The organism is Pseudomonas hormoni (assembly GCF_018502625.1).
In the GTDB taxonomy this organism is placed as follows: domain Bacteria; phylum Pseudomonadota; class Gammaproteobacteria; order Pseudomonadales; family Pseudomonadaceae; genus Aquipseudomonas; species Aquipseudomonas hormoni.
The window spans coordinates 3,404,374-3,515,490 of the sequence record NZ_CP075566.1 but is presented as its reverse complement, the minus strand read 5'-3'; the positions used below and the strand labels follow the sequence as shown (position 1 = coordinate 3,515,490).

The following is a 111,117-nucleotide window of genomic DNA, read 5'->3' as shown; positions in this document are numbered from 1 at the left end:
GAACATCAGGAAACCGTGCAGGCCGAAGGTCGAAGAGGCCATCGACTGGAACACCAGTTTGTCCTTGAAGCGCGGGTCGGCCATGTCCATCCACGAGGTCGGTGCGGCCCAGCCTTTTTCCTTGAACAGTCGCGTGTTGTACGCCAGTCCCGTGACGCCGAGGCTGACCGCCACGGCCTGGTCCTTGATGCGGCCCTTGGCCGGAATCTGCGCCAGGGTTGGGCTGTCTTCGAGTTTGTCGCACAGGCCCATGGCGATGGCGCGGTACATGATGCCGTCGTCGAGGAACATCACGTGCATCTGCGGGTTGCCTTTGCTGGCCTGGACCTTGGCCAGGATATCGGCCGAGGTGCCGGGCACGATTACCACTTTGACGTTGTTGGCCTTTTCGAAAACCGGCAACACCTTGTCGGCGTAAAGCCGCTCCATGGTCCCGCCGTTCATGCCGAGGTAAAGCGTCGGCTCGGCCTGGGCCTGGGCGACTGTGAGCAGGGCGCTCAGGCACGAAAATCCGAGCAGTGCAGTGCGTTTGACGTTATTCATTGGCGCGACCTTCCTCTATCAAGCAACGGAGATGGAGTGAAACCGGGTGATGGAAAACGCATCCAGCGACGTGGTTGAGGCGCCGCTGCAGATGATCTCGGTGAGCGCCTGGCCCACCGCAGGGCCGATCTGAAAACCTGCGCCGGCAAAGCCGAACGCGTGCAACAGACCGGGTTGAGTGCCACTGTGACCGATCACCGGCTGGCGATCAGGCAAGTAACCTTCGGTGCCGCTCCAGGTCCGAATCGCCTGAGCGCCTTCAAGAAACGGGTAGAGCTCGACGGCCTGGCGCAGGATCTCGATCACCGCGTGTTGACCGGGGCGGGCGCGGGCGTCGTCGAGGGCAAACCCCTGACCGCCGCCCAATACACAATTGCCGCGCGCGACCTGGCGCGCATAGATACCACCGCCCTCGACTCCGGTGCTGGCGTTCATCACCCACGGCAACGGCTCAGTGACCAGCATCGCCGGGTGCCCGGCGTGCATCGGCACGGCTTCACCGAATTGCTCGGCCATTTTTCCCGCCCACGCGCCGGCGCAGTTCAACACCCAGGGTGCCCGCAGTTCGAGACCGTTTTGAGCGCTGATGCGAAAGCGCTGGCCGTCGTGCTCCACCGCGCTCACCGCGCATTGTTCATGGATCTGCGCGCCATGGCGCCGTGCTGCACGGGCAAACGCTGGCGATACCAGGCGCGGGTTGGCGTGACCGTCATCCGGACAAAACGAGGCGCCGACCGCCACCTCGCCGACCCACGGAAAACGCGCGCGTAATTCACTGCGATCCAGCACCTGCAAATCGAGGCCAAAGCCCTGGCTGCTGGCGGCGTAGTCCTGCAACGCGCGCAGATCGTCGAGGCTGCGTGCCAGTTTCAAGTGGCCGCTGCGTTGATATTCGCCGTCGATGCCGATCAACTGCGGCAACCGGCCCCAGATCTCGTGGGCCTGTTGCGATAGCGGCAGTTGCGACAGCGGCCGACCCTGACGGCGTACACCGCCATAGTTCACGCCGCTGGAATGCGAGCCGCAAAAGTCCCGCTCCAGCAGCGCCACGCGACGACCCGCCTGGCTCAGAAACAGCGCGGCGGAAGCACCGACAATGCCGCCACCAATGATCACTGCATCGACTTCGATCATGGCTCGATCTCCAGACCAAACGGCAACGGTTTGATCGGCGCCTGCGCTCGCAGTCGACCGATGTCGGACACCGCCCGATGACTTTCGCAGGCGATGATTTCCGCGGCCGCGGCACCACACATTCGACCCTGGCAACGGCCCATGCCGACCCGGCAATGGGCCTTGACCCGATTGATTTCCCAATGGCCTTCACGCACCACTTCGCGGATGTCCCCGGCGCGCACTTCTTCGCAGCGGCAGATCATCACGTCGTCAGCGGTATCGGCCGCCCAGTTTTCCGGGAATACGAAAGCGCGTTCCAGGCCATGGCGAAAGGTATCGATCCGTCCAAGTGCCTGCTCCAGTTGCACGCCACGCTGCGGCGCGATCGGGTAATCGTTGTCTTCGAGCAAGGCGAGGGCGGTCCGCTCGCCGGCCATTTCCGCCGCGTCGGCGCCCATGATGCCGGCACCGTCACCAGCCAGATAAACCTCGGCGACGCTGCTGCGACCGGCGCTGTCGCGTTGCGGCAGCCAGGCGCGGTTGAGCGGGTTCCAGGCGAAGGCGCAGCCGAGCAGATCGGCGAGTTGGGTTTCGCTGCGCAGACCGTGGGCGAAGGCCACTGCATCACAGTCCAGCGCATGCTCGCCGCTTGGGTTGGACCAGCTCAGCGACTGCACCCGCTGTTCGCCGTTGATGCGTTTCAAGGTTGCGCCCTGATGCACCGGGATGCCGTGAACGGTCAGCCAGCTGCGGTAATAAATGCCTTTGGCCAATGTGGCCGGTTGCGACAGCAGGCCGGGCAGGGCGCGGGCCTGAGCGCTGAATGGCGAACTGTCGAGTACCGCCACTACCGTCGCGCCGGCCTTGGCGTATTGATACGCCACCAGATACAGCAACGGTCCGCTGCCAGCGAACACCACCCGTTCACCGATGGCGCAGCCCTGGAATTTCAGGGCGATCTGCGCGGCGCCGAGGCTATAGACACCCGGCAACGTCCAGCCCGGCACCGGCAAAACCCGGTCGGTGGCGCCCGTGGCGACGATCACCCGAGAGAATTCCAGTCGTGCGGCGCGGGCCTCGTGCAAGGTGTCGAGTGCACCGTCTTCGGCGTTCCACACCAGGGTCTCGGGACGGTAATCGAGCTGCTCGCGCAACTCATCTATCGTTTGATGCAACGCGTTCGCCTTGCGCGCTTCGAAGCCATACAGCTTGACAGCCGAGCGTTTGAAGTTGGCCGGTTGACGCCGATAAATCTGCCCGCCGCCGCGTGCGGCTTCGTCCAGCAGGATCGGGCGCACACCATGCGCTACCAGCGTCTGCGCCGCACGAATCCCGGCCGGCCCGGCACCGATGATCACCACTGACTTCATACCCACCCCCCTTTAGCCGACCGCCGCTGAATCCCTGTGGGAGCCAGCCTGCTGGCGATGACGGTGGCACAGTCAAAAATGAGGGTGGCTGGCACTCCGTAATCGCGAGCAGGCTCGCTCCCACAGGGGATCGCGTTTCGGCAGATAGAAAAGGTGTTCATAGGCAACGCCCCGGTTCGCGACTGATCTGCTGTCCGTCCTCGAGCAACGTCGAACACGCGCGCACGCGCCGGCCATCGCCCAGCCGAACCCAGCAGTCCTGGCACGCCCCCATCAAACAAAACCCGGCGCGAGGCTCGGCGCTGAAGTCGCTGCCGCGCAAGTGTTCGCTGCAGGTCAGCACCGCGGTCAGCACGGTGTCGCCGAGCAGCCCGCTGGCCGGTTGGCCGTCGAGGGTAAAGTCCAGGGCCGGGCGGTCGCCTTCGGCCAGTCGTTTCAGCAGAGCCATGGCGCCCTCATTGTTTACCCACCAGAACCCGATCCAGGCCATAAACCCGATCAAGCAGAATCATCGTCGCCGCCGTCAGCGCAATCACCAGGGCCGACACCGCCGCCATCATCGGATCGATGGATTCGGTGGCGTACACGTACATGCGCACCGGCAAGGTTTGCGTGGCCGGCGAGGTGACAAAAATCGACAGCGTCACCTCGTCGAAACTGTTGATAAACGCCAGCAGCCAGCCACCGGCGACCCCCGGCAGAATCATCGGCAAGGTGATCTGGCGGAACAGCGTGAAGCGCCCGGCACCCAGCGATTGCGCGGCGTGTTCGGCGCTGCGATCCAGGCCGATCGCCGACGCCAGCACCAGACGCAGCACGTACGGCGTGATCACCAGCACGTGAGCAAAGATCAACCAGGCGAAGCTGCCGTTGACGCCCATCAGCGCAAACAAACGCAGCAAGGCAACACCTAAAACCAGATGCGGAATGATGATCGGCGACAGGAACAGGCCATTGAAAAAGTCCCGTCCGGGAAACTCGAAACGGGTAATAGCCAACGCCGCCGGCACCGCAATTAGCGTCGCCAGGCTGGCCGCGCTGAACGCCAGGATCAGGCTGTTGTAGAACGCATCGACAAAGTCGGCGCGCTCGAATACCGCGCGGAACCAGCGCAGGGAAAACTCCGTGGTCGGCAGGCTCAGGGTGTTTTCCGGGGTGAACGCGACGAGGCACACCACCACCAGCGGCGCGAGCATGAACAGCACCACCAGGGCATGGAACAGCAGGGCGAAAGGACCGTTCTTGGACATGACGAGTTATCCCAATGACTTCTTGTAGCGGCCTTCGATCATCCGGTTCCACGACAGCATGATCAGCAGGTTGAGCAACAGCAGCGCGACGGCGATGGCCGCACCCATCGGCCAGTTGAGCTCCGACAGGTATTGGTCGTAGATCAGCGTGGCGACCATCTTGATGCGGCGCCCGCCGAGCAGGCCGGGAATGGCGAAGGAACTGGCGGCTAGGCCGAACACGATCAGCGTGCCGGAGAGCACGCCGGGCATGATTTGCGGCAGCACCACTTTGCGCATCACCGTGAGGTGGCTGGCGCCCAGGGACAACGCAGCTTGCTCAGCGGCGGGGTCGAGTTTCTGCAGCGAGGTCCAGACCGGAATGATCATGAACGGCAGCATCACGTGGACCAGCGCTATCACCACCGCGAACGGCGTGTAGAGCAGCTTCATCGGTGAGCCACCAAAGGCTTGCAGGGTCTGGTTGACCAGACCGTCGGCGCCGAGCAACAGGCTCCAGCCGAAGGCGCGCACCACCACCGAAATCAGCAACGGCGTGAGGATCAGAATCAGGAAAATCGAACGCCATGGCGCGCCCATGCGGCTGAGGATGTAGGCCTCGGGCACGCCGATCACCACGCAGAGCAGGGTGGTCAGGGCGCTGATCCAGAATGTGCGCAGGAAGATCTCGTAGAAGTACGGGTCACCGAGCAGGCTGCTGTAGTGGTCGACGGTGTAGGCGTCACCGTTGATGCCCGAGCTGTAGTCGAAGACGTTGAACGACAACACCAGCGTCAGCAGCAGCGGGATCACCAGCAGGCTGACGTACAGCGCCAGCGCCGGTGCCGACAACAGGTAACCCTGGCGTCCCTGGCGAAGGGCGACGAGCGTACTCATGCCGACACCTCGTCGACACTCAGCACCCGCAACAGCGCCGCGTCCCAGTCGAGACCGACTGCCGTGCCTTCGTTCATCGGTGCCGAGCCGTCGTTGCGGCGCACCACGCAGAGTTCGCCCAGGGTCGTGGAGACGCCGTAGAGCCATTGGCTGCCGAGGAAGAAGCGGCTGACGATTTTGCCTTGCAGACGGCCGTGATCTTTTTCCCGCAGATCGATTTTTTCCGGGCGCAGGCTGAGGGTCAGTTCACCGCCGCTGCGCACCTGAACCACACCCGCACTGTCACGCTCGCCGGGCAGCAGATTGGCCTTGCCGACGAAGCCGGAAATGAATTCGGTGCGCGGGTGTTCGTAAAGGGTGTAGGGCGCGTCGATCTGGGTGATGCGCCCGGCCTGCATCACCACCACGCGGTCGCTGATGGACAGCGCTTCGGACTGGTCGTGGGTGACCATCAACGTGGTGATGCCGACTTCGCGCTGGATGCGACGGATCTCGAACTGCATCTCTTCGCGCAGGTTGGCGTCGAGGTTGGACAGCGGTTCGTCGAGCAGCAGCACCGGCGGCTCGATCACCAGCGCTCGGGCCAGGGCAACACGCTGGCGCTGACCACCGGACAGTTCTCGTGGGTAACGCTCGGCATGCTGATCCAGGCGCACCAGTTTCAGCACCCGATCCACGCGCTGCTGCAACTCGCCGTTGGGCACTTTGCGCATGCGCAGGCCGAAGGCGACGTTGTCCTTGACGGTCATGTGCGGGAACAGCGCGTAACTCTGGAACACCACGCCCAAACCACGGCTGGCGGGTTTGGCGTGGGTGATGTCGCGACCGTCGAGCATGATGCGCCCGCTGGTGACTTCGACGAAGCCGGCGATCATTTGCAGGGTGGTGGTTTTGCCGCAGCCGGAGGGGCCGAGCAGGGAAACGAACTCACCTTTCTCGACCGAGAGGTGGGTGGCCACGACGGCGTCGATTTCGCCGTAACGTTTGCCGAGTCCTTCAAGTTGCACAAAAGCCATAACTGCGCTCCACCTGAGATTGTTATGCGCGGCCTGAGGTCGCGCTTTTTTGTATGGGCAGATACGAAAGGTTGTTGCGGGGTGCGTTGGCGCTCGACTTGGGTCGGCTGCCGCTGTTGTTCGAATCGCCCCTGTGGACGCAGATTAGGACGAAGACTAGGATGGGCTCAATGGCCTATTTCACTGAATCGATGGTTATTTTCAGTTTCATTCAGTGAGTAAATTAATCATCGAGAAAAGACATGACTGATTCCACTGAGCGGAATGAAAACAAAAATGAAGTCGGCGTCGGTGCCGTCTCAAGACTGTTTGCCGTGTTGCGCACGTTGGGTGACACCGTCGAGGGCGGCGAGCGTGTGACGCAACTGGCCCAGCGCATCGGTTTGTCGCAGCCGACCACGCACCGTTTGCTGCGCAGCCTGATGGACGAGGGCATGGTCGAGCAGGACGTGCGCAGCAAACGTTATCGCCTGAGCCTGGATTTTTTTGCGCTGGCGGCGCGTGCCGGCAACACCGGAAACTTGCGCGAACTGGTGCGGCCGTCGTTACTGCGACTCTCGGCCTCGCTGGGGGATTCGTTGTTTTTGCTGGCGCGCAGTGGTTTTGATGCGATCTGCCTGGACCGCAGTGAAGGGCCGTTTCCGATCCGTACGTTTACCGGCGACATCGGCGGGCGGGTGGCGCTGGGTGTGGGCCAGGGCAGCCTGGCGATTCTGGCATTCCTGCCGGAAGAGGAACGCGACACGGTGATTCATTACAACTTGCCGCGGCTGAAGGATTTTCACCTGTATGACGAGGTGTTCCTGCGCTCGGAAGTCGACAACGTGCGCGCCCTCGGTTACGCCGGGCGCAACACCGGCGTGTTGCAGGGCATGGCCGGCGTGGCGGTGCCGATTCTTGATCGTGAGGGGCGTGCGGTGGCGGCGTTGAGTGTCGCCACCGTGAGTGATCGGCTGGGGCCGGATCGCTTGCCGACGGTGGTGGACATGCTCAAGCGCGAAGCGGCGCTGATCGGGCCGCGGATCAATCCGTTTGATCCGCTGTTGCGCCGGCCTTCGCAGGTTTTCGGGCAGGGTTGAATACGGTTCACAATCCTCCACCGTCCCTTGTGGGAGCAACTGTCTTCACCCTGCCATTCGTCAGCGCCATTCGGTGCCGTCTCTCAGCATGGCATTCAGTCTGATCAGTAATATTCGCATGCAGGCGATGAGCGCGACCTTCGCGCTCTTGCCTCGCGCCCGAAGAGCGTCATAGCGTGCTTTAAAGTCAGCTTGATAGCGGATCACTACCCAGCAGGACATGTAAAGCGCACGCCTCACACGGGCTCTTCCTCCATAGATTTGGCGTTTCCCGCTGTGATTGCCGCTGTCATCGTTGCAGGGTGCAATTCCTGCCAGTGCGGCGACCTGGCGACGGTCGAGCTTGCCCAATTCGGGCAGGTAAACCAGCAAACTGGCAGTGGCGACCGTGCCGATACCTTTAACAGAGATGAGCCGCTCGGTTTTTTCTGCGTCCAGGTCGTGCATGCTCTGGTGGATGGTTTTATCGAGCTGCTTGATCTGAACTTGCAGATAATGAATATGGCCTTTGATTGCCGCCACAACAGCGGGTAGCTGAGCCTGCTGAAGCCGGCGCTTATTGTCGTCCCGTTGCTGTACGAAGTGCTCGCGTTGCTGAACCAGCTCGCGCAACGCTTCACGCTCAGGCGAAATGACCTTGTCGCCGTCCATCTTCAAGACCTCGGCGAAATCGGCCAACACAGCTGCATCGATCAGATCGGTCTTGGCATTTTTGCCCATCGCCACGGCGAAAGCCCTGGCCCGGCGAGGATTGATCCTGAGGACATTGAAGTTGGCACCTAGCAATGCGGCCATGACCTTGCGTTCGTAGCCTCCCGTGGCCTCCAGCAGAACTCGGCCAACCTCGTACTGGCTCAAGCGCTGAAGAAGCTCAACACAGCCTTCTGAGGTGTTTGAAAGCTCAAAACCTTCACCGTCTGGTTGAACCCAAACAACGAGGTTTGATTTGGAGATATCGATGCCGACCCAGGAAATCATGGCAAAACCCTCTTACACTCAGGAGTGAGAGTGCTCTGGCTTTGCCCACGCTTGTGATTTCGAGTGGCTGCTCGTCCAACTGTTCGGGCTTATGGGCCAGAGTGGAAAGGTGAATGGCAGCTTGGCTCCCACACGTGCTTTAAGCACCGCGGACTCACAGCTTGCCATTCACCCCTCTCACCCCAGAGCTTATTCCTAGATCTAGACACAAGCGGGCTTGCCCGCGATTGCGGTGTATCAGTCAATATCAATGTCGAATGTGCAGCCGTCATCGCGGGCAAGCCCGCTCCCACAGGGTTCGAGGGGGGGTCAAAACTGCACGGTTTGCTTGAGCATTTTCGCCGTCGGCGTGTCTGTCGGGCTGACCATCGCGTAGTTGTATCCACCCCCCGACCAATACTCAGCCTGCAATTCACCATCACTGCGACTGCCCCTCGGCAGCAGGAAGTTTTTCGGCCCCGGCGGGCGCACGTAGAAGCTGACTTTATGCCCGCTCGGATCCTCGTAAACCACCATCGCCGCCGGCCCTTGCTCGGTACTGAGCAAGCGCCCGCTGACAGGTTTGAACCCTGCGCCGGAAAGGTCCGGCAAGCGATGGGCCTGGGTGAAATAACGGTCGAGCCAGCCCTGCATATCGCCATCGTCGCTGACCTTGTAATCCGCCGGCAGCATGCCTTGTTGGGCAAACAGCCGATAAGCCTGCATCGCATCGGCCATCGGCGCTGCAGCGCTGATGAGGGTCATTTCCCGCGCCTGCCAGCCGCTGATTCCGCCGATACTCACGGCGATCAGCAACACGGCGGCGCTGGCCAGGTGACGGCGCGATTGTCGCTTGAGGCGCTGGCGAATCAGCGTCGGGTCGAGGTCCGGGTTGGCCGGTTGCTGCAACGCACCGCTGAGGGCCGCGCGCAGTTGCTGGGCGTCCTGCTGCCAGGCGCGGACCTGTGCAGACATTTCCACGTTGCCGGCCAGAAAAGTCTCCACCAGGCGTCGGTCGTCATCATTGAGTTGGTGGTCCACATAGGCGTGCAGGTCACGCTCGCTCGGGGGCATGCTGATCATTTGAGTCTCCGCAGAGAAGGGCGGGTGATTTCGCCGTCGCTGAGTTGGCGCAAGGCCTGGCGGGCGCGGGACAGGCGCGACATCACGGTGCCGATGGGGACGTCGAGAATCTCGGCGACCTCCTTGTAACTCAGGCCTTCGACCGACACCCAGAGCAGCAACGCGCGTTGCTCGGTGCTGAGCTGATCAAAGGCTTGCAGGGTTGATTGGGCGATCACGGTGCGTTCTACCGACGGCTGGGTATCGTCCCGTCCGGTAAAGAGTTCGAGCATCCGCGCATAGCGCCGCGAGCGTCGGTGCGCGTCGAGAAATTGCCGATAAAGAATCGAAAACAGCCAGGCGCGCAAGTCGCCCTCGGGGCGTTTTGCGCTCCAGCTCGACAGCGCCCGCTCAAGGCATGACTGCACCAGATCGTCGGCGCTGCTGGGGTTGCGCGTCAACGACACGGCAAACCGGCGCAATCTGGGAATGATTTCACTCAGTTGTTCGTCGATATCATTCATGGAGTTCTGACTAGTCACTACGCTTCGGACTAGAGAGACGCCCGGCATCCGAGGTTATTCCACGCCTGAAAAAATAAATACCGCGCGATGGAATAAACCCTCGTGGCGTTCGTCTGCTTGATCCTTCTCACTTGTGGCCGATGGCCCTGGAGTCTTTCATGGTAGATCGCTCATCACCGCCCACCCGGCCACCCTTGAGTGCCGCGAGCCTGACGTTGCGTCTGGCCGGCATTGCCGTGGTGGTCGCTGTCGTGGCCGGGGCTTTTGCCTACGTCAACGGCACCTTTGACCCACAGCGCCTGACGCCAAAAAAACTGATCAATGTGTTGGAAACCAACAACGGCGTGCACCCCGGGTTCCGCCGTAATCACTCCAAAGGGGTGTGCGTGATCGGGCATTTCGAGAGCAGCGGTGAGGCGCGCAGCTATTCCAGCGCTCAGGTATTCAATGAGGTGCGGACCCCGGTGGTCGGGCGTTTCGCGTTGCCGGCTGGCAATCCTTACGCGCCGGACAGCAGCGTGCCGATTCGCAGCCTCGCACTGCGTTTCACCCAGGCCAACGGCCAACAGTGGCGCACCGGGATGAACAGCATGCCAGTGTTCCCGGTAGGCACACCCGAAGCGTTCTACCAATTGCAGCAAGCCCAGTCACCAGACCCGGCCACTGGCAAACCGAACCCGGCAGCGGTGCCGGCGTTCTTCGGTTCGCACCCGGAAGCCGCGCCGTTCCTGGCCTGGATCAAAACCGCCAAGCCGTCCGCCAGTTACGTGACGGAAACCTACAACAGCGTCAATGCGTTTTACCTGGTCAATGCGACCGGGCAAAAGCAAGCGGTGCGCTGGAGCATGGTGCCGGTGGCGCAGGACGCGGCAGGCGCTACGGCGCCAGAAGGCGGTGATTTCCTCGAGAAAGACCTGGTTCAGCGGATCGCCGCGGGACCGTTGCGTTGGCAGCTCAAGATCACGCTGGCCGACCCCGGTGATCCGGTGAACGACGCCAGCAAAACCTGGCCCGACGGTCGCAAAGTGGTGAACGCCGGCACGCTGGTGCTCGAAAGCACCCAACCGCAACTCAATGGCGAATGCCGGGACATCAACTACGACCCGCTGGTCTTGCCCGCCGGTATCGAAGGTTCCGACGACCCGTTGCTCGCAGCTCGTTCAGCCGGTTATGCCAGTTCCTACTTGCGCCGCACCAGCGAAGTCAGCCAATTGCCTGCCGCTAAACAGGAGGCTCAACAATGAGCGCCCAACCGAACCACTTCGCGCCAATGGCGCGACTGCTGCACTGGCTGATGGCGTTGATGATCATTGCCATGCTGTTTATCGGCGCGGGCATGGTCGCCTCTGTCTCAGAGCGTCATGAATGGCTGATCCATCTGCACAAACCGCTGGGCATTGCGATTCTATTGCTGGTGATCGTGCGCCTCGGCGTGCGCTTTTCTACCCGACAACCACCGCTTCCGGCGGATTTGCCCGGTTGGCAGGCGCTGGCGGCGAAGGCCTCGCATGTCTTGCTGTACGCCTTGATGTTTATCCTGCCGCTGCTCGGCTGGGCGATGATTTCGGCGGCGGGCGACCCGGTGATGCTCAGCAGTTCGTTGCAATTGCCCTCGATCGTGCCGGCCAATGCGCAGGTGTTTGCGTTCCTGCGCAAGGCGCATGGGTATCTGGCGTATCTGCTGTTTCTGACCGTGTTGCTGCATCTGGCTGCGGCGTTGTTTCACGGTTGGGTGCGGCGTGATGACGTGCTGGACAGCATGTTGCGGGGCAAGGATCGCACCTGATCAGAAGCCTGGCCCGAGTCACTGTGGCGAGGGAGCTTGCTCCCGCTGGGCTGCAAGGCAGCCCCCAAAACGCGGTTCGTCGGATGAACCGCAGTGAATGGATTACGACTGCTGCGCAGCCGAGCGGGAGCAAGCTCCCTCGCCACAGGGTTCCGGTGTTTTGATGTTCAATGTTCGCCACCAATAGACCAATGCCACGGCGTTGATGCCTGCCCCCAGCAGGCAAACGCCGAGCCACCCGCCCCACGCATACATTGCCGTCGAACCGATCGAACCCAACGCGCTGCCAATCGAATAGAACAGCATGTAACCCGCGGTAAGGCGGCTTTGGGCTTCGGGTCGCACGCTGTAGATCATGCTTTGGCTGGTGACATGCACGGCTTGCAAGCCAAGATCCAGGGTAATCACCCCCAGCAACAAGGCCCACAAGGAGGATTGGGTCAGGGCGATCGGCAGCCAGGAAACCAGCATCAGTAACAGTGACAACCCGCTGGTCCATTGCCCCAAACCGCGATCGGCCAGATGCCCGGCGCGTGCAGCCGCCAATGCACCGGCAGCACCGGCCAATCCGAACAATCCGATTTGCGTGTGGGACAACGACAGCGGCGGGGCACTCAGCGGCAACACCATGGGCGTCCACAGCACCATGGCGCTGGCGAAGGTCATCAACGCGAGCATCGCCCGTTGACGCAGCACCGGTTCTTCCTTGAACAACGTAAACACCGAACCGAGCAACGCCGCGTAAGAACTGGCGGGTTGCGCGTCTTCGTGTTTGGGCAGCACGCGAAACAGCAGCAACGCCATCAACAGGGTCAACCCCGCCGACAACAGATAAATCGAGCGCCACCCCGCCAGATCAGCCATACCGCCCGCCACTGTCCGGGCCAGCAGAATGCCGACGACGATGCCGCTGGTGACCACGCCGACCACGCGCCCGCGCTGCGCCGGGATGGCCAATGTCGCGGCGTAGGCCACCAATACTTGTGTCACGACGGCTAACAGCCCGGTCAACGTCATCCCGAGCAACAGCCAGGCACTGTTCGAGGCGAACGCGATCATCAACAAGGCCAGCGCCGACAGCAGGGTTTGCGTGACGATCAGGCGTCGACGGTTCAGCAGATCGCCAAGCGGCACCAGCAGCAATAATCCGACGCCATAACCGACTTGAGTCAGCGTGACGACGATCCCGACGGTGGCCGGGTCCATGGCAAACGCCTCGGCCATGGCATCGAGCAAGGGCTGCGCGTAATACACATTGCCGACGGCCAGGCCGCAGGCGACGGCGAACAGCAGAACAACGCCGGTGCTGAGTGTTGTTTGAGTGGGCTTCATGCCGGGCTCCTAAGGTGGTTTCTAAATAAAACCAGTTGTACGGTAAGCAAGCCGGTTTTATATTGCAACCACATTTGTTTTCGAGGGCGCCATCATGGCCAAACGCACAAGCATGCAAAGCTCCGAATGCCCGGTCGCCCGTTCACTGGATGCCATTGGCGATTGGTGGTCGTTGTTGATCGTGCGCGATGCCTTCGACGGCATTCGCCGGTTCGGCGAGTTTCAGCGCAGTCTGGGCATGGCGAAGAACATTCTCTCGGCGCGATTGCGCACGCTGGTGACCCACGGGATTTTCGATCTGGTGCCGGCGTCGGATGGCAGCGCGTATCAGGAATATGTCCTGACGGAGAAGGGCAGAGGGTTATTCCCGCTGATCATTGGTTTGCGGCAGTGGGGTGAGGCGTTTTTCTATGAAGAAGGGGAGGCGCATTCGCGGGTGGTTGACCGAGATAACGGTCGACCGGTGCGGACATTGGAGTTGCGCGCCGAGGACGGGCGTTTATTGGGGCCGGAGGATTGCGTGCGGGTCGCGGCCGAATGAAGCAGGGCTGCATGCCGGGCATGCAGCCCTTGAAGGGGATCAGCGCAAGGTATCGACCATGTCCGCGACGGTCGTCAGCACATCCTTGCCCAACTGCTTCGACCGCTTGCCCGACCAGCCTGTCAGTGCATTCGGTGCATCGTTGTTGTCCTTGAACGGCATTTCCAGGGTCAGTGACAGGCAGTCGAATTTCTCGCCAATGCTGTTGCACGCCAGGGTCATGTTGGCTTTGCCCGGCTCGTCGCGGGTGTAGCCGTGTTTGGTCTGGAAATCCTTGGTCAGGTGCTTCAGATGACTGCGGAAGTGCTCTTCGAGTTTTTCGATCCGCGGCGTGTAGCCTGGGTTGCCCTCGCAACCGGCGGTGAACACGTAAGGGATTTCTTCATCGCCGTGGATGTCGAGGAACAGGTCGACGCCATATTTTTCCATCTGCTGCTGAACGAACAGGACTTCCGGACTGACTTCCTGGCTGGCGCTCTGCCAGGCACGATTGAGGTCCTGGCCCATGGCGTTGGTGCGCAGGTGACCGTGGAAGGCGCCGTCCGGGTTCATGTTAGGCACCAGGTACAAATCGGCGCTGGCCAGCAGTTTGTTCAGGACGGGATCGTCGTGCCTTTCCAGGCGTTCGATCACACCTTCCATGAACCACTCGGCCATATGCTCGCCGGGGTGTTGCTGGGCAATCATCCAGACCTTGCGCCGACCTTCGACACCGGTGCCTTTGCGCAGCAGCTGAATGTCACGACCTTCGACACTCTTGCCGGTGGCCAGCAGTTCGGTGCCGGCCTTGGTCAGCGCCTGCTCGATCAACCAGTCATGGCGGCCACGGCTGTAGGGTTCGAAGTAGGCAAACCAGGCGTGGGTCGCCGTGGCTTCGAGGCTGAAACGCAGGCAGTCACCTTCGAAAATGGTCGGTACCCTGAACCAGTTGACGTGATCGTAGGAAGCCACCGCCTGATAACCATCCCAGGCTTTGTTGTATGAGGATTTGCTGGCATTGCTCAGACGAAACCAGTGCTCCTGACCGACGTGCAACCCGCTGGCCTTGAAGTGAAACCACTGGAAATGCTGGCTGCGGGTGTCGGGCTTGATGGTCAACAGCGCTTGCAACGGATTGCTGATATCCAGCACTTCAATGTTGCCGCTGTCGAAATTTGCACTGATGCTGAAAGAGGATTTAGCCACGGTCATAGTCGATTCCTGAATATGATTTTTATGGCTGCTACTTTACACGCTGGGAAGGGAAAAACCGGGGGAAATTGCGGGGTGTAGCGGGGGGCGTCCTCCTTGACGCCGATGCAGCTTAGAGACTGTGCGATTGATTCTCAAGTGCTATTTTTCGTTAGTTTGAGCCAATGTTGCCGGGCTTCTCTTGCCAACAGATATTCTTTTGATATTATCCGCGCCATCGAATTTGCAGCACGTAAAGACTTCATTAGCCTGAAGGTCAAGCCAGAATAACTGGCAAAAAAAAGACCCGGCAAAAAGCCGGGTCAAAAACCGTGATTAGCCTGATGAGGAGATAGTCCAGGAGACCGACCTAAGGTCACTTGGACAATCGACTGATCTCGCGACCAGCTGAATGCAATAATAATCATTCTCGTTTGCAAGTCAAATGATTTTATCTGCGCGATTGGAAAATTCTTTCCCGCGCCCTCCAGAATATCCCTCCTTGTCTTACGCGTGATGATCCCCATCCAGGGATCGATCCAGCAACGCCTTGGCCATATCGATCATGTGCACCGTCGAAAACGCCAGGTCCCGGTGGACACCGTGCAAATTGTTCGCCGACTCGGACGCCGTGGCGGCGGCGCAGCGCAACAGATCTGAAGCACGCACCAGCGCTTCCTCGCTGCTGACGTTGCGGTTCACCTCAAAAAAACGCTCTTCCTCCGCCTCTTCGGACACAGCTGGTTTCAAGTAATAATCCAGCGCCCGCTGTGCGGCGGCCGAGCCTTTTGGCGAGGTGAGGGAGGTGTCGATTTGCAGGTCGGGCAGGTCGTTGCTGGGGATGGTCATGGCGATGGCAAGCTCCGTGATAGATTCAGATCCGTGATCCAATCCTAGTACGAACTGTATTTGTGACGAGGATTTAAATACTACAATTTGTGTTTTGATGGCCGGAGGCGCCCACGTATCGTGCCGCACATGGATAAATGGATTGAATTGGTCAAGGCCAAGATGAGTGAACTCAACGTCACTCAAGAGATACTCGCCGAGCGCCTCGGAATGTCCCAGGGCGGCATCGGCCATTGGCTGAACAAACGCCGCCAGCCGGGCATCGATGACATGAACCGGGTGTTACACGCACTGGGCATGGAGTTTCTCGAAGTGGCGCTGGTCATCCGCGAGCCGGACACGTCGAAGGAGGAAAGCCAGGATCTGGTGCGAAAGTACAACCCGTACTTCCGCTACCCGGTCAGTGACTGGCGAGAATCCTGCGAGGTGCGCGACGGCGAGCCGACGGTGTATGACAAGGCGCGATTCGAGCTGACCGATTACCACGCTCAGGGCGCGGCGTTCTGGTTGAGGGTGGTGGGCGATGCGATGACGGCACCGAGTGGTGTCAGTATTGCCGAGGGGATGATGATCCTGGTGGACCCGGCCATTGTGCCGGAGCCCGGAAAACTGGTGATCGCCCAATGGCCGGACAGCACCGAGGCGACCTTTCGCAAGCTGATCGAAGAGGGCGGGCAGCGTTACCTGGTCCCGCTCAATCCGACGTATCCGAAAGCCCTTTTCACTGAAGCCTGCCGAATCATCGGCGTAGTGGTTCAGGCAACGGCCAGGTTCTGATCAGATCGGTCCTCGGGAGGCGTAGGACCGATCTTCATTTCAGGCTTCTTCCAGTTCGACCAACGCACTGCCTTCGCTGACCATTTCGCCTTCCTGGCAATACAACGCCTTGATCACCCCGGCGTGTGGCGCACGAATGCTGTGCTCCATCTTCATCGCTTCCAGCACCACCAGTTGCGCCCCGGCTTCGACCGTTTGCCCGGCTTCCACCAGCACCCGCACGATGCTGCCGTTCATGGGGGCAGTGAGCCCGCCGTGATGGCTGTGACTGGCTTCGACGGCGCTGATCGGGTCGTAGGCCTCGATGCGGCGCAATTCACCTTCCCATTGCAGATACACAATGCCGTCGCGGCGGATTGCCCGATGCTGGCGGCGCACGCCGCTGTGTTCAGTCAGCAGTTGCTCGCCTTTGAGTTGTGCGCTTTGGGCATTGCGGTCGCCTAACGTCAATGCGCGGTCCTGACCTTCACAACTCAAGTGCAAGGTGATTTCCGTCGGCAGGCCGGCCCGAAAACCGTTGCTGTTGGCCCAAGGCGAACTCGGATCATCAACGCGCAGTGAGCGAGGCTGGCTCTGGGCATACGCTTGCGCCGCGGCTTGCCAGAATTCATCGCTGAGCTGTGAAGGTTCCGGCAGCAGTTGCTCCTGATAACGCGGAATAAACCCGGTATCCAGTTCTGCCGCTGCAAACGCCGGATGACCAACGATTCGACGCAGGAAGTTGATGTTGGTCTTGAGCCCACCAATCGCGAACTCATCGAGCATGCTCAACAAGCGCAGGCGCGCCTGCTCACGATCCTCACCCCAGGCAATCAGCTTGCCGAGCATCGGGTCGTAGAACGGCGAAATCTCATCGCCTTCTTCAACACCGCTGTCGACCCGACGTCCCGGGCCTTCGGCAGATTCGCGATACAACTCCAGACGCCCGGTGGCCGGCAGGAAATCATTGCCCGGATCTTCGGCATACAGCCGCACTTCAATCGCATGCCCGATCAACGGCACCTGATCCTGAGTCATCGGCAGCGCTTCGCCGCGCGCCACACGAATCTGCCAAGCCACCAGATCAAGGCCGGTAATGGCTTCGGTGACCGGGTGTTCGACTTGCAGGCGCGTGTTCATCTCCATGAAGAAGAACTCGCCGCGCGCATCCAGCAGAAACTCCACGGTGCCGGCGCCGACATAACCGATGGCCTGCGCCGAACGCACGGCGGCTTCGCCCATGGCACGACGCAGTTCCGGACTCAGGCCCGGTGCCGGTGCCTCTTCGACGACTTTCTGGTGCCGACGTTGAATCGAGCAATCCCGCTCGTTGAGGTACAGGCAGTTGCCATGCTGGTCGGCGAAAATCTGGATTTCCACGTGGCGCGGCTTCAGCAGGTATTTCTCGACCAGCATCCGCGAATCGCCGAACGAGGATTGCGCCTCACGCTGAGCCGAGGCCAGTGCTTCGGCCAGTTGGCTGACGTCCTCGACCACTTTCATGCCTTTGCCGCCACCACCCGCCGTCGCCTTGAGCAGCACCGGATAGCCGATGCGTTCGCAGGCGTCGCGGAAGGTGTCGAGGTCTTGAGCTTCGCCGTGATAACCCGGCACCAGTGGTACGCCAGCCGTTTCCATCAGGGCTTTGGCGGCGGACTTGCTACCCATCGCATCGATGGCCGAGGCGGGCGGGCCGAGGAAAATCAGGCCCGCTGCTTCGATCGCGCGGGCAAACCCGGCGTTCTCGGACAGAAAGCCGTAGCCCGGATGAATGGCCTGAGCGCCGCTGGCCTTGGCGGCAGCAATGAGTTTGTCGATTTGCAGGTAACTGTCGGCGGCCTTGCTGCCACCGAGGTCGACGCGGATATCCGCTTCGCGGCTGTGGCGGGCTTCACGGTCGGTGGCGCTGTGCACGGCGACGGTGGTCAGGCCCAACGCCCTGGCGGTGCGCATCACCCGACAAGCGATTTCGCCACGGTTGGCCACCAGCAGAGAGGTGATAACAGGTGCGCTCATCAACGCGGCTCCTTGGGGGTGGTTTCGGCCTGCCAGCTCGGCGGACGTTTTTGCAGAAAGGCGCGCAGGCCTTCCTGGCCTTCGGGGCTGACGCGGATTCGCGCGATGGCATTCTCGGTGTAGCGGCGCAGCGCCGGCGTCAGCGCACCATTGCCGACTTCACGCAGCAAGTCCTTGCTGACGCGCATGGCCGCAGGGCTGTTGAGCAGCAGGTTGTCGATCCATTGCTCGACTTTCTGCTCCAGCTCATTGATCGGATAACTCTCCGACAACAAACCGATTTCCCGTGCCCGCTGCCCGCCGAAACGCTCGGCGGTCAGGGCATAGCGACGCGCCGCGCGTTCGCCGATGGCTTGCACCACGAACGGGCTGATCACCGCCGGTGCCAGGCCGATGCGTACTTCCGACAGGCAGAATTGCGCGTCGTCGGCACCAATGGCCATGTCGCAGCAACTGATCAGACCCAGCGCGCCGCCGAACGCCGCGCCTTGCACCACGGCCAGGGTTGGCACTTTCAGCTTGGCGAGGTTGTACATCAACTCCGCCAATTCCCGGGCGTCGTCGAGATTGGTGTGGTAGTCGAGTTCGGCAGACTGCTGCATCCAGGCCAAATCGGCACCGGCGCTGAAATGCTTGCCGCGTCCGCGCACCAGCAGGAACCGCAGGCTGGCATCGCCCGAGACCTTGTCCAGTGCGAGGATCAGTTCGCGGATCATTTCAGCGTTGAAGGCGTTGTTCTTTTCTTCCCGGCTGAGCCACAGGGTCGCAAAACCCCGTGGGTCGGTTTGCAGCTCGAGGGTGTTGAAGTCGCTCATATTCGTCCGTCTCCACAACTCTTTTCTGTAGGAGCGAGGCTTGCCCGCGAAAGCAATTTGTCAGTCACATCGATACTGGATGTACCGACGCCTTCGCGGGCAAGCCACGCTCCTACAGGATCGGATCACATCCGGAACACGCCGAAGCGGCTCGGTTCGATTGGCGCGTTCAGCGACGCGGACAAGGCCAGGGCCAGCACGTCGCGGGTCTGCGCCGGGTCAATGACACCGTCATCCCACAGCCGTGCACTGGAGTAGTAAGGGTGGCCCTGTTCTTCGTATTGATCGAGGATCGGTTGCTTGATCTCGGCTTCCTGCTCGGCGCTGAAACCCTGGCCACTGCGCTCGGCCTGCTCGCGTTTGACCTGCACCAAAACGCCCGCCGCTTGCTCGGCACCCATCACGCCGATGCGTGCGTTAGGCCACATCCACAGGAAGCGCGGATCGTAGGCTCGCCCGCACATGCCGTAGTTACCGGCGCCGAAACTGCCGCCGATGATCACGGTGAATTTCGGCACCTTGGCGCACGCCACGGCGGTCACCAGTTTCGCGCCGTGCTTGGCGATGCCGCCGGCCTCGTATTTCTGGCCGACCATGAAACCGGTGATGTTTTGCAGGAACAGCAACGGGATGCCGCGCTGGCAAGCCAGTTCGATAAAGTGCGCGCCTTTCTGCGCTGCTTCAGCGAACAGAATGCCGTTGTTGGCAAGGATGGCGATCGGGTAACCGTGCAGGTAGGCAAAACCGCACACCAGCGTAGTCCCGAATAACGCCTTGAATTCGTCGAACACCGAGCCGTCCACCAGTCGTGCAATCACTTCGCGCACGTCGAACGGTTGCTTGGCGTCCGCCGACACGACGCCGTACAACTCGTCGCTGTTGTAGAGCGGGGCGATGGGCGTGCGCTGTTGCACTTCGCCGAGCTTGCGCCAGTTGAGGTTGGCGATGCTGCGTCGGGCAATGGCCAAGGCGTGTTCATCGCTCTCGGCGTAGTGGTCGGCGACACCGGAGACCTTGCAGTGCACGTCGGCGCCGCCCAGATCCTCGGCGCTGACCACTTCACCGGTCGCGGCTTTTACCAACGGCGGACCGGCAAGGAAGATCGTCGCTTGCTCGCGAACCATGATCGCTTCGTCGGCCATCGCTGGCACATAAGCGCCACCGGCGGTGCACGAGCCCATGACCACGGCGATCTGCGGAATGCCCATGGCGCTCATGTTGGCCTGGTTGAAGAAAATCCGCCCGAAGTGCTCACGGTCCGGAAACACTTCATCCTGGCGTGGCAGGTTGGCGCCGCCGGAATCCACCAGATAGATGCAGGGCAAGCGGTTCTGCTGGGCGATGGTCTGAGCGCGCAGGTGCTTTTTCACGGTCAGCGGGTAATACGAGCCACCTTTCACGGTGGCATCGTTGGCCACGATCATGCACTCGACGCCTTCCACACGGCCGATCCCGGCGATTACGCCAGCGGCTGGCACATCTTCGCCATACACCTCGTAGGCCGCCAGTTGGCTGATCTCGAGAAACGGTGAGCCCGGATCGAGCAGGCGATTGATTCGCTCACGGGGCAGCAATTTGCCCCGCGAGGTGTGGCGTTCTTGCGCCTTCGGGCCGCCACCTTGCTGCACTTGCGCGAGCAGGGTGTGCAGGGCGTCGACCTGTTTGAGCATTGCCGCGCTGTTGGTCGCGAACTCTGCCGAACGGGGGTTGAGCTGGGTATGCAGGATAGCCATGGACAGCTCCGTCTCAGCGGGTTTCGTTGAACAGTTCGCGACCGATCAGCATGCGACGGATCTCACTGGTGCCGGCGCCGATTTCATACAGCTTGGCGTCACGCAACAGACGACCGGCCGGGAATTCGTTGATGTAGCCGTTGCCGCCGAGAATCTGGATCGCGTCGAGGGCCATTTGCGTGGCGCGTTCGGCGCTGTAGAGGATCACGCCGGCGGCGTCCTTGCGGGTGGTCTCGCCGCGTTCGCAGGCTTGAGCGACGGCATACAGGTAGGCGCGGCTGGCGTTGAGTTGGGTGTACATGTCGGCGACTTTGCCCTGGATCAGCTGGAATTCGCCGATGCTCTGGCCGAACTGCTTGCGGTCGTGGATGTACGGAACAATAAGGTCCATGCAGGCCTGCATGATCCCGGTCGGGCCACCCGAGAGCACAACGCGTTCGTAATCGAGGCCGCTCATCAGCACTTTCACGCCGCCGTTGAGGATGCCGAGGACGTTTTCTTCCGGCACTTCGACGTCATCGAAGAACAGCTCGCAGGTGTTCGAACCGCGCATGCCGAGCTTGTCGAACTTGTTGCTGCGGCTGAAGCCTTTCCAGTCGCGTTCGACGATGAACGCGGTGATGCCGTGCGGGCCTTTTTCCAGGTCGGTCTTGGCGTAGATCACGTAGGTGTTGGCGTCCGGGCCGTTGGTGATCCAGGTTTTGCTGCCGTTGAGCACGTAGTGATCACCGCGTTTGTCGGCGCGCAGTTTCATCGAGACCACGTCGGAACCGGCATTGGGTTCGCTCATGGCCAGGGCGCCGATGTGCTCGCCGCTGATCAGCTTGGGCAGGTATTTGCTTTTCTGTTCGTGATTGCCGTTGCGGTTGATTTGGTTGACGCAGAGGTTGGAGTGCGCGCCGTAGGACAAGGCAACCGAGGCCGAGCCACGACTGATTTCTTCCATGATGACCACGTGGGCCAGGTAACCCAGGCCTGCACCGCCGTACTCTTCCGGCACGGTAACGCCGAGCAGGCCCATGTCGCCGAATTTGCGCCACAGGTCGGCGGGGAACAGGTTGTCGATGTCGATCTGAGCAGCGCGCGGCGCGATCTCTTTGGCGACGAAGGACTGAACCTGATCGCGCAGCATGTCGATGGTTTCACCGAGGGCAAAGTTCAGGGATGGGTAGCTCATGGGTCACCTTTTGGCTTTTTTGTCGGTTGGTGAGACCGTCAATCGGCTCTCACCTTTACGTTAACGTAAGCCTGTGACGAATGGCTGTCAATCACCCTTTACGTTAACGTCAACTTGAGCGAGAGTAGAGGCAGTTCTGAAAAGACCAGCGTCGCATTCTGTGGCGAGGGAGCTTGCTCCCGCTCGAGCGCGAAGCGGTCGCAAATCGGCAAGTCAGGTGTGTCAGAAAGCACTCTGGCTGATGATTTCACGACTGCTGCGCAGCCGAACGGGACGGTGCGACGATTCGACAAGCTCCCTCGCCACACAAGCCTCGCTCCTACAATAAAGACAATAGGGGTCGTCATGGATCAACCCAGTGCAAGCCTGCAACGCAGCTATACCCGTGGTGCTCAGGACAAAGCCTTGCTGGCGATGACCATCGGTCAGGCGTTCGATAACACCGTCGCGAAGTACTCGGCTGGTGAGGCGTTGGTCGTACGCCATCAACAGCTGCGTTACACCTGGCAGCAACTGTCCGACGCGGTGGACCTGCATGCCAGGGCATTGCTGGCGCTGGGCTTGCAGGCCGGAGATCGCCTCGGCATCTGGGCACCGAATTGCGCGCAGTGGTGCATCAGCCAGTTTGCCAGCGCGAAAATCGGCGTGATTCTGGTCAACATCAACCCGGCGTATCGCAGCTCTGAACTCGAATACGTGTTGAAGCAGTCGGGCTGCCAATGGCTGGTCTGCGCAGGCTCTTTCAAGACCTCCAACTATCACGGCATGCTGCAAGGGCTGGCGCCTGAGCTGGCGGAGCAATCCATCGGACAGTTACAGAGTGAACGCCTGCCCGAACTGCGCGGGGTGATCAGTCTGGATGCGCAACCGCCATCGGGTTTCCTGCCCTGGTCACAACTGGCCGATCTCGCGGCCAGCGTGTCCGCCGAACAGTTGCGCGAACGTCAGGACAGCCTGCATTTCGACCAACCGGTGAACATCCAGTACACCTCCGGCACCACCGGTTTTCCCAAGGGCGCGACCCTCAGCCACTACAACATCCTCAACAACGGCTACATGGTCGGCGAAAGCCTCGGCCTGACCGCCCATGATCGGCTGGTAATTCCTGTGCCGCTGTATCACTGCTTCGGCATGGTCATGGGCAACCTCGGATGCATCACCCACGGCAGCACCATGATCTACCCCAATGATGCGTTCGATCCGTTGCTGACCCTGACCACTGTCGCCGAAGAGAAAGCCACTGCGCTCTATGGCGTGCCGACCATGTTTATCGCGATGCTCGATCAACCCCGGCGCGCCGAGTTCGACCTGTCGACCCTGCGCACCGGGATCATGGCCGGCGCAACCTGTCCGATCGAAGTGATGCGTCGGGTCATCAGCGAAATGCACATGAGCGAAGTGCAGATTGCCTACGGGATGACGGAAACAAGTCCGGTGTCTTTGCAGACCGGTCCGTCAGACGAACTGGAATTGCGCGTCACCACCGTCGGCCGCACTCAGCCGCAGCTGGAAAGCAAAATCATCGATGAGGCGGGCAACCTGGTGCCGCGCGGCACCATTGGTGAACTTTGTACCCGCGGCTACAGCGTGATGCTCGGTTACTGGAAAAACCCCGAAGGCACCGCGGAAGCGATCGACCAGGCCGGCTGGATGCACACCGGTGACCTGGCGAGCATGAACGACGAAGGCTACGTGTGCATTGCCGGACGCAATAAGGACATGATCATCCGCGGCGGTGAGAATATTTACCCGCGGGAGCTGGAAGAGTTCTTCTTTACCCACCCGGCGGTGGCGGACGTGCAAGTGATCGGCATTCCGTGTTCGCGTTATGGCGAAGAGATTGTCGCCTGGATCAAGTTCCACCCGGGCCACAGCGCCACCGAGCAGGAGTTGCAAACCTGGTGCAAGGAACGCATCGCGCACTTCAAGACGCCGCGTTACTTCAAGTTCGTCGAGGAGTTTCCGATGACGGTGACCGGCAAAATCCAGAAGTTCCGGATGCGCGAGATCAGTATCGAGGAGTTGCGCGAAAAGCAGGTCTGACAAATTCTCCCTTGTGGGAGCCAGCAGGCTGGCTCCCACAAGGGGCGGTGGTGAAAACCTGAATCGCAGAAAGCACAAAGGGGAGCCGAAGCTCCCCTTTAATTTTCGTTGCGCGTGCTCTTTTTTTATTATTGAGGGGCGGTCTGTTTTTGTTTTTGGTAACCGTGACCCTTTACCGCTGTTTTTATCGATCCCCATCCGGGATCAAGAGCAAACGTATTTTTTTGAGCGCTGATCTGCTTTTTCGCTGAGCGATCCAACCAGTTCGGGAGCTACCTAAAGGTAGTTTTATTGTTCTCTGCCCGGTTGCGGGTTACTCCGAAAAGCACCCTGAAAAGCACACCTTCTCCAAAAAAATCTGTTAGCTGCGTCTCTGCCGTGTTGTTCTTGTTATGTCAGAGTCGTTTCGTCTTATTTTTATTGGTTTGCTGCTTTTTATTCTTGTTATGCCATAGAGATAGCAGAAGCCGTGCCAACTTTTAAAAATCCTTTAAAATCAACAGCTTGAGTTTTTATCGGATTTTTCACTCAGTCAAAACCCGACAATTTGTTTCCGTGTTACTCGGTTGCGCCCCACATTTCAGAGAGGGCGGTAACACCCGGACACATCCGCGCACTCACTGCGCGCTACGAGCCTTGGCCACGCGCGAACCGGTTGGACGGCCCAGCACTGTACAAATCTGCTGACCGGCCAGAATCAAGGCGTCCAGGTCGATACCGGTGTCGATACCCAGACCATTCAACAGATAAACCACGTCTTCAGTGGCGACGTTACCGCTGGCGCCTTTGGCGTACGGGCAGCCGCCGAGGCCGGCGATGGAGCTGTCGAACACCGCGATGCCTTCCAGCAGGCTGGCGTAGATATTGGCCATGGCCTGGCCGTAGGTGTCGTGGAAGTGCCCGGCGAGTTTTTCCCGCGGCACGTCGGCGGACACCACGTCGAACATCTTGCGCGTCGCACCTGCCGTGCCAGTGCCGATGGTGTCGCCCAGGGAGATTTCGTAGCAGCCCATGGCGTAGAGCTCCCGGGCGACCCGGGCAACTTGCTCGGGTTTGACGCTACCTTCGTAAGGGCAGCCCAGCACACACGACACGTAACCGCGCACGCTGACGCCGTGCTGTTTGGCAGCCTCCATGATCGGCGCGAAGCGCTCCAGGCTTTCGCTGATCGAGCAGTTGATGTTGCGCTGGGAAAACGCCTCGGAGGCCGCGGCGAACACCGCAACTTCCTTGACCCCGGCGGCGATCGCATCTTCGAACCCGCGCAGGTTGGGGGCGAGGGCGCCATAGGTCACGCCCGGTTTGCGCTGGATCTGCGCAAAGACGTCGGCGGACCCGGCCATCTGCGGCACCCATTTGGGCGAGACGAAACTGCCGACTTCTATATAGCCAAGGCCGGCAGCGGTCAGCGCGTCGACCAGTTGCACCTTGTCGGCAACGCTGATGGGTTGGGCTTCGTTTTGCAGACCGTCGCGTGGACCGACTTCGACCAGGCGTACGTGGGAGGGAAGGGACATGGGGATCGACCTGTGCTGATTGTCTGAATGTTGGCACTAACCCTGTGGGAGCAGGCTTGCCCGCGATGGCGGAAGGTCAGTCAGCAACAATGTTGAATGTCATGCCCTCATCGCGGGCAAGTCGAATCGTCTCACCGCCGCTCCCACAGGGGAATGTGTTGACCTACTGAGTCACCGGCTGGCTTTTCATCGTCTGTTCCAGCGCCTGGGTACAACGCTCCTGCGCCGTGTCCAGTTCCAGCTTCATCTGTTCGATGTCGAGCATCTGCTGCTCCAATTGTTCGCGGCGTTCTGCGATTTTGTTAAGCATGGTTTGCAGCTGTTTCTGGTTGCCGCCGGTGGGGTCGTAAAGTTCGATCAGCTCGCGGCATTCAGCCAGGGAGAAACCAATGCGCTTGCCCCTCAGGATCAGCTTCAGGCTGACTTTGTCCCGGGGTGAATAGATGCGTTCCTGGCCACGGCGCTCGGGGCTGAGCAGGCCTTGCTCTTCATAGAAGCGAATGGCCCGCGTGGTGATGTCGAGTTCGCGGGCGAGGTCGGAAATGCTGTAGGTCTGGCTGCTCATGGGCGCGCTCGAAAAGGGTCATGGCGCTAAGCTAATGGCAGGTTGACGTTTACGTCAAGGGGGCATGGTTTTGTGGTGTTGCCGCTGGCCTCATCGCGGGCAAGCCTCGCTCCTACACGTTCGCGTAAAACCTGTAGGAGCGAGGCTTGCCCGCGAAGAACGATGACTCGGTGCAATGCCTTACACCTTATCAAGCTTCTTCTCATGCGCCGTCACCTGCTGGCACAACTCGATCATCTGCTCGCGCATCCAGCGGTTGGCCGGGTCCTGGTCGGTGCTTTCGTGCCAGTAGAGGTGGGTTTCCACCGGCGGTACATCGTTCACCGGCAGGTTCACCGAGTACAAATCATGGCGGCGGGCGAAGCGTTCCGGCACGGTCATGACCATGTCGGTCTGCTGCAACACCTGCGACGCCATCAGGTAATGCTGGGAACGCAAGGCGATCTTGCGCTGGATGCCCATTTTACCGAGCGCGAGGTCTACATGGCCGAGACCGCTACGGCGACTGGAAATATGGATGTGGGTCAGCGACAGGTAATCATCGAGGGTGAATTTCTCTTTGCCCGCCAGCGGATGGCCCTTGCGCATGGCACACACGTAGCGGTCCTCCATCAACTTGACGTGACGCACCTGTGGGTCGGTGTTGAGCGGCGCATCCACCGCAAAGTCGAGACGCCCGGCCGCCAGCTCCTTGGTGGTCTCGCGGCGCTTGGACAGAAAGCTTTCGATGATCACCGTTGGCGCCAGGCGACGCAGGCGCTGGAACAGCGGCGGCAGGATCACCGCTTCGGTGAGGTCGGTCATGCTGATGCGGTACGTCTTGACTGCCTGCAACGGGTTGAAGATACGGCTTTCCTGCACCGAGACCCGCAGCAGGGAGAGGGCATTGCGCACCGGACCGATGATGTTTTGCGCCATCGGCGTTGGCACCATGCCCTGGGCCGTGCGAACGAAGAGCGGATCGTTGAACGTCTCGCGCAAGCGTGCCAGAGCGTTTGAGACCGCAGGCTGAGTAATGCCGACAATCTGCCCGGCGCGGGTCAGGTTGGCTTCGGTGTAGATCGCGTCGAAGACGATGAAAAGGTTGAGGTCGACCTTGCTCAGATTCATTGCGCTGCACTCTTATTGTTGGGGCATTTTGATGAGGCCGGGGGCCTCGGCAATCACCCGATCATATATCGGTGATGAATGTTAATACACGCCGAGAATAGGCTAGGTAAATTTTCGTAGCTGTTCTAGCATCGATTGCATGACCTAAACAACCTCCCTCCAGAAGGTAGCTGCTCATGGATTTCGCTTATTCGCCCAAGGTGCAAGAACTGCGTGAGCGCGTGACCGCGTTCATGGACACCTACGTTTATCCCGCCGAAGCCGTGTTCGAACGCCAGGTTGCCGAGGGCGACCGCTGGCAGCCGACCGCGATCATGGAAGAACTCAAACTCAAGGCCAAGGCCGAGGGCCTGTGGAATTTGTTTCTGCCTGAGTCCGAACTCGGTGCCGGCCTGACCAACCTCGAATACGCGCCATTGGCAGAAATCATGGGCCGCTCGCTGCTGGGCCCCGAGCCGTTCAACTGCTCGGCACCCGACACCGGCAACATGGAAGTGCTGGTGCGTTACGCCAACGAAGAACAGAAACAACGCTGGCTCGAACCGCTGCTGCGCGGTGAAATCCGCTCGGCGTTCGCCATGACCGAGCCGGACGTGGCTTCCTCCGACGCCACCAACATGGCCGCCCGCGCCGTGCGTGACGGTGACGAGTGGGTGATCAACGGCAAGAAGTGGTGGACCTCGGGTGCCTGCGATCCACGCTGCAAGATTCTGATCTTCATGGGCCTGAGCAATCCTGATGCGCCGCGCCACGCCCAGCATTCGATGATTCTGGTGCCGGTAGATGCCCCTGGCGTGAAGATCGTCCGTCCGCTGCCGGTGTTCGGTTACGACGACGCGCCACACGGCCACGCCGAAGTGCTGTTCGAAAACGTCCGGGTGCCGTACGAAAACGTTCTGTTGGGTGAAGGACGCGGCTTCGAAATCGCTCAGGGTCGTCTTGGCCCGGGCCGGATTCACCACTGCATGCGTTCGATCGGCATGGCCGAGCGTGCACTGGAACTGATGTGCAAACGCTCGGTGAACCGCACGGCGTTCGGCAAACCGCTGGCGCGTCTGGGCGGCAACATCGACAAGATCGCCGACTCGCGGATGGAAATCGACATGGCACGCCTGCTGACTTTGAAAGCGGCGTACATGATGGACACTGTCGGCAACAAAGTGGCGAAGAGCGAAATCGCGCAGATCAAGGTGGTCGCACCGAACGTGGCACTGCGTGTCATCGACCGGGCGATCCAGATCCATGGTGGGGCAGGGGTTTCCAACGATTTCCCGCTGGCCTACATGTATGCGATGCAACGCACCCTGCGCCTGGCCGACGGCCCGGACGAAGTGCACCGCGCGGCGATCGGCAAGTTCGAGATCGGCAAGTACGTGCCAAAGGAAATGATGCGTAGCAGTCATTAAGACCGCTGTATCGCGGGCCTGCTTCAGGCCCGCGATACTTCATGCCTCTATTAAAGGCAGCCCGAAAAAGGCCCGCGCGCACGCGGTGCTGTGAGCCGCCAGTTCTTCCTCGCTTTCCCCGCGATGCAACGCCACTTCCCGCAACACTTCAGTCAGATACGCCGGTTCGTTACGGCCATTCTTCGGCTTGGGCCGCAAACTGCGCGGCAACAGATACGGCGCATCACTCTCCAGCATCAACCGCCCGCGCTTGATTTCTTTCACCAGCGGATGCAGATGCGTGCCGCGACGCTCGTCGCAGATCCAGCCGGTGATCCCGATGTGCAAGTCCAGGTCGAGGTAGCTGAACAGCGCTTTCTTCTCGCCGGTGAAGCAATGCACCACGGCGGCCGGCAATTGATCGCGGTAATCGCGGAGGATTTCCAGCAAACGCTGACTGGCGTCTCGCTCATGGAGAAACACCGGCAATTGCAGTTCGACCGCCATCGCCAGGTGTTCTTCGAGGACTTTTTCCTGTTGTGGGCGCGGCGAGAAATCGCGATTGAAATCCAGGCCGCATTCACCCACGGCCACCACGTTCGGCTCTTTAAGCAAACTGCGCAGACGCTGGGCGCTGTCGGCGTTCCAGTCGCTGGCTGCGTGAGGGTGAATGCCGGCGGTGGCGAACAGTCGTTGAGCCGTGTCATCCAGTTGCTGGCACAGTTCCAGCGCCTGTTCACTGCCCTCGACACTGGTGCCGGTGAGTACCAATTGGCAGACCCCGGCGGCGTACGCGCGGTCGAGTACAGCCTGGTGCTTGTCGGCAAAACTGGGGTTGGTCAGGTTGACGCCGATATCGATGAGTTGCATGGTGCTACCTCGGACCAAAGGCCGGAAAGCATATCAGAGCTGTAGATTTATAAGAAAAGCCAAGAACTACAACGAGTTAAAGCTGTCTTTTGATGCCGCGAGGCAAGCCGGGGTGGTCAGCGTGCCATCACTGTGCCAGTCTTTCGCACTTTGCCAGCGCTCAAGGCGCTCTGTTTCTGTCGTTCGATTTCATGAAAATTGTTGAAATCGGCCCAGTATTCTTTCCGGAGAGTGGATGACACGTCCCTCGATTTTGTTACTGCTGTGTGGTTGTTTGCTCCTGCCGATGCCGGCGGTTGCGCGTCTGGCCGGCCCGCTGCAAGCCGTGCCGGCGGCCAAGGTGCGCGATCTGCAGGAAATCCGCAGCAGCCGTGTGCTGAAGGTGCTGGTCAACCAGAGCCGCAACAGCTCCGGCGAAGTCCAGGGCCAGGCCATCGGCGTCGAATACCATCGGTTGCGCGCTTTCGAGCAATACCTCAATGGCCACGCCCGCGACGGTCAGGAGGTCACTCTCAAGATCATCCCCAAAGCCAAGGATCAACTGCTCGGCGCATTACAGCGCGGGGAGGGCGATCTGGTTGCGCCGGGGGAATTGCTCGATCTGCAACCGGGGTACGCCGTCAGCACCAGTGAGCCCATTGCCAGCAACATCCCGCTGGTGCTGGTCGGGATCAAAGGCGAGAAACGCTACACCCACCTTGAGCAACTTTCCGGTAAAACCCTGGCATTGCCCACCGGCAGCGCCGCCGGGGAAGCGATCAGTCAGATCAATCAAAAACTCGCACTACACAAACTGGCGCCGGTGAAGATCGAGTGGGTCGATCCGAGCCTGGCGGTCGAAGACGTGCTGGAAATGGTTCAGGGCGGAATCTTTCACCTGACTATCGTCGAGCAACCGATTGCCGAGCGCTGGGGCAAGATCCTGCCCAGGCTGCGCTTTGATCGGCAGGTGTTGATCAGCGAGCCGGGGGAAGAGTTTTGGTTTGTGCGTCGCGACGCTTCGATGCTGCGGGCAAGTATCGACCGCTTTCTCACCGGTTATAAAAAGCCCTCGGATCAGGACGCGGCGTTCCTGAGGATCTATCGGCGCCTGTATCAAGTGCATTATCCGTTGGCCAAGGCTGATCGCCAGCGCCTGGAAAAACTTAGACCGGTGCTGCAGAAACACGCTGCTGCCCAGGACATGGACTGGCTGAACCTGGCGGCACTGGCGTTCAAGGAATCCGCGCTGCAACCCAATGCCCGCAGTGGTAGCGGCCCCACCGGCTTGATGCAAATCACCCCGTCCGCGGCTCAGCGTGTAGGGGTCAATAACATTCAGGACCTCGACGCCAACGTGCAGGCCGGAGCCAAGTACCTGGCGATGATCCGCCGCAAGTTTTTTGCCAGTCCCAAACTCAACGAGCGTGAGCGCATGGCGTTCGTGCTGGCGGCCTACAACATCGGGCCGGAGCGAGTTCAGGGCATGCGCGCCGAAGCGCGGCGACGGGGTTTGAATCCCAATCAGTGGTTCTTCCAGGTCGAGCGCATCGCCATGGAGCAGGTGGGAATGGGCCCTGTCAGCTATGTTAATAGCGTGAACAAGTATTACCTGGCGTTCGATCGGGAGCGGGAGTCGTTGGAGCCTCAGGGGCAAAAAGTGGCCTCGCGAAAATGATCGACTAAATTGATTGTTATGGTGCAAATATTGCGCTTTTAGCATTCGATTTATTGATTAATATAGCGGCCAACCAACACACATAACTCCTGAATGGATGACACAGCATGAGCACACTGATCAATAAGGTACTGTTTACCCGCGCTGGCTACGGCCTGACTGTTTTGCGGATCTTCGTCGGTATCATCTTCGCTGCCCACGGCGCGCAGAAACTCTTCGGGGCGTTCGGTGGTTACGGTCTGGCCGGCACCGCGCAGTACATGGAGAGTATCGGTCTGGCACCGGGCTACCTGATGGCGACACTGGCGGGCGGTACTGAGTTCTTCGGCGGTCTGGCCTTGATCATCGGCTTGCTGGTCCGCCCGGCAGCCCTCGGCCTGACCATCCTCTCGCTGGTGGCGATCTTCTCGGTGCACCTCCCTAACGGTTTGTTCATGGCCAACAACGGTTATGAATTCGCCCTGGCCCTGCTGGGTGGCAGTATCGCCGTGCTGATCGAAGGCGCCGGCAAACTGTCGGCCGACCGCGCCATCGCTGGCTGACCGCTCTGGCTCAACGAAAAGGCCCGCATTGCGCGGGCCTTTTTTGTTGTGCGTCATTCTTGACACTGTCCAGTCAGCTTCTCTAGGATGCTGCTCATGCGCCGATTTAAACAGCTACTTGCGGGGCGCCAGGTGACTCATTCAGTTGCCGATAGAAGCCTGAAACAGGCTTCGAAATACCGCTAAAGCGCTGGTTCGGTGTTGCCTCTCACCTGCCATGCAGACTTTTGAGGCAGAGACACGACACGATGAATGCACTAAACCCCGTTGTACGTCCCGCGCCGATCACGGCACACCTCACCCAGCGCAATCCAAAAATCCTGCTTGGCGGCAAACATCAGCCGACGCTCTTGCGTTATCTGGATGGCTGGCCACGTCGTACCGGCGGGCCGGCAGCGTTTCTGATCCAGTTTGTCGAAGACGGTGAATCGCTGGCTCGCTTTGCCAGCGACAGTTTCGATCTGGCGGTGATTCAGTCACCCAGCCTCGAAGAAGCGCCTGAAGTGATCAAACAACTGACCCGCGTGGCTCGACAAGGGTTGATCACCCGCCGCTAAGGCCTAGGGGTACTCAATCGCCACGATATACACGCACTGCTCGCCGGTAGGCGTCTGCACCCGAACTTCGGCGTCCAGCGCCTTGCCGATCAGGGCGCGTGCCAACGGTGAGTCGATACTGATGAGGCCGAGTTTCAAGTCCAGTTCATCCGGGCCGACGATGCGGTAACGCGACTCCTTGCCGTCCTCGTCCTCGATCGTGACCCAGGCGCCGAAGTAGACCTTGTTCGGATCGCTGGGTTTTTCGCTGACCACCTTGAGTGCTTCCAGGCGTTTGGTAAGAAAACGCACGCGGCTGTCGATCTCACGCAGCATCTTCTTGCCGTAGGTGTATTCGGCATTTTCGGAGCGATCACCTTGCGCCGCGGCCTCGCTGACCGATTGCGTCACTTGCGGTCGGCGCACATGCCAGAGTTCATGGAACTCGGCCCGCATCCGCGCTTCACCTTCAGGGGTGATCAGCGCGGTGCCAGCGGTGCGGGGAGGGCGATAACGGCTCATGGCAACTTCTTGTGATGGAGAAGGGTTGAGTCTATCAACCCTCACGCAACACTGTCAGGGGGCTGACGTTCAAGGCTCGACGGGTGCCGAACACGCCGGCACCGCCGATCAGCGCAGCGCCGATCAATGGCAGTACCAACAGCCATGGATGCGGGTGCCAAGGCAGATCGAACGCATAACGGTACAGCACCAGGCTCACCAGTTCCGAACCCAGCGCTGCCAGCAATCCGCTGACCGCGCCGAGCAGACCGAACTCGATTCGCCGGGCCTTGACCAGCAGTTGTCGCTCGGCCCCCAGCGCTCGCAACAATGCGCCTTGACGGATGCGTTCATCCAGCGTCGCTTGCAGACCCGAGAACAACACGGCCATCCCCGCCGCCAGCACGAACAACAGCACGTATTCCACCGCCAGGGTGACCTGGGCGAGGATGCTGCGCAGTTGCTCCAGCAAGGCTTCGACTTGCAGGATGGTCACCGCCGGAAAGGCGCGGGACAGGTCGACGATTTGCTGATCATGACCGGCCGCGAGATAGAAGCTGGTCAGGTAAGTCGCCGGTAAATCCTTCAGTGTTCCCGGCTGGAAGATCATGAAGAAGTTCGGCTGGAAGTTGTCCCAGTTGATGTCCCGCAGGCTGGTGACTTTCGCTTCGCGATTGACCCCGCCGACGGTAAACACCATGTGATCGCCCAGCTTGAGCTTCAGGCTTTCGGCGACTTTGCCTTCTACCGACACGCCGGGAATGTCGTCCGCTGGCTGTTCGCTCCACCAGTTTCCCGCCGTGAGCTTGTTGCCCGCCGGCAGGTCCGCCGCCCAGGTCAGGCTCAGGTCGCGCTGGATCGCCCGATCTCCAGCCGAGTCCTTGCTGACGATGTCCCGCACCGGCTCGCCGTTGATGCTGATCAACCGTCCCGGCACCACCGGGTACAACGGCGCCGATTGCGCCGACAGTTCGATCAGGCGATCGGTGAAGGCCTGTTTGTCCGCCGGCAGGATGTTCAGCGCGAAATAGTTCGGCGCGTTTTTCGGCAGCTGGTTTTGCCAGGTGTCCAGCAATTCACCGCGCAACAAGGCGATCAACGCCATGGACAGCAGAATCAAACCGAAGGCCAGGGATTGTCCGGCGGCAGCCAGTGGATGACGCAACAATTGACCCAGCCCGAGGCGCCACGGCAACGAAGCGCGCGCGAGCATCCGGCGCAGGCTTTTCAGCAGCAGCAACAGCAAGCCACCCAACACCAGCGCCGCAATGACGCCACCGCCGAGCAGGGCGAAGGTCAGCACCAGGTCCAGGCTCAGGCGCCACATGATCAGCCCGAGAGCGCCCAATGCCGCGCCGTAGACCATCCAGGTGCTGGAAGGAATCGGCAGCATGTCGCGGCGCAATACCCGCAATGGCGGAACCCGGCCCAGCGCTGCGAGGGGCGGCAAGGCAAAACCGGCCAGCGCCACCAGGCCGGTGCCGATCCCGGCGATGGCCGGAAAAAGGCCGCCCGGTGGAACGTCAGTCGGTAACAGATCATGCAGCAGCAAGAACAGGCCGAGCTGCGCCAGCCAGCCAATCAACGCGCCGCTGATGCTGGCCAACAGTCCGAGCACCGTCAGCTGCAAACTGAACAGGACCATGGTTTCCCGGCGGGACAGCCCCAGGCAGCGCAACAATGCGCTGGCATCGAAGCGGCGGGTGGCGAAACGCGTCGCCGACAGCGCCACCGCGACACCGGACAACAGGACCGCCACCAGGCTCGCCATGTTCAAGTAACGTTCGGCCTTGCCCAGCGCGCCGCCAATCTGCCGGTTACCGTCGCGTGCATCCTGGATACGCTGGTTGGCGGCGAGGCCGGGTTTGATCAATTGACGGTAGGTTTCCAGCGCTTCGGCGTTGCCGCGCCAGAGTTCGCGGTAACTGACGCGGCTGCCGGGTTGCACCACACCGGTGGCGGCAAGGTCGCTGAGGTTGATCAGCACGCGTGGCGTCAGGCTGTAGAAATTGCCGGCGCGATCCGGTTCGTAGGTCAGCACTCGCGCCAGTTTCAGCGTGCGCATGCCGACGTCGATGCTGTCGCCGATCTTCAGGTCCAGTGCGGTCAGCAGTCGTGCCTCGACCCAGGCCTCTCCGGGTTTCGGTCCTCCACCGGGCTCTTCCGGAGCAAAGGGGGCGGGAGCGCTTTTCAGTTCGCCGCGCAGGGGATAGACATCGTCGGCGGCTTTGATGCTGGACAGCTGAATGCCGTTGTCGGTGGCGATGACGCTGGAGAACTCCACCACCTGCGCATGTTCAAGGCCCAGCTCCGTCCCGCTTTTTATCTGTTCGGGACGCGCCGGTGAACTGCCCTCAAGCAGCAGGTCGGCGCCAAGAAATTCGGTGGCGCGCAGCATCATGGCGCCATTCAGGCGGGCGCCGAAATAACCGATGGCAGTACTCGCCGCCACCGCCACCAGCAAGGCGAAGAACAACACCCGCAACTCGCCGGCGCGAGCATCGCGCAGCAGTTGGCGGATGGCGAGACTGAACAGGCGCAACAGCGGCAAGCGTGCCATCAAGGCTCCAGAGGGGCGACCAGCAGGCCGGCTTCAAGTCGGATCAGGCGCCGGCAACGATGTGCCAGGCGTTCATCGTGGGTCACCAGCACCAAAGTCGTGCCGCGCTCCTGGTTAAGTTCGAACAGCAAGTCACTGATGCGCTCGCCGGTGTGGCTGTCGAGGTTGCCGGTGGGTTCGTCGGCAAACAGCACATCGGGTTCGGCGGCAAACGCCCGGGCGATCGCCACGCGCTGCTGTTCGCCACCGGAGAGCTGGCGTGGCGAGTGGGTCAGGCGCTGGCCCAGGCCAACCCGCTGGAGCAATTGAGTGGCACGTTCACGGGCGTCTTTGCGGCCATCGAGTTCCAGCGGCAGCATGACGTTTTCCAGCGCGTTGAGACTGTCGAGCAACTGGAATGATTGAAAGACAAAACCGACGTGTTCGGCGCGAATACGCGCGCGCTGGTCTTCATCGAGATTGCTCAGGCCCTGGCCGGCGAGGGTGACTTCGCCACTGCTCGGCAGGTCGAGGCCGGCAAGCAGGCCGAGGAGGGTGGACTTGCCGGAACCGGACGCGCCAACGATGGCCAAGCTGTCGCCCTTGTTCAGTTCCAGGCTGAGTTCGTGCAGGATAGTCAGTTCACCTTCCGCGCTGGGAACCACTTTGCTGAGGTTCTTCGCGGTGAGAATGCTTGCGCCCATGGAGAATCCGATGCGTGTGTGGTTTTTGAGTGCTGGCCTGGCCTTGATGTGCATGGCCCAGAGCGCAGCGGCGGGTACAGTCCTGATCGTTGGCGATAGTATCAGCGCCGGTTTCGGACTGGATACCCGCTTGGGGTGGGTCTCGTTGCTCGAGCAACGGCTCAAGCGCGAAGGTTTCGACGATAAAGTGGTCAACGCATCCATCAGCGGCGACACCAGCGCCGGAGGCCAGGCGCGCCTGCCAGCGCTGCTTGCAGAGCATAAGCCGGAGCTGGTGATCCTCGAGTTGGGCGGCAACGACGGCCTGCGCGGATTGCTCCCAACGCAATTGCAACAAAACCTTGCAGCGATGATCGACAGCTCCCGCGCCAGTGGGGCCAAGGTGCTGCTGCTCGGCATGCAACTGCCACCCAACTACGGCGCGCGCTACACCAAGGCTTTCGCCGAGGTGTACAGCAACGTCGCCACCGAGAAAAAAATCCCGCTGGTACCGTTTTTTCTCGACGGCGTGGGCGGCCATCCAGACCTGATGCAGGCCGACGGCTTGCACCCCGCTGCGGGGGCTCAGGACAAGTTGCTGGAAAATGTCTGGCCGACACTGAAACCGCTGCTTTGACGCTTTTCTAGTGGCGGCGTTTCGGCTAAGGTGGCGCCCCCGATTTGGAGCCCCCGATGCCGCGTCCCGCCTGGTCACTTTTTGCCTACCAACTGATCGAGCCTGACGAACAGCTGGATCTGTTCGCCTGCCAGGAAGTGCGGGTACATCTGGTGACCCGTCAGCTGGAGCTGGGTGGCTCCGCCGATCGAACCCTGTGCGGCAGCCTGCTTCCGGCGCAGCCGCGCTGGTCGAGCGTCGACCGCCGCGTGTTCCAGGACCAGCGCCTGTGCTCACTGTGCCGGGCGATCCTGGAATCGCAGAAACGCGGCACTTCGCCGATCTGGCCAGAGCTGCGCTTCGAGCTTTGAGGCAATAAAGATAGCGTGCTATCGGCCAACTCCCCGAATTTACGGACGTCGGTGTACAATCCCGTTTTTACCCCTGACCCTGCGAAGGATTTTCCGGATGTTGCCGCGTTTTCCTGCCGTCACCCGCTGCCTGTCTCTTGCCGCCCTCTGTGTGGCAGGCCCCGTAGCAGCATTGGAGTTGCCCCTGCCACCACCCGGTGAAGACATCATCGGCCAGGTTCAGGTCATCAAGGCCAAGTACGAAGACACCTTCGCCGACCTTGGCACCACTTACGATCTGGGTTACTCGGAAATGGTCGCGGCCAACCCCGGCGTCGATGCATGGCTGCCGGGCGCCGGTACCGAAATCGTGCTGCCGACGCGCTTCATCCTGCCGCCAGGACCACGTGAAGGTATCGTCATCAACCTAGCTGAATACCGTCTCTACTACTATCCGAAAGGCCGGAATGTGGTCTACACCTTCCCGCTGGGCATCGGTCGCGAGGGTTGGGGTTCACCGATCGCTCACACCACCATCACGGCCAAGACGCCGAACCCGACCTGGACGCCTCCAGCCTCGATCAAGGCCGAGCACCTTGCAGACGGTGATCCGTTGCCAAACGTCGTGCCGGCCGGCCCGGACAACCCGCTGGGGCCGTTCAAATTCAGCCTCGGCACGCCGGGTTACCTGATCCACGGTTCGAACAAGAAGTTCGGCATCGGCATGCGCACCAGCCACGGTTGCTTCCGCATGTTCAACAACAATGTGCTGGAAATGGCGGGCATGGTGCCGGTAGGCACGTCGGTGCGCATTATCAGCGACCCGTACAAGTTCGGTGTCAGTGGCGGCAAGGTGTATCTGGAAGCGCACACGCCGCTGGACGACAAGGGCAACCCTTCTGTAGTCGACAAACACACCGCGGTGATCAACGCGATGCTCAAGCGTGAGGACATCACCAACAACCTGCGCATGAACTGGGATGTGGTCCGCGACGTGGTTGCCGCCGAAGATGGTCTGCCGGTGGAAATCGGAGTGCCGAATTCCTCGGCGCCGATGGTGACGAGTGCGCCGATCGACCCGTTGCAGTAATGCTTGAAAGGAACCCGCCGATGCTGACCGCGTCGGCGGGTTTTTTATTGCCTGTACGAAATAGCGGGCAATAAAAAAGCCGACCCAAAAAATGGGTCGGCTTGATAACAATCCCGAGGGATTATTACTTGCGGCTAGCTTTGTCCAGCATGCGCAGAGCACGCTCGTTAGCTTCGTCAGCAGTCTGTTGTGCTTTTTGAGCAGCAGCCAGAGCTTCATCAGCTTTACGGTAAGCTTCGTCTGCACGAGCCTGGGAGCGAGCAGCTGCGTCTTCAGTAGCAGTCAGACGTGCTTCGGTTTCTTTCGATACGCTGCTGCAACCGGTAGCCAGAACTGCGGCCAGAGCCAGAGCAGAGAATTTCAGAACGTTGTTCATCGTGTTCCCCTTCAAGGACTTTCTATTAAGTAGCTGTCTCCTCAGAGTGAGGAAATAGCCGGCGTACATACTACCCATTACTTGTCGTAAGTAAACTGACGTAAAGCAAGAAGCAAAAAAAATTGTAGGCGTTGATTCTTTTTCGAGCAACTTTTACTTGCATTTGATTAAAAAATATCCAGCTGCAAGGCCCGCGCTGAGCGAGTTGGCACGCAAAAGTTCCCGGCGGCCGCGAGTGTTTTCGCGGTCTTGGCTAAAGTCTGTCTACATGGATTCGTCTACACTTTTGTTCGGGATTTGCGGTGCACCTCTCATATCTTTCTCCTAGTTGAGGTGACTTAAAAGAAGGGCGCTCGTCTTAAGTCTCAACATCCGGCAATGTTCAGGCGATCGACCACCCGGGATCTTCGGTCGAGCCGCCCCTGCGTAACCCCGGAGCAGCACCTGCCCAACCTTGCATGATGACGAGCGTACCTTGAGCATTTTCTGCCAATGGTGCCTACTATTTGATACGTGCTCGGTTGCGCGAGATCGGTGCAGTTCTTCTCGGTGTCCATTCAGGCACGGGGTGGCGTAGATGTTCCTTCGCCGGAAAAACATCGGTAAGGTAGGGGTCAGAATCAAAGACCCGCGAGGAGTAGTGATGAGTGAGGCGTTGTCCATCCACCATGACCAGGCTGGTCATCAGTTCGAGACCAATGTGGACGGTCATCGTGCCTACCTGACCTATATGGATCTGGGGAAACAGACCCTGGATATCTATCGCACGTTTGTGCCCAATGCCTTGCGTGGTCGCGGCATTGCGGCAGCCTTGACCGAGAAGGCGCTGGAGTACGCCGAGGAAATGGGCTACACCGTCATTCCTTCGTGTTCCTACGTGGAGCGCTACATGGAGCGTCACCAGCGGCATGCGGCCAAGCTGAGTCAGTAAAACGAACGCATAAAAAAACGCCGGGTTTATAGCCCGGCGTTTTTTTTGTGCGCTGAAAAGTGATCAGGTGCGAGCGCGTTTCGGCAGCACGTCCTTGAGCTTGGCATGCATGCTGCGCAAGGTGTTCTCGGTCGCAGACCAATCGATGCAGGCATCGGTGATCGACACGCCGTATTGCAGGTCGGCGAGGTCTTTCGGGATGGCCTGGCAGCCCCAGTTCAGATGACTTTCGACCATCAGGCCGATGATCGACTGGTTACCTTCGAGGATCTGGTTGGCGACGTTCTCCATCACCAGCGGTTGCAGGGCCGGGTCCTTGTTGGAGTTGGCGTGGCTGCAGTCGACCATGATGTTCGGCTTGATCTTCGCCTTGTTCAGCGACTGCTCGCACAAGGCGACGCTGACCGAATCGTAGTTCGGTTTGCCGTTGCCACCGCGCAGCACCACGTGGCCGTAGGCATTGCCCTTGGTGGTGACGATCGACACGCCACCTTCCTGGTTGATGCCCAGGAAGCGGTGCGGGCTGGAAACCGATTGCAGGGCGTTGATCGCTACCGTCAGGCCGCCGTCGGTGCCGTTCTTGAAGCCGACCGCCGAAGACAGGCCGGAGGCCATTTCACGGTGAGTCTGGGATTCGGTGGTGCGCGCGCCGATGGCCGACCAGCTGATCAGGTCCTGCAGGTACTGCGGGGAGATCGGGTCGAGGGCTTCGGTAGCGGTCGGCAGGCCCATCTCGGCCAGGTCCAGCAGCAGCTGACGACCGATGTGCAGACCGTCCTGAATCTTGAAGGAGTCGTCCAGGTACGGGTCGTTGATCAAGCCTTTCCAGCCGACGGTGGTGCGTGGCTTCTCGAAATACACGCGCATGACCAGATACAAGGTATCGGACACTTCCGCAGCCAGTACCTTAAGACGCTCGGCGTATTCGTGGGCAGCCTTGATGTCGTGGATCGAGCACGGCCCGATGACGACAAACAGGCGGTGGTCGGTGCCATCCAGGATGTTGCGAATGACTTCGCGACCCTTGGTAACGGTGCGCAGGGCAGCGTCGCTCAGGGGGATATCACGCTTGAGCTGATCTGGAGTGATCAGCGTCTCGTTGGAGGCGACGTTTAGGTCGTTGATCGGTAAATCAGCCATCGTTTACTCGTCAGGTCACGGGTGCCGGCCGCCAGCGAACCCGCGCGGCGGAGCACAGCAAATTAAGCGCGTCGGGGAGCGGAACCTTAGCGCGTTACACCGTGGCTCGACAATGGGCAGACAGCGGTTTAAGGGGCATTCGCAACGAATTGATAACGTCCCTTAATCCATCACCGCCTGTGCAAATGCCCTGCGAACCGTGTCGTGGGAGAACTCGTCGGCGTGTTGCTGGACCCATTCGAGGGCCAGCGCCTGGGTTTCCTGCAGGTCGTCGTGGGCGTCATGCAGTCGACAGTAACGTTCGATCTGGCACACCTGTTCGCCCATTCGGGCACTGAACATCATCTGCTCGTCGACAAAGGCAATGCCCACCAGATAACCGTGTTTGCGTCGCAGGCACCAGGCTACATAGCCCAGAAAACGCAAATCGGGGTTCAAGGTCGGTATGCGAACTTCCAGCGCCGTACCGTGGCGCCAGGCGCGGTGGTAATTGCAAGCCATGCCCCCGAGGCTGATAGTGTGCAGCTGTTGTCGTGAAATACACTCAGGTTTCAGCAACGTTAATTCGACGGGTACATCGTCAGGATGAGGAATAAAACGTCCCATGAGCACGGACTCCATGTGTCGGCCATCTGACATTGTTTCCCCCAGTATAGTGGTCGAATTGGAACTGACCGATTTCGACGCCGACCAACGGTTGCTGGCGATGAGCGGGATATCGCTGGTGATATTCACCAGCGTCGGCTGCGCCAGCTGCCGTTTTGCCCGTGAGCAACTGCCAAGGCTCGATCTGCCTGTCGACCGCTTGTGCTGGATCGATGCGGGGGACAATGGCGGGGTGGTCGAGCGTTATCAGGTCTTTCATTTGCCGGCGCTGTTTGTGGTGCGCGACGGTGAGTTTTTCGGAGCACTGAAATCGCGCCTGACCAGCACAGAGCTCAATGCGGCCGTGGGTCAGGCGCTGACCAGAACAGCAGAGGAGTTGCCATGACGGGAGCAGTTGCCAGGCCGACCATCGGTATTATCGGAACCGGTGCGATCGGTGGTTTCTACGGGTTGATGCTGGCGCGTGCCGGTTTCGATGTGCATTTTCTGTTGCGCAGCGAATTTTCAGCGGTGGCCGAACGCGGGTTGCAACTCGACAGCGCGGTGCACGGTGCGCTGACGTTGAATCCGGTCCAGGCCTATTCGTCGGCCGAAGACATGCCGCCCTGCGACTGGTTGCTGGTGGGCGCGAAGACCACCAGCAATGCCGGTCTGGCGCCGGCGATCATTCAAGCGGCGGCACCGAACGCCAAGGTGCTGTTACTGCAAAACGGCCTGGATGTCGAAGACAGTCTGCGAGCCTTGCTCCCGGATTCCCTGCACCTGCTCGGCGGGCTCTGCCTGATCTGCGTCCATCGCACCGGCCCGGGTGCGATCACTCATCAGGCCCTTGGTGCGGTGAACGTCGGCTACCACAGTGGTCCCGCCACCGATGAACAGGCGCGCATGGCGATTGTCGAGGAAGGCGCCGGGTTGTTCCGCAGCGCCGGCATCGACTCCCAGGCCATGCCGAACCTGCATCAGGCGCGCTGGCAGAAACTGGTCTGGAATATCCCTTACAACGGCCTGTCGGTTCTGCTCGGTGCAGGCACCACACCGTTGATGGCCGATGCCGACAGCCGGGAACTGATCAAGGCCTTGATGGCCGAAGTGGTTCAGGGCGCCAAGGCTTGCGGTCACGACATGCCGGCCGGTTACGCGGACTATCTGTTCATGATGACCGAAAAAATGCCGGACTACTGGCCGAGCATGTACCACGATTTCCTGCACAAGCGACCGCTGGAACTGGCGGCCATTTACGCCAGGCCACTGGCGGCAGCCAAGGCCGCCGGCTGCGAATTGCCGCGAATCGAAGCGTTGTATCGCAGTTTGAGTTTTATCGATCGACGGAACACCTGAGTCGATCAACCCGAGGGGGAAGGGCATGGCAAAGACGATTGACGACAAACTGGTGCTGGCGATTTCTTCCCGTGCGCTGTTCGACCTGAGCGAAAGCCACAAGGTTTATCTGTCGAGCGGCGTCGAGGCTTACCGGCAATATCAGATCGAACACGAAGACGAAATCCTCGAACCCGGTGATGCCTTCCCGTTGGTGGAAAAACTCCTCAGCCTCAATACCCGCCTCGGCCGCGCCAGGGTCGAGGTGATCCTGGTGTCGCGCAACAGCGCCGACACCGGGCTGCGGGTGTTCAACTCGATTCACCATTACGGGTTGGCGATCTCCCGTGCGGCGTTTGTCGGCGGGCGCAGTCCGTACCCGTATCTCAAAGCGTTTGGTTGCGACCTGTTTCTGTCGACTCACGCCGAAGACGTGCGCAGTGCGCTGGAGGCCGGTTTCGCTGCGGCGACCATTCTGTCGGGCGGTGCCAGCCGTGCCGCGAGCGATGAATTGCGGATTGCCTTCGACGGTGACGCAGTGCTGTTTTCCGACGAGTCGGAGCGTGTTTATCAGGCGGGAGGCCTGGAAGCGTTTCAGGCCAGCGAACGCGAAAGTGCCCGCGAGCCACTGCGCGGTGGGCCGTTCAAAGGCTTTCTCGCGGCGCTCAATCTGTTGCAGCGCGAGTTCCCGGAGGATGCCTGTCCGATCCGCACCGCGCTGGTCACCGCCCGTTCGGCGCCCGCCCATGAGCGGGTGATCCGCACGTTGCGCGAGTGGGACATTCGCCTGGATGAGTCGTTGTTCCTCGGCGGGCTGACCAAATCCGCTTTCCTCGAAGCCTTTGCCGCCGACGTGTTTTTCGACGATCAGGCCGGCCATTGCGAGTTGGCCCGTGAGGTGGTCGCTACCGGCCATGTGCCCCATGGCATAAGCAACGAGCAAAAGGTTTAAGCCCGCCGTTCAACGCGTTACGCGGGCCGTCGTACTCGCCAAGGCACTGCTAAGCTGAATCAATCTCCGCCATGTTGGCACTCGAGGAGGTCATATGATTCGTTCGATGCTCTATGCCACTGACCTCGGCCTGTACGCCCCTTTGGTGATGCAGCATGCCCTGGCGCTGGCTCGAACATTCAATGCCGACTTGTATGTGGTGCACGCCGTGGAACCCATGGGGCTGTTTGCCGAATCGGTGCTGCAGAGTTACCTCGATGAGCAGGCGCTGAACGAATTTCACAGTCAGGGCTTGAACACGGTAATCGCCAGTATCGAGCAGCGCGTGCTCGACAGCTTTCGTGAAGAACTGGGGGATGAAGGGGAGCAGGACCTGGAACGGATACAAGCGGTGCGGGTGCTTCAGGGCGATCCGTCGCAGGTGATTCTCGACCAGGCGCAGAAACTCTCCGTGGATTTGTTGATCGTAGGTAGTCATAGCCATGGTGCTGGCGCGGAAACGCCTTTGGGCAGGACCGCAGCGCGGGTGTTGCAGTTGGCTCGGGTCCCGGTCTATCTGGTGCCGCTGGTGGAACGCCGTCGCCAAGGGGATCGCTAGAACCCGACTAGAACACGAATAGTGGCGTTTTGATAAAAAAGTTCTAGATTTATTCTTCAAACCATTAATATAGTTATATACCGTCGCTGATGCCCGTGGCGTCTACCTGCTTTGAGGGATTCATATGAAGCTTCAACAACTGCGCTACATCTGGGAAGTGGCGCACCACGACCTCAACGTTTCCGCTACAGCCCAAAGCCTTTACACCTCGCAACCGGGTATCAGCAAGCAGATCCGTCTGCTGGAAGACGAATTGGGCGTCGAGGTTTTTGCTCGCAGCGGCAAGCACCTGACCCGCGTCACCCCGGCCGGCGAGCGCATCATCACCACCGCCGGCGAGATTCTGCGCAAGGTTGAAAGCATCAAGCAGATCGCCCAGGAATTCTCCAACGAGAAGAAAGGCACCCTGTCGATCGCCACCACGCACACCCAGGCACGTTATGCATTGCCGCCGGTGATCAGCAATTTCATCAAGCAATACCCGGACGTTGCGCTGCACATGCACCAGGGTTCGCCGATGCAGATCGCCGAAATGGCCGCTGACGGCACCGTCGATTTCGCCATCGCCACCGAAGCCCTTGAGCTGTTCGGTGACCTGGTGATGATGCCGTGCTACCGCTGGAACCGCTGCGTGGTCGTGCCTCAGGGCCATCCGCTGACCAAACTGTCGAAGCTGACCCTTGAAGCGCTGGCCGAATACCCGATCGTGACGTACGTGTTCGGTTTCACCGGCCGTTCGAAACTCGACGAAGCGTTCAGCCATCGCGGCCTGACGCCGAAAGTGGTGTTCACCGCGGCCGACGCCGACGTGATCAAGACCTACGTTCGCCTGGGGCTGGGTGTGGGCATCGTGGCGAAAATGGCGGTTGATGCAAAACTCGACAGCGATCTGGTGATGCTCGATGCCAGCGATCTGTTTGAGTCCAGCATCACCAAAATCGGTTTCCGTCGCGGCACCTTCCTGCGTGGCTTCATGTGCGACTTCATCGAGAAGTTCGCCCCGCACCTGACTCGCGAAGTCATGGCCAAAGCCATTCAGTGCCATAACAAGCAGGAGCTGGAAGAGCTGTTCGACGGCGTCGAACTGCCCGTTCATTAATCTCCGGTTTACACCACCTCGGTGACAGAAAACTGTTGCCGAGCACCCGCCACCAGAATTTCCACCTCGTCCCCTTCGAACTTGCCCAGCAGGCTTTTGCCCAGCGGTGAGCGGGGGGTGATGACGGTAATCATTTGCCCCACCAGATCGACCTTCAAGCCTGCCGCGTCGGGGGCCAGAAACAGCCATTGTTCACGACCCTTTTCGTCTTCCAGACCCAGCAGGGCGCCGACTTCGATGCCGCGCTGATCGTCATACGGGCGCAACGTCAGGTTCTGGCAAAGCGTCAGCGACTGCCTGATTTCCTCGACCCGTTTCGCCTGCCCGGCCGCCAGGTATGACGCCTCCAGTCCCAGGGTGTCGTACTTGTTTTCGGCGATGTTTTCTTCGTGGGTCGCCGTTTCGTACGCGGTTTGCGCGGCACGTTCGGCGATGTCGAGATCGACCCGCAGCTTGTCGATAATCAGTTGGTGGACGGCTTGTTTATTCATGGTCAGTCGCAAAATTGCAGGACATTGGCGCGGCTTTTTTCGCTTGGCGCGGTCTGGTCCTGTTGCAGCCAAAACTGGCATTTCGGATTGGCCCGATTGCGGCTGGTGCTGCGGGCCTGATCCAGTCGTTGCTGCTGTTCGTTCTTGCGCAGGTTCTCTTCGTATTGATCGAAAAGCGGGCTCTGCGGCGGAATATCCGGCACTGGTTGCGCGACCACGGGTGGTTTCGCCAGTTGCTCTATCGCTTGCGCGACCGGCGCCAATTGCTCGTTGAACAACAGTCGGGAAGCGAGCCAGCACGTCAGCGCGATCGCAAGGAATCCCAGCCACAAGCCGAGGGCAATGCTGCCGGTCAGTTGCAGGGCGTTGAGCTGAATCGGCAAGGGGCGGCGCGGGTTGGGGCGGTAGGGCATGACTGCCTCCTGGCGGGTGGTCGCGGGCGAGTGGCGATTGTCGCATGAAGATTAATCGCCGTCGGCTCTTCTGCACGGAGTAATTTATGCGGACAATCGGCGCCTTTGCCAACGGGAGCCTGGAATGCCTGTAATGCCTCAAATGAAAAGCCGCTGGCGCTGGGACATTTTTTGCGCCGTGGTCGACAACTTTGGCGACATCGGCGTGACCTGGCGCCTGGCCCGACAACTGGTCACCGAGCATTCGCTGCAGGTGCGTTTGTGGGTCGATGACCTGCGGGCCTTCGAGCGACTCTGTCCTGAAATCGACACCCATGCAGCGCAGCAATGGCAGGAAGGTGTCGAAGTCCGGCAATGGCCAGCAGACTGGTTACCCACCGACGCCGCCGACGTGGTGATCGCCGCATTCGCCTGCCAACTGCCGAGCGGCTACATGGACGCCATGGCCGCGCGGGAAAAGCCGCCGCTGTGGCTCAACCTTGATTATCTGAGTGCCGAAGACTGGGTCATTGGCTGCCACGGTTTGCCGTCGGTGAAATACAAAAGCGTGCAGAAGTACTTTTTCTTTCCGGGGTTCCAGAAGGGCACCGGTGGCTTGCTACGTGAAAGCGGATTGCTCGAGCGACGCCGGCAATTCCAGCAAAGCCCCGAGGCTCAGCGAAAATTCCTGCAAGGGTTAGGGATTGATCGCGCGCAAGGTGCGCAGCTGATCTCGCTGTTTGCCTATGAGAATACCGGCCTGGCGAGTTGGCTGGAGGTGATGGCCGCCGATTCGATACCTACGCATCTGCTGGTGCCCGAAGGGCGGATTCTGGGTGATGTCGAGCGTTGGCTCGGTATCGACGGATTGGCGGCGGGCGCCGTGCATGTGCGCGATGCCTTGACTGTGCAAGTGCTGCCGTTCGTCCGACAGGAGCAATACGATCACTTGCTCTGGTGCTGCGATTTCAACGCTGTGCGCGGCGAAGATTCGTTTGTCCGCGCCCAGTGGGCGGGCCGGCCACTGCTCTGGCACATCTATCGGCAGGATGAAGACATTCACCTGGACAAGCTCGAAGCCTTCCTGACGCTGTACACAAAAGGCCTGTCTGCGCCTGCCCGCGAGGCGATCAGCGGGCTTTGGCGTGCGTGGAATGCCGGGCATGATATGTCGGGTCACTGGCTGACGACCCGTAAACACTGGCCGGAACTGCAAAAACATGCCGAAGCGTGGTGTCTGGAACAAGCCTTGCAGGCAGATCTTGCCGCGGCGCTGGTACAGTTTTACCTAAACCAGACAGGCAATGAGGAACCCCAATGATTACGGGGAGAGAGCCTCAATGTGCACCAAGCGAAACACAACGCTGTTACAAACTGTCCTTGCCCGTCCTTATCTGTATAGGCGTGAAGGCGTCTACTACCTACGCATGCGCCCTGTGGGGACCACTAAGGGGCTCTTCACGGTATCCTTGCGCACAACTGAACGACCACAGGCCACAGAGTTGACCAAAGACATACTTGCCGCCCTTGCAGTGTTCCACCTTGATACACCTGATGCTCCGTGGGCTGCCATCAAAGAGCGCCTATCCTTCGTGGCTCTTAACGCACTCTCACTGGCTCACACAGACGCCTCCCTGTCGGCCTATGAGTCCATCTATGGGGACCTACAGGAGAACCTGAGTTTGGCTACGGCCCATATGCCTCTGTCCTTGGATCGACACAGAGGGACTATTGGGGCTCAACGAATTCTCGAAGCATCCCTTAAGCGTCTCAAAGGGGACTCGAAGGACCTTGTAGATATCGTTGATAGCCTTGATGGGATTGTGGGGAGTGGGCCAGCACAATCACTCAAAGCAACCCAAGAGGCGCTCCATTGGGACGATCTCTATCCGGTGTATCTGAAGGAGAAGGCTGGGGACATCAAACAAGCCACGCTCGACGGTTACGAGAGTAACTACAAGCAAGTGAGCGAAGCGTTAGAGGTAGTCGGGGTGACCAACCTAAGGGTTCACACTCGGTCCGACCTTATCGCTATGCGGGATGAACTGTTGGAGAGTCGTAAGGCTTCGACGGTGAATAACCTGATCACTCAGTTCACTTCGGTCATGACCTGGGCTGTAGATAATGACTACATCGCTAAGGCGTACACCTCGAAGCTCAAGCTTGCTAAAGGTGCAGAAAGCTCCCGTATCCCATTCGAGCGTTCCCAGGTAGAAACCCTGATGGCACACGCTGAAACTCTACCGACTGATAGTTGGGAGCGTTGGGGTCTCTCTTTGCTTGCTGTGACAGGGGCAAGGGCACGAGAAATCACCCAACTGAACACCAAAGACATTCAAGAGATTGAAGGATTCACCTGTGTCAGCATCCGAGAGGAAGCCGAAGGTCAGTCTGTTAAGAACAAATACAGCGTCCGGGTGGTGCCCCTGGTAGACGGTGCATTAGGGTTTGACCTTGAGGCGTTCAAAGCTGCCCTCGCTGGTCCTAAGCCGCCACTCCCAACCTATCACGAGGTCAACAACATCCAGGCTCGTAAGAAGCTCGGAGCAGTTCTCAAGGAAGTCCTACCGAACAAGTCAGAACACCAGACACTCCACTCTCTACGGCACCATATGGCGTCCTCATTCAAGACTAAAGGCGTTCCTGTTGCATACGCACAGGCTCTCTTAGGGCACTCAACGGGGACTCTCGCATATGACACATACGGCGGAACGAGCATCCCTGTAGCCTCCCTGGCGGGAGTCATTGAGGGTGCCTTAAAGGCAGCCTAACGGTATCATCCGGGGCTTCTTGATTGGAGCCTTACCGATGCGTTGTGTTGCCCTTGCTTTACTCTGTGGCCTCGTAATGGGCTGTAGTAGTCACTCTTCAAATCTTCAGGTAGGCAATGAGCAGTCCTACGCGAGCCTTAAGGACCAGCGCGAAGCGGTTCGAACGGTGAAGATTTACGATGCGCTCCCAGCAGGCGCCGAAGTAGTGGGCAACGTATCAGCGGGTAGGTGTCACAGGAGCTTCGTTGAGCAAGCCCCGGAAGAATCCACAGTGTTGACTGACTTGAAGATCGCAGCCTACGCACAGGGTGCAGACGGTATTACGGGAGTGGCCATTTCGAAAGACTCAGGCCTAAACCGTAACTGCTGGTACGTCCTGGGCGGAACCGCTACGGCCTTCACGATTCACAACAAGGATTGACCCATGGATAGAGCGCTTACAGTCGCCGCGTGGGTCTTCAGTGCTGCTGTCCTCTACGGGATTGTTAAGCTTGTGCAGGCTTACCCAAAGGTGATGGCTCTATTAGGATTTTGATTCATGCAATCGCCCAAACTAATCACGTCTACCTATGAGATCCACAAGATGGTTCCGGTGTCCTCTCGGCCCAGGTCTCATGCCGATCTCATTAGGACGTTCCACGCGGCGCTCGTTGAGCTGGCTGAAGATGGTGTAATTGTCGAGAGGACGCCGGGGGCTTGGTTTGCTGGTAGTGCCCCTGTGGCACTGACTGGATTGTATAAGGACGCCTACGATCGACCTCAGGCCTGCATATACTTCGGATCCTGGCTGTGTCTCGCAATGTCGCTAAAGGTCTCTCACAAAGAGACACGTAGAGCCTTGATGGTTACCTTGAAGCAACACCCAATTTACTGACAGCACCCCAAATGAAACCCGGTTGAGTCCCCAGAGGATTCGCCGGTTTTTTGCGTCCGTGCGTTGACATGTACGCTTTTGATGCGTAGATTTGACGGCCTCAGGGCAGATCCGTGTATAGCCTTGAATAGATATACGCGTTTTGTGCGTACAACTGGGACGGAGTTACCACCATGCAAAACCTTCGCAGCTTCACCGTAGCCGACCTCAAAGCAGCCCCTGAGGGAATTACGGCCAGTCATTGCGGACATGCCTTTGAGTTCACCGAGACCCGCAACGGCGAGTGCTGGACTAACTACGCCATGAAGGCGCCTTGCGGCCATGTCTACCGCGACAACAGCCTGAGCTACCTCAAGAGCTGCGCCCGTACTTGGGCTGGGGCGTATGCGGAAGACGCGGGCCTTCGAGCGGATGTTGCCGCGATCCAGGCGGGGGGCGCCGATGACGGGGAAGGGGCGTATGCGCCAATGCATCGAATATGCACAAATGCATAAATATGGATGGACATACAGTAGTCGTGACGCTACCTTACGCATCCGCAAAAACCCTCACTGTTAGAAACCCTCACCAAATCGACACAGAGGGCTCCTACGAGACACCTAAGGGGCACGACCTGGGCCCAGGATGAAGCCGGATATATTGGAAAGGTAAGCCATTTTCGAACTAACGATATTCCTCTTAACGGTGGTCCTCTGGGCTGCCAGCTCTTACTACTTAGACATTAGAAGGTAACTACCAATGTTGACAAAACTCAACGTGACGGCGTTCGCGTCGGATTCGCTCGCCTCGAAGATCCTGAATGCTATCGACGCGGCACTAACTTCGGGTCACTCGCAATACCTGGAGAACCGTAACGGGAAGCGCTGGCTTCGTGTGGACATCAAAGAGCAAGACGGTAAGCAGAACTTGCAATTTCTCGCATATAACGGCCAGGAAGTAGGCGACATCATCGCGCAGTCTTCGTGGTTCCATTGGTCCCGTCCCTTGGAAATCCGGTTTGCTGCCTTGTTGAAGGCTGTTTATGAACTCGTCGAGCATCCAGGGGTAACCATTAAGAAACGTGAGGCGGCAGTTCAGGCGAGGATTCAACAGGCAGCGGATCTTCGGACGCAACGTGTTGAAAGTGCGGCGAGACGCGTTCGTTTACATGCCAGGGCAAAACAAATGGGGGCTACTCACATCATCCGTACGGACGGCGGTAAGTACTACTTTGCGAGCTTCAAGAAAGGCCTCTTTGGATTCGGTAAGACTGTTATTACGATCTACCCGAAAGATGGGGAGAGGACAGTGAAGCGTAACGGTGGTGGGTATCGTCGGAGTGTCGAAGCAGCGCCCTACAAGTTGACCCCTGAGGCATCTCAGTGCGTAACCATTATCGGAGTATTGAAGTAATGCCGCACGTTCTATCGAAATCAGTAACAGCTATCCCGAGTATGGATAAGTACGCAAACCGTCTACGGAAGCGTTTGGATGTTCTTAAAGAAATGGCCGATTACGCTGAAGATGTAAATCCGGTTTCTGCTGAAGATTACGCGTTGGTCAGTGATTGGAGTGATGCACTTAGACCTATCACCCAACATGCACCGGGTATCTTCTCGTTCCCGTATCTATCCCCTGAGTTCTGCAAGGACCTCATGTTAGAACTTGATTGCATGGACTACGTGGTCAACGAAGCAGAACCTGAAGAGGCACAGATTCCCGAGCTGGTCTTAATGCACCACTGCCCCTCTCTACACGAGTGCTTGCGCTCCCTGTGGCATGACGCGGGGGTCACTCTCGCTAAAGTCTTGTTCGGCCAGGATCCTCAGTACCTGCGCACCATTCAGGCCGCAAAGTACAACCCAGAGAACACGCCGCATGGTCACTGGCACGCTGACAACGATTCGGACGTAACGATGGTTGTAGCCCTAACTAATGACCATGAAGGTGGGGGCACTAAAGTACATCTTGGCCCGTTCTCTAAGCATGTTGTGGTCCCTCAACTTCCTGTTGGGCACGCGATGTTCTTTAACGGTAAAGCTATGCGTCATTACGGGATGCCCGTGACGAGTGGCGAAAGAAATCTTTTGGTTCATTGGGGCGAAATTAAATGAGTGATTCTTTTTGCGCTGGGGCTTTAATCAAGGCGGACCCGTACAACACCCAACTAAGGGCGGAACAAACAGCGACGAAAACAAAGAGTAGCACAGCGCCATCATTTGGCAAGCCAGTAAGTAGCCTTCGCTTCTTGGCGACGGTTCCGCGTTTTAGCGTCTGTGACGGGGATTACCGCTCACGCGTTGAGCGCTGTGAGTTCTCATTAGGTCTCGGGCCCTGTGGCCGGACTGTAACGGGGCTGTGGTTTTGCGCAAATGGCGACTTCCTAACGATCATCCAAGAATGTGCGCTTCCGTCTGAGGGTGAAAGTGAAGTCAAGGAATTTGTTTACTTAATAAGAGAAATAACAGGCCGTGTCGAGGTCACATCAGTGCAAGAATCGGACGGCGAGATTAAAACCCCTCACTGTTAGCAGTACCTCTCTGAGCCTCCCTTAGAGACTCTTTAAGACAAACTTTAAGAATTCTTAGAGATACCTCTAAGGGCCTCCTACGCCCTCAATTCAGTAATTAACCCAACTACCTAACCAAAATTTATTGGGCTCTTAAAGAGCATCCAAGGGATCCCCATGTCCGTAAAAAGTAATATCCAAGTAACTAAGCATGACTTCAGTGACATTCAAAGCGAATCATCGTGGGCGTTTGAGACCCTCTCGGGAATGTACGGAGCTGAAATAGCAGCCGCACAGTTGAACCTTGAACATGAAGCCTACACGCTTGGCGAAGACCGCTTTAAGAAACAACTCGAACGTCAGATTGAACGGGGAGAGTTTGCCGATAACGCAACCGCTAAACCGTTGCTTGCTCACTTGGTCCCTAAGTTGATAACTGCTTACGAAGCTTGGATTGACCATCAAGTAAACAAGGTTCGTCGTAAACACGTTGGTCTCTCTTACTTCCTGCAAATGAGCCCTGAGGCTGTCGCGGCGGTGACCATCAAGGTGGTCCTCGGAGACATGGCGAAACCCGCCGCTCTCTCTATCCAGCAGGTCGCGGTCCGCATTGGTCAGCACTTGGAAGAAGAAGCGCGCTTCGGTCGCATCCGTACCCAGGAAGCAGCTCACTTCAACAAGCACGTAAAGAAGGCTCTCGATACCCGTAACGCCTACACCTACAAAGTGAAGTTCATGGAGAAGGTCGAAGGGCACATGCTCGATGCTGAGCAACTGACATCGAAGTGGGTCAAGTGGGACACGCTGGATAACGACGTGACCTATCACATGGGAATCCGACTCCTTGAGCTTCTCATTGAGTCCACTCAGTTGGTTGAGGTTCGCCGGGAATTTGCCGGGATCAAGTCGAAGGATGGCGAGTACGTCTACCTGCATCCTGATTGGGCACAGAAGCTGTGTGACCGTGCGTTCTCTCTTGCAGGTATCGCCCCACAGCATCAACCGATGATCGTCCCGCCCCGTGAGTGGACCCAGATGGTGGGTGGTGGCTATTGGGCAAAAGGCCGCAAGCCGATTCCTCTGATTCGAGTGCGGACCAAGAAGGCTCTTAACCGCTATCGCGATGTGTACATGCCGGAAGTCTACAAGGCCGTTAACTTGGCCCAGCAGACCGCATGGGGCATCAACACAAGGGTTCTCGAAGTTGCCAATGCGATCATGGAATGGAAGCACGTTCCTATCGACGGCTTCCCACTGCCTGAGCGTGAAGAACTCCCAACCAAACCCGAAGGCATCGACGAAGACGCCGAAGTCCTGAAGTCCTGGAAGCGCGAAGCTGCCACCGTGTACCGCCGTGATAAAGCGCGCGTATCTCGTCGCCTGGGCTATGAGTTTGCCTTGGAGCAAGCCAACAAGTTCTCGGCGTTCGAGTCGATCTACTTCCCCTATAACTTGGACTGGCGTGGTCGGGTCTATGCGATTCCTGCATTCAACCCACAAGGTAACGACATGACTAAGGGGCTCTTACAGGCATCCATTGCGGAACCTGTGGGAGAAGAGGGCATTGAGTGGCTAATGATCCACGGTGCGAACTGTGCTGGGGTCGATAAGGTCGCTTTCGATCAACGTAAACAATGGGTGAAAGACAATGAAGAACTTATCCTCGGGTGCGCCGCTGACCCACTCAATAACACCGAGTGGACCTCAATGGACTCGCCGTTTTGCTTCCTTGCGTTCTGCTTTGAATGGGCAGGGGTCAAACAAAACGGAGTGCAGCACCTTTCCGCTCTACCTATCGCCTTCGACGGCTCGTGTTCTGGGATTCAACACTTTAGCGCAATGCTCCGAGATGAACGTGGTGGTCGTGCCGTCAATCTCGTTCCCTCTGAAACCGTGCAGGACATCTACAAGCTTGTCGCTGACCGTGTAAACGAAGCGCTTGCACGAGACTTTGCAGAAGGTTCGGACGACTCAACGGAAACGGTAGCGAACAAGAAGACCGGCGAGATTACTGAAAAGCGTGTGCTTGGGACTCGCGGCATGGCGGCTGGATGGCTGGGCTATGGGGTCACCCGTTCAGTTACCAAGCGTTCCGTTATGACCCTGGCGTATGGCTCAAAGGCCTTCGGTTTTTCCGAGCAACTCATTAGCGACATCATCACCCCGGCAATGGATCGGGGAGTGGGTCAAGAGTTCTTCGCCAACGTTCAGCAGTGCGCTCGGTACATGGCCAATCTCATTTGGGAGGCCGTAGGTGTCACCGTAGTGAAGGCCGTTGAGGCCATGAAGTGGCTACAAGTGGCCGCTAAGCACCTGGCTAAAGAAGTCGTCTGCAAGGAAACCGGCGAGCAGCTCAAGCCGTGCATGCCTGTCTTCTGGGTGACCCCTGACGGGTTCCCTGTATGGCAAGAGTATATGAAGCCTGAGCAACGCCGTATTGACCTGACGTTCCTGGGTTCTATGCGACTCCAAACGACCATCAACGTCCGTGACAGCAACGTCATTGACGGCCTTAAGCAGCAGTCGGGAATCTCTCCGAACTTCGTTCACAGCCAGGACGGTAGCCACTTGCGGAAAACCGTAGTGAAAGCTTCCGAGGCCTACGGGGTCACCTTCTTCAGCTTGATTCACGACAGCTTCGGGACCATCCCAGCGAAGGCCGGGGCAATGTTCAAGGCCGTCCGCGAAACGATGGTAGAGACCTACGACGCCACAAACGTACTCGCTGACTTCAGGGATCAATTCCTTGAGCAGCTCCACGAGACCCAGCTAAGCGACATGCCTGAAGTTCCCGAACAGGGCTCTTTGGACATCACCCAGATTCTCGAATCCGACTTCGCATTTGCCTAACCACTGCATCAACCAAGAGGGCGCCTAAGGGCGCCTTTTTGCTGCCTGAAATTTAAAAACCCTCACTTTTAGAAATACCAATCGAATCCCTTTAGGAGAACTGAATGAACGCTGCAATGACCTTTGAAAAGAACCCTCGCAAAGTCCGCCGTAACGCTGACGAGATGGAGCAAGTCCGTGCGAAGAAAGGTAAACGCAACAAGACCCAACGTGGTGGCCGTACTGAGTGGGAGGCTGCTGAATGAGCAAGGTAGAAGCCGTAGTGATCGCAACCAATCCACAGCGCCCAGCCGACTACAACGAAGCGGCCTTGTTGGCTGTTCTCGAAGATGCCTATTTGATTGCCGACAAGAAAGAGGATGGCGTACGTCTGAATCTGTGCGTGACCCCTTCGGTAGCCTTCACGGGCGCTTTTAATGTCGAGTGGTTGAGCCGTGAAGGGAAACGGTTCCCTCGGTTGAACAGTGCAGGTCGTAAAGGCCCGTTGAGCCGTGATCCTCGGTGGGGTCGTGACTTCTTCAGTCCGTTCGCTTCGATGCAGGGGCTGTTCCCTCAGGGGTTCATGTTGGACGCAGAGTTGATCGTAAAGAACGAGTTCGGCGCCGACATGGCCTGCAAAGGGACCTCGGGAACTCTTCGCCGGGATCGTGAAGAACACGGAGATATTCCACTTGAACACCTAAAGGTTGTGGTCTTCGGGGTAGTCCCAATGGACGCGATTGAGTCCGGTAAGGACTACCCAGTAACTCACGCTGTCATGAAGTACCACGTTGAGGCCCAGGTGGGAGCCCTTAAAGAGACGTTCCCTGAGATCCAATGGGAAGTCGTCGAAAGCCTTGATGTGTTCTCGCTCGAAGAGCTGCATCAGTTCAACAACAAGATCCGTGATGCAGGCGGTGAAGGTGTTGTAGCGAAGGACCCTAATGGGGTCTGGAAGCGCTCGAAGGTTAACGGGATGTGGAAGATCGTTCCGAAGGACAACGAAGACGGCAAGGTTGTTGGTTTGGTTTGGGGTACTGAAGGCAAGGCTAACGAAGGCAAGGTGATTGGCTTCGAGGTTCTCCTTGAGTCGGGCCATGTAGTAAACGCCTGCAAGATCTCCCAAGCTCAAATGGAAGAGTTCACCGACGCCGTAAATCATTGGGAGACCCGTGAGGAATCGGAGCGGGATGCGCCTATGCCGTACGAAGGCCACACCGTGAGGGTCACCTTTATGGAGCGCTATGAGAACGGCTCGTTGCGTCACCCTTCCTTCGACTGCTTCCGTGGGATCTCTGACCCACTCATTAAGGAGTAACTTTATGTCCCGTGAAGAAGTTTCCGAGCAATCACCGCACTCCCAAAGGACCAACTAAAGGCGCTTGTAGATTCCCTGATCGTGTACAACTACAGCGATGACCTTTGGTATGACCTTGAAGAACTACTTAAGGAGGTTTCACAATGAGCACTATGGTTATGTTCACCACTGCCGCTGTTCTGGCAGCGTCCGCCGCAAGTTCCTCTAACAGTGAATCCTTGCCGCTGCAATGCACTCCCTTGGGTGACCAACTTATGTACGGGTCTATGGGAGTTGTTGCCCTTGGGTTCGTTTGGTTCCTCTGTGTGATGCTCTACGACATGCACAAGAATGACTCTAATTGGCACCGTATTGATTGGGGCGTTGGTGGTCTTCTTGTGGCCCTGATAGTTTCCCTGTTCGTGGGACTTGTCGGCCTGTTCAACTGTTAAACCTTAAAGAGCCTCACTGACTTCGGTTGATGGGGCCTTGTCGTTTAGAGCCATTTAAAACCCTCACTGTTAGCAACACAACCCATCACCTAACCAAAGGAGGACCACTCGTGGCCGAAACATTCTTGCATCACAACAACGGCGTTAAAGCACTCCGTTATACCGTCCGTGTCAATCGCGAAATTCGCAAGGTCTTTAAGGCCCCAGTCAACACTGTGTTGGTTACTGACAGTTCCCCAAAAGAATCCTTTTTGCTGACTAAGGGGACATTCGAAGTTGCCCGTAAGTTGGGCCGTCTGAAGTTGGTCCCGTATGTCGGCAACTGGCCGCGTGTTGCCTTGATTGTTAAGCGAATCAAGGAAATCGTTAATGACTGATATCCTTGCGCTTAACAGCATCCGAGGGAAATCCGGTAAGGATACCCTTATTGGCTTATTGGAATCCGAGGGCCGCAAGGTTTTTCGCGTGGCTTTCGCGGATGTCCTTAAAGAGATGTGCTCCCAGGTTCTTGCGGGTGGCCCTGGCGAGCTTGCGACTAAGTATCAAAAGGAAATGCACAAGTCCATTAAGGATCAGCCCCAAAGCTGTCTCGGTATATCCCAGATTGCTGATAGCTCCTATCAACATTGGCTACGGAAAACTTACCGGGAAGAACCGTCCACGCCGAAGTCCCTTCGCTGGCACTTGCAGACCTTCGGGACTCAATATCACCGCGAGTTCCTTGGCAGACCGCATGTGTGGTTTGAACTTGGCATGGTGGAAGTTCGCAAGGGCCTGGAAGAAGGCAGTTACGACCACGTTGTAGTTACCGATATGCGAATGGTCAACGAATACGAAGGCATCTTGTATGCCCCAGACGTTAAGACCGTCCGCATTGTTCGCGACTGGTTCATTCCGGGCGTAGACGATCAGTCCTACCACATATCCGACATCGCACTTATGGCCCATCCCTTCGACGCTCTCGTATTGAATCGACTGGGTGAGCCGTGGGCAATGCTTGACCAACTAAAAGAACAAGGAGTTTTGAACTAATGGAACACGCAAAGAAAGCTTTCAAAGTAACTGTGCAAGTTGACGACCATGTAGACGAAGTAACCGTGTATGCGGTAAGTCTTGATGCAGCATGGGCCCAAACTGAAACCATGTTTACCCAGGCGAAAGTAACCCGCATCCGCCCAGCAATCGCGCCAAACATTGACCGATTCACGGTGACTCAATGAGCGCCGTAGACGTTGCAGGCCGTGAACTGAAGGTTGGACAACTGGTAGCCCACACAGAGCGGGCCCAGTATCGCGGCCTTAAGCTGTCCCGCGTGGTCAAGATCACCGCCAAGATGGTGGAAATGGACGACAAGGGTAAGTACGACACGGCGGGTACTCGTCGTGAGCATTCTGCTGTATGCATCGTAGAGGACATCCAATGAGGCGCGCTCACGGTAATGGCCGTGCCAAACCTGATGGATTCCTTCACTTGAACAACTTCAGTCACGTCAAACAATCGGGACTCGCTGGGGTTCTATACGACCGCGTCATGACTGAGCAACAACAAGAGCTTGTCGAGTTGACCCTATTGGAACTGTCCCAAGGGTCTGAGTTTGCTCACTTCAAACATGAAGTTTGGCGTTTTGACAAGAAGTTCCTACGGGACCACTTCAAGTCGGTTGTTTACTCGGTCTACCGGTCCATCCGAAAGAGCCCGGCCCAAGAGGTCTCTATGGCGATCAGTCGCGAGCAACTTCAGGAGATGTCCGTAGTTGTTGTTCGTCCTGGGTTCAATTAAAAGCACTCACTGTTAGCAACACACCCGAAAGGAAACCAATCACCTAACCAAAGGAGAAATATTCGTGGCTATTAAGAAAGAATTCATGTTTACCCCTCGTGGCACCGCTGAGCCGTATTGCTCAATTCAAAAACCTGACTACGGAAACCCTGAAAAGGGCTTCGGTAATCCACGTGGTGTCTATAAGGTTGACCTCACGGTGCCAAGTAAGGACGCCCAACCACTGATCAACAAGATCAACAAGTTGCACGAAGAGAACTACTCGGCAATCTGCGAGCAATTCGAAGTAGACCGTCCGGCACTCATGGCTAAGCTGGGTCGCGGTAAGAAACTGCAAGAACCCTACGAGGGCAACATGCCGTACTTCGTTAACGACGACGGTACTGTGACCTTCAAGTTCAGTTCTTACGCCTCCTACGTGGACAAGAAAACCGAAGAGCTGAAACCGCTTGTTCTGAAGGTCGTGGATTCGAAAGGTAAGCGCATCGACAACGTTCCCGCCATCTCGGGTGGTTCCGAGTTGAAAGCGCGTTTCTCTATGTTCGCCTACGGTTTCTCGGCTGTAGCCGGTGCGTCCGTCAAGCTTCAACTCGACTCCGTAATGCTGCTGAAACTTGTTGAGTTCGGCGGTGGTGATGATGAATGGGGCGATGAAGCTGAAGACGGCTACGTAGCCGAAGAGAACCGCCAGGAACAGGGTTGGTCGGACTCCGAACAGAACCAGGGCGACGATTCTTCGGATGACGAAGGTCAATACGGCGGCGACTTCTAAAGGTGGCCTTCGGTCGCTACACGGGACCACGGAGAACCTCTGAGGTCTTCCGTTCGGGTCTCGAAGAAAAGAACAGCGAGCATCTCGACAAGAACAAGGTGGAATACAGCTTTGAGCAACATTGGATCAAGTACACGATCCCAGAAAGAGCCGCAAAGTATCTGCCGGACTTCATCCTGGCGAACGGGATCATCATTGAATGTAAAGGAATCTGGGAAGTTGATGACCGCGCTAAGCACTTGCTGCTGCGTGAGCAATACCCAGAACTCGATATTCGGTTGGTGTTCTCTTCGTCCAAGTCGAGGCTCTACAAGGGCTCGCCTACAACCTACGGGGCGTGGTGCGAGAAACACGGCATTCAATACGCAGACAAGCTGGTTCCTCTGGCTTGGATGAAGGAGAAGCGAAAGGTAATCCCGGAAGGGGTCCTAATACCAAAGGGGACCAAGTAATCATATGGCTAAAGTTCAATTCAACAAGAGGACTAAAACGGACCTGATTGTTATTCACTGTGCTGCAACTAAACCGACTATGGATATTGGCCTTCGTGAGATTCGCCAATGGCATGTACAGCAAGGCTGGCTCGACGTTGGCTATCACTTCATTATCCGTCGAGATGGTCAAGTGGAAGAAGGTAGACCCCGCGATGTTGTCGGGTCCCACGTAAAAGGCCACAACTCAGAATCCCTCGGTATCTGCCTCGTAGGTGGTATCGACGCTTCAGGTTTCCCTGAAGACAACTTTACGGACGCTCAATGGATAGCCCTTGAGGGGCTTGTCTGGGAAGCGTCCACAGTCTGGTATCCCGAAGCGCGTATATGCGGTCACCGGGACCTCGACAGCGGTAAAGCCTGCCCGTCCTTTGACGTGGCCTCTTGGCTTAAGTCCCGCATCAAGAACTAACACACAACTTTAGGCGGGCCTTATGGGCTCGCTTAAAACTCATTCTATTGACTTAGGAGGATTTTCTATGTCTGTAAATCGGGCAACAATGCAGGGGGCTTTCGATATCGTCGAGATGTTTCAAAAGGAAGGCGTGCCAGCAATTATCGCAGGCGGAGCCGCTCGTGATATCTACTTCGGTGTTCGTCCTAAAGATATCGACGTGATCATTGCCGGAATCTCAATGGCGACAGCAGCCGAGATTCTCGAAAAGTTCGGTATTGCTTCCGTGGGTTTCCATATCTACAACGGCGCGGCTACTGATCGTCTCTTGGGTGGTTATAAGCTGGTAGGCACCGATATTGATATCTGCGTTTATGAATGTGATGACGTAATGGAAGCGGTCGATTCGTTCGACTTCAACCTGAATCAATTCATTATCTCGGGTATCCATCACGGTATTGACGGCGCTCATGTGCGTTTCGTCGGTGCGCGTCACTGGTCCACTTTGGTTCCTGTTCGTAAGGACTACACCAAAGAGCGTCACGACAAGATGCAAGTTAAGTGGCTGGACCTGTCGTATCGCCGCGCTACTGGCGAGGCCGTCGAGGTCCCTGTGGGCGGCCCTGATGGAGCGTTCTGAGGGCTACCCGGAAAGCGAGCTGCTTCATAAGGGCCCTTGCGATCAGGACGACTGTGGTTCTTCGGATGGATGTGCGACTTATTCTGACGGTCACACCTATTGCTTCGTCTGTAATCACCGCACCGGGGCCAATGGCGATGTATCTGGTGAGCGCTCTAAGACCCTGAGGGCTGACGGTACGCTGTCCCTTGGTGACCACCAGGGCCGTTATGTCGATTTGCCAAAACGATTCCTACAGTCCGCCGTGTGCAAACAATACGGCTACTGGGTCGGGAAGCGTAACGGCAAGTGGATACAAGTAGCGGATTATCGCGACGAACACGGAAACCTCGTTGGTCAGAAGGTCCGCGACGAGGACAAGAACTTTTCGTCAACCGGCAAGCATGGCGTGGACTGCCTCTTTGGTAAGCACCTGTGGTCTGGTGGTCGAAAGATCGTCGTAACGGAAGGTGAGATTGACTGCCTTTCTGTAGCTCAGTTGCAAGGTGGCAAGTACCCAGTGGTGTCCATTCCGACTGGTGCAGCCGCTGCCCGTAAGTCCTGTGCCCGTAACTACGAGTACTTCGACACCTTCGACGAAATCGTATTGATGTTCGATATGGACGAGCCAGGGCGCAAGGCAGCAATGGAAGCCGCCGAGGTCCTGCCCGCTGGCAAGGTCAAGATTGCCGTATTGCCCTTCAAGGATGCCAACGAGTGTATTCAGCAAGGGCAAGCCAAGGCTGTCACTGATGCCATTTGGAACGCTGCACCATTCGTCCCTGACGGTGTGGTCTCCGCGAAATCCCTCAAAGAGCGCATCAAGAACAAGCAGGAAATCCCACAGATTCCACTGATGGGCCCCGCTGAGATGCGCCGTAAGACCAAGAACGCACGGGCCGGTGAGGTACTCATGGTGACCTCTGGGTCCGGCATGGGAAAATCCACTTGGGTCCGGCAGAACGTCTACAACTGGTTTCATAACTCAGGTCTGCCGACCGGCGTAGCAATGCTCGAAGAGTCCGTAGAGGAAACCGTAGAGGACCTCGTGGGCCTCCATATGCGCAGACGTTACCGCCAGGACCCCGAAGGGACCACCGAGGAAGAGTTTGATAAAGCCTTTGATACGATCTTTGAACACGACAAGCTGTTTCTGTACGACTCCTTTGCGGAATCCGTAGAAGACCGCTTGTTATCAAAGCTGCATTACATGGTGAAGGGCCAGGGCTGCAAAGTAATCGTCCTTGACCATATCTCTATCGTTGTTTCCGGCATGGAAGATAACAGCGACGAGCGTAAGACCATTGACCGTCTTATGACCAAGTTGAAGACCTTCGCTAAGACCAATGACATTCTGATGGTGGTCATTTGCCACTTGAAGAACCCAGAGAAAGGGAAGGCCCACGAAGAGGGGCGCCCAGTATCTATCACGGACCTCCGTGGTTCCGGCTCTTTACGCCAACTATCAGACACCATCATTGCCCTGGAGCGTAACCAGCAAGGCGACTTTCCTAACGTGGTCACTATCCGCGTATTGAAGTGTCGCTTTACTGGGGAGACCGGCGTGGCTGGATATCTGATTTACAACAAAGAAACGGGTTGGCTCGACGAAACACCGGATGGCTGGAAGCCTGAAGGTGACGACGATTCCTCTACCGAAAACACCTGGGCCGGACAAGTGGACCAGAACTCAGACTATTAAAGGAGAAACAACTATGACTATCGTAAAACTGTACACCTTCGCCCTGACCAAACTGCAAGCCGCCTTGTTGAAATCCTCGAAGCAGGCCGACGCGAAAGCAACCGCTCTCTTCAAGGCTGCCCGCGAGGCTAATTCGGCTGCCGCTGCACAACTGCGTGAATCCAACGAGCTGGCCGTTAAGGCTGAGAAGCTGTCTGCGTTGATTTAACTGTTATCCAAGGGTCTCCGTAACTGGGGACCTTTCAGTAACCGTTACACCAACCAAAGGAGAGTTCTATATCCGATAAACCTAATAGGAGGGCTATTGCTCACATCAGACATTGAAACTGATGGTCTCCTTGAGGATGTCTCTAAGTTTCACTGCGGTGTTTCTCAAGACTACTTCACAGGCGAGACCTTCGAATACGGCCCGGACCAACTGGGCGAGTACATCAAACAGCTTGAAGCCGAAGCGGCCAAACCAAATGGCCTTATCGTTTTTCACAACGGCATCAAGTACGACATTCCCGCTCTCGACAAGTTGAAGCGCCTCTACTTCGGTAAGCGCCTGAACATTCCCCGCAAGAGGGTAATGGACACCCTTGTCCTGTCCCGGTTGATCTACGCGAACATTCGAGACACTGACGCGGGCCTTCTGCGCACAGGAAAACTCCCAGGTTCGCGCTTCGGCTCTCATGCCTTGGAAGCTTGGGGTTATCGCCTGGGCGAGATGAAAGGCGAATACAAGAACGACTTCGTAGCTATGTGCGCCCGTGAGGGCATCCCGTACGTGAAGGGCATGGAGTGGGCCAAGTGGTCCCCTGAGATGCAAGCGTATTGCGTTCAGGACGTTGTGGTTACCTCGAAGCTCGTCACCAAGATCATGACGGACCCTTATTACTTCCCCGGTGGTCTCGCCCCTAACGGTGAACACTGGATGCAGTCGATTAAGGCCGTCCACTTAGAGCATGAGGTGGCTTGGACGCTGGCGCAGATGGAGCGTAATGGCTTCCCCTTTGACCAGCATGCAGCCGAGCGACTCTACGCGGATCTTGCAGGCCAACGCTCTGACTTACTCGTGAAGCTCATTAAGACCTTCGGGAGTTGGTACGAGCCTAAGGGTGGTACTGAGCAATTCCGCCATCCAGTGACACGGAAGCCAATTGAGTTTTGGTCGGATGGCCGTGTGATGCCTCGGGTGAAGTACCCAAAGGTCGGCGGCGTCTACACCAAAGACGGTAAACGCAAGGACAAGCGGGAAACCTTTGAGGGCGCCCCGTACACCCCCGTCGAGTTCGTCACCTTCAACCCCGCGTCCGGTAAGCACCTGATTCGGGTCCTGAAGATTGCCGGTTGGGAACCAACGGAGTTCACCGAAAAGGGCGCCCCTAAGGTTGATGACGAGACCCTTGAAGGGGTCCATGTTGATGACCCTGAGGCCCAATCCTGCATCGCGCTGGTACGTGACTATCTGATGATTCAGAAGCGTATTGGAATGCTTGCCGAAGGTGACAACGCATGGATGCGCCTTGTCGGTTCTGATGGGTTCATGCACGGCTCTATCAACCCTAACGGGGCGGTGACCGGGCGAGCAACTCACAGCTATCCGAACATGGGGCAAGTGCCTTCTTCGAGTTCCCCTTACGGTCCTGAATGTCGCTCGCTCTTCGGGGCCATCTTGGCGCGGCACTTACCGGGCTGGGAGAACTGCATACAGGTTGGTGTCGATGCCTCGGGCCTTGAGCTTCGCTGCCTGGGCCACTTCGGGGCGCGCTTCGACGACGGGGCATATGCCGATACGGTTCTGAACGGTGATGTGCATTGGGCTAACGGCTTGGCCGCTGGCTTGATTCCCGCTGGCACCATTCGGGACAAACACAACGCTGACCATGAAGCTTGGCGGGGTAATGCGAAGACCTTCATCTACGCGTTTCTCTACGGTGCTGGTGACGCCAAGATCGGCTCTATTGTCGGTGGTGGTGCAAAGCGCGGTAAGGAGCTTAAGAAGGCATTTCTTGAGGGTACGCCGGTTATTGCAGACCTCAGAGCAGCCCTCGAAGACTCTCTTATCGCGGACCAGAAGTGGAACCAGGCCCTACGTAAATTTGACATCAAATGGAAGCGCCGTTGGATCAAGGGCCTTGACGGTCGGAAGATCCACGTTCGTTCACCACACAGCGCCCTTAACACTCTCCTACAGAGTGCCGGCGCATTGGTCTGTAAGGCCTGGGTGGTTGAGGTCGAACGGATTCTGATGGAAGAGCACAGCCTAACCCACGGTTGGGATGGTGACTTCTGTTTCATGGCATGGGTTCACGACGAACTCCAAATCGCCGCACGAACCCCAGAGATTGCCGCACTGATTCTTGGCGTCTCCAAGCAAGCAATTCAAAACGTAGCCGAAGTGTTTGAGTTCCGGTGCCCGCTCGATACAGACGGGAAGACGGGGCCGACTTGGCGCGAGTGTCACTAATTAAAACCTAAAGGGCCCTTTCGGGCCTTTGTCATTTATGGAGGTTATCCAATGGCTGTAACTTTGAACCTGCAACACACTTTCACTACCCGAGCTGTGCTGTCTACTCAGGATATTCAAGATGTCCGTGAGGGTTTTCAAGAGGCGCGGGGTCGCTTGGAGTTAATGACGGCGAGTAAAGACAATAAGAAAGCCGCACAGGCTCGTGCAGGTATTAAACGTGTAGATGATGCACTGTCGCTGCCAGATGAAGAGATGTGCATTCTGCTGCTCCGGGAAGCGTTCAAGAATGGCATTAAAGAAGAACTCGGTAGTTCTCTGAAAGGTTTGTTTGTTACCCGTATGTCGCCGGTGAAAACTAATGTGGTAGTGCCGCATGAGTGAGTACCTTCGAATTCTCTACGCCATCAAAAAGGAGGCGCGTACCTACCAATCGGACTTTTACCGCAAGAACGCTGCATTGGTCTCCGAGGCTGCCTCCCGAGGTCATATTTCTTGTGTGTCTACTTCTGGCCGCAACATGGGCTTCTGGTCACTGACCACCAAAGGCCAAGTGTTCCTTAGTAAGCACGGCGGTGCTGTATGACCGCTCGTATCGGTGTGGCCCTGGATATGGACTTCCTGATTTTCTCCGCGCTGTCTGCAAGTGAAAATGAGGTGGACTGGGGTGATGACGTTTGGTCCCTGGAGTGCGACCACAAGAAAGCCCGAAGCATCCTGGCGGGCACCATCAAGACGATCCTTTCGGACATTGAGCGGGCCTTGAAGAAGGGCAATAAGAAACCCTTCGAGCTGATTCCGCTGTGCATCGTTTCCGGCTCGGACAACTGGCGTAAGGAGGTCCTTGAGACCTATAAGGCGAACCGTAAAGGTAAACGTAAGCCAGTCGGCTACCCAGCGTTCGTAGAGGCCTGTATGCAGTATTACGGCCCAGAGCGCGCCTTTAAGTGGGACGGTGTGGAAGGCGACGACGTTTGCGGCATCCTGTCGACCAAGCCAGATCTTGCAGGCTGTGACCGCGTGGTTACGGTGAGCTGCGACAAGGACTTTAAAACGGTCCCTGGCATGTTCCTGCACCTGACAACAGGCGAGTTCCTGCGTGTCACTGAGGAACAGGCAAACGACTGGCACATGTACCAAACCCTAATGGGCGATACCACGGACGGCTATACCGGAATCCCAGGTCTTGGCCCCGAGAGCGCTCGACAGTTCCTTGATGCCCCTCAGTTCTTTTACCCCGCAACTAAGGTCATGAAGTCCGGTCCCCGTAAGGGCCTTGAGGTCGAATTCTGGGCCGCTCGTGAACCTGAGGGTGAAACCCTGTGGGAATGTATGGTCTCCCTGGCGAAGTCCAAGGGCATGACTGAAGGCGAACTACTTGTTCAAGCTCAAGTGGCGCGAATCCTTCGAGCTTCTGATTGGGACTTTGAAAACAGCAAGCCAATCCTTTGGCAGCCGCAAAGTTAAAAGCCCTCACTATTAGCAGCAGGGTCCTCCCTGATTACTTTAAGTTCATCTCTAAGATAAGGAGGTCCCTTGCTTCATGTGATTCAGGAAACTTTGGATGACCCGGAGAACATACCGGATATGCCAAACGCTTCAGCTCAATACTTAATGGTTCGTTGTAACTATTCGTATCTTCAGCGGACAGGGGTTATTGATGACCTCCGAAAAGCTGGTTATTCCGAACAATACATTCTTGGGTTCGTGGACGGTTTGGGCTCTGTGCCTGAGCTGTGTGAACTCATGATGTCCCAACGAAACGCAACTAATGAGGATGACGACTAAGGAGGATTGAATGTGTTTTAAATCCAAGGTCAAGACACCAAAGCAAGACCCTAACGCAATCATTGCGCCCGCCCCTGTGAATCTCGAAGAGCCTAAAGGCGTTGAGTTTGGGTCGGATGTCAGCAAAGACGATGGTGGGGAAAACGATGGTATCGGAAGTTTGAAAGTCGAGAAGAGCGCAAAGGATACCGGTGACGGTTCCTCTACAGCGTCCGTAAAGGCCCCAGCTTCGACCAGCAAGAAATCTAACACCGCCGTAAAGCGCGCCCTTCAACGAACAACATAAGGAGGTCTAAATGGGTTTTCTAAAAAAGGCATTTAAGCAGGTAGTGAAAATCGCATCTAACCCCCTCGGTGGTGGTGACGATGATAAGAAAGCACCAGAAGTAGCCGCCCCCGCAGCGCCTACACCGGCCCCGGCTGCTGTTGTAGAAGCCCCAAAGGCGGACGACAAAGCAGACGACGACGCCGACACCGAGGCAGCAAAACGGGCCGCAAAGGCTAAAGGTAAACGAGGGCTTTCAGTAGCCCGCAGCTCGGGGACCGGTCTGAACATCTAAGGAGGTCTTTATGGCCTCTACGGCTCGAACTGGTCTCGGGGAGGAAAGTGCAGTTGCAGCCTACAACCGGCTGAAGAACGACCGACAACCCTACGAGACCCGCGCTGAAAATTGCGCAAAAGTCACCATCCCTTCGCTGTTCCCCAAGTCTTCCGACAACGCCTCAACAAACTACACGACGCCCTGGCAAGCCGTAGGCGCCCGAGGTCTTAACAACCTGTCCGCAAAAGTGATGCTCGCTCTATTTCCGCTACAAAGCTGGATGAAGCTGAAAGTCTCTGAATGGCAGGCAAAGCAGCTTGTGGCAGACCCGCAGCAACTGGCCGTCGTTGAGCAAGGCTTGGGCATGGTTGAGCGCATCTTGCTTAGCTATATGGAATCGAACAGCTACCGGGTAACGCTCTTTGAGCTAATCCGACAGCTTGCCCTGGCTGGTAACGGCTGCCTGTACCTTCCGCCGCCTGACGCTTCCGATACGGGCTACAACCCAATGAAGCTCTATCCGCTGCCATCGTATGTGGTCCAGCGTGACGCCTTCGGGAACGTCTTGCAGATTGTCACCTTGGATAAGGTCGCTTATGCGGCACTGCCTGAGGATGTTCGAAACGCTTTGTCTGCCGAAGGGGAGACCAAGCCGGAAGAAGAGATTGAGGTCTACACCCACGTTTACCTTGATGAAGAGTCGGGGGATTACCTGAGCTATCAGGAGGTGAACGGCGAGGAAGTAGACGGGACCGATGGGCAATATCCGCGTGAGGCCTGTCCCTGGATTCCAGTGAGATGGACCAAGCGCGACGGCGAGCATTACGGCCGGTCGCACTGTGAGGAATATTTGGGTGACCTGACCTCATTAGAGAACCTGCACGAAGCCATGATTAAGTTCTCCATGATCGCCTCTAAGGTGGTCGGATTGGTGAACCCCAACGGCTCTACCCAGGTCCGGCGATTAACCAAGGCCCAGACGGGGGACTTCGTAGCGGGCCGTAAGGCTGACATCGAATTCTTGCAGCTTGAAAAGACAGCTGACTTCTCGGTAGCCAAGTCCGTAGCGGATGCCATTGAGGGCCGCTTGGCCTATGTCTTCATGCTCAACTCGGCGGTTCAACGATCCGGCGAACGTGTGACAGCTGAAGAGATTCGGTATGTCGCAAGCGAACTGGAGGACACCTTGGGAGGCGTTTACTCGATTCTCTCCCAGGAACTGCAACTGCCTATCGTGCGAATCCTACTTACCCAGCTTCAGGCAACCGCCCAGATTCCAGACATGCCTAAGGAGGCCGTAGAGCCAACGGTAAGCACTGGTTTGGAAGCACTCGGACGAGGCCAGGACCTGGACAAGCTTCAACAATTCTTCACCGGTCTACAGGCCATAGCGCCGCTATCCCAAGACCCAGATATCAACATGAGCAATCTCAAGATTCGCTTGGCTAATGCTATCGGCATGGATACCTCTGGTCTTCTTCTTACCGACGCTGACAAGGCCAAACGGCAGGCAGAAGAGATGGTTGCCCAAGGTGGGCAGCAGGCAGCAGCAGGCATGGGGGCGGGTCTCGCAGCTCAGGCAACAGCATCCCCAGAGAACCTACAAGGCGCAATGGACGCAACAGGCGTCGAGATGACACCGATAGGCGCTTAGTTTAAAACCCTCACTATTGCGAACAGACAACTTCGGGAATCTGTTCGCCTTCTATTTGACTCTTAAAGGAGAACTTAATGTCCGCTGATGTATATGCGAGTTTTGGTGTTAACAATGCTGTGATCAGCTCGAACGATATTTCTGAGCATGAACAAAACATGCTTGCTCTTGATGTAAGCGCCCGTGACGGCGACGACAGCTTGAACCTCAATGACCCGGAACAACCGGAATTGCTCGAAGAGGAACAGGAAGAAGAGCAGGAAGAAGAGGAAGAGTCCGAAGAAGAAGGCGAAGAGGAAGAACAAGAGGAACCCGAAGAGGGCGACTTTAAACCCCTTGGCGAGCCCTCTGAGGAACTTACCAAAGCTTCTCAACAGATCGACGATTACGCGGCAGGCTTTGACCAAATGCGCGCCCAGGCTGTTAAGGCGGGTCTTCCTGAAGTCGTGGCGGATCGCATTGAATCCGAGTACGAAGAAAATGGGACGCTCTCGGAAGACTCTTATGTTCAACTTGAGAAAGCCGGTTATTCCCGTGGCTTCGTCAATAGCTTCATGCAGGGCCAAGAAGCTCTTGCGGAAACCTTTATTGGCAAGATCATGGACTTTGCAGGCGGTAAGGAGCAATTCCAACGTATCTGCAAGCATCTTCAGGCAAACAGCCCTGATGCAGCGGAAATGCTGGCAGATGCCATTTCTCGGCAAGACCTTGGCGCTATCCGCACGACCATTAACCTGGGTATGGCGAGTCAAACTAAGAAGTTCGGCAAGAGCCCTTCAAGGACTTTGAATCGTCGAGCTGCTGCACCTGCTGGCCGTAGTGTTGCTGGTCCTGAAGGCTACACCTCACAGGCTGACATGATTAAAGATATGGGTTCCCGTCAGTACCGCGAAGACGCATCTTTTCGAGCAAAAGTTGAAGCCCGTGTAGCGGTTTCTAACTGGTAAACAAAACCCCTCACTATTAGCAACAGACAACATAAATCGGCAAGTTCCTTCGGTTTCGAGGGAGGCCGGTTTGTGCCTGTTTGCATATCCCTAACTTTTCCAAAGAGGAAATAAAGAACTAAATACAAGGAGGCTTATTAATGGCAAATGCAAAAGGTGGTCAACAAGTAGGTGCTAACCAGGGCAAGGGGCAATCCCCAGCCGACAAACTGGCGCTGTTTCTGAAGGTTTTTGGTGGTGAAGTTCTGACAGCATTTATGCGCCGGGCTGTGACCATGGATAAACATATGGTCCGCACTATTCAGAACGGCAAGTCTGCCTCTTTCCCTGTGATGGGCCGGACTGGTGGTTACTACTTGGCACCAGGTGAAAGCCTGGATGACAAACGCGGTGACATTAAGCACTCCGAAAAAGTGATTCAGATTGACGGCCTGTTGGCTTCCGATGTGCTGATTTACGACATCGAAGACGCAATGAACCATTACGATGTTCGTGCTGAATACTCGGCGCAACTCGGCGAAGCTTTGGCAATCGCTGCTGACGGCGCGGTGCTGGCTGAAATGGCTGCTCTGTGCAACCTGCCTGCGGCCAATGACGAGAATATCGCAGGTCTTGGCGCAGCCTCCGTTCTAAACGTGGGTAAAGCTGCTGACCTTTCGGACCCTGCAAAGCTGGGTCTTGCGATCCTGGCACAGCTGACCATTGCCCGCGCCAAGCTGACTAAGAACTACGTTCCTGCTGCTGACCGCAAGTTCTACACCACGCCGGAAAACTACTCGGCAATCCTGGCGGCCCTGCTGCCTAACGCGGCGAACTTCTCGGCACTGACTGACCCAGAAACCGGCAACATCCGCAACGTAATGAGCTTCGAGGTAATCGAGGTTCCGCACTTGACGGTCGGTGGTGCTGGTGATGACTTGGCGGGCACTAACCGCAAACACGCATTCCCAGCGACTGCTGCCGGCGACGTGCGAGTAGCCCTTGATAACGTGGTCGGCCTCTTCAACCACCGCTCGGCTGTCGGTACTGTGAAGCTGCGTGATATGGCTCTGGAGCGTGCACGCCGTTCGGAATACCAAGCTGACCAGATTATCGGTCGTTACGCGATGGGTCACGGCGGTCTGCGTCCTGAGGCTGCTGGTGCACTGGTGTTCACAAAGGCCTGAGCACAGTAGCTGTTACTGGCGTATCCGTTGCCCCTAAGAACTCTTCAGTAGTTGTAGGTTCCACTCGGAACATCTCGGCAACGGTCTCTCCGTCTAATGCAACTGATAAGTCTGTCACTTGGGAATCCAGTAACCCAGCAGTGGCCTCAGTGTCTGCCTCTGGTGTAGCAACGGGTTTAACAGCCGGTACTACAAGCATCACAGGTACTACTAAAGATGGCTCCTTCTCGGATGCCTGTACTTTAACAGTTACCGCATAACACCAACCCTTGGGGTCCTTAACGGGGCCTTGAGGGTTTTTTTTATTCATGAATCAAGGAGAAGCATAAGGAGGAATCAATGTCGCGCTCTATTGAAGCAACACTTGAGTCTGACGAGGAACTGGGCGCTGTTAACGACATGCTCGCGGCCATCGGGGAGAGCCCTGTTAGTTCGCTTGAAGGTGACCCTAACGCAGACGTAGCAAACTGCCGAAGAATCTTGGCAAAGATTAATCGAGAGGTTCAAGCAAAGGGATGGACGTTCAATATCGAGGAAGGGGCAACACTTCTTCCGGATCAATTCTCGGGACTCATTACTTATCTCTCGGACTATCTGAAGATTACGACTACTGGCGGTTCGCTCTACGTAAATCGTGGCGGGTTTTTATATGACCGACAAGCGCGGACAGACGTTTTTAAAGGACCCATTACGGCGGATCTTATCCGTCTTCGAGAGTACAACGAGATGCCCGAGTGTTTCCGCTCCTATATCGTCGCCAAGGCAGCGCGTAAGTTCAATATGAGCTTCTTTGGTGCTGGTGAAATTGAAGGTTCTCTTGCAGAAGAGGAAGCAACTCACTGGGCGAGTGTTCAGGAGTACGAATTAGATTACGGGAATTTCAACATGCTTGACGGTGACGCTTTCGTGGGAGGCCAGATCGGACGGGGATAACTAACAGGGAGGGCTATATGGGTCTTGTTTCTCAAAGTATTAAGAACCTCAAAGGAGGTGTTTCACAACAACCAGATATTCTGCGTTTCAGCAATCAAGGCGAGTTCCAAGAGAACGGATGGTCCTCGGAAACGGAAGGACTCCAAAAGAGACCGCCAACTACCTTTCGCAAACGTTTAGGAAACATTGGGCTGTTTGGGGCTAAGCCGCTTATCCATCTCGTTAATCGAGACGAAAAAGAACAGTATTACATGGTGTTCACAGGCACCGGGATTAATGTAGTGGACCTATTTGGTAACTCCTACAGTGTCCGTGGGTATGACGGGTATGCGAACTGCGATCATCCGCGAGACGACCTACGGCTAATCACTGTGGCGGACTACACGTTTGTTGTGAACCGTCTCAAGGTAGTCTCGATGAATTCAACACTGACCCAGGCGGGCTACCCGTCTTTGACCAGTCGAGCCATTGTGAACGTGCGTGGTGGTCAATATGGCCGGACCCTTACGGTGAACGTAAACGGCTCCGTGGTGGCTAACGTGGTGATGCCTAACGGTAACGCTGTTGAGCAGGTAGCCCAGACCGACGCCCAGTTCATCGCCAACAGCATCGCCAACCAAGTCAACGCAACAGGCCTATGGAAAGCCGAAGCTGGCCCCGGTTGGGTCCTGATCGAAGCAAGGGCCGTTGGCACAGTTATAAACCAGATCACTACAGCAGACGGTTACGCAAATCAGCTTCTCTCCGGGTTCATCTATCAGGTCCAAACGTTTTCAAAGCTGCCATTGCAGTGCAAAGACGGATACCTCGTGGAAATCACTGGGGAGGCTACACGGTCGGGAGATAACTACTGGGTCCGATACGACGCAAAGGGCCAGGTATGGAAGGAAACCGTTAAGCCGGGAATCATCGAAGGCTTCAAGCCCGAGACCATGCCGCATGGCCTTGTCCGAGCGGCAGACGGGCAGTTTGATTGGAAGGTCCTTCCTTGGGTTGGCCGGACTTCTGGTGACGACACAACGAACCCTATGAGTTCCTTTGTAGACTCGACGATTAACGACGTGTTTTTCTTTCGGAACCGTCTCGGTTTCCTCTCTGGGGAAAATGTGATCATGTCGAGAACCGCCAAGTATTTTCATTTCTTTCCGGCTTCCGTGAGTGTCCTCAGTGATGACGACCCTATCGACGTGGCCGTATCCCATAACCGGATCTCCATTCTCAAATATGCCGTTCCGTTCTCTGAACAGTTACTGCTGTGGTCGGATCAAGCTCAGTTCGTACTGACATCTCAAGGCATCATGTCGAGCAAGACGATTCAACTGGACCTCACAACAGAGTTCGATGTGAGCGACGGTGCGCGTCCCTGGGGCATTGGTCGTGGGGTTTACTTCGCATCCCCTCGTGCATCCTTCACGTCGGTTAAACGGTATTACGCGGTACAGGACGTTTCCTCGGTGAAGTCCGCTGAAGACGTTTCGGCTCACATTCCGAGCTATATCCCAAACACCGTCTACAACATCCACGGTTCCGGTACAGAGAACTTCGTGTCGGTCCTCTCGGACACGGATGAACACCGACTGTTTCTCTACAAGTTCCTCTATCTGCGCGAAGAGCTGGTGCAGCAAGCGTGGTCGCATTGGACCTTCGGGGATGACGTTCGAATCCTGGCGGCTGCGTCCATCGGATCTTATATGTACCTGATCCTTGAGAGGGCCTTAGGGGTGACCCTGGAACGTATTGAGTTCACGAGTAACACCGTTGACTTCGTTCAAGAGCCCTACAGGGGCTACATGGATTTGAAGAAAGTAGCCCAGGTTTCGCAGTACAACGAGGATCTAAACGAATCCTACTTGAACCTCCAAGACCTATACGGAGGCTTCCCACATCCCACAACGGCGTTCTACACGCTGGATCAGGGTGGCGTTCTTCAACGGCATGAGCCGATGACCACTTGGACTGCCGACGCCCGCTTGATCCTCGTAGGGGACCGGCGTGGTCAGACGTTTGTCGTGGGGCAGGAATACGCATTTCAATACGAGTTCAGCAAGTTCCTCATTAAGCAAACCGCCGACGACGGATCGAGCGCAACAGAAGACATTGGGCGGTTGCAGCTTCGGCGTGCATGGGTGAACTACGAGACCTCGGGATTCTTCCAAATCAATGTCAACAACGGGTCCACAGAATACGTCTACCAGATGGCCGGTGGTCGCTTGGGTACAGAGGTTGTCCTGGGGTCTCTGATGCTTGGCACAGGACAGTTTAAGTTCCCGGTTACGGGCAACGCCAAGGCCCAACGAGTAACGATCTACAGCGCCGCCCCAGTGCCTTTAAAGATCATTGGCGCAGGCTGGGAGGCTAATTACATGCGGCGCTCTGCTGGGGTGTAGCCGCTCCAAAAGTCCTCACTATTACGAACAATAGGGAGGCTCAACGCATGTACAAAGTAAAGGCAACACACGGGGACCTATGGGCCGCGTCTCTTGATTTATCCACTGGTGATCTTGCGGAGTTCCACTCGCTTCAATCTGGCCGGACACCCTCTGACGTACTCCCCAAAGCTCTCGACGAAACCACGCACGCAATTAAGTGCGGCTCTCTCGTTCTGGCTGTGGGTGGGCACGCTCAGGGGGTTGTTTGGTTCGTGACTACGAGTGTCCTGGGAATGCTCAACAAGGCCGAGCGGTTCCGGTTCTACAGGATCCTCAAGGAACACTTGGCTCTCGTTAAGGACGAGCTGCCTAACAACATGCCATTGACCAACATTGTGTCGGTGGACAATCACGCCCACGTCCGGCTTTTGGAGTCTCTCGGTGCAACCTTTCACACAGGTCACATCATGAGTCCGGCTGGATTCAGGTTCCGTCAATTCTGGCTATAGGAGGAATCGCAATGTGCGAACCGGTCTCTATCGGCATGGCTGTTGTAGCCGTAGCCGGTGCAGCAATGGGAGCTTCTGAACAGGCTAAAGCTAAAGGGGCAGCTACGGACGCCCAGCGGAAGAACCAACAGGAAATAATCAAGCAAGCAAATATGCAGGACGCGGACACGGCCCTGACGATGGTGGACAAGCGTGAAGAGGCGCAACGCCAACTCACAGAGGTCAACCTACAGGCTCTTCGCAATCAAGGAACGATCAACGCAGCAGTGGGGGAGTCGGGTATGTCCGGCAACACCATTGACCGCATTCGACGCTCTGCTGACAACGAATCTTCAGCCGAGAAAATGAACATTACCGACAACTACAACCGTGACTATGCGGCCATTTTTCAGAACCGTGTCGGTGCTGTGGAGAATGCCCGGTCGGCTGTTCGTGGCGGTGGTGGCCAGGGTGCGAAGGTGAACAACATCGCGAATGCCTTGAACATCGTTGGGGCTGGCCTGGGCGGTTACGCATCCGGTGGCGGCTTCTCAAAGACCGCTCCGAAAGGTGCTGGTACACCACAAGGAGGACCGACTAAATGAATTCGATTGAACAGGCGCTAAGCCAATCCCAGCAGACCACCGGGAAACGTAAGGGCTTTACTGCGCAAGGTGGCGGTAACTTCCAAGCACAACGGCAGCTTAGTGATTACACAGGAAGCAATGGCTTCGCTGAAGGCATGGCGGACTTCGTGAAGAACTCGGGGGCTGCTTACGGTGCCCTTAGGGAGCAACAGCAACAAACCGCCGATGAACGCTCTAACGAGATCATCCGAAAGCTGACCCCTGAGCAACGCCGTTCGGCAATCGCAGACGGGACGCTTCTGTACAAGGATGACCCGGACGCGATGGACCAGCTACGGCTAAAGTCGGGCCGGAACGCTGCCTATCAGGTGGACTCGGAGATTCAACAAGAAATTCAAAAGGGAACCTTCCGTACTCGGAAAGACCTCGATGAATACCGACAGACCCGGATGGAGATGGTCAGCAAGAGCTACGCCGAAGATGCAGGTATTGACCCTAACGACACGCTGTATCAGAAGGGGTTTAACACCGACATCACCAACCGCAATGCGGCGGTCTATGACCTGCACGGTCAATGGATTTCCAAGAACTTCGAAGCTCAATCGGTCGTTGAGACCAGGGCAGATACCCAACCGATGCTTGATGACCCTAAGGTGATGTCGAATCCTGCAAGCGCCCAATGGTTCTCTAACTACATCAATACAGGACTTCAATCGGGCCTCTTCCCGAGTGACGGCCATGCTATTAAAGCGCTCCAGCAAGTAGCCTCTGAGGCGGTCAACAAGGAGGGCGGTACGACTCTCTTGGACAACCTGGGAGACCAGACGCTTAACGTTTACGGGGCACAGCACAAGGTCAAGGATCTATTGGGCCCTGAGGTCTACGAGAACCTAAGGGTCAAGGCCATGGGGTCCGCTTATACACGGGACTCCAAACGCAACGAGACATTCCAACTGGGTATCACCAACGCCGTCAATCAGGTTGACCCGGCTGCTGGCTGGCAGATGCTCAACAAGCTCGAACAAGGGAACGACTGGGTACAGGCTGGGCCCGAGATGACCCCTCAACGGCAAATGCTGATCGACGCAAAGTCGCAGCTCTCGCACAAAGTCGCGCAGGCGTCCCAGCAAGGACTGGTGAAGCTGCAACAAGCTGCCCAGGCGGATAACCGACAGCTCGTAATTGATGACGCGTACACCCGGCGCATGAATGGGGAAAACGTATCGGTCGATCCTAAGTTTCTCCCTGTTAACGAAAACACGGGCGAGATGAAAGCAAGCGACATGGCTACCTATGCGGCCAAGAAGATGGGCCAGATTGACGCCTTACAGATTCCCGACAACCAGAAGGACGCCATGAAGGTTTCCCTTCTGCGCGCTGATTACGACAAGGGCCCGTTTCAGGCGGCTTTCGGGACGCTCCTTACGGATGCCTCTCGGGAATGGCAGGGTGCGCTGATTAGTCCTGATCCAGCCGGCGACATGCCACGGCTCAAGGAACTTCAACGCGCCTATCAGGCAGACCCCGCGACAATCTCCCAGCTCTTCCCAGATCAAGCAGGGCTCTTAGAGAAGCTCCGTTACTCGGCAGAATCCGGCATTGACCCCCAGGTTCTTATCGACGCCGAGAAGTCCAAGAAGGGGCTATCTCAGGATGAACAGAAGTATCGCAATGAACAGTGGTCAGCCATTAAGAACGACAGCAACGCAAAGGAGCTGAAGTTTTTACCTGGCGCCTTCGAGACTCAGGCAAGGGCCGTGTTTGACGCGGTCACGTTGCGGTCTGGTGACTCCAATGAAGCCTCCCGAGCCGTGTCCGACTACCTCAAGAAAACCACTGTGTCTTTTGTTGAGGACAACGGGTGGAACAGCTCAAACAGCTTCCACGGAATGATTAGCAAACGAGACCTGATGGTAGACCCGAACGATTCCGCATCCTGGGAAACGGGTAAGGCGCACATCGACGAGACCATGCAGGCCCTACGCAAAGATTCTGAATGGGGGGCCGGTGGGCTGACAGTCGAGAGCAAAGGCGGCGCTCTCTATATCTCAAACATGATCGGCAAGCGCATGCGCATCAGTCGTGAAGACATGCAGAAACACGCCCAGGAAAAAGCAGCGGCTGCCCAACAGAAACGATTCGATGACGGAGTTAAGAGCGCCGAGCGCATTAACGAATTGCACGAGCGTTGGATCCTGGGAGGTGCCCGCAAACAGTAATCACAAGGAGGACATATTGAATAGCAAAGACGAATACACCCAGGTCCTGGCAAACGGGACTCCCTTCGATTCGCTGATTCGGCAAGAGGCAGACCGTGAAGGCGTTCCCTACGACTTCGCCCATAAGCTGATCTTCAACGAATCCCGATTTAAAACGGACGCGAAGAGTCCTACTGGTCCCCTCGGTCTCGGCCAGTTCACAGAGGCAACCGGTAAAGCTTACGGCCTGATGACCCCTGATGACCGCATGGACCCACAGAAGGCAATCCCTGCTGTGATGCGTCACCTCAAAGACCTTAAAGGCGCTTTTGGCGGTGACCTTCTGAAAGCTGCCCTTGCGTATAACCAGGGGCAAGGTCGACTCGGTTCCCCTCAGTTGGCCGCATTGGATCAAGGCGACTTTTCCAAGATTAGCCCTGAGGGGCAGACCTATATGCGCAACCTCTTGGACGTATCAGGTGAGAGCCCTTCGCGTAAATACTTTGATGCCCAGGAGGTGACCGACCCAGGTATTCACCCAAAGGCTAAGGCTGTTTCCTTTGAGGACGCCACTCAGGGGCTTACAGCCACCAACCCAATACATGTGGGTCAGGGCCTCCCAGGTCTTGGCGCGATGGGTCTTAAGGGTGGCGAAGCCCCAGTGACCCAGCCTGATTATCTCTCGATGGTGAAGCCTGAAAAGACGTTCTTCGAGGGCACTGGGGATGCTACGAAGGCTTCTGTTATGACTTCGCCAATCCCGTCGATCCTTCGCTATGCCACTCAAGAAACCGTGGATCCGCTGGAATGGGTGAACCCTACCGACACTTCTTCATGGACTCGTGATGACTTCGAAATGATCCGCAAAGAGGGTGTAGACCCTCAATACTTCGGGTTCATCATGGATTACTCGAAGGGCAAGCGAGCGAATCTCCCTCAGGCCATTGCAATGGCAAAGGAAAACGCCGGCTATGAGGCTCGAATCAATGGGGCCGGGACAGGCGCACAGGTAGTCGGTGGGTTTATCTCTGCGGGTGTTGACCCTATGACTTACGCGCCACTTCCAGGCACAACCGGCGCTCGCTTGATTTCTCGTGTGGCTCAGGGGGCCGTCTACGGTGGTATCTCTGCTGCTGGTTCTGAGGGACTTCGTGAGGCGGCTACAGGTATTGAAGGGCACTACGGAACCGCATTGGTTGGCGGGGCTCTCTTCGGTGCCGGTGCTACTGCTTTGTTTGACCGTGCAGCACAACGAGCCGTCAACGTTCCGCGTGAGGAAGTCCCTGATGACCTCTTGGAGAAAACCTTAGCGATGCACGGCGAGTCGGCCTTGCCCAACGAAAGGTTCGAGCTACACCCAGAAATGGAAACGTTCGATAGCAACCCTTTTGCTGGGTCGGCGATCCGCCTGGAAGCCCGTGAGACAGCCCGACAGACCGGAATGGATGACCCTTCGCGATTCCCTTGGCTGGCTGGGGAAACCCCTGAGAACATCGGTGGGATTGACGTAGTGCCGCATCCCAGCGAGCCCGGCGCTGTCCGATTGCAAGACGGTTCGATCCTTTCAGGTAACAACCCCTTAAACCCGATGACCCTTCGTGATGCTGCACAGTTCATGGAAGAGCCAGCGGAGAGGGCAGCCAAAGGGGTTTCCATGGGCGGCTTTTCGGAGATTGGCTACACGCTGTTGCGCTCCGAGAATCAAGCTGTGCGGGACATTGGGGATCAGCTCTTCAGGTCCCCTACGGGTACTGTGAGTGGGTCTAATGGAAGGTTCGGGGCCACGGCTTCGGACATCATTGAACGTACTGCCGCCCAGGATCATGTCACGTACAACAAGATGTCGGAGCAACTCTTGGAGGCTATCAAGGACCCTCAGTTTGCAACCCAGGCGGGAGGCCGACAGGCTCACAAGGACATGGTAAATCGCCGAGTAGCTGAAGCCATTGAGGACACCACCGGGAACAAGCTGACCCAACTGACCCCAGGCGAACGCAAGCTGATGGAGACTGTCCGGGATCACTATGACCGTAAGGCCGACTACCTTGCAGCTCCCGCACAGTTCGGCAATCGGAATGCCCGAGCGATCCTCCCAGAGACGCGGCACGCTGGCTCATACATCCCTAACGTCTACTCGACGGCAGCCAAGGCGTTGCACTTGCAAAAGTTCGGGGGCCAGGAAGGACTACAGCATGCAATCTCTGAATCCTGGCTTGCCAGTTATGCAGCACGGCCACACGTTAAGGCTCGTGTAGATAAATTCCTGATGGATCAGGCAGCCCGTGAAGGACGTGTGTTGGAAGCTTCGGACCTGCAAGCCGCCGTAGAGGATTACGCCACGCGTAAGGCTTTCGGTATCGCCAAGTCTGAGGACTTCGACGGTTCCAATTTGCTATCCGTGGGTGACCAAGGAAGCATCCCCGGAAGCATGGGGCTTGCATCTAACAACTTCCTCGAAGGGCGACACCTATTTGATTCTGATATGGCCGTGCCTCTCTCGGATGGAACACAGTTCGCGGTCAACGACCTTCGGGAATTTGACCTTGGCCGTATCACTCCGAGCTATGACCGACGCGTTAATGGCGACATCGGAATCATGGGGGCCACTGGGCGTACCACTGGGGAATTACTACACGACATCTCCCAGGTCAAAGCATCAAGCAAGGCCGAGAAAGCTGCCCTCGAAGAGTCCATAAAGATTCTCACAGGTCGGGCACGTCGGGACGCGGAAGGAGCCTTAGCGACCGCTGCGCGGATCCTCTCCGACCTGGGGTTTGTCGCTAAGAATGCCTACATGGGTGTTCAGTCAATTTCAGAGGTCGCAGGCATGGTCACGAAGGGGCATACACACATGCTCTTGAAGGGCGTTCCGTTGCTTCGTGAGATGACTCAGTGGGGCTCAAAGATCAGCGCTAAGGACCTGAAGGACATGCATTCAATGGTGTTCGGTCGTGAGCTGGATAACCACCTACGACCAACCCGAACAGATATCGTAGAGCGCCTTCGAGACCAAGCGGATGTAAACCCCCTGATGGCAAACGTTGTGGGGACCGCTAAGTACTTCACCCAGGAAATATCGGCCCGGTCTCCATTCACGAAGTTCCTAACAGAGTCTTCTAACTACATCGCAGATGCAGGCCGGTCGGGTGTCCTTTCGGATCTTGTGGACCATGTGTTAGCCGGTCGTAAGTCGAGTCTGTTTGACCCTCAAAGGCTCCATTCGATGTCTATCAGTCCCGAGCAATTCGAGGGCATGAAGGCCGCGATTCGGGAACACATGGCAGTAGGGAAGGGCGGCAAGTACACCATTAAGGACCGTGCAGCCCTTCAGCGTGATCCTCGGACTATGGACATGTGGCGTATGGGTGACAAGATCGCACACGAGACCATCTTACGGCCTCACGCGCTTTCCTCTACTGACACTCAGGCTTACGGGGCTGGGGTCAAGATGGCTATGCAGTTCAAGAACTTCACGATGCGCTCCGTCAATTCTCGATTGATCCGGGGCTATCACGATGCAACGAAGAACGGTCGGGCAATTGACCAGACGCTACAAGCTGTTCTCTCTACGGGCCTCGCGGTATCCACTTACGTGGGCATGAAGTACAGCCAAGCGGCGGGGATGCCTAAGGACCAGCGTGAAGGATTCTTGAAGAGTTCGCTTGATCCCAAAATGTTGGCTTATGCAGGGTTATCTCGCAGTTCGCACATTGGCGCACCTCTGGGCCTGCTGAACATCGTAGCGGCTCCTTTCGGTTTCGATCAGGGCGCCGCTGTGCGTTCGTCGATCCTCCCTCGGGGGGCAAAGGAGAAACCTGAAGAGGGCGCTATGAAGTTCAGCGCTACCAAAGACAAGCGGTTCACTGGGTTCCTCGGTCGGGTCACTGAGCAGGTTCCCGCCGTGGGCGTCCTGGCGAACGGTTACCAGACTGGTTACAACGCCTTTGGGGCGATGGGCTCTGATTCACGTAGGGCTGATCAGGAATATATGACAGGCGTTTTCAATGGACTGCGCGGGCTCGTACCTAACGATCCGGTCACTCAGAAACTATTGCTAATGATGATGGAGGCTCAGGGCGTCGAGATTCGATAAGGACAGAAACACTCACTATTAGAACCCGGCTTACACAGCGGGTTTTCTTTTGCCTATTAAAAGGGAGGACTATATGGCCGCACCAAAAACAGTCCTTACGTATCCGCTTGACGGTTCCCGTAAAGACTTCGATGTACCCTTTGAGTATCTCGCCCGTAAATTTGTTGTAGTTACCCTCGTGGGTGCTACACGGCGCGTTCTCGCTGTTACCTCTGAATATCGTTTCGCAACAAAGAAGACTATTACCACGACGGCTGCTTGGGGTCCTGGCGATGGCTTTGATAGCTTGGAAATTCGCCGCATCACTTCGGCAACTGAACGGCTTGTGGATTTCTCAGACGGTTCCGTCCTTCGGGCTTACGACCTGAATACCGCCCAGGTCCAATCTCTGCACATCGCAGAAGAGGCGCGCGACCTAACCGCCGACACAATCGCAGTGAACAATGATGGTGACCTTGATGCTCGCGGTCGGGGTCTGGTGAATCTCCGAGACGGCGTGCAGCCAGGTGACGCTGTGACCGTCCGACAACAACTGGCTAACAGTGAATCCGCCATGGCTTCCGCAGTCCGTGCGAAGACCTCTGAGGATAACGCTAAGGTCTCCGAAACGACGGCTGTGGGCGCTGCCTCTACGGCTTCCACAAAGGCCCTTGCGGCGGCTGAGGATGCTGAGAAAGCTCGACTATCTCAGGTTGCCTCGAAGTCCTCTGAGGACAACGCGAAGTCCTACCGAGACAGTGCATTGACCTACAAGGATTCCGCTCTGGATTCCAAGGATAAGGCGAAGGTCTCTGAGGACCACGCGAAGGCTTCTGAACTGGCCGCTAAGAACTCTGAATTGTCCGCTGCAAGTGCTGGCGTTCAACTCGGGATGACCATGTGGGGCCACCGACCGCAACCCTTTCAGGGCTTCGCACTGGATGACGGGCAGGAGCTTGATAAGAGCCTTTTCCCTGACTTCGTGGCTGCCTTGACGGCTGGCCTTTTCCCGACTGTGAGCGAAGCCACTTGGCAAGCTGACCCGTCTAAGCGTGGCTGCTTCGTGTTGACTTCCAGCACTGGCAAGTTCCGTATGCGGGACCTCAACGGTATCTCTGCGGGCTCCCTTGGGGCGAACTTCCTTCGTGGTGGTAATGACGCCGCTACCGTTATTAAGAAGGACCAGCTCCAAGGGTCCCAACTGACTGGCAGTCCCGGCTGGGTCCTTGCGGAGTTTCCAACTTATGCGAGCGCTCCAAGCACCCTATCCAACCTCCGAGGGGCATTCATGACTCCGAAGGCGAACAAGTTTGCAGATACAACACTGCTTACTGTGGGGAGTGATGGCGCCAACGGGACACCTCGGATCGGATCGGAGACATACCCAACCCACGCGACTGGCGCATGGATGACTCGACTCTTCGGGATCGTCACGCCGCTGGGGTCCGCTGAGGCTGCCTCTCTGGCAACTGCTTACGCCTCTCTGGCTTCCCGAGCGACTGCCCTTGAGACCCGAGCGACTGCCCTTGAAGCGGTCCCGAAGATCAAGCGATGGACCTCCGCGAACATCGTTTTGACCTCTGGCGCTACTCAGTACAGTCACGGCCTTGGCGTGATGCCTGACATTGTGACCATTAGAGCAACCTTAAAGTCCTCCCAATTGGGTTGGGCGGCTGGGTCTGTGTTCAAGTTCCCTGCATATGCTGGTGACTACGGCGGCGGCTCTACTACTTACGGCTCTCAAGTCGGTGCTATTACCGCCTCTTCGTTCTGGATCAATGGCGGCGTTACAGGCGTATTCATCATGGGTACAACCGGACAAGTCGGCACACTCATACAGTCCGTCTTTGACTGGAACGTTGAACTTCTGGCATGGGCCTAACAAACATCTAAGGAGGTCCCTTAAGTGATCGAATTGAATTTTAATGAGGGGGTTGTAAGGGCAACTCCCGTCGTGGCCGCTGCTGGTGCCGATGTGGCAAGCCGGTTCGCGGGCTTAACGATGTCGGATTGGTTCTATGCCGCTGCCATCATCTACACACTTACTCAATGCGGCGTCTTGGTATACAAGACTGTAAAGGGGGTTAATACAAAGGAGGTCACCTAATGCCGGAGCATGCAATGCATGATTTACTTGAAAGGTTGCTTGAGGCACTTGATACGGAGAAAGGTCAGTTCATGCTGCAAGACATGCGCGACCCCGAGAAGCGCAGCCCTCAACTATACAACGCTGTCGAAAAATACCTTGATCGTCATAAATTCACTATCGCAAAGTTGCGGCCTAACGCATCACTGTTAGGTGAGCTTGCGTCCTCTCTGGATGATGTGCGTGATCTTACAGACGATGAACTTTACGGTACTACTCACTAAGCAATAAGGAGACCCATGGGAACACTTTCCAAGATCATATTGGGGCTTGCCTGTGCCTGTCTGTTGGCCTTTGGGATCTATTCCAAGGGCTGGCATGACCGGGACTTAAAAGCATCCAACGATAAGGCCCAGGAGCTATTACAGCTCAACAGCGAACGGGAGGAAGAACGTGCAGCAACTCAAAAGGTTCTTAACGAAATATCGAGAAATTGGCAGGACTACAGCACGAACAGCAAGGCGATGGCTCAACGGACTATTGATATGTTGCGTAATGACGGTATCAGGCTGTCAGTCCAGCTCGCAGATTCAACCGTCTGTAACGTCACAGGTAGTTGTCGATCAGTCAGTAATGGTAACGCCGAACTACACCCAAACACTTCTCGATTTCTTATCGAGCAGGCCCAGCGCGCAGACGAGCAAGTAACTGCGCTTCAACAAATTGTAAGGAGATTACAAGGGGAGAAATAACAGGGAGGTAAATTGAATCAATCTGAAAAAGACATAGCGTTAATGAAAAGGTCCTTTGTGGCCTTTCTTTTTGTCCTGTGGGCAGCCCTGAACTTACCGAAGCCAACACGATGTCAAATAGACATGGCTCGGGTCCTTTCCTCGGGGAAAGACAAGCGGTTCATCCTTCAGGCATTCCGAGGTATCGGCAAGAGCTTCATTACATGCGCCTTTGTGGTGTGGAAGCTTTGGAATAACCCAGACCTAAAGTTCCTCATTGTGTCGGCCTCGAAAGAACGGGCGGATGCAAACAGCATCTTTATCAAGCGGATCATTGATCTACTTCCGTTTCTGCATCACCTCAAACCGAACGCGAAGCAGCGGGACAGCTCTTTGAGTTTCGATGTGGGACCGGCTAAGCCTGACCACTCGCCGTCTGTGAAGTCGGTTGGTATCACTGGGCAGCTTACGGGTTCCCGTGCAGACATCCTTATTGCGGATGACGTTGAGGTTCCGGGCAACAGTGCCACTCAGGCAGCCCGTGAAGCCTTGGCAACACTCGTTCAAGAGTTCGACGCGATCCTTAAGCCGCTGCCAGGGTCTCAGATTATCTATCTGGGTACGCCTCAAACCGAGATGACCCTTTATAGGTCGCTCGAAGACAAAGGCTATGTGACGACTATCTGGCCCGCTCGGTATCCCAAGGACCACAAAGACCTTGAGAGCTACGCGCGCGGTGGTGGTAGCCGGTTAGCACCGATGCTTCTTAAAGAGCTTCAGGAAGACGATTCGCTTTATTGGATGCCTACCGATCCTGTGCGATTTGATGACACGGACCTACGGGAACGGGAACTGTCTTACGGTAAAGGCGGCTTCGCACTTCAATTCATGCTTAACCCCAACCTTAGCGATGCCGAAAAGTATCCTCTGAAGCTCCGTGATTTTATCGTGGGGCTTTTCTCTCTGGACACGGCACCGACAACCCTTCAGTGGTTACCCAACACCAACAACGAAGCGAGGGGCGTTCCTAACGTTGGCCTTAAAGGTGACCGGTTCCACCGCTACGAATCTGCCGGGGCCGCTACTGCTGCCTACGGCGCAAAGATTCTTGCGATTGACCCAAGCGGACGCGGTAAGGACGAGACGGGTTACGCGGTCCTCTACATGCTCAACGGCTACATATACCTAATTGACTGGGGCGGTTTCCGTGGTGGGTACGACGACAAGACCTTGCAGGCCCTTGCCGACATCGGGAAAAAGTACAAGGTTAACGAGGTGGTCATTGAAGGTAACTTCGGTGACGGGATGTATGTGAAGTTGTTCAGTCCTGTGATGACCCGGACTCATCGTTGCGCTATCACTGAGGTCAAGTCGAAAGGTCAGAAAGAGCTACGTATCTGCGATGTGTTGGAGCCCGTGTTGGGCAGTCATAGGCTCTGTGTCCACGAGTCAGTCATTGAGAAGGACTACCAGACGGCCCTAAACATCGACGGGACCACAGACGTTAAATACAGCGGCTTCTACCAGCTCACTCGTATTACGAAGGAGAGGGGCTCGCTGCTTCACGATGACCGCTTGGACGCCTTGGCGATTGGCGTTCAGTTCTTCACAGAGGCCATGGAAAAGGATTCTGAGGTGGGTGCCCAAGAGATGCTCGCGGATTTCCTTGAGGAACAAATGGAGAACCCATTGCACGGCTATGAGTCGGCTATGCGCTTGACCGTAGGTGGAAACATAACGATGTCCTGGGAGGACGATGCAGGCTCAGGGAGCTTCATGGAGTGGGGCAGGTAAACAACTACAAACACAAGGGGTCCTTAAGGGGCCCCTTTATTTCACTCGTTGATTACTTTCTATGCACCTCTGGAGCCCTTGCAGGCCGGGGCCTCCAAAAGAACTCACTATTAGGATAGGGGGCCTAAAGATGTCCTCTTAAAGACCATCTCAAAGACCCTAAGAGGTTGGTGATTATGCTGATAAGCATCACCTCCCACGGGCAGACACAAAGGAGCAAACAGGAATGAAGGACGTGATAAGAGCCGTATGGCCGTCCCTTCGGATCCTGCTGACGCACCGTGTCACCTACCGATTTCTTGCTCTACTCCTTGTTTCTCTCGGAGTTGTTCAAGGTGGTCCACTTGTCGAAACCTTTGGGGATGTCGTCTGTGTTCTACTTGGTGGCTGTGACGGGTGATCTTGGCGGGATTGTCTTAGGGTTACTGGCTGCGCTGCAAAACCTCAATGATCCCGGTGGCGGTGTTGAAGATGAGAATACGGTCAAAAGGGGTTTTTTCGACACTCTCTTCTGCGGGCCAATGCATCCATTGGTCTTGGGCGGGGTCCCAAAAATCAACGATTAGCAATAACCAATTGGCGCCACAGGGAGCATATTGCCGAACCTTCTTCGCCTTCCGTTCGATCATCTCTTTAACTCGTGGGACATTCAGCAAAGGCGTGCTGTAGGAGTGCCATAGATCCCACATGAGTTTGGGAGATTCAGAGCCATCGTGTGAAATAAAGCTTATCTCTGGAGTGGGGTCGAGTGGGTCGTGACAATGGTAGGCTTCTGACAGCGTGCTGATTTTCAAAACGTGCGACGCCAAGTCTTCTGCGATTCGCTCGATGCGCTTGGGTTTAATCGGATTCTTCTGACAGAACCCTATAAAAAGCTGAATACTACGCCCGCCGCGCTCTTGGTAGATTTTCTCAGCTGATGCGATCACCTTTAGCCTGTTTACTCTCTGCTTTTGTTCACTGTCCTGACCATCGCCATCGCTGTTGTAAAGATTGGCAATTTCTATGCCCAGTATCCTCCTGTTGTCCTCGTCACGAATTACCACATCTGGCTTGTCAGAAAATTCGATGGTTCCGCATGGCAGCTCACAATGTTGCCGGAACAAGTCGAAGTATTCCTTCTCGGTCTTCTGGTTTTCGGTGAGCTGCATGAGGCCGCCTTATCGCTGGTGATGCGTACAGTGTAGATTGGGAGCGTTCGTGAGGGCACCTTTGAGAATCTGACAGAAAAATCTGAGTGACCACCTCAATAGGGCTCAGCCGCAAGTTCCCCCCATGGGGCCTCGCCTGGGGTCCTTACCGCGCACATGGGCGCCTCTGGATGTTGTGTTAGAGCCCTGTACCGTAGGTGGCCCAAGGTAGAGCCAAGGGTGTCACAAGGGCCTTTACGGGGCCCAATGATGTCGATAGGATGGCCCCAGTTCTTTCGTTGCCCAGTTTTATGTAAACTTTTACCTAAATTGGATATGATACGCGGCCTAGATTTTTGTAAATCCCATCCAAATTCGGATATTCGCAATGAAAACTGGTAAAGAACTGAAACCCGGTACCGTGATCCGTCTCGAAAACGATCCTTGGCTGGTTCAGAAAGCTGAATTCACCAAGTCTGGTCGTAACAGCGCGATCATGAAGACCAAGCTGAAAAACCTGCTGACCGGTTACAAGACCGAAATCGTTTACAGCGCCGACGACAAACTGGACGACGTAATCCTCGACCGCAAAGAAGCGACCCTGTCCTTCATCAGCGGCGACACCTACACGTTCATGGACACCACCGACTACACCATGTACGAGCTGAACGCTGAAGACATCGAAGCCGTTCTGCCTTTCGTTGAAGAAGGCATGACCGATGTTTGCGAAGCGATCTTCTTCGAAGAGCGTCTGGTTTCCGTAGAACTGCCGACCACTATCGTGCGTCAGGTTGACTACACCGAAGGTTCCGCTCGCGGCGACACTTCCGGCAAGGTGATGAAGCCTGCCAAACTGAAGAACGGTACCGAGCTGTCGGTTGCTGACTTCATCGAAATCGGCGACATGATCGAGATCGATACCCGCGAAGGCGGTTCCTACAAAGGCCGTGCTAAATAAGCACCGCTTCAGGAATGAAAAAGCCCGACCATTGAGTCGGGCTTTTTTTGTGCCTGAAATGCACAAACCCCCTGTAGGAGCGAGGCTTGCCCGCGAAGGCGGTGTGTCATTCAACGTTGATGTCGACTGACAGAACGCTTTCGCGGGCAAGCCTCGCTCCTACAGGGGAGGGGTTATTTCTTCAGGTGTTGCTTGAGCTCTTCAGATGCTTGCAGCATCGCCGAACGAACCGCTGGCACCTGGCTCACCACATTCAGCAAACCATAATCGTGAATCATGCCGTTGTAGCGAACCGCCGTCACCGGCACACCGGCCTCGTCGAGTTTGCGGGCATAGGCTTCACCTTCATCGCGCAGCACATCGGCGCCGGCCGTCTGCACCAGCGCAGGTGGCAAGCCTTTGAGTTGGGCAGTGGTCGCCCGCAGTGGCGAAGCGTAGATCTCGTTACGTTGCTTGGCGTCGGTGGTGTAGTTGTCCCAGAACCACTTCATCATGTTTTTGGTGAGGAAGTGTCCCTCGGCAAACTGGTTGTAAGACGCCGTTTCGAAGTTTGCATCCGTCACCGGCCACAGCAGCACCTGGAACTTGATCGCCGGGGTGCCCTTGTCTTTGGCCATCAGCGCAACCACGGCCGCCATGTTGCCGCCGACGCTGTTACCGGCCACGGCCAGACGTTTGCCGTCGACGTTGATTTCTTTACCGTGCTCAGCCACCCACTTGGTTGCGGCGTAAGCCTGGTTGATTGCCACCGGGTAATGCGCTTCCGGCGAAGGGGTGTAATTGACGAACACCGCCGCCGCACCCGAACCAGCGACCAGATCCCGAACCAGCCGTTCGTGGGTCGGAAAATCCCCCAGCACCCAGCCGCCGCCGTGGAAGAACATGAACACCGGCAGCTCGCCTTTGACCCCGGCCGGCCGGACGATGGTCAGGCTGATCGGTTGGCCGTCGACTTGAATGGTCTTCTGGCTGACGTCCGCTTTTGGCAGCGTCAATTTCACCCCGGCTTGCGCGCCGACCAAAATGGCCCGGGCATCTTTCGGTGAAAGCTGTTCCATCGGTTTGCCTGTGCCGGCATTCAGCACATCGAGGAACGCCTGGGTGTTGTGCTCAACCCCGTCGCCCGCGAATGCGCTGTGGATGGACAGGGCCAGAAGGGTGCCGGTCAAGACTTTGCTGAAAGTGTTCATGTTCGTTTCCTGTTCGGTCTTGGAGTCAGCTGTTAGACGGTAACGTGCAGGCGCACATCGACGTTGCCACGGGTGGCGTTGGAGTACGGGCAGACCTGGTGGGCAGCGTCGACCAGGGATTGCGCATCGGCTTGTTCAAGACCCGGCAGGCTGACGTGCAGGTCGATGTCCAGACCGAAACCACCAGGAATCTGACCGATGCCGACATGGGCAGTGATCGACGCGTCGTTCGGGATGCTGCGTTTGGTCTGGCTGGCGACGAATTTCAGCGCGCCGATGAAGCAGGCCGAGTAACCGGCGGCGAACAGTTGTTCAGGGTTGGTTGCAGCGCCACCAGCACCACCGAGTTCTTTCGGGGTCGCGAGTTTGACGTCGAGGATGTTGTCGCTGGAAACCGCACGACCGTCACGGCCGCCAGTGGAGGTTGCGATTGCGGTGTAGAGAGTTTGCATGGTGTACGCCTCGTTTGGACTTGTTTGTTTTGCGCTAAATGTTTGCGCGCTAAGTAAGTGCGAGGTAAATGTAGCGCGCAGATATTTAGCGCGCAAGATAAATTTTTGAAAAGTTTTGATTTCGAAGTGGTCACTGGTTAGATGTGTTGAGTTAGAGCGGTCGCGGCAGGCTGTTCAGCGGAAAAATTTTTTGAGGGAGGAAACGAGGTCGGCAGGGCACCACAAAGCAAATGTGGGAGCGAGCCTGCTCGCGATTGCAGTGTGTCATTTAGCATTGATGCTGACTGACACTCCGCCATCGTCGGCAAGCCGATCTCGCTCCCACAGGGGGATTTGTGGTGGGTTGGGATCAGAGGCTGTCTTGCAAATTGCTCCGCAGCACTTGCAGCTCCGCCTGCAATTTCTGCAGTCTCTCCAGCGTCATCCCGCTGGCGCCGAGGATGCACTGGGGAACATCGCGCGCCTTGTCCCGCAAGGCGCGACCCTGTTCGGTGAGTTCGACAATCACCACCCGTTCGTCTTCGCGGCTGCGGGTGCGGCTGAGCAAGCCTTCGGCTTCCAGGCGTTTGAGCAGTGGCGTCAGTGAGCCAGGATCGGTCAGCAGGCGCGTGCTGATTTCGCCTACGGTCAAACCGTCCTGTTCCCACAACACCATCATCGCCAGGTATTGCGGATAGGTCAGGCCCAGCGCTTGCAGCAGTGGCTTGTAGACCTTTGTCATCAGCAGCGAGGTGGAATGCAGGGCGAAGCAGGCCTGATTATCCAGCAGCAGGGCGTCGCAGTTATCGGAGAGGTTGCGCTCGGTGTTCATTTCGAAGCCTTGATCTGTGATCGTCATAAATCTAGCGGGCGAATCTTTAATGCGCCAGACAATTCTGGACTAGTGCCGGTCCAGGTTGGTTTGCAGCGCCAGGTCCCATGGCGGAATCGGACTGAAGCGGGTTTTCAGGTATTCCAGCAACAAACGGCTGCGGGAATTGGGTTGTTGCGCCAAGCGCAAGGCATAGATGCCGGTGGTGTCCGAAGGTGGCAGACCGTTTTCGCAAAACAGGGGCAGTAGCTCACCACGCAACAAATATTCGCTGGCCAGCCAGGTCGGCAAATGCGCGACACCCAACCCGGCCAATGCTCCGCAGAGCAGCGCCTCGGCATTGTTGGCGCTCATGCGGATGCGCGACGGACGGTGCAGGTGCATTTGCCCATCCCGCTCGAAACGCCAGGCGAAGGGCGGGGCAAGGCCATCCCAGTCGAGGCCGTCGTGTTCAATCAACTGCGCCGGGTCGGTCGGTACACCGCGGCGCTTCAGATAGTCGGGGCTGGCGCAGGCGATGCGCACTATGCTCGCCAGCGGCGTGGCCACCAGACGGGTGTCGGCCATTTGCCCGGCACGCAGCACCAGATCGACCTTGCCCAGGTTCAAACCCTGCATGTCGACAAAACTGTCGATCAGGTGCAGTTGCACGTCGAGGCCGGGGTAGAGCATCAGAAAATCAGCGATCACCGGCGCCAGATGCCGTCGGCCGAACGCGGCGGGCGCGTCGATCCGGATCAGGCCTTCCGGCGCACTGCTCAGGGACACCGCTTCGGCCCGCGCCAGTTGCAGTTCCGCCACAATCCGTCGCGCCCGTTCGGCGAACGCCAACCCGGCCGGCGTCGCACGCACCGCATGGGTACTGCGGATAAACAACTGGCTGCCGACGGCGTTTTCCAGGCTGTCGATGCGCCGCGCCACGGCCGACGGTGTCAGCGGATGACGGCGGGAGGCGCCAGAGAAACTGCCGGTTTCCAGTACATCGAGGAACAGACCCAGTTGGTCGGTTAATTGATTGGGGTTCATGGTGTCGTCAGTGCTTGTGCGAAGTTGGCACAGCCATTGTGCGTTGCTATGCGTTTCCCCGCCAGCGCCGACTGCGTAGGATGGAACGCCTGAGATGAGAGGAAATTGGCCGTGATTGAATTTTTGATGTATCTGGTATTCGGTGCCGCCCTGGGAACCCTGGGCGGCTTGTTTGGCATTGGCGGTGGGCTGATCGCCATTCCGTTGCTGGGGGTATTGTTCGGTCTCGATCAGCAGATCGCCCAAGGCACTGCGCTGGTCATGGTGGTGCCGAACGTGATGCTGGCGCTGTGGCGCTATCACCAGCGCAATAAAATCGAATTGCGTCACGCGCTGCCGCTGGCGTCGATGGGTTTTATCTTTGCGTGGATCGGTTCGATCTGGGCAGTGGGCATTGATGCGCAAACCATGCGCGTAGGATTTGTCGCGTTCCTGATCGCACTGTCGGCTTACAACCTGATGCGAATGTTCTACGCCAATGCGTCGGCCAGTTCGCAAATGAATTATTCATGGCCATGGCTGGGCGTACTCGGCGCGGCGTCCGGGACTATGGGCGGATTGTTTGGCGTAGGCGGGGCGGTGGTGGCAACGCCGGTGCTGACCAGCCTGTTCGGCACCAGCCAAGTGGTGGCCCAAGGCTTGTCGCTGGCGCTGGCGTTACCCAGCACGGGCGTCACGCTGGTCACTTATGCCGTGCATCATCAAGTGGACTGGATGATCGGTGTGCCATTGGCCGTCGGCGGTCTGATGAGCATCAGCTGGGGCGTGAAGATCGCCCACGCCATGCCGGAGCGGCTGCTGCGCGGGCTGTTCTGTGGTTTCCTGGTGCTGTGCGCGGTGATGCTCGCCTTTAAAGTTTGAACCCTTCGACGATATGTTCGGCCAGGCATTCGGTGATCGGCGACGGATTGTGCAGATTGCGCACCAGCATGATGCTCGCCTCGGGCAAGATCGGCAGGTCTTCGGCTTCTCCGAGAATGCGCATGTCGGGGGTGATCAGGCTTTCCAGTTGCGCGGTCACGGCCAGGCCGGCGCTGACCACCGCCATGATTGCCGACAGGCTTGAGCTGTTATAGGCGACGCGGTAGTCGCGGCCCATGGCATCGAGGGCATTGCAGGCCCACAGGCGGCAGAAACAATCGCTGTTGAACATCGCCAGCGGCAGCGGCGTTTGCTCATGGGCACTGAAACATTGCGCTTCGGCCCAGACAAAACGCTCCTTGCGCAACAACTGGCCGATCTCGTTGCCCGGTTCTCGGGTGACGATCGTCAGATCCAGGTCCTGACGTATCAGCAATTGTTTTGATGATTCGCAGTGCACCTCGATCTGGATCAGCGGATACGACTGGGCAAATCGCCGCAGAATCCCCGGCAGAAAACGCATCACATAATCGTCCGGCGTGCCGATGCGCACCATGCCCACCATGTGCGGCTCGCGCAAGGTGTTGAACACCTCGCTGTGCAACTTGAGGATGCGTCGGGCATAACCCAGCAGCACCTGGCCCTCAGCCGTCAGGCGTACCTGCCGTCCGTCACGCTGGAACAGTTGACGCTGCAACACATCCTCTTCCAGCCGCTTCATCTGCATGCTCACGGCCGACTGGGTACGATTGACCAATTCGCCGGCTCGGGTAAAACCACCCTGGTCGGCGATGGCGACAAAGGTGCGCAGCACTTCGGTGTCGATACTTGGGAAGGCTGACATTCATCAATCTCCGAGATATGTGACATCAGAAACATTCGTTGGATTGATCTTAGTCCTGGGGCGAGACTGGAACCACCTAAACGGAGGGCAACAAGATGAAAGGTCAACATGAGTATCCAGCTGTAGAAAAACACTCGGTCCACCTGGTATCCGATCTGCTGCATAAATTCAGTCGCTGGTACGAACTTCACCGGGAGCGCGAGCTGTTGGCGAGTCTGAGCGACGAAGCACTGAAGGACATTGGCATGAGCCGTGCGGATGTGGAGTTCGAGTCGGTCAAACCATTCTGGAATGACCCGATGCACAAATGAGTAAACCACAACTACACAAACCATCTCCAGGTGAGGTAGGTTGCGAGCAGACAAGGAGATGCTCATGCCCGCAACGCTGTCCTTTTCCATCAAACAGGCTCGACGCCTGGCGCTGGCCGCCCAAGGGTTCAACGGGCGCCAGCCGCCGGCGACGATCAAAGCGGTTCAGCTCAATCGCCTGATCGAGCGGCTGGGCATTCTGCAGATCGATTCGGTCAATGCGTTGGTGCGTTCGCACTACCTTCCCTTGTTTTCCCGCCTCGGCAACTACTCATCCGACTTGCTCGACCAGGCTGCCTGGAGTTCGGGCCGTCGACGCACGTTATTCGAATACTGGGGCCATGAAGCCTCGTTGCTGCCCCTGTCGATGTACCCGTTGATGCGCTGGCGCATGCTGCGCGCGACCCGCGGCGAAGATATCTATCAGCAACTGGCGCGTTTCGGGCGTGAGCAGCAGGACACCATTCGCCGGGTGCTGGCCTCGGTTCAGGAACTCGGCGCGCTGGGTGCCGGGAGTCTGTCGACCCGCCAGGAGCGGGCAGGGCCGTGGTGGGACTGGAGCGCGGAAAAGCATGCGCTGGAATGGCTGTTCGCCGCCGGTGAGGTGACCGTGGCCGGACGGCGCGGATTCGAGCGGCTTTATGATTTGCCGGAGCGGGTTATTCCTTCGGCGATTCTGCAGCAACCGTTGCTCTCGGAAGACGAAGCTCAGCGCGGTCTGTTGTTGCATGCCGCGACGGCCTTGGGCGTGGCAACGGAGAAGGACCTGCGCGATTACTTTCGCTTGAGCCCCGGCGATGCGCGTCCGCGCCTGGCAGAATTGGTGGAGGCGGGGCAATTGCGAACTTGCGAGGTTCAGGGTTGGCGGCAACCGGCGTTTTGTCTGCCGGAGCCAAAAGTGCCGCGCAAGGTCAAAGCCAGCGCCTTGCTTTCACCGTTCGATTCGCTGATATGGGAGCGTAGTCGGACTGAGCGGTTGTTCGATTTTCGGTTTCGGCTGGAGATTTACACGCCGCCGGACAAACGTATCTACGGGTATTACGTGCTGCCGTTTTTACACAACGAACGGATTGCCGCGAGGGTGGATTTACGTGCGGAACGGGCGTTGGGGCGGCTCGCGGTGCATGCCGTGCATGAGGAAGAGCCGGGGCTGGATGAGGAGGGGATGCTGGCGTTGGCGGTCAATTTGCGGCGGATGGCGGATTGGTTGGGGTTGGAGCGGATTCAGTTGAATTGCCCTAGAGCGAGTGCGGCGCGGTTGCGGGTGGCATTGGCACAGATAGATGGGTGACTGATCTGGGCTAATCGCCAGCAGGCTGGCTCCCACAATGGATCTGTGTCGTACACAAAACCATGTGGGAGCTAGCCTGCTAGCGATAGCGGTACATCAGGCGATCAAAAACTACCGTCGAACCTGCTTCAGGGTTTCAGCAATCAAAAACGCCAACTCCAGCGACTGATCAGCATTCATCCGCGGATCACAATGGGTGTGATACCGGTCCGATAACCCATCCTCGGTAATCGGCCGCGCACCACCAATGCACTCGGTGACATTCTGCCCGGTCATCTCGATATGGATGCCACCGGCATAGCTGCCTTCCGCTTCGTGAACCTGGAAGAACTGCTTCACCTCGCCGAGGATCTGCGCAAAGTCACGGGTCTTGTAGCCGCTGCTGGCCTTGATGGTGTTGCCGTGCATCGGGTCGGAACTCCACAGCACTTGCTTGCCTTCACGCTGCACCGCGCGGATCAGTGCCGGCAAGTGATCGCCGACCTTGTTCGCGCCCATTCGTGCGATCAGGTTCAAGCGCCCCGGATCGTTGTCCGGGTTGAGCACGTCGATCAGGCGGATCAGGTCTTCCGGGTTCATGCTCGGGCCGACCTTGACCCCGATCGGGTTGTTCACCCCCCGCAGGAATTCGACGTGAGCACCGTCCAGCTGACGGGTGCGGTCGCCGATCCACAGCATGTGCGCCGAGCAGTCGTAGTAATCGTTGGTCAGGCTGTCGCGACGCACAAAGGCTTCTTCGTAGTTCAGCAACAGCGCTTCGTGGGCGGTGAAGAAACTGGTTTCGCGCAGTTGCGGCGAACTGTCCATGCCGCAGGCGCGCATGAACGCCAGGGTTTCATCGATGCGGTCGGCGAGGTGGCTGTATTTTTCTGCCAGTGCCGAGTTGGCGATGAAGTCCAGGTTCCACTTGTGCACCTGATGCAGGTCGGCAAAACCACCTTGGGCGAAAGCACGCAGCAAGTTCAGGGTGGCGGTGGACTGGTGGTAGGACTGGAGCAGGCGCTCCGGATCCGGGACGCGGCTTTTTTCGTCGAAACCGATGCCGTTGACGATGTCGCCCCGGTAGGCCGGCAGGGTCACGCCGTCGATGGTTTCGTCGTTGGCCGAGCGCGGCTTGGCGAACTGGCCGGCCATGCGCCCGACCTTGACCACCGGGCAACCGGCCGCGAAGGTCATGACGATCGCCATTTGCAGCAGCACTTTGAAGGTGTCGCGGATTTTCGCGGCGGAAAACTCGGCGAAGCTTTCGGCGCAGTCGCCGCCCTGCAACAGAAACGCGCGACCCTGGGTCACTTCGGCAAACTGACGGCGCAACTCCCGGGCCTCACCGGCAAACACCAGCGGCGGATAGCTGGCCAGGGTTTGCTCGACGTGCAGCAAATGCGCCGCGTCGGGATAAACAGGTTGTTGCTGGATCGGCAGGGCGCGCCAGCTGTCAGGGCTCCAGGGTTGGCTCATCACGGTCTCGGTTGTTTTACGCTCGGACGTTCATGTTATCAGCAAATTAGTGCGTGACCTGTTCCCGTCGCTTCGCGGACAATCGCGCTTTTGCCGCCTCATGTTGCGGTGTACTACGTTGCCGGGCCCGGTAACGATCAGGAGACGAAATGACTGAGGAGCGCGTCGAGCATCTGCTCGCCGAGGTACAGGACGAGTTCGGCGTGATTCGTGTGCTGGAAGTGGCCGATTACCGTTTTCTCGAGTTCGGTGATGCCATCGAACAGAGCTGTGTATTCACCGCGGATCCGAGCTGGCTCGAATACGATTACACCCGGGCGATGCTGATCGGTGCGTTGTGCCACGAGCAGCCGGAAAGCGCGTTGTTCCTCGGCCTCGGTGCCGGCACGTTGACCCAGGCGTGCCTGAAATTCCTGCCGCTGGAAGATGTCGAGGCCATCGAACTGCGCCCCGACGTGCCGCGCCTGGCCATCGAGTACCTTGGCTTGGATGACGATCCCCGGCTGTACATCCGGGTTGGCGATGCACTGGAATTATTGGAAACCGCCGAGCCGGCGGACCTGATTTTCGTCGACCTCTATACCGATGTCGGGCCAGGCGTCGGGCATCTGGCCTGGAGTTTTCTGGAAAACTGTCAGAAACGCTTGAATCCCGGTGGCTGGCTGGTGATCAACCAGTGGGCCACTGACGATGGCAAGCCGCTGGGCGCGGCGTTGTTGCGTGGGCTTTATCATCGGCATTACTGGGAACTGCCGGTGAAGGAGGGCAATGTGATTCTGATCGTGCCTTCGGAACTCGATCAGGATCTGGACCTGGATGGGTTGGTGGTGCGGGCCGAAGCGTTGGCGCCGCGGTTGGGGTATTCGTTGCAGTCGTTGATCAAGGCGATTCGCCCGGCGACTTGATGTACTGAGGTCACCTGTGGCGAGGGAGCTTGCTCCCGCTGGGCTGCGAAGCGGCCCCAAAGATTTTGTGAGTGGTGCGCACTCAAGCGGGAGCAAGCTCCCTCGCCACAAAAGCCGTCTTGTCAGCAGCCTTTGAAAATTCCTGGCCGCTTCTCGACCATCGACCGCACTCCTTCCTTCGCATCCTCACTCGCCAACAACTTCTTCACCAGCGGCGGCAATCCCTGCGCCGCCGCGGTTTCCCCTTCATAACGTGCCTGTCGCGCCGACATCAACGTCGCCTGAACCCCCAGGGGTGCCTGCCGGGCAATCCGCTCAGCCAGTTCAATCGCCCGCGGCAACAAATCCTCGCTGGCCATGACCTCCTGCACCAACCCCAGATGCAAGGCATCATGGGCATCGAATTCATCGCCGGTCAGCAGCCAGCGCATGGCATTGCCCCAGCCTGCAACCTGATGCAGGCGCAACGTCGCGCCGCCAAACGGGAAGATCCCGCGCTGCACTTCTTTCTGGGCGAATCGGGTGTTGCTGGCACACAGGTTGATATCGGCGGCCAGCATCAGCTCGATGCCGATGGTCAGGCAGTAACCTTGCGCGGCGACGATCACCGGTTTACTGACCCTGGGCCCGGCAAACACGCCCCACGGATCGCAACCACCGGGCGGTGCCTGCCAGCCTTCGGCCAGGGCTGAACTGGCGCTGACCAGATCAAGCCCGGCAGTGAAATGCTCGCCATGGCCGAACACCACCGCCACCCGCGCCTCGCTGTCGGCCTCGAATTCGCCGTAGGCCAGGCTGAGGGCATTGAGCAGGTCGAGATCGAAGGCGTTGCGCTTGGCCACCCGATCCAGGCCGATCAACAGGACATGGCCGTGCCGTTCGCAGGTCACACGGCTGGTAACGGGTTGATTCATCAAGCAATTCCTCGGGCGGGAAGGGGTTTGAGACCGCAGGGCTGCGTCACAAGGGTGAACCGTTTTGGCGCCATCGCCAGCAGGGCCGGGCCTTTGAAAAGTAGACGGCTGCACGATTATCTGCAAAGCCTGTGACACAACGGTGTATGCGTCAGATTTCCGACAAATAATGCTCCCTTTTTGGGCTAATTCCGGTATAGTGCGCGCCGGCCTTTAACCGGGCCGCGTTTAGGTAGCGCAATTCCCCGAAGTCAGCTTCGGCTGCACGTCCGCACAGCGGACTCTCCCTTGACGAATCTTTTTCATTCATTCGTTTTCGCAAATCCCCGCCGACAAAGCAGCCAGGGCGACTCTTGAGTCTTACACGGCATGCGCAGCTTTGGAGCATGGGTCTTTGCGGATGCACTTAGAGGCAGACCCATGACCCAGGAAACCGGCGGCTTCGCCGCTTTTAATCTTAATCCGAATATTCTTGCAGCCGTCATCGCGACTGGCTACGAAGAGCCTTCGGCTATTCAGCAGCAATCGATCCCGATCATCATGGCCGGCCAGGACATGATTGGCCAGGCGCAAACCGGTACGGGTAAAACCGCTGCGTTCGCCCTGCCTATCCTGCATTGCATCGATCCTGCCAAGCGCGAGCCGCAAGCCCTGATCCTGGCGCCAACCCGTGAGTTGGCGCTGCAAGTAGCAACCGCTTTCGAAACCTACGCCAAGCAAATGCCAGGCGTTACCGTTGTGGCCGTTTACGGCGGCGCGCCTATGGGCCCACAACTGAAAGCAATCCGTAACGGCGCACAGATCGTTGTCGCCACCCCGGGCCGTCTGTGTGACCACCTGCGTCGCGACGAAAAAGTCCTGTCGACCGTGAACCACCTGGTTCTCGACGAAGCTGACGAAATGCTCAAGCTGGGCTTCATGGACGACCTGGAAGTCATCTTCAAGGCTCTGCCAGCGACCCGTCAGACCGTACTGTTCTCGGCCACCCTGCCACAGTCGATCCGTGCCATTGCCGAACGCCACCTGCGCGATCCGCAACACGTGAAGATCCAGACCAAGACTCAGACCGTTACCGCGATCGAACAGGCTCACCTGTTGGTTCACGCTGACCAGAAGACCTCGGCTGTATTGAGCCTGCTGGAAGTCGAAGACTTCGACGCCCTGATCATGTTCGTGCGCACCAAGCAAGCGACCCTGGACCTGGCCAGCGCCCTGGAAGCCAAAGGCTACAAAGCCGCTGCGCTGAACGGTGACATTGCCCAGAACCAACGTGAGCGCGTGATCGACTCCCTCAAGGATGGCCGTCTGGACATCGTTGTGGCGACCGACGTTGCTGCTCGTGGCCTGGACGTTCCGCGCATCACTCACGTGTTCAACGTTGACATGCCGTACGATCCTGAGTCCTACGTTCACCGTATCGGCCGTACCGGCCGTGCCGGTCGCGAAGGTCGTGCACTGCTGCTGGTGACTCCGCGTGAGCGCCGCATGCTGCAAGTGATCGAGCGTGTCACCGGTCAGAAAGTTGCCGAAGTTCGCCTGCCGGACGCTCAGGCTGTTCTCGATGCCCGCATCAAGAAACTGACCAACAGCCTGTCGCCGCTGGTTGGCGACGCCGAGTCGACCCACGGTGATCTGCTCGATCGCCTGACCGCCGACATCGGTTGCACGCCACGTGCACTGGCCGCTGCTCTGCTGCGCAAGGCCACCAACGCTCAGGCGTTGACCCTGGCCGCGATCGAGAAAGAACGTCCACTGGTGCCGAACAACGCACCTCGTGGCGATCGTCCAGAGCGTACCGGTGATCGTCCGGACCGTGGTGATCGTGAGCGTCGCGCTCCGGTTCCATTGGCTGAAGGTCGTGCTCGTTGCCGTACCGCGCTGGGTGCGCGTGATGGTATCGCTGCCAAGAACCTGCTGGGCGCCATCCTCAACGAAGGTGGTCTGGCGCGTGAAGCCATCGGTCGCATCCAGGTGCGTGACAGCTTCAGCCTCGTCGAGCTGCCGGAAGATGGTCTGGAGCGTCTGCTGACCAAGCTGAAGGACACTCGCGTTGCCGGTAAGCAGTTGAAGCTGCGTCGCTATCGCGAAGATTGATCCGCTCTCGGGCTGATTGATCGAACATAAAAAATCCCCGACTGGTTCGGGGATTTTTTTATGCCTGCCATTTTTGAATCCACCCGGTCCCTGTAGCTCTGTGGCGAGGGAGCTTGCTCCCGCTGGACTGCGCAGCAGTCCCCTTCTTTTCAGATAGAGAGGGGGGCGCTTCGCGACCCAGCGGGAGCAAGCTCCCTCGCCACAGGTTTGCTTCGCAGGCTCGGCAGCTGCTACAGGCGATCGGATCGCGGCGGTTATTCTGTTACCGGGCCGCCACCCGCCGTCACCACTTGCACACTCATGCGTGGCGTCGCCAGATCGAGTCCGGCTTCATCCAGATGCCGTTTCAAGGACAGGTTGAACGCCCGGGAAACCTCCCACTGCTTGATCGGCGCGGTCTTGAACCGGGCCCGAAGGATCGCGTTGCCGGACTCGAAACTCTCGACCCCCTGTATCTCCAGCGGCGACCAGATATTGCGTCGTTGCAGCGGATCGGTGCGCATCTTCTGGCCGACATCGCGCATCAGTTTGATCGCGTTATCGATGTCCATGTTGGAGGGGATCGCCACGCGGAAGATCGCGTAGCCGAACTCCCGTGAGTAGTTCTTGATGCTTTTGATCTCGCTGAACGGAATCGTGTGGACGATGCCGTCGATGTCCCGCAGGCGCACAGTGCGAATGGTCAGGCCTTCGACAGTGCCGAGGTGGCCGCCGACATCTACGTAGTCGTCGATGGCCAGGGAGTCTTCGATGATGATGAACAGCCCGGTGATCAGGTCGGCGACCAGTGACTGTGCACCGAAACCGATGGCCAGACCGATCACACCGGCACCGGCCAGCAGCGGCGTGACGTTCATGCCCATGTTCGCCAAAGCGACGATCAGCGCAACGATGAAAATTGCCACGAACAGCACATTGCGAATCAGCGGCATCATTGTCTGCGCGCGGGCATTGGCCAGGCCTTTGCGCGAGCGGGTGAGGGCGTGGTGCACCGCGGTGTCGCTGAGAATCCAGATCAGCCAGGCAAAGATCAGCGTGCCGCCGAGGCTGAACAGTTTGACGCTGACTTCATGGCCTTCGCCTTCGGTGAACGCAATCAGCGACATGCCCCAGACGCGCAGGCCGAGTTCGATGAACGCCAGCCACACCAGCAAATGGGCGAGGGTATAGAAGAAGCTTTTCAGGCGTTCGGAATACAGCGCATGACGCTTCACGCCGCGTTGCGGTTTCAGCGCATGGCGACGCACCAGCCCATTGATGACCATGCACAACACCAGCAGCACGGTGCAGATCAGCGACTGACGCAGTGCGGTGCTGGTGTCGCCGGCCGAGACGAAGGTGGCGAACAGCGAGATGGCCACCAGCACCAGCGCCGGCACGTACCAGAAGGTCCCGAGAATCTCGATGGTATCGCTGAGGGCGCGGCGGGTCAGGCGCCGGGACAGCGGTTGGTTGCGGATCAGGTGGGCGATGGGGCGACGAAAGCGCAGGATGAACAGCCCGGTGGACAGCGCCGCCAGCACGTTGGCGATGGTGGCGGCGGTGTGCGCCAGGTGGCTGCCGAGGCTGGTCACCAGTCGCGGGTCGCTCAAGGCTTCACCGAAGGCGGCGAAACTGCCGATCAGCCACAACGGCCGAAAGGCCTGATGCCGCAGGATGTACAAGGCGCGGTGGCGGTGGGGGCCGTCGAGCAGGGAAAAGGCGATCACGCAGATCGCCGAAAAACAGGTGCCGACCACCAGCGCATAGGCGAGCACCATGGCCAGGCTTTTGCCCAGCGACGAGGGCAGGGCGTAACTCATGTACACCGTGATGACCAGAGCGATCAGCCAGGGGCCGAGTTTGCGCAGGGCGAAACGCAGCATGTCGAGGGCTTTGGGGTGTTGCGGCAATTCTTCGGTCAGGCCGAAGCGCATCCGTACTCGGTGCCCAAGCCAGATCAGCGCGGCGGCCAGCAGGCTCCAGACCATCAGGATCATGGCGAAGGCAAAAATGATCGGCAGCCATTCGTTGGCTGGCAGCGCCAGTGCTGTCAGTTCATCCTTGGCCTGGTTGAACTCTTCGGACCAGCGCGTGAGCGGGCTGTCGGCGCCGGAAAACTGTTTTTCGAAGTTAGCCAACGTCCCGCCAATCAGGCCAAGCACGCCTTCTTCTTTGGCCGGCTGGGCTTTTTTGGTGGCGTCGCGCAGCTTCTTCAGATCGGCCAGCAACTTGCTGCGTTGCTGATCGTTCTCCAGCGATTTGATGACTTCGTCGAGGGATTGCCCCAGAGGCTCTTGCGCCTCTGGCTGGGTTTTCGCGGAGCCGTTGAGCAGGCTTGGCAGACCGGCGGCCTGGGCGGGCGTGATCGGCAGCAGCGCCATGAGGCAGACGAGGAAAAGACAGGGCAGAGCAAAAAGACGAGCGAACACTAGGCGGTCAACCTTGAAAGGAGCAGATCGACCGAGTGTACGAGCCCGCCAAAATCAATGCGAGCCGAGGGGAGGGATTTATTCGTTGAGTTTGGCGAGGATCTTGAAGACGACGGTGGCGAGGATGGTCAGCATACCGATCCACATCGCGAACACGCCGGCATTCTTGTCACGGAAATTGAAGCCGATGGCCAGCAGGATCATTCCGGCAAGAATCGGGATCAGCATGGCGTGGAATGAAGACATCGAGATCATGGGCGACTGCCTTGTCGAAAGGGGTATTTAAAGTCTAGGTGGCTTTTGGGTGGCCTGGGGTGATGTGTACCAGAAATGAGCCACACATCAAACGCAGTATGTGTGGCGAAAAAGCTTTCTGTGGCGAGGGAGCTTGCTCCCGCTGGGCTGCGGAGCAGCCCCAAAACCAGCCATCGCGTTCTTCCAGGCAGACCGCATTCGCCGGGTTTTCGACTGCTTCGCAGCCGAGCGGGAGCAAGCTCCCTCGCCACAGAGGATTTTCTCCAGATTCCTTTGCTTGGGGATTACGGCAATTCCTGGCAGGCGTAAAACGCGCTTAGCACTTTCACCAGGTGCGCCAGATCATGGCTGCCGCACAGCTCGCGGATCGAGTGCATGGCGAACGTCGGCAAGCCGATGTCCACGGTACGTACGCCCAGGTGGCTGGCGGTGATCGGGCCGATGGTCGAGCCGCAGCCCATGTCGCTGCGCACCACGAAGCTTTGCACCGGTACTTCTTCGGCCATGCACAGATGGCGGAAGAACCCGGCGGTTTCGCTGTTGGTGGCGTAACGCTGGTTGCTGTTGACCTTGATCACCGGGCCGGCGTTGAGTTTCGGGCCGTGGTTGGCGTCGTGCTTGTCGGCGTAGTTGGGATGAACGCCGTGGGCATTATCGGCCGAGACCAGCAGGGATTTCTGAATGGTGCGTACGAATTCATCACCTTCTGGCAGCAGGCGGCGCAGGGTCTGCTCAAGCATCGGGCCGTCAGCGCCGCACGCGGAGCAGGAGCCGACTTCTTCGTGGTCATTGCAGACCAGCACGCAGGTTTCGTCGGTTTCAGCCGTCAGCAAGGCTTGCAGGCCGGCGTAGCACGACAGCAGGTTGTCCAGGCGTGCGCCGGCGATGAAGTCGCCATGCAGGCCAATGATCGCAGCGCTTTGGGTGTCGTAGAAGCTCAGCTCGTAATCGAGCACCACGTCGGCGTTCAGGCCATGTTCCAGCGCCAGCTGGTTGGTGAGCACCGCGCGGAAGTCCACACGCTCATCACCGGCAAACTGCGCCAGGATCGGCGGCAGTTCGGTCTGGGCGTTGATGGCCCAGCCCATGTTGGCTTCACGATTGAGGTGAATGGCCAGGTTCGGGATGATCGCAATCGGTGCCTTGAAGTCGATCAGTTGGCTCTCGACCTTGCCGTCGCGGCGGAAGGTCACGCGGCCGGCCAGGGACAGGTCGCGGTCGAACCAGGGAGCCAGCAGCGCGCCGCCATAGACTTCGACACCCAGTTGCCAGAAGCCCTGGCGTTGCAGTTCTGGCTGGGGTTTGACCCGCAGGCACGGACTGTCGGTGTGGGCGCCGACCAGACGAATGCCGCCGTGCAGCGGAGAGTGACGGCCCATCTTGATGGCGACGATCGAAGAGTCGTTGCGGGTGACGTAGTAACGGCCATTGGCTTCGGTGGACCAGGGCTCGCGTTCATCGAGACGCTGATAACCCGCCGCTTCCAGGCGCTGAACAAGGCTGGCGGTGGCATGGAACGGGGTAGGGGAGGCCTTGAGGAAATCGATCAGGCCTTGGTTCAACTCTTCGCGCATAAGTAGCTCCAGACAGCAATGGCGCCAGTTTAACGTATTGAAAGGGCAAAGTGAGGTGGCCCGTTACGGTGGGAGCATGAGATTTAATGTGGCGAGGGAGCTTGCTCCCGTTGGGCAGCGAAGCGGCCCCGAGTCTCCTTGATGCGGTGTGTCAGATACACCGCATGCGCAGGGTTTGCGGCTGCTGCTCAACCGAGCGGGAGCAAGCTCCCTCGCCACAAAAAGCCATTCCACTGGATCGGTCAGAACGGTGCCGGGCACTCGAAACGCAAGCGTTCACCAGTTTGTGGATGGGTGAAGCTGAGCATGCTCGCGTGCAGGCACAGCCGAGGCCAGGCGGCCAGCGCTTGCTCGTGGGCGTATAGCCCGTCACCCAGCAGTGGGTGGCCAATCGAAAGCATGTGCACGCGCAACTGATGGGAGCGGCCGGTGATCGGGGTCAGTTCAACCCGGCACCAGTCGCCGCAACGTTCGAGTACGCGCCAGAACGTCAGGGCGTTTTTGCCGAACTCGTGGTCCACCACGTGGCGCGGCTTGGTCGGCGGATCATAGCGCAACGGCAGATCGATGCTGCCGCTGTCCAGCTCCGGTTGACCCCAGCAGAGTGCGGTGTAGGCCTTTTCGGTTTCGCGGTCGTGAAATTGCCGAGACAGTTCGCGATGGGTGTCCGGGTCACGGGCCAGCAGAATGATGCCGGACGTTTCCCAGTCCAGACGATGGACGATGCGGGCTTCCGGGTAGCCGTTTTCTTGCAGGCGGGTGATCAGGCAGTCCTTGTTGTCATCGGCCCGGCCAGGGACGGAAAGCAACAGGGTCGGTTTATCCACCACCAGTACGGCGGCGTCCTGATGGATGATGCGGATGTTGGACAACGGCATTAAAACAGCCTCGTAACAAACGCCAACGGCGGCTCAGGCCCCCACAGCCCGTAGGAGCGAAGCTTGCTCGCGAAAGCATCACCTCGGTCTATCAGATAAACCGAGTTGCCTGCTTCGCGAGCAAGCTTCGCTCCTACGGTATGCGTAAGAGTCTGAGCCGCCGTGGCTCCAGCCGGATCGACTCAGCGATCTGGCAGGGTGATATTGAGTTCCAGAATCGAGCAGCTACCCTGGTTTTCCAGGGCGACGTGCACGTCATCGGACCCGATATTGACGTACTTGCGGATCACCTCGACCAGTTCCTTCTGCAAGGCGGGCAGGTAGTCCGGCGTACTGCGTTGGCCGCGTTCATGCGCCACGATGATCTGTAGACGCTCTTTCGCTACCGAGGCGGTACTTGGCTTCTTGTTAGCACGAAAGAAGTCAAAAATGTTCATTACCGGCCTCCAAACAGACGCTCAAAGAATCCTTTCTTCGTCACATCGAGAAACCGATGCTCCACGGTTTTGCCCAGCAGGCGATCGACGGCATCGCTGTACGCCTGGCCGGCGTCGCTCTGGTCGTCGAGGATCACCGGCACGCCGGAGTTGGACGCCTTGAGTACCGCTTGGGACTCAGGGATCACACCCAGCAGGGTCACGGCGAGAATTTCCTTGACGTCTTCGACGCCGAGCATTTCGCCGTCGCTGACGCGTTGCGGGTTGTAGCGGGTCAGCAGCAAGTGTTCCTTGATCGGGTCTTCGCCGTTTTCAGCGCGACGCGATTTGCTGGCCAGCAGGCCCAGCATACGGTCCGAGTCACGAACCGAGGAGACTTCCGGGTTGGTCACGACGATCGCTTCATCGGCGAAGTACATGGCCAGGTGAGCACCTTTCTCGATGCCCGCCGGGGAGTCGCAGACCACGAATTCGAAGTCTTCCTTCAACGCCATCAGGACTTTTTCCACGCCTTCGACGGTCAGCGCGTCTTTGTCGCGGGTCTGACTGGCGGCCAGAACGTAGAGGTTTTCCAGGCGTTTGTCTTTGATCAGGGCCTGTTGCAGGTTGGCTTCGCCGTTGACCACGTTGACGAAGTCATACACGACGCGACGCTCGCAACCCATGATCAGGTCGAGGTTACGCAAACCGACGTCGAAGTCGACGATAACTGTTTTGTGACCGCGCAGTGCGAGGCCGGTACCGATAGCAGCACTGGTGGTGGTCTTACCCACACCACCCTTGCCGGATGTAACCACGAGAATCTTGGCCAAGGTGTTTCACCCCTAAGGAAAAAGGACATTTAGCCCCTGAAAAACATCTCTAGAAAAACTACTGCAGTCGGACAGCCTTGGCTGGAATCCGGCCCTGAACGGCGCTTACCTTCGATAAACACTGCTTTTGGCCTTTTTCCTACTTCGTTTGAGCCGTATTCGCTACGTTTTAGAGATGCTTGGAAAATGCGGCAGTATCCGTTAAAGCCGAATGATGTTCAACACATCGCCCGACAGGCTGACCTGTACGCCCGCACCCCATAAAGGGTCGCGCCGCAGATCTTCCGAAACCTTGTAGTGGCCTGCGATGGAAACCAGTTCAGCGCTCATTTGCTGACAGAAAATCCTGGCTTTCGTGTCGCCTTTGACCCCGGCCAATACACGACCGCGCATCGGGCCGTATACATGGATGTTCCCGTCGGCGAGAAGTTCCGCCCCCGGGCTCACCGACGAGATCACGACAAGGTCGCAACCCTGGGCATAAATCTGCTGGCCGCCGCGTACGGGCGAAGTGATGATTTTCGTCGGTTTGATCGTCGGTTCCGCCGGTTTTTCCGGTTTCTTCGCAACGATCCCTTCAAGCGGGTCCAGCGGACGCTCGCGGGCACCGGACGGCGGCAGCACCGGCAGGTCGACCGCGATGGCGGCGGCGATGTCTTCGATGCGGCTGGCACGGATCGCCAACGTACGCAGGCCGTGCTGGCGACAAACGCGCATCAACCCTGGCAGATCGACCGCGCCTTCACTGGCCGGAAGCTTGTCCAGCGCCAGTACCAGCGGGGCGTTGCTGAAGAAGTTGGGCGCCTGGGCGACTTTGGCGGCCAGTTGCCGATCGAGGCTCTCGAGGTCGTTGCGGGCCAGCTCCAGCACCGTAATGGCGAGCATGCTGCCCTTCAACTGGAACACGGGATCTTGGTCTAACGGGTCGTTTTGGCTCATGGTCGGCATACAACGGCTTGTCACTAAAAGTGCCGAGACTTATAACGAGAACGCTCGCCAGCCGCAAGCCGGGTCGAACGATGTAGAATGCGCGGCCATCGTCTTTCCGGAACCTTTAATGGATCGCCCGCGTTTTCAAAAAGCATTTCTGATGCCGCGTTTCTGGCCGCTTTGGTGCGGCTTGGGGTTGTTGTGGCTGATTGTTCAATTGCCATACCCGGCGTTGCTGTTTATCGGTCGCGGTCTCGGTTCATTGATGTATCGTGCGGCCGGCGACCGACGGCGCATTGCCAAGCGCAATCTGGAACTTTGCTTCCCGGAAAAATCCGCTGCCGAACGCAAACGCCTGCTCAAGGAAAACTTTGCCTCCACCGGCATCGCTTTCTTTGAAATGGCCATGAGCTGGTGGTGGTCCCGGGAGCGCCTGGCGAAACTGGCCCATGTCGAAGGGCTGGAGCATCTGAAGAAAGCCCAGCGCGACGGCAAGGGCGTGATCCTGATGGCTGTGCATTTCACTACGCTGGAAATCGGCGCGGCGTTGCTCGGTCAGCAGCACACCATTGACGGCATGTACCGCGAGCACAAGAACCCGTTGTTCGATTACATCCAGCGCTGTGGCCGCGAGCGGCATAACCTCGACTCGCTGGCCGTGGAGCGCGAAGACGTGCGCGGCATGCTCAAGTTGCTGCGGGCCGGCCGAGCGATCTGGTACGCACCGGATCAGGACTACGGCGCCAAGCAAAGCATCTTCGTGCCGCTGTTCGGCATTCAGGCTGCGACTGTGACCGCGACCAGCAAGTTTGCGCGGCTGGGCAAGGCGTTGGTGGTGCCCTTCACCCAGGAGCGTCTGGCGGATGGCAGCGGTTATCGATTGGTGATCCATGCGCCTCTCGAGGGTTTCCCCGGCGAGACCGAAGAGGCTGATTGCCTGCGCATCAATCAATGGATCGAAGGCGTGCTGCGCGACTGCCCGGAGCAATACCTCTGGGCCCATCGCCGCTTCAAGAGCCGGCCGCCGGGCGAACCCAAGCTGTACGCAAAACGCGGTTGAACCACCGATCCCTTTAAGCACCATGGAGTGTTGCGATGAGTCCTGCTGAACCGGTTACAGGGTTGATTTTATCCGGCGGCGGGGCTCGGGCGGCCTATCAGGTCGGGGTGCTGGCGGCGATTGCCGAACTGTTGCCCGTGGGGGCAAACAATCCGTTTCCGGTGATCGTCGGCACCTCGGCCGGAGCGATCAACGCGGTCAGCCTCGCCAGCGGGGCGATGGATTTCCGGGGTGCGATCGAACGTCTGACAGCCTTCTGGCAGGGGTTCCGCAGTCATCTGGTGTTGCGCAGCGATTGGCCGGGCGTGATTCGTCAGGCCAGCCGGTTTGTCAGCCACAGTTTGCTCGGCATCGGCGCTCAAGTGCCAGTGGCCTTGCTCAACAGCTCGCCGTTGCGCGGGTTGCTCAACGACAAGCTGCACATGACCGGCATCGCCGAAGCCATCGCGCAAAAGCAGTTGCAGGCCGTGGCGGTCACCGCGTTCGGCTACGAATCGGGTCAGGCGGTCACGTTCTATCAGGGCGGTGGGACCATCGACGCCTGGTTGCGTCATCGGCGAATCGGCGTGCCGACGCAATTGACCGTCGACCATTTGCTCGCCAGCTCAGCCATCCCATTGCTGTTTGCACCGGTGAAAATCGGCGAAGAGTATTTCGGCGACGGCGCGGTACGCCAATCAGCGCCGATCAGCCCGGCCCTGCACCTGGGCGCCAGTCGCGTGCTGGTGGTGGGCGTCAGCGGCAACCCGCGCGGGGTCGACCCGGAACAACCGCTGCAACGCGCCTACACCGGCCAGCAACCAACGCTCGCGCAGATCGGCGGGCACATGCTCAACAGTACGTTCATTGACAGCCTGGAAAGCGACATCGAATTGCTGCAGCGTCTGAATCAGTTCAGTCATCTGATGCCCGATGGCACGCCGACCCGTGCGCTCGGCGTAGCGCCGGTGGAAGTGCTGGTGATTTCGCCGAGCCAGCCGATCGATGAAATTGCTGCGCGTCACCGTCAGGAATTGCCGGCGGCATTGCGTCTTTTCCTGCGTGGGCCGGGGGCGACCAAGACCAGCGGGGCGGGGGTGTTGAGTTACCTGTTGTTCGAGGCGGGGTATTGCAGCGAGTTGATTGATCTGGGGCGGCGGGATGCGTTGGCCAAGCGTGAGGAGCTTTGTCGGTTTCTTGGGTTGACGGAGCCGGTGGTTTCGGCCTGAGATCGGCGGTGCGGCTATCGCTAGCAGGCTAGCTCCCACAATGGATCTTCAGTGTCACTCAGATCAACTGTGGGAGCTAGCCTGCTAGCGATGACGTCCTTGCAGACGCCACTTACAGCCGGATCAGAAGTGGAACTTGACCAGGAAACTCGTCACATTCTGATTGGTGGTAAACGCACGGGTATCGTCGATCCCGTACTTGTCCTTCCAGTAGTCGTATTCCACACCGACATACAACTGCTTCTCGCCAAAATTCAGCGCTTTACCCAAGTCATATTTAACCTGTGGGTTGAAGTGCAAGTTGGCGTGGTAGTCGCCTTTGGAGTTGGAATCGTTGTCGACTACCCAGTCCATGAACCCGTCGATCAGGATATTCGAATCGCCGACCGGGATGGTGTAAGACCACACTGGCGTGATTTGCCAGACGTTGTCACCTGCGCGCGGGCCTTCGGTATGACGCTGGTAGAAGTTCAGCTGGAAGTAGTCGAAGCCGGGAATTGCCAGGTCGAAACCCGGGCCGATCAGGTAGGACTCTGTATCGCCCTCGCCAAACTCGTAAGTCATCGCCAGCAAGACGTCTTTGATCGGGCCGAATTCGATCTTCTGGTCGAGCACCTTGCCCAGGGAAATACGTGGCTGGAATTCACCGTAGTAGGTGTTCGGGCCGACGTTGAAGTCCTTGTCGCCGTTGTAGAAGATCTTGTCGACGAAGAAGAAGTTATCCCCGTACTTCCAGGCGTCAGCGTGTTCGAACGTCACGGTCTGCTGAATCGCAGGATTGACCTTGAAGTCTTTGCCATACAGGTAAGTCAGGCTGTTGTTCTGCCATTGCAGCAAGTCGCCGGCCATGGCCTGGCCCCCGGCCAGCAAGGATCCCGCCAACATCAGGCTAGTGCACGTACGTTTCATTCGGTTGCTCCCAAAAAGTAGGTGTTCCACGTTGTTTTTTTAAGATCGGCGCTCTGGTGTGGCGCCTTTTCCTGTAGCAGTAAAAAATCATCCAGTCGGTTAGCTTCAGTGCTGTTGGCAAGCGCTGCGCCAAGGCTTTCGAATAGCAAAAAAACTCCCGTTCGGCGACTCAAGAGCAGTCGATTGAGAGGGGGGTTGGAATGCCTTGTTACCGTCCAGGGCCGGGATAAGTTGGCTTTCTGGTCAGGA

117 protein-coding genes (2 of these 117 cut by a window edge) are annotated in these 111,117 nt (G+C 57.7%); 71 read left to right on the top strand and 46 right to left on the bottom strand.

Features of this window, described 5'->3' with window-relative positions:
- From KJF94_RS16420 to KJF94_RS16390, 7 genes are all read right to left on the bottom strand, one after another.
- A protein-coding gene (locus tag KJF94_RS16420) for an ABC transporter substrate-binding protein (protein ID WP_214377352.1) crosses the window boundary here: on the bottom strand, nt 1-543 show its 5' portion. Its footprint begins 504 nt before the window's first position; the window shows 543 of its 1,047 coding nt (coding positions 1-543); its start codon is at nt 541-543; the stop codon falls past the left edge of the window.
- A gap of 18 nt (nt 544-561) precedes the next feature.
- Complete coding sequence (locus KJF94_RS16415; RefSeq protein ID WP_214377351.1) at nt 562-1,677, bottom strand: NAD(P)/FAD-dependent oxidoreductase; 1,116 nt, start codon at nt 1,675-1,677, stop codon at nt 562-564.
- On the bottom strand, nt 1,674-3,029 hold the full coding sequence (locus KJF94_RS16410) for an FAD/NAD(P)-dependent oxidoreductase (protein ID WP_214377350.1): 1,356 nt from the start codon (nt 3,027-3,029) through the stop codon (nt 1,674-1,676). The genes KJF94_RS16415 and KJF94_RS16410 overlap by 4 nt, the downstream gene beginning before the upstream one ends.
- Nucleotides 3,030-3,186: 157 nt before the next feature.
- A complete protein-coding gene (locus tag KJF94_RS16405; protein ID WP_214377349.1) occupies nt 3,187-3,477 on the bottom strand; it encodes a (2Fe-2S)-binding protein in 291 nt (96 codons plus the stop codon).
- 7 nt (nt 3,478-3,484) lie between these two features.
- The gene (locus KJF94_RS16400; protein WP_214377348.1) at nt 3,485-4,279 is read right to left on the bottom strand and encodes an ABC transporter permease; all 795 of its coding nucleotides are present in this window, start codon (nt 4,277-4,279) and stop codon (nt 3,485-3,487) included.
- A 6-nt stretch (nt 4,280-4,285) separates the two neighbouring features.
- Nucleotides 4,286-5,155, bottom strand: coding sequence for an ABC transporter permease (locus KJF94_RS16395; RefSeq protein WP_214377347.1), 870 nt, complete (start codon nt 5,153-5,155; stop codon nt 4,286-4,288).
- On the bottom strand, nt 5,152-6,171 hold the full coding sequence (locus tag KJF94_RS16390; protein WP_214377346.1) for an ABC transporter ATP-binding protein: 1,020 nt from the start codon (nt 6,169-6,171) through the stop codon (nt 5,152-5,154). Before KJF94_RS16390 ends, KJF94_RS16395 begins: the two co-directional genes overlap by 4 nt.
- 242 nt (nt 6,172-6,413) lie before the next feature.
- Here KJF94_RS16390 and KJF94_RS16385 point away from each other — a divergent pair, with 242 nt between their 5' ends.
- Nucleotides 6,414-7,250 carry an IclR family transcriptional regulator gene (locus KJF94_RS16385; RefSeq protein WP_214377345.1) on the top strand — a complete coding sequence of 279 codons (837 nt, stop codon included), beginning with the start codon at nt 6,414-6,416 and terminating at the stop codon, nt 7,248-7,250.
- Nucleotides 7,251-7,310: 60 nt separating this feature from the next.
- Here the strand turns inward: KJF94_RS16385 and KJF94_RS16380 are convergent, their stop codons facing one another.
- The 3 genes from KJF94_RS16380 to KJF94_RS16370 all read right to left on the bottom strand — a co-directional run bounded on the left by KJF94_RS16380 (nt 7,311) and on the right by KJF94_RS16370 (nt 9,793).
- The gene (locus KJF94_RS16380; protein ID WP_214377344.1) at nt 7,311-8,228 is read right to left on the bottom strand and encodes an IS110 family transposase; all 918 of its coding nucleotides are present in this window, start codon (nt 8,226-8,228) and stop codon (nt 7,311-7,313) included.
- A gap of 309 nt (nt 8,229-8,537) precedes the next feature.
- Nucleotides 8,538-9,290, bottom strand: a complete 753-nt coding sequence (locus tag KJF94_RS16375; RefSeq protein ID WP_214377343.1) for an anti-sigma factor family protein — start codon at nt 9,288-9,290, stop codon at nt 8,538-8,540.
- Entirely contained in the window at nt 9,287-9,793 is a 507-nt protein-coding gene (locus tag KJF94_RS16370; protein WP_214377342.1) for an RNA polymerase sigma factor, read from the bottom strand. Before KJF94_RS16370 ends, KJF94_RS16375 begins: the two co-directional genes overlap by 4 nt.
- A 158-nt stretch (nt 9,794-9,951) precedes the next feature.
- Here KJF94_RS16370 and KJF94_RS16365 point away from each other — a divergent pair, with 158 nt between their 5' ends.
- Nucleotides 9,952-11,037: a catalase family peroxidase gene (locus tag KJF94_RS16365; protein ID WP_214377341.1), complete on the top strand. Its 1,086-nt coding sequence runs from the start codon at nt 9,952-9,954 to the stop codon at nt 11,035-11,037.
- Nucleotides 11,034-11,579 carry a cytochrome b gene (locus KJF94_RS16360; protein ID WP_214377340.1) on the top strand — a complete coding sequence of 182 codons (546 nt, stop codon included), beginning with the start codon at nt 11,034-11,036 and terminating at the stop codon, nt 11,577-11,579. The genes KJF94_RS16365 and KJF94_RS16360 overlap by 4 nt, the downstream gene beginning before the upstream one ends.
- Before the next feature lie 102 nt (nt 11,580-11,681).
- Here the strand turns inward: KJF94_RS16360 and KJF94_RS16355 are convergent, their stop codons facing one another.
- A complete protein-coding gene (locus tag KJF94_RS16355; protein WP_214377339.1) occupies nt 11,682-12,911 on the bottom strand; it encodes an MFS transporter in 1,230 nt (409 codons plus the stop codon).
- 94 nt (nt 12,912-13,005) lie between these two features.
- Between KJF94_RS16355 and KJF94_RS16350 the strand changes: the two genes are divergently transcribed.
- The gene (locus tag KJF94_RS16350) at nt 13,006-13,452 is read left to right on the top strand and encodes a winged helix-turn-helix transcriptional regulator (protein WP_214377338.1); all 447 of its coding nucleotides are present in this window, start codon (nt 13,006-13,008) and stop codon (nt 13,450-13,452) included.
- Nucleotides 13,453-13,491: 39 nt separating this feature from the next.
- On the opposite strand, the gene KJF94_RS16345 is transcribed toward KJF94_RS16350, so the two are convergent.
- Complete coding sequence (locus KJF94_RS16345) at nt 13,492-14,643, bottom strand: M14 family metallopeptidase (protein WP_214377337.1); 1,152 nt, start codon at nt 14,641-14,643, stop codon at nt 13,492-13,494.
- Between the two features lie 486 nt (nt 14,644-15,129).
- On the bottom strand, nt 15,130-15,471 hold the full coding sequence (locus tag KJF94_RS16340) for a DUF6124 family protein (protein WP_214377336.1): 342 nt from the start codon (nt 15,469-15,471) through the stop codon (nt 15,130-15,132).
- 129 nt (nt 15,472-15,600) lie between these two features.
- Between KJF94_RS16340 and KJF94_RS16335 the strand changes: the two genes are divergently transcribed.
- On the top strand, nt 15,601-16,248 hold the full coding sequence (locus KJF94_RS16335; RefSeq protein ID WP_214377335.1) for a LexA family protein: 648 nt from the start codon (nt 15,601-15,603) through the stop codon (nt 16,246-16,248).
- A gap of 39 nt (nt 16,249-16,287) precedes the next feature.
- Here KJF94_RS16335 and KJF94_RS16330 read toward each other — a convergent pair whose 3' ends face one another.
- The 4 genes from KJF94_RS16330 to KJF94_RS16315 all read right to left on the bottom strand — a co-directional run bounded on the left by KJF94_RS16330 (nt 16,288) and on the right by KJF94_RS16315 (nt 21,968).
- Nucleotides 16,288-18,243, bottom strand: a complete 1,956-nt coding sequence (locus tag KJF94_RS16330; RefSeq protein ID WP_214377334.1) for an acetyl/propionyl/methylcrotonyl-CoA carboxylase subunit alpha — start codon at nt 18,241-18,243, stop codon at nt 16,288-16,290.
- Nucleotides 18,243-19,058, bottom strand: coding sequence for a gamma-carboxygeranoyl-CoA hydratase (locus KJF94_RS16325; protein WP_214377333.1), 816 nt, complete (start codon nt 19,056-19,058; stop codon nt 18,243-18,245). The genes KJF94_RS16330 and KJF94_RS16325 overlap by 1 nt, the downstream gene beginning before the upstream one ends.
- 125 nt (nt 19,059-19,183) lie before the next feature.
- A complete protein-coding gene (locus KJF94_RS16320; RefSeq protein WP_214377332.1) occupies nt 19,184-20,791 on the bottom strand; it encodes a carboxyl transferase domain-containing protein in 1,608 nt (535 codons plus the stop codon).
- A gap of 13 nt (nt 20,792-20,804) precedes the next feature.
- Nucleotides 20,805-21,968, bottom strand: a complete 1,164-nt coding sequence (locus KJF94_RS16315; RefSeq protein ID WP_214377331.1) for an isovaleryl-CoA dehydrogenase — start codon at nt 21,966-21,968, stop codon at nt 20,805-20,807.
- 345 nt (nt 21,969-22,313) lie between these two features.
- Here KJF94_RS16315 and KJF94_RS16310 point away from each other — a divergent pair, with 345 nt between their 5' ends.
- A complete protein-coding gene (locus tag KJF94_RS16310; RefSeq protein ID WP_214377330.1) occupies nt 22,314-24,011 on the top strand; it encodes an AMP-binding protein in 1,698 nt (565 codons plus the stop codon).
- A gap of 617 nt (nt 24,012-24,628) precedes the next feature.
- On the opposite strand, the gene KJF94_RS16305 is transcribed toward KJF94_RS16310, so the two are convergent.
- The 3 genes from KJF94_RS16305 to KJF94_RS16295 all read right to left on the bottom strand — a co-directional run bounded on the left by KJF94_RS16305 (nt 24,629) and on the right by KJF94_RS16295 (nt 27,203).
- Nucleotides 24,629-25,528, bottom strand: a complete 900-nt coding sequence (locus KJF94_RS16305) for a hydroxymethylglutaryl-CoA lyase (RefSeq protein WP_214377329.1) — start codon at nt 25,526-25,528, stop codon at nt 24,629-24,631.
- A gap of 163 nt (nt 25,529-25,691) precedes the next feature.
- Complete coding sequence (locus tag KJF94_RS16300) at nt 25,692-26,093, bottom strand: MerR family transcriptional regulator (protein WP_214377328.1); 402 nt, start codon at nt 26,091-26,093, stop codon at nt 25,692-25,694.
- A gap of 180 nt (nt 26,094-26,273) precedes the next feature.
- Nucleotides 26,274-27,203 (bottom strand): LysR family transcriptional regulator, encoded by a 930-nt coding sequence (locus KJF94_RS16295; protein ID WP_008148497.1) that lies wholly within the window; start codon nt 27,201-27,203, stop codon nt 26,274-26,276.
- Between the two features lie 176 nt (nt 27,204-27,379).
- On the opposite strand from KJF94_RS16295, the gene KJF94_RS16290 reads away from it, so the two are divergent.
- Nucleotides 27,380-28,609, top strand: coding sequence for an acyl-CoA dehydrogenase (locus tag KJF94_RS16290; RefSeq protein WP_008031886.1), 1,230 nt, complete (start codon nt 27,380-27,382; stop codon nt 28,607-28,609).
- A 39-nt stretch (nt 28,610-28,648) separates the two neighbouring features.
- On the opposite strand, the gene KJF94_RS16285 is transcribed toward KJF94_RS16290, so the two are convergent.
- Nucleotides 28,649-29,458 (bottom strand): TatD family hydrolase, encoded by an 810-nt coding sequence (locus KJF94_RS16285; protein ID WP_214377327.1) that lies wholly within the window; start codon nt 29,456-29,458, stop codon nt 28,649-28,651.
- A gap of 235 nt (nt 29,459-29,693) precedes the next feature.
- Here KJF94_RS16285 and KJF94_RS16280 point away from each other — a divergent pair, with 235 nt between their 5' ends.
- The 3 genes from KJF94_RS16280 to KJF94_RS16270 all read left to right on the top strand — a co-directional run bounded on the left by KJF94_RS16280 (nt 29,694) and on the right by KJF94_RS16270 (nt 32,214).
- Complete coding sequence (locus KJF94_RS16280; RefSeq protein ID WP_214377326.1) at nt 29,694-31,115, top strand: MltF family protein; 1,422 nt, start codon at nt 29,694-29,696, stop codon at nt 31,113-31,115.
- A gap of 107 nt (nt 31,116-31,222) precedes the next feature.
- Nucleotides 31,223-31,657 carry a DoxX family protein gene (locus KJF94_RS16275; protein ID WP_214377325.1) on the top strand — a complete coding sequence of 145 codons (435 nt, stop codon included), beginning with the start codon at nt 31,223-31,225 and terminating at the stop codon, nt 31,655-31,657.
- 248 nt (nt 31,658-31,905) lie between these two features.
- Nucleotides 31,906-32,214: a class I SAM-dependent methyltransferase gene (locus tag KJF94_RS16270; RefSeq protein ID WP_214377324.1), complete on the top strand. Its 309-nt coding sequence runs from the start codon at nt 31,906-31,908 to the stop codon at nt 32,212-32,214.
- A 3-nt stretch (nt 32,215-32,217) separates the two neighbouring features.
- On the opposite strand, the gene greB is transcribed toward KJF94_RS16270, so the two are convergent.
- From greB to KJF94_RS16255, 3 genes are read right to left on the bottom strand one after another with little or no spacing between them, the layout of a single operon-like run.
- Nucleotides 32,218-32,715 (bottom strand): transcription elongation factor GreB, encoded by a 498-nt coding sequence (gene greB, locus KJF94_RS16265; protein WP_017339816.1) that lies wholly within the window; start codon nt 32,713-32,715, stop codon nt 32,218-32,220.
- A 34-nt stretch (nt 32,716-32,749) separates the two neighbouring features.
- Nucleotides 32,750-35,254 (bottom strand): ABC transporter permease, encoded by a 2,505-nt coding sequence (locus KJF94_RS16260; protein WP_214377323.1) that lies wholly within the window; start codon nt 35,252-35,254, stop codon nt 32,750-32,752.
- Nucleotides 35,254-35,937: an ABC transporter ATP-binding protein gene (locus tag KJF94_RS16255; RefSeq protein WP_109633656.1), complete on the bottom strand. Its 684-nt coding sequence runs from the start codon at nt 35,935-35,937 to the stop codon at nt 35,254-35,256. The genes KJF94_RS16260 and KJF94_RS16255 overlap by 1 nt, the downstream gene beginning before the upstream one ends.
- Nucleotides 35,938-35,947: 10 nt before the next feature.
- On the opposite strand from KJF94_RS16255, the gene KJF94_RS16250 reads away from it, so the two are divergent.
- The 3 genes from KJF94_RS16250 to KJF94_RS16240 all read left to right on the top strand — a co-directional run bounded on the left by KJF94_RS16250 (nt 35,948) and on the right by KJF94_RS16240 (nt 37,972).
- Nucleotides 35,948-36,553 carry an arylesterase gene (locus KJF94_RS16250; RefSeq protein ID WP_214377322.1) on the top strand — a complete coding sequence of 202 codons (606 nt, stop codon included), beginning with the start codon at nt 35,948-35,950 and terminating at the stop codon, nt 36,551-36,553.
- A 56-nt stretch (nt 36,554-36,609) separates the two neighbouring features.
- Complete coding sequence (locus tag KJF94_RS16245; protein ID WP_003226812.1) at nt 36,610-36,903, top strand: hypothetical protein; 294 nt, start codon at nt 36,610-36,612, stop codon at nt 36,901-36,903.
- 97 nt (nt 36,904-37,000) lie between these two features.
- The gene (locus KJF94_RS16240) at nt 37,001-37,972 is read left to right on the top strand and encodes a L,D-transpeptidase family protein (RefSeq protein ID WP_214377321.1); all 972 of its coding nucleotides are present in this window, start codon (nt 37,001-37,003) and stop codon (nt 37,970-37,972) included.
- 124 nt (nt 37,973-38,096) lie between these two features.
- On the opposite strand, the gene oprI is transcribed toward KJF94_RS16240, so the two are convergent.
- Nucleotides 38,097-38,348 (bottom strand): outer membrane lipoprotei OprI, encoded by a 252-nt coding sequence (gene oprI / locus KJF94_RS16235; protein WP_002553018.1) that lies wholly within the window; start codon nt 38,346-38,348, stop codon nt 38,097-38,099.
- A 643-nt stretch (nt 38,349-38,991) separates the two neighbouring features.
- Between oprI and KJF94_RS16230 the strand changes: the two genes are divergently transcribed.
- Complete coding sequence (locus KJF94_RS16230) at nt 38,992-39,279, top strand: GNAT family N-acetyltransferase (RefSeq protein ID WP_008057026.1); 288 nt, start codon at nt 38,992-38,994, stop codon at nt 39,277-39,279.
- Between the two features lie 63 nt (nt 39,280-39,342).
- Here the strand turns inward: KJF94_RS16230 and KJF94_RS16225 are convergent, their stop codons facing one another.
- Together KJF94_RS16225 and KJF94_RS16220 are read right to left on the bottom strand one after the other, a co-directional pair.
- Nucleotides 39,343-40,419: a 3-deoxy-7-phosphoheptulonate synthase gene (locus KJF94_RS16225; RefSeq protein ID WP_214377320.1), complete on the bottom strand. Its 1,077-nt coding sequence runs from the start codon at nt 40,417-40,419 to the stop codon at nt 39,343-39,345.
- 162 nt (nt 40,420-40,581) lie between these two features.
- Entirely contained in the window at nt 40,582-41,025 is a 444-nt protein-coding gene (locus KJF94_RS16220; protein WP_214377319.1) for a PilZ domain-containing protein, read from the bottom strand.
- Here KJF94_RS16220 and KJF94_RS16215 point away from each other — a divergent pair.
- The 5 genes from KJF94_RS16215 (at nt 41,024) to cysB (ending at nt 44,991) form a co-directional block, all read left to right on the top strand.
- Nucleotides 41,024-41,410, top strand: a complete 387-nt coding sequence (locus KJF94_RS16215; protein WP_214377318.1) for a thioredoxin family protein — start codon at nt 41,024-41,026, stop codon at nt 41,408-41,410. The genes KJF94_RS16220 and KJF94_RS16215 overlap by 2 nt on opposite strands.
- Nucleotides 41,407-42,363: a putative 2-dehydropantoate 2-reductase gene (locus KJF94_RS16210; RefSeq protein ID WP_214377317.1), complete on the top strand. Its 957-nt coding sequence runs from the start codon at nt 41,407-41,409 to the stop codon at nt 42,361-42,363. The genes KJF94_RS16215 and KJF94_RS16210 overlap by 4 nt, the downstream gene beginning before the upstream one ends.
- A 25-nt stretch (nt 42,364-42,388) precedes the next feature.
- Nucleotides 42,389-43,294 carry a 5'-nucleotidase gene (locus tag KJF94_RS16205; RefSeq protein WP_214377316.1) on the top strand — a complete coding sequence of 302 codons (906 nt, stop codon included), beginning with the start codon at nt 42,389-42,391 and terminating at the stop codon, nt 43,292-43,294.
- 94 nt (nt 43,295-43,388) lie between these two features.
- The gene (locus tag KJF94_RS16200) at nt 43,389-43,892 is read left to right on the top strand and encodes a universal stress protein (protein WP_214377315.1); all 504 of its coding nucleotides are present in this window, start codon (nt 43,389-43,391) and stop codon (nt 43,890-43,892) included.
- Nucleotides 43,893-44,016: 124 nt separating this feature from the next.
- Nucleotides 44,017-44,991, top strand: coding sequence for an HTH-type transcriptional regulator CysB (gene cysB / locus KJF94_RS16195; RefSeq protein ID WP_008148549.1), 975 nt, complete (start codon nt 44,017-44,019; stop codon nt 44,989-44,991).
- An 8-nt stretch (nt 44,992-44,999) separates the two neighbouring features.
- Here the strand turns inward: cysB and KJF94_RS16190 are convergent, their stop codons facing one another.
- Both KJF94_RS16190 and KJF94_RS16185 read right to left on the bottom strand, forming a co-directional pair.
- Nucleotides 45,000-45,482: a GreA/GreB family elongation factor gene (locus tag KJF94_RS16190; RefSeq protein ID WP_214377314.1), complete on the bottom strand. Its 483-nt coding sequence runs from the start codon at nt 45,480-45,482 to the stop codon at nt 45,000-45,002.
- Between the two features lie 2 nt (nt 45,483-45,484).
- The gene (locus tag KJF94_RS16185; RefSeq protein ID WP_214377313.1) at nt 45,485-45,895 is read right to left on the bottom strand and encodes a hypothetical protein; all 411 of its coding nucleotides are present in this window, start codon (nt 45,893-45,895) and stop codon (nt 45,485-45,487) included.
- Between the two features lie 124 nt (nt 45,896-46,019).
- Between KJF94_RS16185 and earP the strand changes: the two genes are divergently transcribed.
- The 44 genes from earP to KJF94_RS30580 all read left to right on the top strand — a co-directional run bounded on the left by earP (nt 46,020) and on the right by KJF94_RS30580 (nt 86,549).
- Nucleotides 46,020-47,195 (top strand): elongation factor P maturation arginine rhamnosyltransferase EarP, encoded by a 1,176-nt coding sequence (earP, locus tag KJF94_RS16180; protein ID WP_375379845.1) that lies wholly within the window; start codon nt 46,020-46,022, stop codon nt 47,193-47,195.
- A gap of 181 nt (nt 47,196-47,376) precedes the next feature.
- Nucleotides 47,377-48,645: a tyrosine-type recombinase/integrase gene (locus tag KJF94_RS16175; protein ID WP_214377311.1), complete on the top strand. Its 1,269-nt coding sequence runs from the start codon at nt 47,377-47,379 to the stop codon at nt 48,643-48,645.
- Between the two features lie 1,047 nt (nt 48,646-49,692).
- Entirely contained in the window at nt 49,693-50,013 is a 321-nt protein-coding gene (locus KJF94_RS16170; protein WP_214377310.1) for a molybdopterin-binding protein, read from the top strand.
- A gap of 244 nt (nt 50,014-50,257) precedes the next feature.
- Nucleotides 50,258-50,911 carry a hypothetical protein gene (locus tag KJF94_RS16165; RefSeq protein ID WP_214377309.1) on the top strand — a complete coding sequence of 218 codons (654 nt, stop codon included), beginning with the start codon at nt 50,258-50,260 and terminating at the stop codon, nt 50,909-50,911.
- The gene (locus tag KJF94_RS16160; RefSeq protein ID WP_214377308.1) at nt 50,911-51,612 is read left to right on the top strand and encodes a 2OG-Fe(II) oxygenase family protein; all 702 of its coding nucleotides are present in this window, start codon (nt 50,911-50,913) and stop codon (nt 51,610-51,612) included. Before KJF94_RS16165 ends, KJF94_RS16160 begins: the two co-directional genes overlap by 1 nt.
- On the top strand, nt 51,609-52,028 hold the full coding sequence (locus tag KJF94_RS30765) for a hypothetical protein (RefSeq protein ID WP_446000269.1): 420 nt from the start codon (nt 51,609-51,611) through the stop codon (nt 52,026-52,028). The genes KJF94_RS16160 and KJF94_RS30765 overlap by 4 nt, the downstream gene beginning before the upstream one ends.
- Nucleotides 52,029-52,184: 156 nt before the next feature.
- Nucleotides 52,185-54,857, top strand: coding sequence for a DNA-directed RNA polymerase (locus KJF94_RS16155; RefSeq protein WP_214377307.1), 2,673 nt, complete (start codon nt 52,185-52,187; stop codon nt 54,855-54,857).
- Between the two features lie 104 nt (nt 54,858-54,961).
- On the top strand, nt 54,962-55,102 hold the full coding sequence (locus KJF94_RS16150) for a hypothetical protein (protein ID WP_203306425.1): 141 nt from the start codon (nt 54,962-54,964) through the stop codon (nt 55,100-55,102).
- Entirely contained in the window at nt 55,099-56,154 is a 1,056-nt protein-coding gene (locus tag KJF94_RS16145) for an ATP-dependent DNA ligase (RefSeq protein WP_214377306.1), read from the top strand. The genes KJF94_RS16150 and KJF94_RS16145 overlap by 4 nt, the downstream gene beginning before the upstream one ends.
- Before the next feature lie 143 nt (nt 56,155-56,297).
- Nucleotides 56,298-56,585, top strand: coding sequence for a hypothetical protein (locus KJF94_RS16140; RefSeq protein ID WP_214377305.1), 288 nt, complete (start codon nt 56,298-56,300; stop codon nt 56,583-56,585).
- A 110-nt stretch (nt 56,586-56,695) separates the two neighbouring features.
- Entirely contained in the window at nt 56,696-56,962 is a 267-nt protein-coding gene (locus KJF94_RS16135) for a hypothetical protein (RefSeq protein WP_214377304.1), read from the top strand.
- Nucleotides 56,955-57,617: a nucleoside/nucleotide kinase family protein gene (locus KJF94_RS16130; protein WP_214377303.1), complete on the top strand. Its 663-nt coding sequence runs from the start codon at nt 56,955-56,957 to the stop codon at nt 57,615-57,617. Before KJF94_RS16135 ends, KJF94_RS16130 begins: the two co-directional genes overlap by 8 nt.
- Nucleotides 57,617-57,805, top strand: a complete 189-nt coding sequence (locus KJF94_RS16125) for a host cell RNA polymerase inhibitor (protein ID WP_214377302.1) — start codon at nt 57,617-57,619, stop codon at nt 57,803-57,805. Before KJF94_RS16130 ends, KJF94_RS16125 begins: the two co-directional genes overlap by 1 nt.
- Entirely contained in the window at nt 57,802-58,008 is a 207-nt protein-coding gene (locus KJF94_RS16120; protein WP_214377301.1) for a hypothetical protein, read from the top strand. The genes KJF94_RS16125 and KJF94_RS16120 overlap by 4 nt, the downstream gene beginning before the upstream one ends.
- Nucleotides 58,009-58,055: 47 nt before the next feature.
- Complete coding sequence (locus KJF94_RS16115) at nt 58,056-58,364, top strand: hypothetical protein (protein WP_214377300.1); 309 nt, start codon at nt 58,056-58,058, stop codon at nt 58,362-58,364.
- A 64-nt stretch (nt 58,365-58,428) separates the two neighbouring features.
- Nucleotides 58,429-59,136 (top strand): DUF2815 family protein, encoded by a 708-nt coding sequence (locus tag KJF94_RS16110; protein WP_214377299.1) that lies wholly within the window; start codon nt 58,429-58,431, stop codon nt 59,134-59,136.
- A gap of 2 nt (nt 59,137-59,138) precedes the next feature.
- Nucleotides 59,139-59,588, top strand: a complete 450-nt coding sequence (locus KJF94_RS16105; protein WP_214377298.1) for an endodeoxyribonuclease — start codon at nt 59,139-59,141, stop codon at nt 59,586-59,588.
- Between the two features lie 4 nt (nt 59,589-59,592).
- Nucleotides 59,593-60,039 (top strand): peptidoglycan recognition protein family protein, encoded by a 447-nt coding sequence (locus tag KJF94_RS16100; RefSeq protein WP_214377297.1) that lies wholly within the window; start codon nt 59,593-59,595, stop codon nt 60,037-60,039.
- Between the two features lie 67 nt (nt 60,040-60,106).
- Nucleotides 60,107-60,661 carry a hypothetical protein gene (locus KJF94_RS16095; RefSeq protein ID WP_214377296.1) on the top strand — a complete coding sequence of 185 codons (555 nt, stop codon included), beginning with the start codon at nt 60,107-60,109 and terminating at the stop codon, nt 60,659-60,661.
- On the top strand, nt 60,648-62,342 hold the full coding sequence (locus KJF94_RS16090; protein ID WP_214377295.1) for a DnaB-like helicase C-terminal domain-containing protein: 1,695 nt from the start codon (nt 60,648-60,650) through the stop codon (nt 62,340-62,342). Before KJF94_RS16095 ends, KJF94_RS16090 begins: the two co-directional genes overlap by 14 nt.
- 13 nt (nt 62,343-62,355) lie before the next feature.
- On the top strand, nt 62,356-62,550 hold the full coding sequence (locus tag KJF94_RS16085) for a hypothetical protein (protein WP_214377294.1): 195 nt from the start codon (nt 62,356-62,358) through the stop codon (nt 62,548-62,550).
- Nucleotides 62,551-62,646: 96 nt separating this feature from the next.
- Nucleotides 62,647-64,794 carry a DNA polymerase gene (locus KJF94_RS16080; protein WP_214377293.1) on the top strand — a complete coding sequence of 716 codons (2,148 nt, stop codon included), beginning with the start codon at nt 62,647-62,649 and terminating at the stop codon, nt 64,792-64,794.
- A 51-nt stretch (nt 64,795-64,845) separates the two neighbouring features.
- On the top strand, nt 64,846-65,178 hold the full coding sequence (locus KJF94_RS16075; protein ID WP_214377292.1) for a hypothetical protein: 333 nt from the start codon (nt 64,846-64,848) through the stop codon (nt 65,176-65,178).
- Nucleotides 65,171-65,380 carry a hypothetical protein gene (locus KJF94_RS16070; protein WP_214377291.1) on the top strand — a complete coding sequence of 70 codons (210 nt, stop codon included), beginning with the start codon at nt 65,171-65,173 and terminating at the stop codon, nt 65,378-65,380. Before KJF94_RS16075 ends, KJF94_RS16070 begins: the two co-directional genes overlap by 8 nt.
- Complete coding sequence (locus KJF94_RS16065; RefSeq protein WP_214377290.1) at nt 65,377-66,261, top strand: hypothetical protein; 885 nt, start codon at nt 65,377-65,379, stop codon at nt 66,259-66,261. The genes KJF94_RS16070 and KJF94_RS16065 overlap by 4 nt, the downstream gene beginning before the upstream one ends.
- 78 nt (nt 66,262-66,339) lie before the next feature.
- Nucleotides 66,340-66,582: a phage protein gene (locus tag KJF94_RS30595; protein WP_431768159.1), complete on the top strand. Its 243-nt coding sequence runs from the start codon at nt 66,340-66,342 to the stop codon at nt 66,580-66,582.
- Between the two features lie 10 nt (nt 66,583-66,592).
- On the top strand, nt 66,593-66,868 hold the full coding sequence (locus tag KJF94_RS16055; RefSeq protein WP_214377288.1) for a DUF5476 domain-containing protein: 276 nt from the start codon (nt 66,593-66,595) through the stop codon (nt 66,866-66,868).
- Between the two features lie 10 nt (nt 66,869-66,878).
- Entirely contained in the window at nt 66,879-67,142 is a 264-nt protein-coding gene (locus tag KJF94_RS16050; protein WP_214377287.1) for a hypothetical protein, read from the top strand.
- A 10-nt stretch (nt 67,143-67,152) separates the two neighbouring features.
- On the top strand, nt 67,153-68,778 hold the full coding sequence (locus tag KJF94_RS16045; protein ID WP_214377286.1) for a portal protein: 1,626 nt from the start codon (nt 67,153-67,155) through the stop codon (nt 68,776-68,778).
- Nucleotides 68,779-68,855: 77 nt separating this feature from the next.
- On the top strand, nt 68,856-69,725 hold the full coding sequence (locus KJF94_RS16040; protein ID WP_214377285.1) for a capsid assembly protein: 870 nt from the start codon (nt 68,856-68,858) through the stop codon (nt 69,723-69,725).
- A 140-nt stretch (nt 69,726-69,865) separates the two neighbouring features.
- The gene (locus KJF94_RS16035; RefSeq protein ID WP_214377284.1) at nt 69,866-70,891 is read left to right on the top strand and encodes a major capsid protein; all 1,026 of its coding nucleotides are present in this window, start codon (nt 69,866-69,868) and stop codon (nt 70,889-70,891) included.
- Nucleotides 70,888-71,151, top strand: coding sequence for an Ig-like domain-containing protein (locus tag KJF94_RS30590; RefSeq protein WP_214384885.1), 264 nt, complete (start codon nt 70,888-70,890; stop codon nt 71,149-71,151). The genes KJF94_RS16035 and KJF94_RS30590 overlap by 4 nt, the downstream gene beginning before the upstream one ends.
- A gap of 79 nt (nt 71,152-71,230) precedes the next feature.
- The gene (locus KJF94_RS16025; RefSeq protein WP_214377283.1) at nt 71,231-71,824 is read left to right on the top strand and encodes a hypothetical protein; all 594 of its coding nucleotides are present in this window, start codon (nt 71,231-71,233) and stop codon (nt 71,822-71,824) included.
- A gap of 17 nt (nt 71,825-71,841) precedes the next feature.
- On the top strand, nt 71,842-74,211 hold the full coding sequence (locus KJF94_RS16020; RefSeq protein WP_214377282.1) for a phage nozzle protein: 2,370 nt from the start codon (nt 71,842-71,844) through the stop codon (nt 74,209-74,211).
- A 47-nt stretch (nt 74,212-74,258) separates the two neighbouring features.
- A complete protein-coding gene (locus KJF94_RS30585; protein WP_214377281.1) occupies nt 74,259-74,702 on the top strand; it encodes a phage protein Gp13 family protein in 444 nt (147 codons plus the stop codon).
- An 11-nt stretch (nt 74,703-74,713) separates the two neighbouring features.
- Nucleotides 74,714-75,286, top strand: a complete 573-nt coding sequence (locus KJF94_RS16010) for a virion core protein, T7 gp14 family (RefSeq protein ID WP_214377280.1) — start codon at nt 74,714-74,716, stop codon at nt 75,284-75,286.
- A complete protein-coding gene (locus KJF94_RS16005) occupies nt 75,283-77,487 on the top strand; it encodes a hypothetical protein (RefSeq protein ID WP_214377279.1) in 2,205 nt (734 codons plus the stop codon). The genes KJF94_RS16010 and KJF94_RS16005 overlap by 4 nt, the downstream gene beginning before the upstream one ends.
- A 16-nt stretch (nt 77,488-77,503) precedes the next feature.
- Entirely contained in the window at nt 77,504-81,559 is a 4,056-nt protein-coding gene (locus tag KJF94_RS16000) for a transglycosylase SLT domain-containing protein (protein WP_214377278.1), read from the top strand.
- A gap of 73 nt (nt 81,560-81,632) precedes the next feature.
- Nucleotides 81,633-83,420, top strand: coding sequence for a phage tail fiber domain-containing protein (locus KJF94_RS15995; protein WP_214377277.1), 1,788 nt, complete (start codon nt 81,633-81,635; stop codon nt 83,418-83,420).
- A 24-nt stretch (nt 83,421-83,444) separates the two neighbouring features.
- Nucleotides 83,445-83,645 (top strand): phage holin family protein, encoded by a 201-nt coding sequence (locus KJF94_RS15990; protein ID WP_214377276.1) that lies wholly within the window; start codon nt 83,445-83,447, stop codon nt 83,643-83,645.
- Nucleotides 83,646-83,659: 14 nt separating this feature from the next.
- Complete coding sequence (locus KJF94_RS15985) at nt 83,660-83,908, top strand: hypothetical protein (RefSeq protein WP_214377275.1); 249 nt, start codon at nt 83,660-83,662, stop codon at nt 83,906-83,908.
- A gap of 15 nt (nt 83,909-83,923) precedes the next feature.
- A complete protein-coding gene (locus KJF94_RS15980) occupies nt 83,924-84,376 on the top strand; it encodes a lysis system spanin subunit (protein ID WP_214377274.1) in 453 nt (150 codons plus the stop codon).
- A gap of 12 nt (nt 84,377-84,388) precedes the next feature.
- Nucleotides 84,389-86,149, top strand: a complete 1,761-nt coding sequence (terL, locus tag KJF94_RS15975; protein WP_250548170.1) for a phage terminase large subunit — start codon at nt 84,389-84,391, stop codon at nt 86,147-86,149.
- A gap of 226 nt (nt 86,150-86,375) precedes the next feature.
- Nucleotides 86,376-86,549: a gp19.5 family protein gene (locus KJF94_RS30580; protein ID WP_375379846.1), complete on the top strand. Its 174-nt coding sequence runs from the start codon at nt 86,376-86,378 to the stop codon at nt 86,547-86,549.
- Between the two features lie 22 nt (nt 86,550-86,571).
- On the opposite strand, the gene KJF94_RS15970 is transcribed toward KJF94_RS30580, so the two are convergent.
- Nucleotides 86,572-87,300, bottom strand: coding sequence for a hypothetical protein (locus KJF94_RS15970; protein ID WP_214377273.1), 729 nt, complete (start codon nt 87,298-87,300; stop codon nt 86,572-86,574).
- Between the two features lie 367 nt (nt 87,301-87,667).
- Here KJF94_RS15970 and KJF94_RS15965 point away from each other — a divergent pair, with 367 nt between their 5' ends.
- Nucleotides 87,668-88,237 carry an elongation factor P gene (locus tag KJF94_RS15965; RefSeq protein ID WP_007943632.1) on the top strand — a complete coding sequence of 190 codons (570 nt, stop codon included), beginning with the start codon at nt 87,668-87,670 and terminating at the stop codon, nt 88,235-88,237.
- 173 nt (nt 88,238-88,410) lie between these two features.
- Here KJF94_RS15965 and KJF94_RS15960 read toward each other — a convergent pair whose 3' ends face one another.
- The 4 genes from KJF94_RS15960 to KJF94_RS15945 all read right to left on the bottom strand — a co-directional run bounded on the left by KJF94_RS15960 (nt 88,411) and on the right by KJF94_RS15945 (nt 91,716).
- Nucleotides 88,411-89,427 carry an alpha/beta hydrolase gene (locus tag KJF94_RS15960; RefSeq protein ID WP_214377272.1) on the bottom strand — a complete coding sequence of 339 codons (1,017 nt, stop codon included), beginning with the start codon at nt 89,425-89,427 and terminating at the stop codon, nt 88,411-88,413.
- Nucleotides 89,428-89,459: 32 nt separating this feature from the next.
- Entirely contained in the window at nt 89,460-89,879 is a 420-nt protein-coding gene (locus KJF94_RS15955; protein WP_214377271.1) for an organic hydroperoxide resistance protein, read from the bottom strand.
- 349 nt (nt 89,880-90,228) lie between these two features.
- Nucleotides 90,229-90,690: a MarR family winged helix-turn-helix transcriptional regulator gene (locus tag KJF94_RS15950; protein WP_214384883.1), complete on the bottom strand. Its 462-nt coding sequence runs from the start codon at nt 90,688-90,690 to the stop codon at nt 90,229-90,231.
- Nucleotides 90,691-90,759: 69 nt separating this feature from the next.
- Entirely contained in the window at nt 90,760-91,716 is a 957-nt protein-coding gene (locus KJF94_RS15945; RefSeq protein WP_214377270.1) for a LysR family transcriptional regulator, read from the bottom strand.
- A 111-nt stretch (nt 91,717-91,827) separates the two neighbouring features.
- Between KJF94_RS15945 and KJF94_RS15940 the strand changes: the two genes are divergently transcribed.
- On the top strand, nt 91,828-92,577 hold the full coding sequence (locus KJF94_RS15940; RefSeq protein WP_214377269.1) for a sulfite exporter TauE/SafE family protein: 750 nt from the start codon (nt 91,828-91,830) through the stop codon (nt 92,575-92,577).
- Here KJF94_RS15940 and KJF94_RS15935 read toward each other — a convergent pair.
- Complete coding sequence (locus KJF94_RS15935) at nt 92,567-93,421, bottom strand: LysR substrate-binding domain-containing protein (RefSeq protein ID WP_214377268.1); 855 nt, start codon at nt 93,419-93,421, stop codon at nt 92,567-92,569. The genes KJF94_RS15940 and KJF94_RS15935 overlap by 11 nt on opposite strands.
- A 95-nt stretch (nt 93,422-93,516) precedes the next feature.
- Between KJF94_RS15935 and KJF94_RS15930 the strand changes: the two genes are divergently transcribed.
- Together KJF94_RS15930 and KJF94_RS15925 are read left to right on the top strand one after the other, a co-directional pair.
- Nucleotides 93,517-93,732, top strand: coding sequence for a DUF1127 domain-containing protein (locus tag KJF94_RS15930; RefSeq protein WP_157709631.1), 216 nt, complete (start codon nt 93,517-93,519; stop codon nt 93,730-93,732).
- Nucleotides 93,733-93,796: 64 nt separating this feature from the next.
- Nucleotides 93,797-95,023 (top strand): winged helix-turn-helix domain-containing protein, encoded by a 1,227-nt coding sequence (locus KJF94_RS15925; protein ID WP_214377267.1) that lies wholly within the window; start codon nt 93,797-93,799, stop codon nt 95,021-95,023.
- Nucleotides 95,024-95,134: 111 nt separating this feature from the next.
- On the opposite strand, the gene KJF94_RS15920 is transcribed toward KJF94_RS15925, so the two are convergent.
- On the bottom strand, nt 95,135-96,481 hold the full coding sequence (locus KJF94_RS15920) for a class II 3-deoxy-7-phosphoheptulonate synthase (RefSeq protein ID WP_017339794.1): 1,347 nt from the start codon (nt 96,479-96,481) through the stop codon (nt 95,135-95,137).
- Between the two features lie 149 nt (nt 96,482-96,630).
- Between KJF94_RS15920 and KJF94_RS15915 the strand changes: the two genes are divergently transcribed.
- Nucleotides 96,631-97,386: a spermidine synthase gene (locus KJF94_RS15915; protein ID WP_214377266.1), complete on the top strand. Its 756-nt coding sequence runs from the start codon at nt 96,631-96,633 to the stop codon at nt 97,384-97,386.
- A gap of 122 nt (nt 97,387-97,508) precedes the next feature.
- On the opposite strand, the gene KJF94_RS15910 is transcribed toward KJF94_RS15915, so the two are convergent.
- Nucleotides 97,509-98,300, bottom strand: coding sequence for a crotonase/enoyl-CoA hydratase family protein (locus tag KJF94_RS15910; RefSeq protein ID WP_214377265.1), 792 nt, complete (start codon nt 98,298-98,300; stop codon nt 97,509-97,511).
- 420 nt (nt 98,301-98,720) lie between these two features.
- Here KJF94_RS15910 and KJF94_RS15905 point away from each other — a divergent pair, with 420 nt between their 5' ends.
- On the top strand, nt 98,721-100,394 hold the full coding sequence (locus tag KJF94_RS15905; protein ID WP_150747270.1) for a DEAD/DEAH box helicase: 1,674 nt from the start codon (nt 98,721-98,723) through the stop codon (nt 100,392-100,394).
- Nucleotides 100,395-100,648: 254 nt separating this feature from the next.
- On the opposite strand, the gene KJF94_RS15900 is transcribed toward KJF94_RS15905, so the two are convergent.
- The 7 genes from KJF94_RS15900 to minC form a co-directional block, all read right to left on the bottom strand.
- Nucleotides 100,649-102,805: a mechanosensitive ion channel family protein gene (locus KJF94_RS15900; protein WP_214377264.1), complete on the bottom strand. Its 2,157-nt coding sequence runs from the start codon at nt 102,803-102,805 to the stop codon at nt 100,649-100,651.
- Between the two features lie 78 nt (nt 102,806-102,883).
- On the bottom strand, nt 102,884-103,060 hold the full coding sequence (locus KJF94_RS15895) for a hypothetical protein (protein ID WP_008031437.1): 177 nt from the start codon (nt 103,058-103,060) through the stop codon (nt 102,884-102,886).
- Between the two features lie 284 nt (nt 103,061-103,344).
- Nucleotides 103,345-104,634 (bottom strand): M18 family aminopeptidase, encoded by a 1,290-nt coding sequence (locus KJF94_RS15890; RefSeq protein ID WP_214377263.1) that lies wholly within the window; start codon nt 104,632-104,634, stop codon nt 103,345-103,347.
- 242 nt (nt 104,635-104,876) lie between these two features.
- Nucleotides 104,877-105,512, bottom strand: a complete 636-nt coding sequence (locus KJF94_RS15885) for an RluA family pseudouridine synthase (protein WP_084319932.1) — start codon at nt 105,510-105,512, stop codon at nt 104,877-104,879.
- 182 nt (nt 105,513-105,694) lie between these two features.
- On the bottom strand, nt 105,695-105,949 hold the full coding sequence (gene minE / locus KJF94_RS15880) for a cell division topological specificity factor MinE (protein WP_007944431.1): 255 nt from the start codon (nt 105,947-105,949) through the stop codon (nt 105,695-105,697).
- Nucleotides 105,949-106,761 carry a septum site-determining protein MinD gene (gene minD, locus KJF94_RS15875; RefSeq protein WP_028624193.1) on the bottom strand — a complete coding sequence of 271 codons (813 nt, stop codon included), beginning with the start codon at nt 106,759-106,761 and terminating at the stop codon, nt 105,949-105,951. The genes minE and minD overlap by 1 nt, the downstream gene beginning before the upstream one ends.
- 201 nt (nt 106,762-106,962) lie before the next feature.
- Complete coding sequence (gene minC, locus KJF94_RS15870) at nt 106,963-107,700, bottom strand: septum site-determining protein MinC (RefSeq protein ID WP_214377262.1); 738 nt, start codon at nt 107,698-107,700, stop codon at nt 106,963-106,965.
- A gap of 118 nt (nt 107,701-107,818) precedes the next feature.
- On the opposite strand from minC, the gene KJF94_RS15865 reads away from it, so the two are divergent.
- Both KJF94_RS15865 and KJF94_RS15860 read left to right on the top strand, forming a co-directional pair.
- Nucleotides 107,819-108,751, top strand: a complete 933-nt coding sequence (locus tag KJF94_RS15865; protein ID WP_214377261.1) for a lipid A biosynthesis lauroyl acyltransferase — start codon at nt 107,819-107,821, stop codon at nt 108,749-108,751.
- A gap of 35 nt (nt 108,752-108,786) precedes the next feature.
- On the top strand, nt 108,787-109,959 hold the full coding sequence (locus tag KJF94_RS15860; protein WP_214377260.1) for a patatin-like phospholipase family protein: 1,173 nt from the start codon (nt 108,787-108,789) through the stop codon (nt 109,957-109,959).
- A 123-nt stretch (nt 109,960-110,082) separates the two neighbouring features.
- On the opposite strand, the gene KJF94_RS15855 is transcribed toward KJF94_RS15860, so the two are convergent.
- Together KJF94_RS15855 and KJF94_RS15850 are read right to left on the bottom strand one after the other, a co-directional pair.
- Nucleotides 110,083-110,868, bottom strand: coding sequence for an outer membrane protein OmpK (locus tag KJF94_RS15855; RefSeq protein WP_214377259.1), 786 nt, complete (start codon nt 110,866-110,868; stop codon nt 110,083-110,085).
- Nucleotides 110,865-111,117 carry the 3' portion of a hypothetical protein gene (locus tag KJF94_RS15850; RefSeq protein WP_214377258.1) on the bottom strand. Its footprint extends 125 nt past the window's final position, so only the last 253 of its 378 coding nucleotides appear in the window; the start codon falls outside the window, past its right edge; it ends in the stop codon at nt 110,865-110,867. Before KJF94_RS15850 ends, KJF94_RS15855 begins: the two co-directional genes overlap by 4 nt.

What these genes read in the sequence shown, in the direction of transcription:
- KJF94_RS15925 (WP_214377267.1), top strand. Translation starts at nt 93,797, where the DNA reads ATGCCCGCAACGCTGTCCTTTTCCATCAAACAGGCTCGACGCCTGGCG.
- KJF94_RS15965 (WP_007943632.1), top strand. Translation starts at nt 87,668, where the DNA reads ATGAAAACTGGTAAAGAACTGAAACCCGGTACCGTGATCCGTCTCGAA.
- KJF94_RS15945 (WP_214377270.1), bottom strand. Translation starts at nt 91,716, where the DNA reads ATGAACCCCAATCAATTAACCGACCAACTGGGTCTGTTCCTCGATGTA.
- KJF94_RS16210 (WP_214377317.1), top strand. Translation starts at nt 41,407, where the DNA reads ATGACGGGAGCAGTTGCCAGGCCGACCATCGGTATTATCGGAACCGGT.
- KJF94_RS16035 (WP_214377284.1), top strand. Translation starts at nt 69,866, where the DNA reads ATGGCAAATGCAAAAGGTGGTCAACAAGTAGGTGCTAACCAGGGCAAG.
- KJF94_RS16200 (WP_214377315.1), top strand. Translation starts at nt 43,389, where the DNA reads ATGATTCGTTCGATGCTCTATGCCACTGACCTCGGCCTGTACGCCCCT.
- KJF94_RS15950 (WP_214384883.1), bottom strand. Translation starts at nt 90,690, where the DNA reads ATGAACACCGAGCGCAACCTCTCCGATAACTGCGACGCCCTGCTGCTG.
- KJF94_RS16360 (WP_214377340.1), top strand. Translation starts at nt 11,034, where the DNA reads ATGAGCGCCCAACCGAACCACTTCGCGCCAATGGCGCGACTGCTGCAC.
- KJF94_RS16260 (WP_214377323.1), bottom strand. Translation starts at nt 35,254, where the DNA reads ATGGCACGCTTGCCGCTGTTGCGCCTGTTCAGTCTCGCCATCCGCCAA.
- KJF94_RS16305 (WP_214377329.1), bottom strand. Translation starts at nt 25,528, where the DNA reads ATGTCCCTTCCCTCCCACGTACGCCTGGTCGAAGTCGGTCCACGCGAC.
- KJF94_RS16315 (WP_214377331.1), bottom strand. Translation starts at nt 21,968, where the DNA reads ATGAGCTACCCATCCCTGAACTTTGCCCTCGGTGAAACCATCGACATG.
- KJF94_RS16150 (WP_203306425.1), top strand. Translation starts at nt 54,962, where the DNA reads ATGAACGCTGCAATGACCTTTGAAAAGAACCCTCGCAAAGTCCGCCGT.
- earP (WP_375379845.1), top strand. Translation starts at nt 46,020, where the DNA reads ATGCCTGTAATGCCTCAAATGAAAAGCCGCTGGCGCTGGGACATTTTT.
- KJF94_RS16190 (WP_214377314.1), bottom strand. Translation starts at nt 45,482, where the DNA reads ATGAATAAACAAGCCGTCCACCAACTGATTATCGACAAGCTGCGGGTC.
- KJF94_RS16335 (WP_214377335.1), top strand. Translation starts at nt 15,601, where the DNA reads ATGGATAAATGGATTGAATTGGTCAAGGCCAAGATGAGTGAACTCAAC.
- KJF94_RS16225 (WP_214377320.1), bottom strand. Translation starts at nt 40,419, where the DNA reads ATGGCTGATTTACCGATCAACGACCTAAACGTCGCCTCCAACGAGACG.
- KJF94_RS16085 (WP_214377294.1), top strand. Translation starts at nt 62,356, where the DNA reads ATGACTATCGTAAAACTGTACACCTTCGCCCTGACCAAACTGCAAGCC.
- KJF94_RS16050 (WP_214377287.1), top strand. Translation starts at nt 66,879, where the DNA reads ATGGGTTTTCTAAAAAAGGCATTTAAGCAGGTAGTGAAAATCGCATCT.
- minE (WP_007944431.1), bottom strand. Translation starts at nt 105,949, where the DNA reads ATGAACATTTTTGACTTCTTTCGTGCTAACAAGAAGCCAAGTACCGCC.
- KJF94_RS16045 (WP_214377286.1), top strand. Translation starts at nt 67,153, where the DNA reads ATGGCCTCTACGGCTCGAACTGGTCTCGGGGAGGAAAGTGCAGTTGCA.
- KJF94_RS16365 (WP_214377341.1), top strand. Translation starts at nt 9,952, where the DNA reads ATGGTAGATCGCTCATCACCGCCCACCCGGCCACCCTTGAGTGCCGCG.
- KJF94_RS16320 (WP_214377332.1), bottom strand. Translation starts at nt 20,791, where the DNA reads ATGGCTATCCTGCATACCCAGCTCAACCCCCGTTCGGCAGAGTTCGCG.
- KJF94_RS16255 (WP_109633656.1), bottom strand. Translation starts at nt 35,937, where the DNA reads ATGGGCGCAAGCATTCTCACCGCGAAGAACCTCAGCAAAGTGGTTCCC.
- KJF94_RS15915 (WP_214377266.1), top strand. Translation starts at nt 96,631, where the DNA reads ATGACTGAGGAGCGCGTCGAGCATCTGCTCGCCGAGGTACAGGACGAG.
- KJF94_RS16380 (WP_214377344.1), bottom strand. Translation starts at nt 8,228, where the DNA reads ATGATTTCCTGGGTCGGCATCGATATCTCCAAATCAAACCTCGTTGTT.
- KJF94_RS15970 (WP_214377273.1), bottom strand. Translation starts at nt 87,300, where the DNA reads ATGCAGCTCACCGAAAACCAGAAGACCGAGAAGGAATACTTCGACTTG.
- KJF94_RS16250 (WP_214377322.1), top strand. Translation starts at nt 35,948, where the DNA reads ATGCGTGTGTGGTTTTTGAGTGCTGGCCTGGCCTTGATGTGCATGGCC.
- KJF94_RS15995 (WP_214377277.1), top strand. Translation starts at nt 81,633, where the DNA reads ATGGCCGCACCAAAAACAGTCCTTACGTATCCGCTTGACGGTTCCCGT.
- KJF94_RS15955 (WP_214377271.1), bottom strand. Translation starts at nt 89,879, where the DNA reads ATGCAAACTCTCTACACCGCAATCGCAACCTCCACTGGCGGCCGTGAC.
- KJF94_RS16140 (WP_214377305.1), top strand. Translation starts at nt 56,298, where the DNA reads ATGAGCACTATGGTTATGTTCACCACTGCCGCTGTTCTGGCAGCGTCC.
- KJF94_RS16230 (WP_008057026.1), top strand. Translation starts at nt 38,992, where the DNA reads ATGAGTGAGGCGTTGTCCATCCACCATGACCAGGCTGGTCATCAGTTC.
- KJF94_RS16020 (WP_214377282.1), top strand. Translation starts at nt 71,842, where the DNA reads ATGGGTCTTGTTTCTCAAAGTATTAAGAACCTCAAAGGAGGTGTTTCA.
- KJF94_RS16370 (WP_214377342.1), bottom strand. Translation starts at nt 9,793, where the DNA reads ATGAATGATATCGACGAACAACTGAGTGAAATCATTCCCAGATTGCGC.
- KJF94_RS16330 (WP_214377334.1), bottom strand. Translation starts at nt 18,243, where the DNA reads ATGAGCGCACCTGTTATCACCTCTCTGCTGGTGGCCAACCGTGGCGAA.
- KJF94_RS16400 (WP_214377348.1), bottom strand. Translation starts at nt 4,279, where the DNA reads ATGTCCAAGAACGGTCCTTTCGCCCTGCTGTTCCATGCCCTGGTGGTG.
- KJF94_RS16285 (WP_214377327.1), bottom strand. Translation starts at nt 29,458, where the DNA reads ATGCAACTCATCGATATCGGCGTCAACCTGACCAACCCCAGTTTTGCC.
- KJF94_RS16345 (WP_214377337.1), bottom strand. Translation starts at nt 14,643, where the DNA reads ATGACCGTGGCTAAATCCTCTTTCAGCATCAGTGCAAATTTCGACAGC.
- oprI (WP_002553018.1), bottom strand. Translation starts at nt 38,348, where the DNA reads ATGAACAACGTTCTGAAATTCTCTGCTCTGGCTCTGGCCGCAGTTCTG.
- KJF94_RS15985 (WP_214377275.1), top strand. Translation starts at nt 83,660, where the DNA reads ATGCATGATTTACTTGAAAGGTTGCTTGAGGCACTTGATACGGAGAAA.
- KJF94_RS30765 (WP_446000269.1), top strand. Translation starts at nt 51,609, where the DNA reads ATGAGTGATTCTTTTTGCGCTGGGGCTTTAATCAAGGCGGACCCGTAC.
- KJF94_RS16055 (WP_214377288.1), top strand. Translation starts at nt 66,593, where the DNA reads ATGTGTTTTAAATCCAAGGTCAAGACACCAAAGCAAGACCCTAACGCA.
- KJF94_RS16410 (WP_214377350.1), bottom strand. Translation starts at nt 3,029, where the DNA reads ATGAAGTCAGTGGTGATCATCGGTGCCGGGCCGGCCGGGATTCGTGCG.
- KJF94_RS15980 (WP_214377274.1), top strand. Translation starts at nt 83,924, where the DNA reads ATGGGAACACTTTCCAAGATCATATTGGGGCTTGCCTGTGCCTGTCTG.
- KJF94_RS16355 (WP_214377339.1), bottom strand. Translation starts at nt 12,911, where the DNA reads ATGAAGCCCACTCAAACAACACTCAGCACCGGCGTTGTTCTGCTGTTC.
- KJF94_RS16075 (WP_214377292.1), top strand. Translation starts at nt 64,846, where the DNA reads ATGGCTGTAACTTTGAACCTGCAACACACTTTCACTACCCGAGCTGTG.
- KJF94_RS16395 (WP_214377347.1), bottom strand. Translation starts at nt 5,155, where the DNA reads ATGAGTACGCTCGTCGCCCTTCGCCAGGGACGCCAGGGTTACCTGTTG.
- KJF94_RS16310 (WP_214377330.1), top strand. Translation starts at nt 22,314, where the DNA reads ATGGATCAACCCAGTGCAAGCCTGCAACGCAGCTATACCCGTGGTGCT.
- KJF94_RS16155 (WP_214377307.1), top strand. Translation starts at nt 52,185, where the DNA reads ATGTCCGTAAAAAGTAATATCCAAGTAACTAAGCATGACTTCAGTGAC.
- KJF94_RS16100 (WP_214377297.1), top strand. Translation starts at nt 59,593, where the DNA reads ATGGCTAAAGTTCAATTCAACAAGAGGACTAAAACGGACCTGATTGTT.
- KJF94_RS16025 (WP_214377283.1), top strand. Translation starts at nt 71,231, where the DNA reads ATGTCGCGCTCTATTGAAGCAACACTTGAGTCTGACGAGGAACTGGGC.
- KJF94_RS16325 (WP_214377333.1), bottom strand. Translation starts at nt 19,058, where the DNA reads ATGAGCGACTTCAACACCCTCGAGCTGCAAACCGACCCACGGGGTTTT.
- KJF94_RS16350 (WP_214377338.1), top strand. Translation starts at nt 13,006, where the DNA reads ATGGCCAAACGCACAAGCATGCAAAGCTCCGAATGCCCGGTCGCCCGT.
- KJF94_RS16065 (WP_214377290.1), top strand. Translation starts at nt 65,377, where the DNA reads ATGACCGCTCGTATCGGTGTGGCCCTGGATATGGACTTCCTGATTTTC.
- KJF94_RS16280 (WP_214377326.1), top strand. Translation starts at nt 29,694, where the DNA reads ATGACACGTCCCTCGATTTTGTTACTGCTGTGTGGTTGTTTGCTCCTG.
- KJF94_RS30580 (WP_375379846.1), top strand. Translation starts at nt 86,376, where the DNA reads ATGAAGGACGTGATAAGAGCCGTATGGCCGTCCCTTCGGATCCTGCTG.
- KJF94_RS16090 (WP_214377295.1), top strand. Translation starts at nt 60,648, where the DNA reads ATGGAGCGTTCTGAGGGCTACCCGGAAAGCGAGCTGCTTCATAAGGGC.
- KJF94_RS16070 (WP_214377291.1), top strand. Translation starts at nt 65,171, where the DNA reads ATGAGTGAGTACCTTCGAATTCTCTACGCCATCAAAAAGGAGGCGCGT.
- KJF94_RS16120 (WP_214377301.1), top strand. Translation starts at nt 57,802, where the DNA reads ATGAGCGCCGTAGACGTTGCAGGCCGTGAACTGAAGGTTGGACAACTG.
- KJF94_RS16185 (WP_214377313.1), bottom strand. Translation starts at nt 45,895, where the DNA reads ATGCCCTACCGCCCCAACCCGCGCCGCCCCTTGCCGATTCAGCTCAAC.
- KJF94_RS15895 (WP_008031437.1), bottom strand. Translation starts at nt 103,060, where the DNA reads ATGATCTCGATGTCTTCATTCCACGCCATGCTGATCCCGATTCTTGCC.
- KJF94_RS16215 (WP_214377318.1), top strand. Translation starts at nt 41,024, where the DNA reads ATGAGCACGGACTCCATGTGTCGGCCATCTGACATTGTTTCCCCCAGT.
- KJF94_RS16270 (WP_214377324.1), top strand. Translation starts at nt 31,906, where the DNA reads ATGAATGCACTAAACCCCGTTGTACGTCCCGCGCCGATCACGGCACAC.
- KJF94_RS16390 (WP_214377346.1), bottom strand. Translation starts at nt 6,171, where the DNA reads ATGGCTTTTGTGCAACTTGAAGGACTCGGCAAACGTTACGGCGAAATC.
- KJF94_RS16340 (WP_214377336.1), bottom strand. Translation starts at nt 15,471, where the DNA reads ATGACCATCCCCAGCAACGACCTGCCCGACCTGCAAATCGACACCTCC.
- KJF94_RS16290 (WP_008031886.1), top strand. Translation starts at nt 27,380, where the DNA reads ATGGATTTCGCTTATTCGCCCAAGGTGCAAGAACTGCGTGAGCGCGTG.
- greB (WP_017339816.1), bottom strand. Translation starts at nt 32,715, where the DNA reads ATGAGCCGTTATCGCCCTCCCCGCACCGCTGGCACCGCGCTGATCACC.
- KJF94_RS15860 (WP_214377260.1), top strand. Translation starts at nt 108,787, where the DNA reads ATGAGTCCTGCTGAACCGGTTACAGGGTTGATTTTATCCGGCGGCGGG.
- KJF94_RS16130 (WP_214377303.1), top strand. Translation starts at nt 56,955, where the DNA reads ATGACTGATATCCTTGCGCTTAACAGCATCCGAGGGAAATCCGGTAAG.
- KJF94_RS16170 (WP_214377310.1), top strand. Translation starts at nt 49,693, where the DNA reads ATGCAAAACCTTCGCAGCTTCACCGTAGCCGACCTCAAAGCAGCCCCT.
- minC (WP_214377262.1), bottom strand. Translation starts at nt 107,700, where the DNA reads ATGAGCCAAAACGACCCGTTAGACCAAGATCCCGTGTTCCAGTTGAAG.
- KJF94_RS15885 (WP_084319932.1), bottom strand. Translation starts at nt 105,512, where the DNA reads ATGCCGTTGTCCAACATCCGCATCATCCATCAGGACGCCGCCGTACTG.
- KJF94_RS16385 (WP_214377345.1), top strand. Translation starts at nt 6,414, where the DNA reads ATGACTGATTCCACTGAGCGGAATGAAAACAAAAATGAAGTCGGCGTC.
- KJF94_RS16275 (WP_214377325.1), top strand. Translation starts at nt 31,223, where the DNA reads ATGAGCACACTGATCAATAAGGTACTGTTTACCCGCGCTGGCTACGGC.
- KJF94_RS16160 (WP_214377308.1), top strand. Translation starts at nt 50,911, where the DNA reads ATGCCGCACGTTCTATCGAAATCAGTAACAGCTATCCCGAGTATGGAT.
- KJF94_RS16205 (WP_214377316.1), top strand. Translation starts at nt 42,389, where the DNA reads ATGGCAAAGACGATTGACGACAAACTGGTGCTGGCGATTTCTTCCCGT.
- KJF94_RS16095 (WP_214377296.1), top strand. Translation starts at nt 60,107, where the DNA reads ATGTCTGTAAATCGGGCAACAATGCAGGGGGCTTTCGATATCGTCGAG.
- cysB (WP_008148549.1), top strand. Translation starts at nt 44,017, where the DNA reads ATGAAGCTTCAACAACTGCGCTACATCTGGGAAGTGGCGCACCACGAC.
- KJF94_RS15865 (WP_214377261.1), top strand. Translation starts at nt 107,819, where the DNA reads ATGGATCGCCCGCGTTTTCAAAAAGCATTTCTGATGCCGCGTTTCTGG.
- KJF94_RS30585 (WP_214377281.1), top strand. Translation starts at nt 74,259, where the DNA reads ATGTACAAAGTAAAGGCAACACACGGGGACCTATGGGCCGCGTCTCTT.
- KJF94_RS15855 (WP_214377259.1), bottom strand. Translation starts at nt 110,868, where the DNA reads ATGAAACGTACGTGCACTAGCCTGATGTTGGCGGGATCCTTGCTGGCC.
- KJF94_RS16405 (WP_214377349.1), bottom strand. Translation starts at nt 3,477, where the DNA reads ATGGCTCTGCTGAAACGACTGGCCGAAGGCGACCGCCCGGCCCTGGAC.
- KJF94_RS15960 (WP_214377272.1), bottom strand. Translation starts at nt 89,427, where the DNA reads ATGAACACTTTCAGCAAAGTCTTGACCGGCACCCTTCTGGCCCTGTCC.
- KJF94_RS16415 (WP_214377351.1), bottom strand. Translation starts at nt 1,677, where the DNA reads ATGATCGAAGTCGATGCAGTGATCATTGGTGGCGGCATTGTCGGTGCT.
- KJF94_RS16040 (WP_214377285.1), top strand. Translation starts at nt 68,856, where the DNA reads ATGTCCGCTGATGTATATGCGAGTTTTGGTGTTAACAATGCTGTGATC.
- KJF94_RS16240 (WP_214377321.1), top strand. Translation starts at nt 37,001, where the DNA reads ATGTTGCCGCGTTTTCCTGCCGTCACCCGCTGCCTGTCTCTTGCCGCC.
- KJF94_RS16295 (WP_008148497.1), bottom strand. Translation starts at nt 27,203, where the DNA reads ATGAATCTGAGCAAGGTCGACCTCAACCTTTTCATCGTCTTCGACGCG.
- KJF94_RS15920 (WP_017339794.1), bottom strand. Translation starts at nt 96,481, where the DNA reads ATGAGCCAACCCTGGAGCCCTGACAGCTGGCGCGCCCTGCCGATCCAG.
- KJF94_RS16005 (WP_214377279.1), top strand. Translation starts at nt 75,283, where the DNA reads ATGAATTCGATTGAACAGGCGCTAAGCCAATCCCAGCAGACCACCGGG.
- KJF94_RS15910 (WP_214377265.1), bottom strand. Translation starts at nt 98,300, where the DNA reads ATGAATCAACCCGTTACCAGCCGTGTGACCTGCGAACGGCACGGCCAT.
- KJF94_RS15935 (WP_214377268.1), bottom strand. Translation starts at nt 93,421, where the DNA reads ATGTCAGCCTTCCCAAGTATCGACACCGAAGTGCTGCGCACCTTTGTC.
- KJF94_RS16010 (WP_214377280.1), top strand. Translation starts at nt 74,714, where the DNA reads ATGTGCGAACCGGTCTCTATCGGCATGGCTGTTGTAGCCGTAGCCGGT.
- KJF94_RS16245 (WP_003226812.1), top strand. Translation starts at nt 36,610, where the DNA reads ATGCCGCGTCCCGCCTGGTCACTTTTTGCCTACCAACTGATCGAGCCT.
- KJF94_RS15930 (WP_157709631.1), top strand. Translation starts at nt 93,517, where the DNA reads ATGAAAGGTCAACATGAGTATCCAGCTGTAGAAAAACACTCGGTCCAC.
- KJF94_RS15890 (WP_214377263.1), bottom strand. Translation starts at nt 104,634, where the DNA reads ATGCGCGAAGAGTTGAACCAAGGCCTGATCGATTTCCTCAAGGCCTCC.
- KJF94_RS16145 (WP_214377306.1), top strand. Translation starts at nt 55,099, where the DNA reads ATGAGCAAGGTAGAAGCCGTAGTGATCGCAACCAATCCACAGCGCCCA.
- KJF94_RS16165 (WP_214377309.1), top strand. Translation starts at nt 50,258, where the DNA reads ATGTTGACAAAACTCAACGTGACGGCGTTCGCGTCGGATTCGCTCGCC.
- KJF94_RS16300 (WP_214377328.1), bottom strand. Translation starts at nt 26,093, where the DNA reads ATGAGCAGCCAGACCTACAGCATTTCCGACCTCGCCCGCGAACTCGAC.
- KJF94_RS16375 (WP_214377343.1), bottom strand. Translation starts at nt 9,290, where the DNA reads ATGATCAGCATGCCCCCGAGCGAGCGTGACCTGCACGCCTATGTGGAC.
- KJF94_RS16220 (WP_214377319.1), bottom strand. Translation starts at nt 41,025, where the DNA reads ATGGGACGTTTTATTCCTCATCCTGACGATGTACCCGTCGAATTAACG.
- KJF94_RS16125 (WP_214377302.1), top strand. Translation starts at nt 57,617, where the DNA reads ATGGAACACGCAAAGAAAGCTTTCAAAGTAACTGTGCAAGTTGACGAC.
- KJF94_RS15905 (WP_150747270.1), top strand. Translation starts at nt 98,721, where the DNA reads ATGACCCAGGAAACCGGCGGCTTCGCCGCTTTTAATCTTAATCCGAAT.